The organism is Ignavibacteria bacterium (assembly GCA_016707005.1).
GTDB lineage: Bacteria > Bacteroidota > Ignavibacteria > Kapaibacteriales > Kapaibacteriaceae > UBA10438.
Genome location: JADJIQ010000002.1, coordinates 634,387 through 749,729, shown reverse-complemented (window position 1 = coordinate 749,729; position 115,343 = coordinate 634,387). Strand labels below are relative to the sequence as shown.

Below are 115,343 nucleotides of genomic sequence, written 5' to 3'. Positions count from 1 at the left end.
CGTCCTCGTTCCTGCCGCTGCAGAACACAGTGCAACCTTGATCGCCGTCGACTCCGAACATAGTGCAATTCTTCAATGTCTAGCAGGTGAGCGCGCATCAGACGTGGCACGCCTTGTTATCACTGCATCGGGCGGTCCATTCCGTTCGCTGAGTCTCAAGGAAATGGCCTCCGTTACTCCGGCGATGGCGCTGAAACACCCCAATTGGACGATGGGTGCCAAGATCACCATCGATTCCGCAACGCTCATGAACAAGGGCTTTGAGGTGATCGAAGCGCGCTGGCTCTTTGACCTGCCCGGTGAAAAGATCGAAGTAGTGATTCACCCTCAATCGATCGTGCATTCCATGGTGGAGTTTGTGGATGGTTCCGTGAAGGCGCAAATGGGGCTTCCGACAATGTTGCTTCCCATACAATACGCTCTGACATACCCGTACCGCATGCCCCTTGACATACCTCGAATGGACCTGGCTACGATCGGGAGTCTCACATTTGAAGCACCAGATCTGAACCGATTCCCGTGCCTCCGCATTGCCTATGACGCATTGACGGCAGGGGGCTCTGCAGGTGCCGTGATCAATGCTGCCAATGAAGTGGCCGTAGCGTCCTTCTTGGTGGGGGAGTTGTCGTATCTGGGGATCGCTAAAACGATTGAGTGGACGCTCAATTACATAGAACACGTCGGTCATCCGTCATTGGACGACGTTGTTGCCATCGATGCCGAAGCGCGTCGGCGGGCATCAGAATACATCATCGGTACTCAATGGAAAAGCTGATCGACATGGAATTTCTACAGCCAACAATTGCCTTTATCATCGTCATCGGCGTCCTCGTCTTCATTCACGAGCTTGGGCACTTCCTTGCGGCTCGTTGGACGGGGATGCGCGCAGATGTCTTCGCCATCGGGATGGGTCCGCGTGTGATGGGATGGAATCCCAAGACGGGCTTCTCGTTTGGCAAACTCCCCGCAGACCTAGAGCTCGACGGCGGTACGGACTATCGACTGTGCGCCCTACCGATCGGCGGATATGTGAAGATCCTCGGTATGGTGGATGAGTCCATGGATACCGACTTCGCGGGACGTCCGGCCGAACCCTATGAGTTCCGTTCTAAGAAGAATTGGCAGAAGGCCATCGTCCTCAGTGCCGGCGTGATCATGAATTTCTTGTTGGCCATCGTCGTGTTCTGGCTCTTGCCGCTCTTCTATGGTCACGAAGAAATGGCCACAACGAAGATCGCATGGGTCGACCCAACCTCAACCGTTGCTGCATCTGGATTCGCTTCCGGCGACAAGGTGATATCCGTTGATGGTGTTGCAGTGTCTACTTGGGAAGATTGTGCCGAACAACTCGGTCTCTCAACCAACACCGGTATGCGGAAGGTGGTTGTACAACGCGAGGGTGTTACTCGGACGATCGAGCTTGCAAGTGCAGACCTTGTTCGTTCGATGGCTGCCGGACAGGGCTTGGGACTGTACCCTTCGGACATGAAGATCGTGTTCGGTGGTGTGGTTACTCTGTCGCCTGCCGGACGTGCCGGAGTGCAGGCCGGAGATGTTGTGCTGGCCGTAGACTCCATGCCCGTGCGTGCTCTCCCTCAGTTCCAGCGCTATGTACGCGCCCATGCATCAAAGCCGATCACGCTCCATGTTGAGCGAAACGGAACGCCAATGCCGGTGAACCTTACCGTTGGATCGGACTCGACGATCGGTGTTCAGCTTGAAGGTTCCTACGTTGGTCCGCGCAAGACCGAGACTTTTGCCGTCTTCGAATCATTGACCATGGCCGTGAGTGAGACGGGAAACACCATCGCGATGATCGGCACCTCGGTCACACACGTCTTCCGCGGTACTGTATCTGTGAAGCAGAGTTTTGGCGGACCGATCCAGATCGCAAAGATGGCCTCCCGCAGCTCTGACCTTGGACTCGAGGCCTTCCTCAGGTTCATGGCCTTGATCTCGATCTCCCTTGGTGTGATGAACCTCCTCCCGCTTCCGGGACTTGACGGCGGACACCTTGTCTTTGTTGGTATCGAAGCCGTGATCCGCAGAGAGATCTCTACCAACGTGAAGATCCGCTTCCAGCAAGTTGGTATCGCACTCTTGCTGATCCTCATGGCCTTTGTTTTCTATCTCGATCTCACCCGATAAGGGGCTCCTGCATGCGCATTCTTGTCACGAACGATGATGGTATCGAGTCGGCCGGCATTCACGCTCTGGTGCAAGCAATGCGTCGGCTCGGCGATGTTGTTGTGATCGCACCGGACAGACAACAGAGTGCCGTTGGACATGCGTTGACCGTGGCAAGCCCCCTACGTGCTACTCCATTTAGCAGGGACGGCGAAGTGATCGGATGGGCGATCAACGGCACACCGGCAGACTGTGTGAAGCTCGGCGTGAGTACGCTCTTGAACGAGCGTCCAGACATGATCGTAAGCGGCATCAACCACGGATCGAATACCAGCGTCAACGCCATCTACTCAGGTACGGTGAGTGCGGCAACAGAAGGCACACTCATGGGCATCCCATCGATGGCTGTGTCTCTTGCAACGTTCGATGAATCCGCCGATATGTCGGTGGCGGCAGAAGTGGCCTATGACGTTGCGTCCCGACTGCACAGCCTCGACCTACCACTCGGCACGTTGTTGAATGTAAACGTCCCGCCGATCCCCAAAGCAGAATTCAAAGGCTTACGTGTAACCCGTCAAGGGCACAGTGAGTGGAAGGACCGATATGACGTTCGCTTAGACCCACATGGCAAGCCCTACTACTGGCTCACAGGAGACTTCGTTACCGTCACCGAGCTTGAGGATGCCGACGACATCGTGGTTGCCAACGGATGGGCATCGATCACACCCATCCATTATGAACTCACAAACTTCGCGCTACTCGAGACGCTCCGGGAGCAATTCGTATGATGTCTACTATCAATGCCGAACTTCTTCGCAGCATCGATGCCCATGCAAAGCGACTGCGATTTCTGTATCGAATCAAAGGTTTCGGCTACGAGCGCGCCATTGAACTGCCGTTGCTGGCAGAAAAGTTGCAGCCGTTGTTCGATAAGCCCCTTCGATACCTCGACATCGGCACCGGCCCGTCCATCTTTCCATCGTGGGTAGCCAGTAAAACCAACTGGGACGTTACCTGCCTCGACAAGTTCAATTGGGTGGAGAAGCAGAACGAATACGCACGGCAATTGGGCCTCGACCCAAAGCGATTCCATGTGGTTGTCCGCGACTTCCTCGAAGCCGAACTCGAGCCCGAATCATTCGACGTGATCACCAACATTAGTGTGATCGAACATTTTGAAGGGGCTCTTGATTCCGTCGCAATGGAGAAGAGCGCTCGACTGCTCAAGCCAGGCGGCATCTATCTGCTTACAACTCCCTTGAACGAAGGCCACGCTCGCGATTGGTTTCTTCAACAGGATGTCTACGGCGAGAAGTTCACATCAAAGCCGGTCTTCTTCCAACGTCACTACGACGTTGCATCATTCAATGAGCGCATCGTAAAAGCCTCCGGCCTTGTTGAGCGGGAGCGTGTCTACTTCGGTGATTATGAAGAGCCATTCTTCAACGACCGCATTGTTGGGAAGACAGGACTCGGCAAGATCTCACGCACGCTGTTGCAAATGAATACCGTCAAACATGCCCTGGCTCACGGCAGCTACAGCGACAAGCCGATCTCCATGTCCGGAATGAAGATCTACACCTCCGCCGGCGTGTGTGTGGTTTTGACGAAGAACTGACTTCACACTGATACGCGCTGATAGAGATTCATGATTTTCTCTACAGCGTCGGTATTCGGCGTGATCGCCGGGGGCATATGGCCTCGCCGTGCATCTGCGATGCACTGATGTAGAGCACGCGAGAGATCGACTGGGTCTTCATTGCGGAAGAGCACCGTACCGTCGGGTCGCTGCACGGCATCGGACCCAACAGCCCATCTGCCCAGTTCGAGAGCTTCGCTGAGAGTGAGTGAAGGGCCGCCTTCCGTACGTGTAGGCCGAACCACAATGTGTGCGTGCTGGACGAAGGGGGCGAGTGGACCATTGAGGCTGCGCACAAAGGTGATGCGAGCATCATTCGAAGCCATGGCAAGTACGTTCTGCCAAAGAGCGGTATCGACCACGTCACCAACGGCAATGCAAAGTGCAGAGTCCGGATCTTGGATCGAACTGAATGCTAAGACAAGTACATCGAGCCCGTACAGATCACGTCCGTTATACGCTACAACACGTCCGGCATTGGCAAGGATCCGTACCGGCGCACGTTGCCAAGCTTCTGCCACATCAGTCGGAAGTGGCGACGCTACTTCCCAAGCACTGAGGGGCAGATTCGACGGAATAACTCGAGTGCGTTTGTGTCGAAAGCCGAGTGTAGACTCCAAGGCATCCGCAACTTCCGAGCTGATTGCGATCACAGCCTTGGCATGCGCAAATGCAACGGAGAGTTGGCGAAGCACCCGAGGATCCTGAAACTCAGCGCGATATCGGAATGAATGTACCGTAACAACGTACGGCGTGCGCGTCAGCCGCCAGATCCGTGAGAACAACCGCATCCACCGATGATTCCCCTCATCGGTGTGATAATGAACCAAGGTGCGAGAGAGAAAGAACCCAAGTCCGAGCTTTGTTACGCCTTGAACGTTGTCAGGAACGCCCCCTAAAGAATGTCCGGTTGCCACTGTTCCATGAGCCCGCAACGACTCTAGGAGCCGAATGCAATGAAGCGCCACACCGCCAAACGGAGGAGGAAACGGACAAAGGAGGCGGATGTTGATCATGCTCAAGGTCTAATGATCTTATCCATTTCAACAAGTTGGCTTTCATGGAGAAACACAACATTCTCCATTGCATGAGTCGCATTGACATCAGAGGGCCTTAACGTCCCGGAATCATTGATAGTGAATGAGTGGTAACCGTCAGTCGCAAGAAGCTTCTTGAATTCAGGTGTACTGAACCCCCGGGCTGCCTGAAGTGCATCACTCATTTCCATTACGATTATCGGTCGAAGCTCGCGCAGGACTCGTGCTGCACCCTTCACTACCTCTAACTCGCCCCCTTCAACATCGATCTTCATGAGGCGCAGGCTCGAGATGTTGTTCTCGGACACGTAGGTGTCAAGAGTGACAGACGGAATCTCAACGAACTCTGATGATACATTCATGCCATTCTGGATGGTACTATGAGTGCCGGAGTTGTGATCATGGCTTAGATACAGGCGCAACATTCCGTTAACGTTCGAAGCGGCCTTTTCGACGATGGTGACTTTCACGCCCGGGTTCAAGCCCACGTTCTCGCGGAGTCGCTCAATGTTATGTGACTCGGGTTCGAATGAAACAATTTGCAATGGTTTGACTGGAGTAGTGCCCATTGCAAGGGTTAGGTACCCTATCTGAGCTCCGATGTCGAAGGCGGTATCGCCCGATCTGAGCACCGAACGAATAAATCGCACGGTAGGTAGCTCGTAACTCCCAAAAAGATAGAGATGAGCTTGTAGGAATTCAGTGATATCCAGTCGCATTTGAATTCCATAACGTAATTTCGTCAAGACAAAGGTTTGTCTAGTCGGAGCTACATATCGGAAATAGATCTCAGTTAGAATCCTAAACTTCCCTCGTTCGATCGGGAACAATCTGGTGATTGATCTGAGCAATCCGGTAAGCATGTATTAAAGGTCCTTTAGTTCAGATTATCGCACAATCGAGGGGTAGACATCGTGCAAAAGAAATTCAAGCAAATCGGTATCCTTTTGGCATTGGGCTTCTTCGCAGTAGCCGTTAGCGCTCAGGATCAATGGAGGGTGTTCGCAAACCTTGAACAAGGTAGGCACCATCATGTCGCAAGATATCTGAATGGCGACAAAATATTGGTCATAGGCGGATATGTTGGCTCCTATGGCATCCTAGATGGTAATCCGACGAACACTACTGAGATCGTGGATCTACAAACGGGTCAAGTTACTCCTGGGCCAAGTATGGCCACATATAGAACAGAGTTCCCCGCGTTGGATCTTCCGGATGGAGATATCCTTGTGTTCGGTGGAAACTCAAACTTGGGACCGTCGAAAGTTGTAGAGCGCTATGATGTCGCAACCAATACTTGGTCAGTGATAGGTCAAATGGAAGATGGCAGACGACAACACAGTGCAGACTTCCTAAACGAAGACGAAGTCCTTATCATCGGCGGATTTGGCTCTTCTAGCGCGGAGATCTTTACGATTTCAACCGGCCAATCGCGGAAGATTGCCAACCTCCCGTCAATGGCGAATTCCGCCGTATCGATAAATCCAGAAGGGCGAGGACCCTCGTTCTGGGGGTTCCGAGCTTATGGCCCCAATTCCGACCGGCAAAGGCAGTCTATTCGATACAGTTCGCAAACAGATTCATGGCCATTGGATCTAGAGTTTGATGATGCACCTGTAGCTCCGAAGTTGACGGTACTAACAGATGGATCTGTGCTTGTCTGCAGTGGCGCAACAGGTGAAAATCCCTTTACAACATCGAGGAAAACCTGGATCGTTAACTACCTAGGAGAGGTAGCGAAAGGACCGACCTTGATCGAAGGACGCCAATGGCACACATTGGGTGCATGGGGTGACTCTCGGGCGTTGGTGACTTCTGGACTACTTGACAACGTAAGGTATGGTAGCTCATGTGAGTGGTTGGATCTCACAACAAATACCTCGTCTGTAGCACCTTCCCTCAATTATGCGCGTGCATTTTCCCAAATGATTGTTGTTAGAGTTGCTAGTGGACGCACAAGAGCCTTCGTCATTTCTGGTTTGTCTCCTGTTAACGACTATTCTACCAGGAACACCCCTACCATCGAAGTTCTTGAAGATAGCTGTGCCGGTAGCTCGACTATTGCGCTTTCAACGATGCGACGCATAGGGAGCACAATCTATAAAGCGCCTCGGCTTGAGATGACGCAGTCTATTCCATATCAGGCAGGGGCTGCTTGGGTTCGCGATCGCGTTCCTGTTGCCAGTGGTTTTGATGTACGGTTCTCATTCAGACTTTCCAATGGAAGTGACAATGGGCAGATAGATAATGGCCCTCAGGGTGCTGATGGAGTGGTGATGGTTCTTCAGAATGAAACACGCGCTGCAGTCGGACTTCCTGGAGATGGGATCGGATACAACGAGATCCCGCATGGTCTTGCTATTGAATTCGATGCGTATCGGAATGCTGCGTTTTCAGATCCTACACCGAGTCATATCGCGGTGCAGGTTGGTGATGGAAACATTCTCAGGCCGTGGCACGTGGCGCCATATCTCAAGGGGATCACCTCGGAGGGATTCCCGCCATTTGTTGCCGATGGTACGGTGTATCATGCACGTGTGAAGCTCGAGGGTAAGCTCCTGCATGTGTATTGTGGGACAACGCCGGTATTGGAAACGCCGGTGCTCACCGTTGATAGCATCGATATGAATCAGATCCTTCGGCTTCGCGAGGATGGTGCGGCGTATCTAGGATTCACCTCTTCAACCGGCTTCTCTGCGCAGACGCATGAATTGTTGTCCGTTCAGATAGAGGGTTGCGATGGACTAATCTCCGATGTGGATGAAGATCAGGAATTGCCGATGATCACGTCGGCCTCCATCATCCCAACTCCATCGGCCGATATCGCGAAACTAGTTCTTCCAAGCCCGCTTCAAAGCGCCGTTTCGTGTACGATCGTGGATCTGCAGGGAAATGTATCTTCTCGCTTCACTATCCCTGCGGGGAGTTCGATGGTGAATTTGCAATTGGAATCACTGTCGGCTGGCATGTATCAGGTTGTGATCATGGATGCACGGGGTGCATTTACTGTCCCTCTTGTGATCTCGCGCTGATAGCCGGACTATTCTTCCGACCATACAAGTCGTCTCTTCAACGGGTCCCACTGCCAGTGCGGGCCCGTTGTTCGTTGTGATACACCGCCAATGTGGGTGGCGATGTTGCCGCTCTGCCTTGATTCAAGAGCTCGACGTTCTCGTAGGATCTGTGCGTCGCCCCATCCATAGACGTTGGCGTCGAGGGCGATGAAAGCCTGCACAAGATCTTCGGGTTCGGTGAGCCCCCTTGCAAGAAGTTCTTCAACGAGTTCTTGGGGTCTTCCGAGTTTGGTCTTGTTGTTCGGGAATCGCTCGAGATGAGCTCTCAATGCAATAGCGACATGAGAAAGTGCAGGCGGAGTTTGTCTGAGCAGATCTTCGATCATCGTTGGGTCGGACCCGGCATAGGCACGCCAACAGGAAGCGAGATAGGCGCGGTCCATCGTGGTGAGCTCAATGCTGCGGGAACGAAGATCCCACACCAGACGCGGCACTGAACCAAGCTGGGAGATCAGAAAGAGACAGTTCACGCAACAGAAGAGATCGGTGTCGAAGTGCAATACAACTTCGTCCCATGTGGCATCGATGATGATGGAGAATTCCTGCTCAACGACGCGACGGTACTCATCCTCGGAAGAACTGTAGGCGGTTGTAACGAAGGTCCTGCGCAGAGGGAATAGTTCTGCCGGACGTGGGCTAACGGGCCCATCGGCAAGTGCTTCCCGCCAGACACGGATGTGCTCATAGCCGCGCTGTTGAAGTCGCGGAACATCCATGTCGCCGTTGGCGATGTGAAGGGTTAGAACTTCCATTGTGCAACCGTTGGTAAGGTGATCATTGAGATGATCGTGGTGACAAGGATTGCTTGGGCAAGAGCCGACTCATCAAGTCCGTACCGATCGGCAAAGACCATGGTGAGCATCATTGTTGGCATCGAAGTTTCGAGCATGGTAGCGAGTAACACATCGTCATCCGGCGTAATACGCACAGCAAGCCAATAAACGGCAAGCGGCACAGCAACCAAACGAATGACAACAACCGGTACAAGCACGGGCAACATTCTCAACCGTGGCAAGCGCAATGCGAGTCCGATGCTGAACAACATCAACGGCGCAACCACCTTGCCGGCTGTTGTGCATGCATCGAGTATGAAGGGGGCGATCGGGATGTGTAGGATATTCACCGCAAGCCCTGCAACAACAGCAAGGGTTGGTGGCATACGCAACGCCTGCAGCAGACCTTCGCCAATTGTGTGCTTCTGACCACGCGTGCCGTATTCAACACAGACGATGGTCCCCAACGTGAAGAGGAGCGGCGTCATGCCGAGATAGTCGAAGAGGATCGGCACCCTGCCTACATGGTCACCAACAACAGCAGTCGTGATCGGCAGTCCGAGGTACATGGCGTTGCACCACGTTGATGCAACGATGAGGGAGCCGATCACTGGAGGACTGAGGTGGGTACGAAGGAGTCGGGCAAAGATGATCCACGACAGCCCAAAGCCGACGGCTACGGAAACGATCGAGACCAGCGGTACCGACCAAATGTCGCTCCCAATAGGCGCTGTGGCCAACACGCCAAAGGTGAGTAGCGGTACGAAGATGTTCAGAACGATGGAGCCGATGCTGGTCCGAACCACCATGGGATCCGGAACATGAGGGAGCTGTCTGTAGATGATCCCACAGCCGAGCAGAACACCAAGGGTTGCAAAAACGTTGACCATGCGCGACAAACTACGATGTAAGTGGACTGGTATGTGTGTAATGGCACTCTGACATCTACAGGCATAGTTTGGACCATCAGCTCCACACGGCAACAACATATGGAGGTTCTCATGCAGGTCCGAACATTGTGCGTCCTCGGCAAGACAGATGCTTTGGATGCTCAATCAAAAATGTTGACCTATTCAACGCATGATGTGGTCCTTGTCGGATCAACGTCGGATATGAACGAGGTGGGTCCATTGATCAGATCAGCTCGACCCGATCTTGTGCTGTATGATCCGGCGATCGACGAAGGCGAAATGCTCGTGCGATGGCGTACGGAGATGGGACTCATGCCCGTTCTGGTGTGTTGGTCTCGAGAGCCCACCTATGCCGTCCTTGCGTTTGAAGCAGGGGCCGTGCATTATCTGATGGATCGATGTTCAACGGAGGATCTCTATTCGGCACTCGACCGATGCGCGCGTCGGATCGCACGGTATTCCTATGCAATGCAACTGCAAGAGCCGATCCCCGAAGCCCCCTATCAAGCCAATGTGATCGCACTGCCCGTTACGTCGGGCATTGAGATCCGTCCGCGAGAACAGATCGTTCATCTTCACGGAGAAGGGAATTACACGCGTGTGATCTTTGAGCGCGACCCGGCACTCTTGCTCTCGCGCACGATAGGAGAGTACGAAGTGATCCTGCAACGTTCGGGTTTTCTGCGCGTGCACCGCTCCAATCTCGTGAACCTGCTGCATGTTCGAAAGGTAGTGCGTGGGAAGACGGCGCGGATCCTGATGAGCAACGGAGACGAGATCGATGTGTCAGAACGGTATCGCGATGTTCTGTTCGAGGCGCTGAATGTGGTTCGGAGACGGTAGGGGGCTAGATGGTGCGCAGGAATGCACGAAGCATTGCCAGACGCCATACGAAGAGCGCGTTGCGGTTGTCGCCGCGACGATATCCGGCAAGTACCTTCATGAGCTCCGGACGAACAACGTATCCGTCGAGCTCCTTCCAATCGCCTTCAAGCAGATGGCTGAGCTGGCCACGTAACCAAGCGATGTGTCCGGGCGTGATGAAGCCGGTCTTGTCCTTTCGGTCCAGCACGGCATCAGGCACGATGCCCCGCATACCGGCGCGCAACACGCGCTTGGTCTCTCCAAGATGAACCTTGTGTTCGTTCGGCATGGAAAAACACAACTGTACAAGGCGATGATCGAGAAACGGCACGCGACTCTCAATGTTGAAGGCCATCGCGTTGAGATCCTCCGTGTGCAGCAGGGTTGGCAACAATGTCACCCGCACCAGGTTGTAAAGGAAGGCGTTGAGACGTGGTCCCGATGGCATCTCGAGGTGGATAGGATACGATGCGGCCGGTTGCGCCATGATCCATGGATAGGTTCGCGCAAACTCCATTGCATACAATGCCGGCTCGTCTCGTGATGCCGAGAGCAGACTTTTGGCGACGATGTCGAGCTTCCGGCGGACTCCATATCCCTGACGTGTTGCATGTGCATTCACCTCTCGCACCGCTCCGCTAAGGTCGCCGCTGCGGATCTTGTCTGCGATCACGCGATACAAGGAATGCATATATCCGCCCATGATCTCATCTGAGCCTTGACCGTCCAGAACCACCTTAACGCCGTGTTGCGATGCAAGCTGCATCACGAAGTACTGCGAGATGTAGGACGATGAAGGCATCGGAGCATCCATCATCCACGTGACTCTGTCGAAGGCCTGCGCTACATCGGTATCTGTGGGCGAGATGTAGTGAGGTGAAATCTGCGGATACTTCGCCAGCACATGATCGATGTACGGACGCTCGTCAACATTCCCCTTTCCTGTGTAGAACGCAGTGAACGTCTTGATGGAGTGTTCATCCGTCGATGATGCAAGAACACTGGCAATAGACGTTGAGTCGAGTCCACCACTGAGACAGATCCCCATTGGCACATCACGTCGCGCGGTCAGTTGTACAGCGTCGACGAATAACTCCCGGAATGCAGAGCTGTTCTCTTCAAACGACGATGTGTTCTGTGTTGACGTATCGATGTCTGCATAGGACCAGATCCGCAACGTCCCGTTCTTCCACACGCAATTGTGCGAGGCGGGAAGTGCCTTGATATCCGTGAAGTACGTCTCCTCCCAATGCTGCATCCATCCCAGATAGAGTCCGCGTGCAACTTGCGACTCATTGATCCCGCCTCGATAAAGGGGCGAAACACGAAGCCCCTTGATCTCTGAAGCAAAATGGAATCGTCCGTCGCGTTCGATGTAGTGGAATGGTTTTATTCCAAATCGGTCACGAGAGCAGAACAGCTCGCGCTTCGCCTCGTCCCAGATGGCAAATGCCCACATGCCGATGAATCGTTCAACGCATGAAGGCCCCCAGCGGTGATAGGCGTTGAGGATGACCTCCGTATCGCCGGAAGTGCGAAACGAGTACCCGTCTCGTTCCAGTTCGGAGCGTAGCTCGAGGTAGTTGTAGACCTCGCCGTTGTAGGTGATGGTAAGGCCCGCATCGGTCATCGGCTGGTTCGACCCGCTGGAGAGGTCGATGATGCTCAGTCGGTTGTGACCGAGAAAAACCGGCGGTGTAGCCCATGTTCCGCGGTGATCAGGACCACGATGGGCCATGATCTCCAGCATACGGGCACCAACATCGGCAATATCCGATGTTCCAAGGCGTTCATCTACGAGTCCGGCAATTCCACACATGGCAACGAATCTACGGAAGGAGTAATGCAGGCGTGAGACGAAGTTGTTGCCGAAGAAGTACATTGTACCGATGAATATTCCGTGGAGAGTCCGAATTCTTCTCGGACCGATGAGACCATTCGTGGTTCGAAAGGTCCGCGATGCCCTGCGCGAACGTTTCCTCGTGAGGATGCTTCGCAGGCAGCTGCCTACGCACGTCCATGAAGGACGCAGCCTTCGAACAGGCGTAACTCCACTTCCGTCAGCTTCGTGGTTTGCGGCGCACAGCTCGGACGTCTTGGCGTTTGCCTCGTCCATGCGGATGGGAGTGGTTGGAGCCTACGGAATAGGGCATTGGCGGGTGGGCGATCCGGACCCGACGGGTGTTGATACACGGTCCGTCCATGAGCTCAGTCGAATGCACCACTGGTGCGCCTATGCACTGGCTGCGCATATCGACCGTGAGCATCGCGATGAATGGTGCGATCTCTTGTTCGACGAGATCTCCACCTTTATGCGCACCACGCCGGCCGAACATGGCATCCATTGGCAATTCCCGATGGGTACCGGAATCCGACTTCATTCAATGCTCGTTGCATGGGATTGGGCCCGGCGAAGTGGCTGGGAACATGCCGAGGGTGAACATCGTGTGGCGGCCTATGCCGTTGACCATGCACGGAGTGTTGTGGCGCGCAGGGAATCTCGCGGCGGACTTTCTACGTCACACTATGCAGCCAATCTCCTGGGTATACGTGCGGCAGGCATCTACCTCGTTGGTGAGCCGGCAGCTGCACATTGGAGTGATCTGGCTGCGAATGAACTGAGCAAGGAACTGTATCGACAGATCTTGCCCGACGGGATGGCCAATGAAGGGAGCACCGGGTATCATCGTCAGGTAACGGACCTCTTCGTTCAGGCTGCAGCGCTTGGTGCCTTTTCTCCGGATGAACTCACAAAGATCGGCGGTGCTGTGGAGCGGTGCCGCAACCTTGAGCAACATGGCATGCCCCTTATCGGCGACAACGATGACGGGTTGGCGATGAAACTCACTGGATTTACACCCGACCTTGATTACCTCTACGATGTTGGGACGCGAATGTGCGGTTCGGCAGATGTGGGGGATGAAGACCTCGTTGCGCCGGATCTTGGACTCACCATCAGACGCAGTGGCTCGATGATCACTTCCCTTCGGAACGGACCCGTTGGTCAGTTCGGCAAGGGTGGTCATGCCCATAACGATCAGAATTCCATCACCGTCTCGATAGGGGGCGAACCATTCGTCGTAGACCCCGGAACGTCCTGCTACACTTCAGACCCAATTCAGCGAGACATCGAACGGTCCGTTCACCAACATGCCACTATGTGGTCGGTATCGTCTGAACAAGCATTTATGCCACCCGGCGAGGAAGGGATGTTCTGGCTCTTGGATGACGAACTTGAGACGGAGGTAGTTGCCAATACGGGTTCGGTCTGGCATGGTATCGTGAGTGCTCAAGACGGACGTAGACATGAACGTCACGTTGCCTTGGGAGAAGATCATCTTTCTGTGCGGGACGTATACACGCCAACGGCGAAGGATCCAATGGCCGAATGGGTGCTTCCCCTCGGTGAAGGGGTCGAAGTGGAGCTCGATGCCAACAAGGCCATCCTGCGCGGTCGCAAAACATCGGCCCTCCTTACATGGGACAACGGGACGATGATTGTCGATAGATCCATGATCTCGCCGTGTTTCGCAGAAACCCGCGTGGCGCTGTGTCTTCGCATACGAACCAACGCACTCTCGTGGACGCTGTCTAACTTCGCAGCATGAAATTAACGGCTCATCTTGGGAAGATCACGTGGTCGCTGGCTGATAAGGTCCTTTACGTGGCCTATGGTTTGGTGCAATTCGTGCAGATCGCAGCCCTGCCGGCAGATGTCTATGGCGTATTCACACTCCTTGTGGCGTTGAATACCTGGATCATGATCGTCTCCGATGGATCGGCGTTGGCAGGCATCATCCAATACGGAGTTGATCCCAACGAACGCAAACGCGTGAATCTCATGGCGCTGGTCATACATAGTGCCGTGGTAGGTAGTGCCGCGCTCGGCATCTTCCTGCTTCGCGAACCCTTGGTTCATGTCTTCCGCGTAGAGCAGTTCGGTGTTGTAGCTACGTTGCTTCCGCTGTATTGCCTTCTTACCCTGCCTCGCATGTTCTGCCTGAAGATCATCTACCGCGAGATGCGGATGAAGGATCTGTTCGTTGCAGATGCGATCTGGTTCGGTGTGCGGACGGCCATGACGTTCTGGTTTATTGCCAATGATTCGCTCCACTCACTCAGTGATATCGTCCTCATCGATTTTGCGGGTATGGCTGCCAGCTCGCTCGCGACAATGGCGCTTACTCGTAAGGATCTGATCTTTGGATGGTCGGGTTCTATCTCGTTCGGGACCTACCTGCGTTATGGCGTGCCCCTTGCGATGGCCACGGCATTGAACTCTGCGCCACGTCAACTCGACGTGTATGTGATCGCCGCCTATTTCGGTGTTGGTGTTGTTGGGGTCTACAACCCGGCAAAGAATCTGTACCGGTTCTTTGAACAGGCTTTTGATGCAGTGACAACGTTGCTCTACCCGGCTGCTGTGCGGATGTACACCCAACATCGTATGGAAGATCTTCAGATCCTGATCACCAAGGCCATCAGCATCACGCTCATCCCAACGATCATCGCCGTGGTTGTGTTAGAGCTTGGATTGAGCAGGATGATAATTCCTATCCTTGGAGATAATTATGCGGCTGCCGTAGATCACTTCAACGTGCTTTCTATTGCCGCACTTGGAATGCCCTTCGTCCTCATGAGTAGTATCATTGCGGCTATGGGGCGGAGCACGGCCATCGTCCGATACTCTGCTGTTGGACTCCTTGTAGCCGGTGGCGTCCTCTTTGTGGTTGGAGAGCTTGGTGAGCCCCTTTTCGTTGGACTTGGACTTGTTGCCAACACCATCGTTGTTGGCATTCTCTGCACAATGCACGTGCGCCGAGAACTTCACTTCCCATTACGTGCATTGGGTCGAGCCTTCGGCGATGTACGCCATGCCTTCATCCGTCGTAGGGAGGGGATATGAGCCTTTGGTTCCATATGCAGGGGGCGGGAAGACTCCTCACTCGGCGCAAGGGTCCGGTGGTCCGCATGATCTTTGTTGCATTCATCGGTACCGTGTGGTGTCTGTCCGGGGCAGTATGGGGCGTTGCAGTGTGGCGCGATCTTGACCGACGCGCCATGGAGATGTCCGTGGATGTGATCGGACCAAACGATAGCCTTGATGTTGCGATACGAGCGATGGCTGCAGACATGCGCAAGCGCCCGTCGATCATCGGTGTTCGGCTTATGAGTGGCGACGCCGTTTGGCGTGAGTTCGCTCATGACATGCGGCTAGAGGCTGATGACCTGCGAGAAGTTGCCTCTGTGCCTACGATCCTGCGACTCAATCTTCGGCCGAACATGGTCTCGCTGGCGGCAACGGATCGTTTTGTTCGATCGCTCAAGGACATATATCCGGAAGCTACATCAAGTATCGTCTGGCCTCGGGCCTATGTTGAAATGCTCGACTCCGGACGTCGGGATGTGATCGTCTTTGGTGGGGTTGCCGGCATTCTGAGTCTCATTCTCTTCTTCCTGTCCGTTACCTATGCATTTCGTGCTGAGATCCATCGTGCCGGCTCGGATCTTCGGGTAGCAGCCTTACTTGGTGCTTCCACATCGTGGATAGCCGCGCCGCACCTCATCGTGGGTCTTGTTGCAGGTGCCATTGGTCTTGCGCTTGGTTCAGGTGTCGTGCTGCTTGCCCGGCCCTATGCATTGCAGCACGCTGCGTGGCTGCAGACCGTTCGAATCACGGAGATCGTTGCCTGGACGTCGTTTGTTGTTATTGCCGGCATCGCGTTGAGTTGGTGGCAGTCTGCCATCTCTGTACGAGGGGCAACACGCAGACAATGAACATCCTTGACCGGTACGTGCTTCGGCAATTTGTGGTGACGTTCGTTTTCGCCTTAGTTGCATTGAGTTCGATCTTTATCATCATCGATCTGTTTGAGAGACTCGACAAGTTTATCGACAACAAGACGCCGATCGAGATGATCGTGAGGTTCTACCTCGCATTTCTACCGTATATCCTTGAGCTGGTGAATCCGGTTGCGCTCATGCTTGCCGGTCTCTTCTCAGTGGGCCGCTTGAGCAACAACAATGAGATCACGGCGATGCGATCGGGAGGGCAAGGACCGATCCGCTTTCTCCTACCAATTCTCGCATTTGCATTTGTGATGAGCATAGCGCAGATGTATTTCAACGGCTGGATCGCACCAAGGGCCGCTACGGAGAGGTTTGCTATCGAACGGAAGTTCCTTGCAAGCGAGAATGGCCCGTCGTCTCTTCAGGATCTCTTCTTCCGAGAGAGTCCATCGATGAATGTCTCGCTCAGGCGGTATGATGCCCAGAACAAGGTAGGCACTGGCGTGGCCGTTGAGGAGTTCGGCTCGGCAGAAATGCCGCGTCAGCAATGGCGTATCGATGCAGACTCAATGGAATGGGATTCTACCTCCGCTCTTTGGGTGATGCCGTTGGCAACCAAGCGCACGTTCTATCCGGATAGCGTTGCTATTGAGATACTACGGCAGTTCAAAGCCCCTTTCACGATCCGTCATGACCAAATAGCAAAGCTGCAACTCAATCCTGAGGAGATGACGTTCCCGGAGATGAAGGACTACATCGAAACCCTGAAACGAGGCGGCAAGGACACGAGGCGTCAAGAGATCGATCTTTCGGGTCAATGGGCATTCCCATTTGTGAATTTGATCGTAGTTCTCATATCCATTCCATTTGCATCCGTTCGGCGGCGGGGGGGAATGGCCGTAAACATCGCGGCCGCCATGGTCATTGCGATTACGTACATTGCATTCACAAAGATCAGTCAGGCAGCCGGTGCGGCTGTTGATCTTCCCGTTGAAGTGATTGGATGGAGTGCGAACGCAATATTCTTAGTGATCGGGCTGGCTGTGTTGGCCAGGACCCGGGCTTGATAGGTTCATGATACACACGTCGGCGAGGGGTTCCATTTGAAGACAGTTTTCATGATGCTGATCGTAATGATCATGCTGCAGGGGCATGTCTATGCACAGACATTCTCGAAGCGGTCAGCAAAAGAGTCGGGCATTACGTTCCGCAACGACATCGTTGAATCCGACACGTTCAACGTGCTTGCTGATTTCTACGCCTATAACGGCGGTGGGGTGGGCATTGCTGATCTTGATGGTGATGGACTGCAGGACGTGGTGTTTACGAGCACGTCGAATGGGATATCTCACTTCCGAAATGTGGGAGACCTGCAGTTTGAGGACGTAACCACTTCAACCGGACTTCAGATCATTGACAACGGTATCAACACCGGTGTTTTGATCGCAGATCTAACCGGAGATGGGTACTCGGATGTCTATGTCTGTAGGCGATACCTTGCTAACCGTTTGTTCGTAAATAATGGAGACGGTACGTTCATAGATCGATCCCAAGGCTCTGCCTTGTCCGTTGCGACATTCTCCACTTGTGCAAGTGCGCTAGATTTTGATCGGGACGGCGATCTGGATGTTTTCCTTGTCAATAGCGGCGAGCCCCGCAGACAGGGCTATCTCAATCCGGGCATCAGTGATCGTTTGTTTGAGAACAAAGGGGGCGGACGGTTCATTGAGGCCACACAGCGGAGTGGGATTGTTGATAAAGGGTATGGGCTCAGCGCCAGCATCGGCGATCTCAATGGCGACGGATGGCCGGACATCTTTGTGACGAATGACTTTGAAGAGCGGGATAAGGTCTGGATCAATCAACGCAACGGGACGTTCGCAGATTCTTCCGTAAAAGCCATGGCCAACATGTCGTGGGCCTCCATGGGGAGTGACGTTGTTGACATCGACGGAGACGGGCTCTGGCACAAAACGCGACATGGGCGATCAGGACTTTGCGAACAATCTCTTCTCGGGTGATGCCGAAAGTAGAAAGAACGCCTACCTAAAGATGCCGAAATCGAAACTGCGTGACTATTACTTCCGGAACATCGGCGGATTTCGCTTTGAAGATGCAGGAGAGGCTAATGGCGTGAGGGAGTTTGAAGTATCCAATGGCGCAGCCTACGGAGACCTTGACAACGACGGCGACCTCGATCTTGTTGTCAATAACACGGATACTACAGCCTCATTGCTTGTCAATACAACCCGAGAACGAACAGCAAACGGGGCTCACTGGATCGGACTCGTTCTCAAGGGTCCCGATGCCAATCGCTCTGCCATCGGTGCGCGTGTGCGCGTGTATACTCCAGACTCGAAGTTCACACGAGAGATCTATCCCGCTCGCGGTTTCTTGTCGACCTCCGATGTTCGCCTCATCGTTGGACTTGGAACAACCGATCACATCGATTCTATTGTCGTAACATGGCCTACAGGTGTTGTCAGTACATCAGCTTCTATACCAGTTGATACCTACGCCAATATTGAAATGCCGTCTTCGGCGCCAACTTGGTCGGCTCCTCTGCTTCCGCCATCACTGATGGGGAAGCTGCGTCGTGCCACCATTCCGTTCTATCACCGAGAGAATGCGTACGACGATTTCAAACGCGAGAGACTCCTTCCATATCGCCTTTCAAAGGATGGACCTGGGCTTGCCGTTGGTGATGTGGATGGCGACGGATATGCCGACGTTGTCCTTACCGGACCCAAGTATCAAGCAACGCAGTGTTTTCGGCAAAAGCCGGGTGAAGTGATGATGGCCTGGCCCTGCGGCTTGGACTATGCTGATGCTGAAGACGTTGATGCCGCCTTAGTAGATATTGACGGTGACAAAGACTTGGACCTCATTGTTGTAACTGGAGGGAATGAGTTCGATGCCGGTGATCCTGAACTCGAGGACCGACTCTACAGGAATGACGGAAAAGGCTATTTCACGCAGATCAAGAATGGTCTTCCCGGTGGGAATGAGTCTGGTTCATGTGTAGCTCCGTCTGACTATGACGGAGATGGTGACATCGACTTGTTCATTGGAGGTAGGGTTGTTCCGGGGAAGTTCCCTACGGTAGCGCGAAGCGTGTTGTATCGTAACGTGAACGGCTCGTTTGTTGACGTAACGGATTCGGCGGCACCGGGCCTTTCTCATGTAGGAATGACGAGCAGGGCGATCTGGACAGACATTGACGGCGATGCTGATGAAGATCTCGTCGTTGTAGGGGACTGGATGACCCCTCGGATCTGGCAGAACACCAAGGGGTCGTTCAAAGACATCAGCTCCCAGGCAGGGATGGATGGGCACGAAGGCTGGTGGTCTGCTATTCACGCGGCAGACGTTGACAATGATGGAGACATGGATCTCATTGCTGGGAATGTTGGATTGAATTGTAGAGTAGCTCCGGAGCCAGATAAGCCCCTTATCTGCTTCGTAGGTGATTTTGACGACAATGGTTCGGTCGACCCGATCGTGACGCAGATCCTAGATGGCAAACGAGTGCCCACACGCGGAAGGATGACGCTGATTCAGCATATGCCTACCATGACTCGCAAATTCAATACCTACGAACAGTATGCGAAGGCGGAAATCGGCGATGTTCTTTCAGCAGCGCAAATAGATACGGCCCAGAAGCTCTTCGCCCGAGAGTTTGCTTCAACCGTCTTTGTGAATGAGAAGGGGCGATTCACGTCGCACTCGCTTCCGGATCTAGCGCAGATATCCCCGATTATGGCCGTGGTGGCGCGGGATTTGGATCTTGACGGAGATCAGGATCTGATCGTGGCAGGGAATACAAAGACTGCTGATGCCGATAACATCGCCTTTGATGCGGGTATTGGACTAGTTCTCATGAACGACGGAGTTGGCGGGTTTGCACCGTTGGCGGCACGACAAAGTGGATTTAATGCCCCACATGAAGTCCGGCGGATGGCAATACTTCCCGTCCCTGGTTCGTTTGACCTCCTTTGTGTGTCCGTCAACAACAGGACTCCTCGACTGTTCCATTTACCGACGGCTAGCCCACAACCTACCCGTAGACGGTAATTAGGACGGAGAAGTCCGCAAACTGCCGTATTTTCATGCCCATGAAACAACTGTTGCTGCTTGTTGCATTCGTGGCCTTTGCGCGGCCTATCGCTGCACAAACGCTATCGGGCGAAGAGATCGCCCACCAATGGAATCGATGTGTCATTGAAGTGATCATGGAGGATGGATTCGGTCCACCGATCGCAGCGCGGATCCATGCCTACTCCAATCTGGCTGGATATCAAGCGGCCTATCACGCCGAACCCACCTACATATCGATGGTAGGCAAGCTCAATGGCTTCACATCGTGTCCGGAACCCGATCCAAAGCTCGCCTATGATTGGCGGGTAAGCGCCGTTGCCGCCTATCAGGTGGCCTGCAGCAAGCTGCTATATCGCACGGGAATTTCAGACAGTCTGGCTGCAGTGCATTTCTCGCGATTGGAGAAGGATGTGGCTGCGGATGTGTTCGCTCGATCAAAAGACTACGGCATAGAAGTGGGCAAGTCCATCAACGCCTATGCAAAGGGTGACGGGTATGCTAGGACACAAGGACTGCCGGATTACGAATGGCCGCGATGCGACTCGTGTTGGATCCCAACACCGCCGAATTTTGCCAAGCCCCTTTCACCGTATTGCGGCAGAGTACGAACGATCGTACTGAGCGGACCGAATGAGTTCCCAGTGCCTCCGAGTATTCCATTCAGCACAAAGAAGGGATCTCCATTCTATGCAGCTGCAATGGAGGTGATCGAGACCTCGAAGACGCTCACGGAAGAACAGCGCCAGATCGCCAATTTCTGGAATGACAATCCGGTGCTTACCAACTACCACGGTCACTTCATCTTCAATTCCCGTCAGATCTCACCCGGCGGCCACTGGATGAATATCACCGAACGTGTATTGCGTGATCGCAAAGCAGGTATGGTGCGTTCAATGGAGGTGTATTCCATGACCGCCTTTGCACTCTTCGATGGATTCACTGCCTGCTGGGCCGAAAAATTCCGTGGAAATCTGATCCGTCCGGTGACCTACATCAACAAGTATATCGAGAGCAGTTGGGAGCCACTACTGCAGACGCCTCCGTTCCCGGAACATGCCAGCGGACACTCCACGATCACTGCGGCTGCGGCCGAAGTGCTGATGGCGAACTTTGGCGACGTAGCCTTTGTTGACAGCACAGAGGTGCCGTTTGGTTGGGCGCCGCGCCCATTCAAGAACTTCCGTGAGGCAGCAGCAGAAGCTTCGGTTAGTCGACTCTACGGTGGAATCCACTATCGCAGAGGATGTGATGCCGGCAACGAACACGGAACCATGATTGGCAAGGCAGTTGTTCAACGAGTTCAGGTTCGGAAACAGTGATCGAACGTTCAATGATGATAAGAACAATTGTCGGGACAATTCTTTTTACACTCACGGCAATGATGGTGGCTGCGTGTACAGACGACCCTGTTGCACCTACCACTCCCGTGGATACCACCGTTGTGGCCAAGCAGAACATGCATCCGGACAGTGTTGAAGGGTGGCTTTACTATTCGATCGACGGTGATTCCGTGGTGCCTGCAGCGAAGTCCGTTTCCGTAGAGTGGGATGTTCGCATGGCCTACCTGCTTTGTTGCGGGAATACGCGCGTCATCAAGATCCAGCTAAATTCCGGAAACGTTGGTCCGGGGTCTACGCAAGGAGTGATCGTCAAGAGCAGATTCGAGAACGTCACTGCATTGCCGTCATCGTCCGTTCTGCGGAACGACGACACTCTTGCACAGATCGTACCGCAGCAGGTGATCGGCTCTGAAGCACTCTTCATCTATCAAGGCAGTCCGAACCATACCATTCAGCCAAGTCCAGACAAAGTGATCGCCATCCGAACCCGAAAGGGAAGACTTGTGAAGTTCCAATTCACAAGCATCTATGAGGGGGCTCCCGCAACACCAACGCAGGAGACTCCGATCGGGTTCTATCATTTCCGCTATGCACAATTGAGCCAATAGGAGAACATCATGTACGGAAACATCAGCATCGTAGAAGGTCCTGCTGCCGACCAAGTAGCAGATGATCCGCAAAAGCTTGCCGAGTTCGAAGAGAAGATCGCCAAAGGCGACAAGATCGAACCGCACGATTGGATGCCGGCAGAGTATCGCCGTCAGCTCATTCGTATGATCGAACAACATGCGCACTCGGAGATCATCGGGGCACTGCCGGAAGGCACGTGGATCACGCGCGCCCCTGGCTTCAAGCGTAAGATGGCGCTGATGGCAAAGGTGCAAGACGAAGTAGGGCACGCGCAGCTTCTGTATAGCGCAGCGGAGACTCTTGGCAAGCCACGCGAGAAGATGATCGATGATCTGCTCACCGGGAAATCGAAGTATTCGAACGTCTTCAACTATCCGGCCTTGACGTGGGCAGATACAGCCGTGATCGCTTGGTTGATTGATGCTTCAGCGATCATCAACCAGGTTGCGAATTCAAAGGGTTCCTATGCCCCTTACTGCAGAGCACTCGAACGGATCTGTCAAGAAGAGTCATTCCACTTGAAGTATGGTTACGACAACGTAGTGGCATTGGCAACCGGAACGCCAACACAACGCGAAATGGTGCAAGAAGCCCTTAACCGTTGGTGGCGTCCGATCATGCACTTCTTTGGTCCGCCTGATGTTGCAAGTCAGCACACTGAGAAGTTGATGAAGTGGAAGGTGAAGATGGCGTCCAATGACGACATGCGTCAGCAGTTCTTCAATCAGTACGTCCCAAAGATCTGGGAGCTTGGACTCACCGTTCCCGACAAAGAACTTGCAAAAGACCCTGTTACCGGAAAGTGGACATACGGTGATCCGGACTGGGATGAATTCAAGCGCGTGATCAATGGTGACGGACCTTGCAATAAAGAACGACTTGCCGTGCGCCGGATGGCCGAAGAACATGGTCGATGGGTACGCCAGGCCCTGGCTCGTCCAACCGATGGATATGTTGTGCCACTAGCCTAGTGCCATCGCTCCTGACCGTTACGGACCTGTTCCCTTGGGTCACACTTGGTATCGCGTTACTTATAGGTGTGATCGTTGGAGCAGAGCGTGAAACGGCCAGGTCTCATGCAGCCATCGGACTGCGTGATATCGTTCTAACGGCAGCCATGGGGTGGATCTCAGGACGGCTTGAGGAGCCCCTTATCGGCATTTCTGTGATGTTGGGTCTTGTTGCGCTGATGATCGTACATCGTCCGCGTGCGGACACGCACATTGGTGTAACAACGGAGTTCGCCGTGATCTCCGTGTTCCTCCTGACCTACGTCCTCGGTAGCACACGAGAGGCTTCCATCGTTGTGCTTATCGTTGCCTTAGCGATCGCCTTGGCGCTGTTGCTTGATGCGAAGTCCACCGTGAAGCGAGTATTCAAGGAAGTGATCACGGACAAGGAAGTTGCGGATACGATCCGTTTCCTCGCCATTATCTTCATCATCCTGCCCTTGTTGCCGGAGGGAAGATTCGGACCATACGAATTCTTCGCACCGCGGACTTTGTGGTTTGCCGTGATCCTCGTGACCGGCGTGTCATTCGTTGGGTATTTCCTTGAGAAGTTTCTTGGACCGCGGCTTGGTACGTGGCTCATGGCTGTACTCGGCGGTATGGTCTCTACGACCGTGATGACGCAGACATTCGCGAGGCAGGCGGCAGTGAATCCGGCTCGGCTCACGATCGCGTGGCAGGCAGCAACACTTGCCAACAGTATCCAGTTCCCTCGAATGTTGATCCTGTTGCTGATCACGGCTCCAGGTCTTGCACAAATGACAATCACTGCACTTGTGCCGGCCTTTGTTGCCGGTCTCATCATGAGTGCGCTTATCGGGCGTGGTCGCACGACAGAAGAGGCTACCCAGCCGGCTCTTCGCAATCCTCTTCGTCTCTGGCCGGCAATACAGTTTGCTGTCTTTATGGCTGGCGTGTCGATCACCGGAGCGGTACTGTATGATCTCCTTGGAACTGGCGGACTTTTCCTGACCAGTGCCCTTGGTGCTATACTCGACGTGGACGCTATCACCTTGAATGCTGCGGACAGAGTAAGTGCCGGAGTCATGGATCTCAAGATCGGGCAGGTCGTTCTCGTGATCGCCGTTGGTGCGAACATGATCGTGAAGCTGGTCCTATCCGCGACCAGTGGGTCAAGGGGCTTCTTCCTCCGGATGCTACTATCGTTTTCCGTGATGTTCGCGGCAGCGGCATTGGGTCTCCTATTGTAACTTTGCCGTCTATCACATATTCGGAGCTAGCAAATGAACTCGTTCAAGAGGGCCATGGCCTGGTGTGCAGCAAGCTGCGCAACAGCGTTGGTGGCCGTGGGATGTTATCCTTCTCATGGTCTTTCGGTTGAAGACTATGATACCGTCATCACGGGACATCATGCATCAACGGACTTCACCAAGTACCGTACCTACTACATGCAAGACACCATCGTGCATGTGGATGTTGAAACATCTACCATCATCACGCGGAAGTACGATGCTCTTATCCTGAGCACGATCGCAACGAACATGGCCAACATGGGCTATGTACGCACTACAGATACCGTTGCAGCAGACCCGGATGTGCGACTCTATGTGGCGGCAACAGCAACCACGTTTGAGACCTATTATGGCGGTTACTGGGGCGGTTATTGGGGCTGGTATGGCGGTTATTATCCTCCGTACTACGGTGGATATCCTGTCTACGGAACCACGACGTGGGATGTAGGTGCGCTTGCTGTTGACATGGTGGACCGCACGGTATCGATTGGCGGAAACACTGGCGGCATCGTTTGGGGCGCAAGCCTTAGCGGTCTTGTTGGTGGAGGTGTTTCCAATACCTACCTCGCCGGGAAGATCAATCAGATGTTCATTCAATCGCCATACCTCGAAACAGGAGATGCACAATGAAGAAGCTTCTCCTCTCTCTTGCCGTTATGAGCACGATGTTGGCTGGTGCCTCGGCACAGGATTATTATGGTAGCATCTACTGGTCTGTTGCCACACCAACCGGACAGTTCCGTTCATTTGTCAATGAAACATCGGTGGCCGGATTCGGTATCGACGTTCAATGGTGGGCCAGCGATCACATCAGCGGCGGTCTCGTTCTTGGATACAACCTCTGGTCTGATGTCTACCGCGGTGTTACGCAGCAGTTCCAATACAATGAATTGCAAGGAGCGATCAATGGAACTCAAGTACACACGATGAACTCGTTCACGATGATGCTTGGCGGACGATACCTCTTTGGGGGTTCACGTGACGTCCGACCGTTTGTTGGTCTCGCGGCAGGTACCATTACGTCAAGTCAGGTTATCGATGTGTCGCTTGTCCGTTTCCAAGAAACCAATTGGCACTTTGGCGTTGCTCCAAGTCTTGGATTGCTCATCCCGATGGGATACAATTCCATGATGGATCTCTCCGCCCGATTCAGCTATGCGATGCCGTCAGGTCAGGCTCTTTATGGTGCTTCCGAGAACACACTCACGTTCTGGAGTATCAACGCCGGTTTCACGTTCGGCAATTAAACAGAATGCCTACTCCGGTTCCGTTGCCAGACGATCCGAATGACACACTTTCGTACCTCGAAGCGTTCATTCGGCTCGTGCGCATCCTGCGCGAACAGTGTCCGTGGGACATGAAGCAAACACATGCTTCTATCTCGCACCTGCTCATTGAAGAGGCATACGAAACGGTAGATGCCATCGAAGCGAACGACGATCGCGAGTTAAGTAAGGAGCTTGGCGATCTGCTCCTTCACGTTGTGATGCATAGCGTTATGGCAGAGCAACGCGGAGCATTCGATCTGCGCAAGGTGATCGATAATGAGTTCCAAAAACTCGTGAACCGACATCCGCACATCTTCAGTGACGCAACAGCTGATACTGAAGATGCCGTTCTTCAGAATTGGGAACGATTGAAGATGAACGAGGGGCGCACGTCCGTGCTGGATGGCGTCCCTCGTGTTCTTCCTGCGGCGCTCCGTGCACAACGTGTTCAAGAGAAGGCTGCGAACGTGGGATTCGATTGGAAAGATCGCAAGGATGTGTGGGCCAAGGTAGATGAGGAGATCGCAGAGCTCAAGGTAGAGATCGAAAACAATGACATCGACGGTACACGACGTGAATTCGGAGATGTGCTCTTTGCACTTGTCAATGCTGCACGTCACGAAGGTGTGATCGCAGAGGACTCGCTGCATGGAACGACCAATGCCTTCATGCGCAGATTCCAACATATCGAGTCCCGTGCACGTGAAGCAGGCAAGGACCTCCATACCATGACCCTTGAGGAGATGGACGCGTATTGGGACGAAGCAAAGGGCAAGGGGCTGTGAAGTACATGCGCATATTCATGCTGGCAGTGATCTGCCTCGTCGTTATCAGTTGTTCAAAAGGAACAGATCAGGCTCCGGCGGACGTCAACAACGGCGCTGATACCACGGCAGTTGCCGGCCGAACGAAAGCTTCGGCACGTACCAACATCGACGGCATCGATACGGTCACGTTCCACGTAACGGATTCAACAGTCACGCTGCGCGCCACCGGCTTCCCTCAGCCCACGGGCCGCGTGGTGAATGTGATGGTCACCGGGGTTGATTCACGCCTTGGCGATCCGATGGGGCATGCAGATGCCAATCACCTCATTCGGTTCTTCGTCGACTCAGGATGCGTAGAGATCATCTCCATCCCGCGTGACACGTATTTCGACGCCGGATTCGATGACACTACGAACCTGAATAAACTCACGAATGTCCGTGCGAACCGCGGACGTACATCCTACCTCAAAGCGATCTGTGAGATCGCCGGTGTACCGCGTATTGACTATTGGGTGGAGTTCGGATTCTCTCAAGCGATCGGACTGCTTGAACTCATGGGGTATAAGGAGAACGCATCTTCAACCTTACGCGTATTGCGCTCACGTCAGGCATATAGCTCCGGTGACTTCCAACGGGTCTATAATCAAGGTCAGTTCATGCGCCAAGTAATGCTCAGGGCTTTTGACAATACCGATGACTTCGTCGGTGAACTTGGCCTGCGAGCTGCTCTTGCGCTTGTTGAGACGAACATGACATATGATGCCTGTGAAAAGATCTTGGACGACCTGCGCAGTCATGGCTTCTCGTCTGAGGATCCAACACGGATCTGGGTGCGCCTCAAGCCATCGCTCATCACCAAGCTCAAGGTGTATTCATTCGACTCGGCCAATGTGACGGAGATCAACAAACAGATCTCACAGAAGATCGGTCGTATGGGGCTTGATAGTATTCCGATCAACCAAGAGACATATGAGCGCCGACTTGCCAAACTCATCGATAAGGCTGCTCTCGATTCTGCACGATCACCGGCAAGCGTGATCCGATTGTTGCGACGTCCCTATGAGCAACGTGCTTGGCTTCAGGTGCCCGACCTTTCGAAGCGTAAGGCATATCGCGATCGAATGTGCTCGATGCTTATCGTTTCGTACCGCAGGGTGAAGAATCACGATGCTGCCCATCGCATCGAAGACTACATCAGTCTAGACAACAAGGTCAACGCAAGTAAGTAAGCGGATTCTGACGTTCACGACCGTACCACACTTCGAAGTGGACGAGTTTACCGTCGATGTTCTCGCCGCTTGACCCTACAACGGTCCCGGACTGCACACTGCTGCCGCTCTTGACCGATACCGTTGCCAGATTTGCATAGACCGTTCGGAATCCGTTGCCGTGATCAACGATCACGAGTGATCCATATCCGGGCAACCACGTCACGGATGATACTTCTCCCTTGGCCACACATGTCACCCGCGTTCCCATCGGTGCCTTGATGTCGATGCCGGGATTCTCAAGCGTGGTCCCAGTCTCTGGATTGCGATACGTGCCATATCCATGGAGAAGGGCCGTTGACGGTGTTGGCCATGGCAAGGAGTTGCTTCGGAATCCATCGCGCTGCGGAGCCGGGCCCGTCCGAACGTCATCCTCGCGCGTATCCGGAGCAGAGCCCTTGCGTGTGCTCTTCGACCGCTGTGCCTGCTCGCGTCTTCTGCGTTCCGCATCTCGAGCGCGCTCCTTCGCCACGAGGTCGTTGATCAGCGAGCGAACCCGGCGCGCGCTCTGCTGCTTCTTCTGCAACTCTTCTTGGAGCGACTTTTTGTTTGAACGCAGTTTGATCAGCTCTTGCTGACTCTTGCTTATCGTAGCAGTGAGTGAGCTACGCTCCCGTTCCTTGGCCGTGATGATCTGTTGTTGCGTGAGCGACACGTCATCCAACAACTGTTTCTGCGAGGCCAACGAGTCCTTCAGATTCAGCATCTGTCTGCGGTACGCGGCAAGTGATGCAGTGATCGACCGATAGACAGCATCATGACGCAATGAGGCAGGGGGCAGGCCTTGATGCTCAGTGCGATACGTGAGCATACGTTGTGATGCCTCGCGCCACGACGATTCGGCTCGCGTGAGCGACGACTGCGTGTTCGCGATGCGCTGCTCAACAACAGCGGCTGTATCCTGAAGGCGTGCTAGGTCCGCTTCGAGCGAGGCGATAAAGACTGTGATGTTGTGGCGCTGGCGTTGGTACGAACTCAAGGAGCGCATGGCCGACGATTCACGTCGATTCAATGCATCGATACGTTGCCGAGTCTGCTCGATCGATCTGCGCAGTCGCGCCAGCTCATCCTTCGTAGATGAGATCGACGACTGACCCCACAGGACGGCCGTCCAGCAGCACAGAACGGTAAGGATCGTTGCAACAGTTCTCAGAACTCTTCCGTGTGTTCCCTGCGGATCACAGCACCGAGCGAACCGAGCTTCTTCTCCAATGCTTCATACCCACGGTCAAGATGATACACGCGCAGGATCTCAGTATGCCCTTCTGCAACAAGGGCAGCCATGACAAGGCTCGCACTTGCACGAAGGTCGCTCGACATTACGGTTGCGCCCGTAAGGTGTGCTCCACCCTTCACCACACAGTACCCTTCGCCGGTCTCGATGTTCGCGCCTAGGCGCTGCAGCTCCGGCACATATCCAAAGCGAGTTGGGTAGATGGTGTCCTTGATCCGGGAAGCCCCCTTCGACGTGAGCATAAAGGCGGCCCATTGTGCCTGTGAGTCCGTTGGATATCCGGGATACGTCGTAGCGGTGATATCAACGGCCTCCGGACGATCATTCATGACCACGCGAATGGTATCTGCGCCGATCTCCAATGAGCAGCCGGCATCTTCCATGCGTCCAAGCACCGCTGTGAGATGTTCGGGGATCACCTTCGTTAGCGTTACATCACCCTTCGTCATCGCAGCAGCGATCAAGAACGTTGCGGCCTCAATACGGTCGGGGATCGTGGTCTCTTCAACGGCATGAAGCTCGTCTACACCATCGATCTCAAGCGTCGTTGTTCCGATGCCTTCGATCTTTGCGCCCATCTTCACCAGCATGTGGATCACCGAAGTCACTTCCGGTTCCAAGGCAACATTGGTCAATGTTGTGTGTCCCTTAGCAAGCACGGCAGCCATGAGCACATTCACAGAAGCACCAACACTCGACACGTCAAAGTGGAAGTGTGTGCCTTGAAGTCGAGGACACTTAGCAATGATATAGCCCCCTTCAACCTCGATCTCTGCTCCTAACTTTTCGAGACCCTTCAAATGCAGGTCAACCGGACGCGGACCAAAGTTGCATCCACCGGGAAGCGAGACACGAGCTTCACCATAGCGAGCAACGAGCGGTCCTAGAACGTAGATCGACGCGCGCATCTGTTTCACATAGTCGTACGGGGCTTCATGGCTCGTAAGATTCGAAGCGTCAAGCGAAAGCGTATCACCCACGAGTTCCGTTTGAACACCCATGCTTCCGAGCAAGCCGCTCATCGTCCAAAGGTCCCTGTTGTTCGGCGTGTTGTGCAATGTGAACATGCCCGGTGCAAGTAAGCACGCTGGCATGAGTGCGAGAGATGCGTTCTTTGCACCACTGATCGCAACGTTTCCTTGGAGGCGTACGCCCCCTTCGACGATGAATTTATCCATTGGCAAAGATAGGAGCGGGGGAATCATCCAAGGTCATCGTGCTATATTCGCACTCCCCGTTAGAGGTGCTGTCGAGTTCGACGGCTGAGATCAAACTCTTGGAACCTGATCCGGATAATGCCGGCGCAGGAAAACGGTTCTCTCCTCCAACGGACGTCTCTTTATGTTCTACCAACATGAGGTGCGTCTGTGCAGACGTTCATTTCTTCCTTTTGCCTGACGCTACTGTGTCTGGCCACGTCGGGGCCAATCATGGCCCAGCGATCCATAACGGTCTCGGGAACGGTGCGAGACACCCGATCGCAGCCCATCGTGCGAGCAACGATCCAACTTCTGGGAACCCAGCGAGGGGCGTATACGGATGCCCGCGGTTGGTTCCGACTTGATGTTCCAGGGGGCGATACAGCTCGCCTAGCCATCACGTGTGTTGGCTACGAACCGCAGCAGCGCGTGTTTGTTGCCAAGGACTCCGCGCTGGAGTTCACCATTGTCATGGAGGAGTCGTCGGTGCTTTCACAGGGCATCGTTGTGGCGAGTTTCCGAGCAGGCGAGCAGGATCCCGTAACGCAAACAACCGTCACGCGGGAAACAATGGACCAACTCTACATCGGTCAGGATCCACAGTACATTCTTGAGCGCACCGTCCCGTCCGTGATCGCGTATTCCGAATCAGGAACCGCTGTTGCCAACTACGGAACGTTTCGGATCCGCGGCATCGATCAAACACGGGTGAATGTTACGCTGGATGGAACGCCCCTTAACGACATGATCGACCAAGGTGTGTTCTTCTCGAACATGAGTGATCTTTCCAACGGTATGCGTTCTATTCAGGTGCAACGGGGCACGGGCATGAGCACGAATGGCACGGCCTCGTATGCCGGGTCCGTGAATTTTGACGGAGCAACGCTCACCAACACCAATCCCTCTGCCGAGATCCAGCTTTCTGCAGGATCCTTCGACCTCCTGCGGGGGAGTGCGGCGGTGTCTACCGGACGTATGACAAATGATGTAAGCGTCTATGCACGATTCACCACGTTGCGCACGGACGGATATCGGTATCACACCGGGTCGACCTCCAACTCCCTCTATGCCTCTGCTGCATGGTTCGGACTGAATGATGTTGTCAAGCTCTCGTATGTATGGGGCTCCTCGCAGAATGAGCTTGGATATTATCCGGTGGAGAAGCCCCTTGCCGACATCGATCCAAGAACGAATCTCAATGACAGCACGGATGCAGATGATTTTGGTCAGCAACTGATCCAACTGCAGCACAGTCACGCCTTCTCGTCTGCCACAACGCTCACCACGTCGGCCTATTATGGTAGGGCAGGAGGCGACTTCTTCTCCGGGTATCGCGATGAGAACGGTGTACTCACCCAAACCAACTACCCGCTCGAGAATAAACACCTCGGTGTGATATCGAGCCTTGACGCAAAAGACATATTCCCCGGACTCGACGGATCCGTTGGCATCCACGCCTACACCTTCCAGCGGCGCAATTGGGAGTATGTAAGCCCGGAGTCTGCCCGGCCGTATTATGATGATCGAACAACGAAGAACGAAGTGAGCGGAACTGTGCGTGCTCGCTACCACGGTGATGCCTGGGAGGCCTTTGCCGACGTTCAAGTGCGGTCGGTCTCGATGGCCTTCACACCCGACGAACGAACGGTAGGAGTCGGTACACAGATCCCCGATAACACATGGTTCTTCGTTAATCCGCGCGTTGGATTCCGTTATGATGTTCCGGATGCCGCAACGATCTATGCCTCATTCGGGCGAACCGGTCGAGAGCCCACACGCTTCGATCTCCTCGGATCCACACAGATCAATGAAGCTAACATTGCGGTGATCCAAAACCCCGGAACAGTTCGTCCGGAGTTCGTGAATGACTTCGAAGTAGGTGTCAAGGTGCAGAAGCCGTACGGCTACGTGGATCTCACCGGTTTCGCGATGTTCTTCACAGACGAGATTGCTCCCATCGGACCCTACATTGAGCAGCAGTTCGTTCAGCTGAGGAAGAACGTCCCCACAAGTCAACGCCTTGGGATAGAGCTCGAGAGTTCGCTTCTCATCACGACCGGACTCTGGTTCGACCTCAACGGAACCTGGATGACGGCCAATGTTGACGAGTACCGTCCGGAAAACACCGGCACCGATACCGTCTATACCAACGTTCGTCCCGTTCTTACTCCCGAGCTCCAAGCCAACGCCACACTTCGGTTCCGTCCGGTGGATCCCCTAGAAATTCAACTTGCCACTCGATACGTTGGGGAGTCCTTCACCGATCTCACAAACGCCCCCTCCGTAGTGATCCCTTCCTTCACACAGATCGATGCACGGGTCTGGTGGACCTTTGCCGGACAGCATCGTCTTGGTGTGACAGCCAACAATCTCTTTGATGCATTTGTGGTAACAAGTGGCGGTTCCAAGACCGTTGGAGGCACTCTCGTACCCACATATTTCGTGCAGGCAACGCGGAATTTTGTTGTCATGCTGGACATTCGCCTTTGAACATAGGGACAGCACCACTCAGAACGGCTATATTCGCACCCTATGAAACGACACTCAGTGAACGTAACGCGCCGTTGTGCACATGTAGGTGATAAGGGGCGTTGCAAGCGCATGACCACGATCACCCATCCATTCTGTGGACCGCACACGCGGGAACATCTTGGTATCACGATCCAAAAAAGCAACATTCCTAAGGCGGGCCTTGGAATGTTCGCAATGCGGACCTTTGTAGCTGATGAGCGCATCGTAGAGTATTCCGGTGAGAAGCTCACTACAGATCAGTACGATCGCAGGTATGACAAGGACAACATGGGCTCATACGGCATCCAGTTGTCGGAGAAATACGTCATCGACGCCCGTAAGACAAGCAGCGGGGTGGCACGCTACGCCTGTGACTACCACGGGTCAGGCAAGAAGCCGAATGCCGAGTACGTCAATTTTGGTGGTCGGATTTGGATCGTAGCCACCAAGCGCATTAAACCGGGCGAGGAGATCCTCACCGATTACGGCGACGATATGCACAGGGCTCTAGGTCTAGAATGACCGGCTTGGCGTATTTTTGTAGCTGAACGATCACAAAGGGTACCCCCATCATGTGCGCAATGTTCGTGTCGAACAAAGACGAAACGATCCCACTCTTCAAGAACCCCATTCTTGAATATTTCTCGCATATCCATCCGATCACTCCGGTTGTGGTATTCGTGCCGGTGATCGTGTGGATGATGGTTCTCAGTTTCGGAGAAGTTGCGCTTTGGTCAACTGGGGTATTCTTCCTTGCCGGCGTTCTGGCGTGGACACTCACGGAGTACACCATCCACCGATTTGCCTTCCATATCCATCCAACATCGAACCTTGGCAAGAAAATGCACTTCCTTGTGCACGGCATCCATCACGACTATCCTCGTGATTCAACACGCTTGGTGATGCCACTTCTCGTAAGTGTGCCGTTGGCTGTTGTCTTCTTCTGGGCATTCAAGGGAGCGTTCTCTCCCCACCATCATGCCCTGTATGCAGGCTTCCTGTTCGGATATGTTGCATACGACAGCATTCATTATGCAACGCACCACTTCCCGATGACCAACCGCTTTGGGCGGTTCTTAAAAGAATATCACATGAAGCACCATTATGTGGACGAGCACACGGCGTACGGCGTGAGCAATCCACTTTGGGACTACGTCTTCAACACGGTTCCGGAATGGGCGCGCCGACGCGGCAAGGCCCCAGCGTCCACACCGAAATCCTGAGGAACATTACTATGGCACTGGCAACATCAGAGATCGTGAACGTGGTGAAGGCCGTGGCTGCAGATGTGCAGACCATTGAGCATCACGGAGACGTTACTCTCGTCCTGAAGGCAGCAGACCTCCTCGATGTTTTGCACGAGCTCAAGGAGAATCCGAGCATGGCTTTCGATCAGCTTGTGGACGTCACGGCTATCGATTGGGCTCGTGCGGGAGAACGTTTTGAAGTGGTCTATTTCCTCTATTCCATCCGATACAAGACCCGCCTGCGCCTCAAGGTGGGCGTACGCGAGGATGCGCCCCATGTGCCAACTGCAGTTGACGTGTATGAGTCGGCCAATTGGTATGAGCGCGAGACCTACGACATGTACGGGATCATCTTTGATGGACACCCTGATCTGCGCAGATTCTATATGCCGGAAGATTTCATGGACGATACCGGCACGCAACTCTACCCGCTCCGTAAGGACTTCCCGCTGATGGGGATCCCCGGTTCACTTCCGCTGCCGGAAAAAGACTAAGACTGAAGCCAGGCGATGGCGTCTGCAACAGTTGCCTGAAACTCAAAGAGGTATTCGATCTGGGAGATACGGAAGAGGTTTCGCACTTGGTCCTGTACACCAACGAGGATGACAAATCCTTCGTGATCCTTCATTTGCCGATGGGCAAGAAGGAGCGATGAAAGGCCTTGGGAATCACAGAAGTGGACCATTGAAAGGTCTACAACAAGTGCCTTCACAGACGGTTGGCAGAGAATGAGGAGCTCGCTCTTTACCTCAGGGGCATTTGTCCCGTCGAGCATCGGTTCTTTTATCGTGAAGACAACCAGTTCGTCGTCTTGTTCTACTGAAAAGCGCATGTTCTTGAGGCAGAGTGATTGTTGATGACACAAAGATCGTAAACTTCACGCCAATGCGTTCCATCCTTGTCATCCGCCTCTCGTCACTCGGTGATTGTATCCTTGCCACCCCACTGGTGCGGCAGCTTCAGCGAACGTATCCGCATGCTCGGATCGATGTTGCTGTTGCAGAGAGATTCGCAGGCGTGTGGAAGAACAATCCGCGAGTCCGGCATGTATGGCCGATCGCAACCACGGCCTCGGCCGAGCCGGAGAATGATGAGATAAAGATCGAAATGCTCGAGTCGTTGGCGGATCTTGACGGATCGTATGATCTGATCGTTGATCTGCAACGCAATCTTCGTTCGGCCTCTTTGCGACACGGACTTGGTGATGTTGTTGTCTGCGCACCGAAGCACCGACTTGAAAAGCTCGCCTTGGTTTGGCTCAAGAAACGTCCGTCTGTGATCACGCCCATCGTTGCGAGATACAGGAGCCCCTTAGAACATCACCCTCTCGTTTGGGACACGGAAGGCTGTGAGGTGTGGCTCTCGGAGGAACGAGAGCAGGGTGTATACCTCAGCGCCCAACCGTCACGCGGTACCTCGCAGCGGATCGCCATGGCACCGGGTGCACATCATGCTACCAAACGTTGGCCCGTTGCCCGATTTGCGCAGCTTGCACAAGAACTCTCGTGTGGTCATGGCAAGGAGATCGTCCTCGTAGGCGGACCCGCTGATGTAGATATCTGCTCAGCTGTCGCAGAGGCATCCGGAGTCGGTGTCGTCCGGGCCGATGGATCCACATCCATTGAGGCCACGGTACGGATACTCGACACGTGTCAGGCAATTGTCACGAATGATTCGGGTGTTATGCACCTGGCTTCTGCAAGACAGATCCCGATCATAGCGATCTTCGGGTCTACTGTGAAAGAGCTGGGATTTGCGCCGTATGCCGTACCATCGCGCATCGTAGAACACGATGTAGCGTGCAGGCCGTGCTCGCACATCGGAAGGGCAACATGTCCAAAGGGACACTTTGCCTGTATGGTCGGGATCTCCGTAGAGAGAGTTATGTCAGCCTTGAGCGAACTTATCTGACGGCACGATTGTTGCTTGGGAAATCAGATGATCGGAATCGTACTCGTCGGCGCCGGCAACATTGCCCAAGGCATTCATCTCCCGCTTCTCACAGCAGCAAGCGGGGTCCGTATCGTGGCCATCTGTGATCGACAGATCTCCAAGGCCCGCATCCTTGCTGAAAAGTATCAGGTGCCTTATGCATTCCGAACGCTTGAGGAGGCACTTAGCCTCCCGGACGTGGATGCTGTGTTCGTTACAACCAGTACCGACGCCCATGCGGCTGTAGCAATGCAGGCTATCGCAGCAGGGAAACACGTCTTTGTTGAGCGTCCCGCAGCTCGCACGCTGCAAGAGACGATGGAGATCAAGACACTGGCTCAGGAACACGGCGTACATGTAATGGTGGGTATGAACCACCGATTCCGTCCTGACGTGGTGAACATGAAGAACGCCGTTGACCGGGGCGAGATCGGTAACGTGTATTATGTCAAAGCAGGTTGGGTGAAGCAACGTTCCACAGATGCTCGTTGGCTTGCCAATGCTGATATGTCGGGAGGGGGCGTCCTGGTCGACCTTGGGATCGCAGTTCTCGACATGATCCTGCACGTCTTTGATTTCGGAAGAGTTCGCAGCGTTACGGCATCTACCTTCCACCACGAGACAAAGACCGTGGAAGATGTTGTTGTGGCCATGCTCCAGTTTGAGAATGGGGCAGTTGCCACCATCGAAACAAGCTGGTCGCTCGTTCGGGCCGAAGACCTATACTACTGCAACGTGTTCGGCAAAAAGGGCAGTGCCTACATCAATCCGTACCGCCTTGTTCGAAAAACAGGAACCAGTATCTCGAGCACCTCTACTCCTCAAAAGAAGACCCAGCTAGAGATCTACAAGAAGAGCTACGAATCGGAGCTCAAGCACTTTGTGAACGCTGTCCGCGGCCTCGTCCCCATGATCTCTACGATCGACGAAGCCCTCGAGCGTATGAAGGTCGTAGAGGCGCTCTACGCCAGTGCCGAACTCAAACGAGAGATCGTCATCCCTTAGTGCTAATGTGCTAGTATGCTAATGTGCTAATATGCTAATGTGCTAGTGTGCTAATTCAATTAGCTAGTTAGCTAATTAGCACATTAGCACATTAGCACATTAACATGGGGATAACGGTGGGAAAACAGCTCTTCGCTGTTTCCTAGATTGCGCGAATGTCTTCAACCCCCCAGCGGGAGCAACGCTCCCGACAGCCCCGTACCCAGGTGATACCGATCGATGATGTGATCGGAAATATCCCGCCCCATTCCACTGATGCGGAAGTTGCCGTGCTTGGTGCAATGCTCATTGATAAAGATGCGGTACCGAAGGTTGTGGAGGTGCTCGATGCTGAGTGTTTCTATCATGACAAACACGTTCTGATCTTCAAGGCCATGTTGGCGATGTTCGAACGTGGTGTAACGATCGATCTGGTGTCGCTCACGGACCAGCTTCAGCGCGATGGAACGTTGGACAGAGTGGGCGGGATGTTCGCTCTAACCGAGATCAATGTCCGAACAGTATCGGCTGCGAACGTTGAACACCATGCACGCATCGTCCTCGAACGATACCTCAAGCGTCAGCTTATCAAGGTGGCAGGAGACATCATTGGCGACTGTTACGATGACACCACGGACGCACTTGATGAGGTAGACCGGGCGGAACAACGGATCTTTGAGGTAGCTGAAAAGAGACTCCGCCGTTCGTATTCAGGAATGAAGAAGCTTACCAAGGAGGCCATTGAGAAGATCTTCTCGATCGCTTCAGGTGAGGGGGATGGCGTCACTGGTGTGCCAACAGGCTTCACGCAGCTCGACCAGTTGTTGAGCGGACTCCAACCGTCGGATCTGATCATCGTAGCTGCACGCCCTTCGATGGGGAAGACGGCCTTTGCTCTCTCCGTTGCGCGCGAGGCTTCGAGAAGGGGCAAATCCGTAGGGATCTTCTCTCTTGAAATGTCGGCCCAACAACTTGTGCTGCGTCTGATCTCGGCCGACGCACAAGTAGGACTTCAGGCCTTGCGCAGCGGCCGTTTGTCGACCACAGAGATGCATGAGATCGTCACCAGGGTGGATAGTCTCATGAATGCCCAGATCTATATCGATGATTCTGCAGGCCTTACCCCGGTCGAGTTTCGGGCAAAGTGTCGCCGAATGAAGATCGAACATAAGATCGATGTTGTGATCGTGGACTACCTACAGCTGATGCATGCTCCAAAGGCCGAGAGCCGGGAGCGGGAGATCTCTATGATCTCCCACACGCTCAAGGCCGTGGCAAAAGAGCTCCAGATTCCGATCATTGCCCTTTCGCAGCTGAATCGTACTCTTGAGGCCCGAGCAGATAAGCGCCCGATGCTTTCAGATCTCCGGGAATCCGGCTCGATCGAACAGGATGCTGACGTGGTAATGTTCATTCACCGGCCCGAATACTACAAGATCGCGACGTTTGAAGATGGCCGTTCAACGGAGAACGTGGCCGAGATCATCATCGGCAAACAGCGGAATGGACCAACCGGTGATGTGCGCCTCTTCTACCAAAAGGAGTTGGCCGCATTCCACGATCTTACCTTCCACCGGGATGCTTTTGATGTCTCGCCAGAGACAGGAATGCTCCCTCCGGGAGAATCACCGTTCTGACCGCGTTGTGGTTTGGCCGCCTAGGTCGTAGATTACTCCAGAACACAAAAGGGGAGCGTATTGTGAGGAATTCGTACGTCTGGGCGATGGGGATCGTCCTTACGGTCATTGGATCGCTGACAAACGTCAGCGCGCAGGACACAACATTGACGTTGATCGCTCCTCTAGGGGGCGAGATCTTCTACACAACACGAGATACCACCGTGGATATCAGGTGGAGCGGTGTCGATGATACCATCAGTGTCCGGCTTGACTATACCGTGGACAATGGACGTATTTGGAAAGTGATCGCCGACAGTGCCAAGGGTGGCTTGTTTGTCTGGAACATCAAGGGCATCAGTCCGTCAGCTTCCTACCGCATGCGCGTCTCGCAGCTACGCCCGCCGGGAGCGCAGGATAACGTGATCTATAGCGGACACAGCAGTCCGGTGTCCGATGCCTGGTGGTCTCCCTCGTTTGACCGTGTTGTGAGCGTTGCAGCTGAAGCGCATATCTGGGACGCTCAACAAAGCTCATCTTCGCCACTCGTAACCTTGCCCGTACCTAGGGCCACATACTATAGTGTGCGCTGGAGCCTCGACAGTATGAAGATCGTTACTGGATCCGATGATAACAAAGCTGTTGTTATCGACGTCCCATCGAATACTGTTGCCCAATCGATAACTCATCCTGATGTTGTTACGAAGGTTGAGCTCGACTCAACCGGACAGTGGCTCTTTACGAAGGCAGATGACAATCGTGTCCGTGTGTATAATCTTCCAAATGGTGTTGCCCGTGCAACACATTCAGCCGGTTCGACCCTTGAAGACATGGTACTCAACGCGCAGGGGCTTCGAGTTCTTCTTTGTGCTAATGAAGCTAGGGTCTATGGCAGAGCGGTTGGACTCCCTCTGGCCTTTACCGGTCACGACGTTGGTGTGATCTCCGGTGCATGGAGTCCGGATGGAACAAAGATCTGTACGGTAGGGGGCGATGCAACTATCCGACTATGGAGTGCCACCACAGGTGTTGAAGCATGGAACGTCAACGACCCGAAGGAAGGTGTTCGTTGTGCTGCCTTCTCTCCGGACGGATCACTTGTTGCCGTGGGAATGGCAGATTCAACCATCACTGTCTGGGACGTGGCAACAGGCCAGCGCCGCACGACGTTTGCTGGATATACTGGTGCTGTACGCATGGTTGCGTTTACGTCTGACGGTACGCTGCTGGCGGGCGCATCGGACGACAACTTCGCACGGATCCATCAGCTGTCAACGAACACTACACTTCGCAACCTTCAGCATAATGACGATGTGAGTGTTGTTCGATGGAATGAGTCCGGTGACCGACTCCTAACAACATCTCGCGATGGAACAGCCCGTGTGTGGCAGGTCCGTGAGATCGTCCTCCAATCCGATACCAGCGGTACGTTCACCATCGCTCCACCGCCACCGGCATTCGCTCGGTTCACATCCACAGGTGATACGATCCAGATCCGTGAGAACACCACGATCACCGTTGCATTGGAAGGCGCTCAATTCCTTGATCTTGCACAGATCGACAGTGTGCGTTTGCACATGGTCTTCGATCCATCCATGTTGTTCCGAATCGGATCATCAGTACCGCTCGAAAACAGTTTTGAAGATGTGATTACGGACTCCAATGGTATACGCCGGAGCAGACAGTACTTTGAAGTGACACTGCCCTTGCCAACATCTGACGCTCCGCTCTTTACGGTTTCATTCCAAGGAACGTTAGGTCAGGATAGCATCTCGGCTCTCTCCGTCACACGCGTCGATCAAATAGGCACCGGACCGGGTATGCGTGTTGAATCGCGGGCCGAACCCATCCTTGTGCAAGGGATATGTAGAGAGGGTTCGGGACCTCGGTTGTTTTCATCCGTTGGCACTGCCCTAGAGATCCAATCGATCCCTGCCGCGGAGGGAATACATTTCCGCGTCCTTCTCGCTGAGTCCGGTCCAACGGATCTCGCCCTGTATGATCTGCAAGGGGGCTGTGTGTGGCGGGGAACCGCTACTGCGTCAGAGGAACTTGCTCGACAGGTAGATCGGATCATTCCATTCGACGTTGTCAGCGGCATTGCTATCCTGAGTGTGACCACCTCTACACAAAGCACGAGTGCTGTTGTTATGGAGGGTGCACGATGAAGCACCCACTATGCCGTCGGCTTCTTCTTGCCCTTTGCTTCTTTTTTGTTCCACTCATCGCTTCCGCACAATGGTGGAAGGTCACTCGTCCGGAGGATGTGTGGCTGTTCCAGATCGGTATGAGCGCCGATCTCAACATGGTGATGCACAGCGGCGATTTTGTTCTTCCGCAGGCACCTACCTGTTGCGTAGGATACACGTCCGCGCAGAGTTTTGGTCCGGCCATTTCTGCGTTCATTCGTCAAGAGGTTACGAAGACATTTCGACTCACATTGCGCGGAACCTTTGCGTCCTACAACGGAACGTTTGAGACAGATGAAAACATCTTTGTTTCAGGTGCCACGGAGGGCGTAACGCGCCATTCCCTTGATGCACGCATGTCGTGGCTCGGCGGTGAGTTCCTCGTGGACATTCGCGTGTTCGACCCGCTGCGTCTTATGCTTGGTGCATCGGCCGGGATCATGTCCCAACCAACGTTCACTCAAGAAGAAACTCTTATCGTTCCTGGTACCGGCACGTTTGAGAATGGACGCCGCGTGCGGAATGAAACAGTTAATGCCGACATCACGGGACTGTCATCGCCACAGCTCGGTGCAGTCGTGGGCCTCGGGTATGATATCCCCCTCACAGAGAACCACTCCGTTGTCCTTACGCCGGAGATCCTCTATACCATCGGCCTTAGTGATATCGTAGAGGGTCAGGACTGGAAAGCGAACATGCTGCGCGTTGGCGCTAGCATCGCGATGTCTCTTAACGCACCAGAGCCTCCAACGCCGGTGGAGCGCAGACGTGAAGAGTTTGTGGACTCCGTGATCGTAGACATCGCACCAGATGCTGAACGTCGCCGAGTACCGGGGCAAGAACGAATCGTCACGGATACCGTGGTTGCTACAGACTTGGTTACGATCACCGATCGGGCCTATCGCACAGATACAGTGTTCAGTCCGCCCCCTCCGATCATCTATGCCAAGATCGCTGCCAAGGCCGTTGAAGCGTCAGGTGCACTGAAGGACATCTTTACGATCAATGTCTCAACGCAATTCATCACAGAAGCTCTTCCTATTCTCCCCGTTGTGTTCTTCGAGGCCCAATCCATTTCGTTGTCCTTCCGCTATCATCAAGTGGCGGATCCTAAGGAATACGATGCGTCGGCAGTTGCGCCTCGAACTACAGCCGTGCACCGCGAGATCCTGAACATCGTTGGCGAGCGGATGAAGAACATGCCAAATGCCACGATCAGGTTGCGCGGAACATCAGACCCTACCACGGAAGGAGCTGATTGTGATCTTGCGAAAAAACGTGCAACAGCTGTGAAGGACTACCTTGTTCGTGTCTGGGGCGTGAGCGGAGATCGGATCTCGGTTGAAACGGCAAGTGGCTCGTGCGCTCCTGAACGTGCAACTCGACAACAGTCAGAAGAAGGGTACTCGGAGAATCGTCGCGTTGAGATCCTGACCAATGATCTTGCCTTGCTCAGTTCTGTAGCCAAACGCAGATTCAATGAAGCACAAACAGTGGATCCGCCGAAGATCATGTTCGATCCGTTTGGAACGAGTCAGCAGTACCTCACAGATTGGACACTTGAAGCAACATCGGGGTCCACGGTGGTGTTCTCACAGTCCGGCAAGGGCGTGCCCGGACAAGTCACACAGGTCCTTACGCCGGCAACAGCCGACCTAATGCAGGATGGCAAACCGGTGGATGTGAAGCTGAAGGTGAATGCGATCCGTGGAGTGTCTGCAACGGCTGTCACTAAGCTCGCCGTTAAGAAGGACACAACAAAGATCGAGTTGGAGCGCCTTACACTAACGCTCTTTGATGTGGCCAGCGATGAGATCACGCCGATCGCAGAAGAACAGATCAAGACGTTTATCGAGAACGTCCCTGCTGGTTCAACGGTGGTAGTTCGTGGGTATGCCGACATGCTTGGGAACGCGGAGTTCAATAAGAAGCTTTCCCAGAAGCGCGCCGATGCCGTCTGTTCCACGATCAAGAAACACCTCAAGAAGCGTGTGGATCTGGCGTGTAATGAGATCCGTACGGACCGATTCCCACCAGGTATTGAATCCTACGCTACACCGGAAGAACGTTTCCTCAGCCGTACAGTACAGATCGAGGTCAAGCGAGGTAAGTAGGGGGCTGAATGGCTTTCTTCACCGGACACGTAGTTGTGCCCGCGTGTTCACACTGGTGATCGCACGGCGTAACGTATACACGCGGGATAGCCGTTGGAAACTTCTGATGAAGCCCCTTGAGAATATCCGCTTCTAGCTGATATAGATGCTCGAGTGTATAGTCAAACGGCATCACAAGATCGATCTCTATGAAGATGTCCTTGCCGGACTGGCGTGTGTGAACACTTTTGAACTCGCACATTCGGTCGTGATTCTCAGCGATCACAGCGAGGATCTCGTACTGCATCTCGTCCGGCAGCGTTCTGTCAAGTAACTGACGGAATGCCTCGCTCCCGTGTTTCAGCGGAACTTGGATGGCAACGATGAGCATTCCAATGGAGACGATGCCGTCAAGCACCGCACCAATGGAATATTGTCCGAGGTACTGGAGTACGCCACTTACGATGAGGCTGGCAAACACGCCGATCTCGATCCATGAATCAACACGCCACAGCTCTGCATCGTACTTGAGCATGGGCATGTGAAAACGATTCGCATACGTATTCAGAAGTCTGCCGGTGAAACGCATCACAAAGAATGATGCAGCGCTCCATGTTAGCAAGAGATAGGAGTTCTGGTCAACCGGTGGCGTTTGGAAGATCAGCACAGCCTCGCTGATCGTGAAGATCGTGAGGACGATGAGGAGATTCGCACTTACAAGGATCGCTAGGCTTTCATACTTGCCGTATCCGTAGTTGAAGGTCATGTCCGGATCGCGCATGGAGCGTTGAACGGCCGCAAGGAACAGCAGCGAGTTCCCGATGTCGATCAGTGTGATGTATCCGTTCGTTTGCACGATCAAGGACCGCTGAACGAGGCCGATCACAAGTGAAACAGCGGCCATCACAATACAAACGATGAGAGAGATCATCGATGCGTATTCGGGAGCATCACGCCTCAGGAGCGGACGAATGATCTGACGGGCTGCTGTTATTGCGTTGAACATGACCGCGAAGTTACGCAGTTGTTCAGTTACCGGAACGTTGTATAGGACCTGATGACGCTCCCAGATGCCGAACGTTCAACACACAAGACAAGACCGTGGCTGCGTCCGAGCATCTCTGGTCTGTCTTCGATAGAACCTGATGTTATCAGTCTTCCGAGTACATCGTAGAGCTCTATCGTCTGTATCGTGGTGTTGATCTCCATCGCCCCCTCATCCACTGACGTTGTTGATGCGGTGTTGAACGTGTAGGTGCTGCTGAACTCTCCGCTTCCTGCTGTGTTCGTTCCTCGTACATGCCAATAGTAGGTCTTGGAAGGTTTGAGAGGGGGCGTGATGGCCAGTGAGGTGTCTCCTGCCTTGCGTTTTACAGCGGTTGCAAACGTCTCTACTGTGTCTACCTCAACTTCATATCCGCGATCAACGAAGGCATTGCGGTTCCAGGTGAATCGCGGACGGGTAGTGACATTCGTTGCATTGTTCGCCGGGAAAACGAGTTCGATGCTTCCGGGTACATCATACGTGGTGAACTTTCGAACGTTGGACCAAATGCCGTTCTGCCATTGGTTGTCAGCACGCACACGCCAATACTGGACAGAGGCGGTGCCGATTCCGGTGGCAGTTACCGTTGTGTCTACTACGCCAACAAGTCGTTGTAGGTTCTCCGAGAAGTTTGGATCTGATGCAAGCTCTACGGTGTAGGTCAATGGAAGCGACAGGCTACCCGCATAGGTTGCCTTATGCCAAACGAGTGGTGCGATGGTGGGCACGTTGATGGCTTGGTGAGCAGGGGTCTCGAGTTGTACAGGGAGAGCTGCCGGACGACCGATGGTGAAGTTCCATGTTGGCGACCACTTTTGACCACTCAGACGTACCCGCCAGAAGTATGTAGTTCCGGGTGTGCCGTTATTGAAGATGATCGTATCGCTTGCAGCTCCCATTACATCGCGCAGTGGCTGATTGAAGTCCGGCTTGAGCCCGATCACAACATCGTAGATGGAACCCCGAGGACCGGTCCACTGCAAGATGACGGGCGAAGCGTGATCGATCGATCCGGTAGCTGGTGCCAGTTGTAGTGCGCGTGGTTGCGTGAGAGGCGACACTGATCCGTTCTTTGCCACGATCCACGCACCATTCTCGGTAGCTGTTGTGTACGATGTACGCGAGCCATTCGGCCACACAACAACGACGCTGTCGATCGTGCTCCGTCCAATGCCAACGTGGAGGTCTTGTGACATTTGCGACATGCGTCCACCGGATACCGTGCCGGGCATCCATCGATGGTATTGCTTGCCCCCTGCATAGATCGTTGCATGGGCACCGTATGCGTCGCGATGTGAGGATGCAGAGGCATCACGAAGACGGAGGGTGATGCTGTTGCCGAGTTTCGCAACGTCATTGCGGAAGAGTTTAATGTTCTCTGTGCCGCTGGCGCAAAGAAGGTCGAGATCTCCATCGCGATCGACATCGAAACGTACAGCGGTCCATGCACCATGGATAAAGAGCCCTTGCTCCCATGCGCGGTCAACAAAGGGCGTGTTGGGGGTTGTTGAACCATAGTAGAGGTGGGCGGGACGGTTCGCGCCGGCACCAAAGGCTTCATACGATATCTGACCGTGCCAGAGATCCGAACTGCCATCGTGGTCAAGGTCTCCAAAACACATCCCGGCATTCATTTCACGGAACTTCACACCATGCCAGCGCAGGATGCCTTGGGCATCTGTTCCGTACCAATTTGTGAAGGATGGTGACGCGTTGCTACCGGTATTGCGGAGAATAAGTGATGGGTTTGAGTACTGAGCGCGTGAATCGGGGTGACCAAGGTTGCCAACGGCTAGGTCAAGGTCTCCATCGTTGTCGATATCTGCCCAATCACTGCCCATGCCATGTCCGAAGTACTGTGGCTGGGTTGTAGCGATGCCAATAGCACCTGTCTGTTGCGAGACCTCGGTGAACGTTCCATTCATGTTGTTGCGATATAAGCGATCAGGCGCTAACCGATATGTCGCAACGAAGATGTCGGTCCATCCATCGCTATTGAAGTCACACAATGATGCGCCCCATGTATCATAGAACGGGCTTGGTTCTCCCAATGCTAGTTGGGATGATGTTGTGACGTCGGAGAATTGCATAGCGCCATTATTGCGCAAGAGCTTGTCTTGGAAGTAGGTTTCCTGACCGTTCACTTCTCTACGGCCGTTTGCGAGAAAAAGATCGAGATCTCCATCGTGATCCATATCAAACCAAAGCGCTGTTACAGTTGGTGCGTCATTCGTGACAAACGATGCAGATGTGACGTCAACAAAGACCCCGTTGCCATCATTGCGCCATAGTTGGTCGGATAAGTTACCTGCGGCTACAAAACAGTCCATGTCTCCATCGTTATCCACGTCTCCCCACGATGTTGGGCCGCCTGCCATCGGAAGTGTTACCCGCGTGAATCGAACACCGCTGTCGTTGTGGAAGTAAAACGCTCCGAGGCATACGTCGTCGAATCCGTCGTTATCCCAGTCGACCACGGTGGCCTGATCCGATCGGATAGCTGATCCGTCGGTATTGGTGAGCCCCATTTCTGCCGAGACATCACTGAATTGGGGAGCAGGACGGAACTCATGAACGTCCTCAACAACGAGCCGAACCATGTAGTCGCCGGTGGCACGGTAGTAGATACCCGGGATGTTATAGAAATTCGGATTCGGGGAGATCGGGTCGTAGAGAAACGAGGTAACGGCCGTCATCCCGTTGTTGTCCTGAGCCCAGACCGGACCACCTGTTCGAAGTAGGTGCTGCACGACAATGCGATCGTATCCACCGATGACGAGTCCGTGCGCGCTCACATCAACCTCAACCCATCCTGTCTTTGTGACGTTTACCGTCTGAGCAACGAGGGTGTTGTACGAGAAGCAATACTGTGAGGGTGGGATCGTGCCTTCAGATGCGTCGCCGGTGATGCGGATCTCATCGCTTCCGGTGCCTGCGCCGTAGTAAACGAGGATCTTCTTGACGTGGCATGGACGTTCGGGACTGAGGATAACAGACTCTTCCCACTGGGCACGAACCGAATTCGCTGACCCTGCCGTCCCGTTGTCGAGTCGTACTGTATCAAGCCGTGCCGAAGCATCAACAGTAAGCACCGCTATGAGAAACGCAATAGCACTTGAAAGGGGGCTGCGCAGCATCGTTCTATCTCCGGAAAGGGAAGCCGAAAGATAGCGTGTACGGCCCTTCGTTGGAACGCGTGCGACCCTAGAAGGCTGCGAAAACTCGCACGTATTGGAGCACCACTAGAATGAGAGCTGCGGGGAGTCCGAGCGTGAAGATCATTGGAACAACAGTTCCCCAGAAACCCCTGCGAGGAACGAACATTGAAAAGAGCGATTCGTACCTGGCCACGTCAGAAAACGTGACCTGATCAGGGGGAAGCCCCTTCCCATTTGCTGCTTCAATGATCACCGTGAGCCTGCGTTGCTCGCGCATATAATCCAAACCCCAGAGCGTCATCAGAATGAAGTAGATCATCGACTGACCGGCCCGAAGTGACATGTGCTGCTCAAGAGGCAGCGTATAGATCACAAACCAATAGAGGCCTGCCAGCGTAAAAGCGAGACGCAACAAGCGAGCATAAACCCGGCGGTGTTGCACGTAGCGTTCTGATATCGTTGGATGCAGCATGAGGGAATTTAAAGAAAGAGCGCGTCCATCGGGTGATGAACGCGCTCTTGGTTGAGTATCTGAATGAAGAGTTATTCTGCGGCTGGAGCTTCAGGAGCTGCTTCAGGAGCTGCTTCTGCAACAGGAGCTACTTCAGGAGCTGCTTCTGCAACAGGAGCTACTTCAGGAGCTGCTTCTGCAACAGGGGCTACTTCAGGAGCTGCTTCAACAACAGGTGCCTTGGCAGCTTCTGCGCGTGCCTTATCGCGGTCTGCACGACGCTTCTTAAGGCGGTCGTAGCGAGACTGCGCAACAGCCTTATGTTGTGCAACGGCGGCTTCGATCTCTTCTTCCGTCTTGCCCTTGAAACCAAGGTGACGGCGGAGGAGAACTCCTTCGCGGCTGAGGATCTGATGAACGATGTCTGTTGGCTGAGCACCCACGTTGAGCCAATAGAGCGCACGTGATGCATCAAGAACAACGTTCTTTGGGTTTGTCATTGGGTCGATATAGCCGACCCGTTCGATCGAAGCGCCGTCTCGACGAGCGCGTCCGTCGATCGCAACGATGTCATAGAAGGGGTGCTTCTTACGACCGCGGCGACGCAAGCGGAGTTTTACCATGATGTCTCCTTAGGGGACGTAGTGGTGTGAAAAAAAAGAAATTGGATCAATGTCAACCGCGACGCATGCCGAGGGGAGACTGCTGCTGACGGTTGCCCATCATGTTGGCCATCTTACCCTTCGTCATGTTCCGCATCATTTTCTGCATGTCTTCGAATTGCTTGATGAGTCTGTTCACGTCCTGAATGGAAGTTCCACTGCCTGCGGCGATGCGCTTGCGGCGGCTGCCATTGAGTACTCTTGGATTCACGCGTTCGTCCTTCGTCATCGAAAGGATGATCGCCTCAACTCGTCCAAAGGCCTTGTCATCGATCTGCACGTCGCGCATGGCCTTGTCCACTCCAGGGATCATGCCTAGCAGGTCGCGCAATGAACCCATCTTCTTGATGAGTTTCATTTGATCGAGGAAATCTTCAAACGTGAACTGATTCTTCTTGAGCTTCTCTTCGAGTCGTTCTGCTTCTTTATCGTCGATCTGTGCCTGTGCTTTTTCTACGAGCGTTACGATGTCGCCCATTCCAAGAATGCGCGAAGCGATACGCTCAGGATAGAACGGCTCCAGAGCATCGATCTTCTCGCCAACGCCAACGAACTTGATCGGCTTGCCAACAACGGAGCGGATAGAGAGTGCGGCGCCGCCGCGAGTATCACCATCAAGCTTCGTGAGCACAACACCTGTGAGTTCGAGGCGCTCATGGAAGGCCTGAGCCGTGTTTACGGCATCTTGACCCGTCATGGCATCACAGACAAAGAGGATCTCGTGCGGTTTGAGAAGCGCTTTGAGGTCTGCTACTTCTTGCATCATCTCTTCGTCGATCGTCAAGCGACCGGCCGTGTCAACAATGACAACGTCGCGACCATACTTCTTTGCATAAACCAGAGCATCTGCAGCGATCTCTGCAGGCTTCGCATCTTCCTTTGAGAAGACCGGAAGCGAGATCTGTGAGCCGAGAGAGCGGAGCTGATCGATAGCGGCCGGACGGTAGATGTCGCAAGCCACGAGAAGGGGCTGGCGGCCTTTCTTCTTGAGGCTGTTTGCAAGTTTGCCGCAGAACGTGGTCTTGCCTGAACCTTGAAGACCAGCGACCATGATGATCGTTGGCGCTTGAGGTGCCATGACAAGATCGGACTTCGACGCACCCATGAGGGCTACGAGCTCATCGTGGATGAGCTTGATCATGAGCTGGCCAGGCAGAAGGTTGCCCCTTGACCTCAAGGCCAAGGGACTTCTCCTTGACATCGTCGATGAACTTCTTCGTGACGTTGAAGTTGACATCGGCGTCGAGCAAGGCACGGCGCACTTCTGCCAAGGCTTCATTCACGTTGTCTTCAGTCAGTTTGTTCTGACCGCGAATGGCCTTGAGGGCGTAGTCGAGTTTATCGCTTAGGGATTCAAACATTGCAGTTCTCGGAGAACCGCAAATATACGAATCATCTTGTTACGACCAGCCCCGTAGATCCAATGATTGTTCCGGAGGCTGAGATCACGCGAAGCTGGTATGTCCCAATGGACAATGGGCTTACGGAGATGGATGCCGATAGCATCGTTCCATTCAGAGTCATCGCACCCTTGTAGACGATGCTTCCGGAGGCACTGATGAGCTCTGCGGAACAGTCATCGGGCGCAATTCCAGGTGCCAATGGGACATTGACGGTAAGGAAGTCCGAGGACGGATTAGGGCCGATGGTCCACGTTGATGTTAGGCCGTTCTCATCGTCCACAGACACCGTTCCGGGCTCAACCTCAGCGAGATTAGTGTTGACGCCACCACCGACATCAACCAATATGAGCTTGAACGAGGGACCGTTTTGGTTTGAGTCTGGCTTGGCAAAACCGGAAGCTAGAAGAAGGACGGCCTTGTTGTTCCCGCGAAAGTCACAAACGTAACCACGAACCTTCTTGTTGTCGAGATCATAGATCCATGCAGTATCAATGGCCGGAGTAACCAGGGCGTATTGGGGAGACGCATCGCCATACCCGAGGTTGGATCCAAGCGTCACCGAAGCGTTCTTTACCGTGATCTGAGGGCTGTCTGAGGAATAATGACCTACACGAACGGCTGTCTTCCCGGTTTCGCTTGATGTCTCAAGAGCGCCTTCGAGAACGCTGACGGTGAGGGCGAACGGGCGACCGTCCGGGTTGTGCTGGTACTTAGATGTGTCCACCACACCGGTAGCAATGAGATGGTAGCTGCGTCCCGGACGAAGTGGATCAAGCGTGACGGTCTTGATCGTGTCCTTGTATGCAGTTGACGAAAACGGCGCAAATCCGATCACAACCGGTGTGTTCGCAGGAAGGGTCTGGAATGGACTGGCCTTGCGGAAGTTGAAGTTGTCGAGAGTCTTTACACCATTCACATAGATGTCAACAACCTGGAGTGTTGGGTCTGGAGCATTATGGATGATCTGAATGCGACTCGTTTGAGGGCCGGCGATAAGGGGCGACTTCACAACACGTCCGTCCTCGAGGACAGACAGAAGAGCGAGTGTATCAGTGCTCCCGGCGTTGTCTTCAGGAGTTCTAAATGCACTGATGACGGAGACCACCACTGCACTTGCGAGGGAAGAGAAGTCAACACCAAATGAAGCAAGCACCTTTGTTTTGTCGCCACTCTTTGTGAAGTCGATCGTTGTTGACTTACGGTCCACAACCGTTGGAGTGGAGCTCTTATCTGTGTACCCAAAGCCTGCGATCGTGGCCTTACTTGCACCGCGAATGTACAGGTCGCCGGTTTCGAGATCAGTGGCGCCGTGGACGAAGTACACACCCGTCTTGTTAGGGTCAGCAACCGATGCCTGAACTTCAAATGCCATGATCGAGAGGCCAATGTTCTTCCCATTCGGGTTCGCAACATATCCTGCGGTGTTCTTCAGGCCGTTGACCATTGCCATATAGCCCTTATCGGCACCTGGAGTGAACGTGTAGTCAACGATGGCCTCACCCGCATTGATGCTGCTTCCGGGAGCCACGGCAAATGTTACCTCGATGTCGCCGAAGATGGCAACGGAATTGAGATTGTCTGCAGCTTGGAATGCGATGTCATCGATCTTCGTAGTCGTCCCAGCCTGGGTAACATAGAGATCGGCGGTCCGCAGCTGCGGGTCCGGGCTGTTATTCAGGAAGGTGATCAATGAAAGTTGGGCTGCTCCTGGAATACATCCAAGAACGAGTACTGACAGGAGGGCAATGAAACGGGCCGACATGAAAGCTCCGGGAATTCGACTAACGTGAAAGGTCTTCAAGGTAAAAAGCTGATTTGCGTCAATTAGTTTCAAATCTGAACTGGTGGATACGCCACGTGGTGAGCGTCTGCAATTGAGTGAAGAGCAGGGTGAACGGGGATCACACGCACCGTGCAGCCATTCATTCCGGTTCGTTCACACTCGTAATCGCCCTCGAAAATAGAACTATGACCTTCGTTTCGAAGAAGTGTCATTGATTTTGTTTCTGCAGGTTTGATCTCTCCCTTAGAGTCAACAGAACCGAACACGATCTGGACGATCACGGCATCGGAAGGTATCGAGCCGAGATCGACCCGAGCCGTTACATGGATACGCTTGCCAACATTGGCATGAGATGCGCCATGTACGGTAACGTCCGAGACTTTAACGGACTGCCAGTTTGCATCAATCCCATCGAAGAATGATACCATTTCCTTGGCCTGCTGACCATTGTTGGCTGTAATGGCTGCATATCCTGCCATGGCTGGGAGATATGCCGTAAGTGTATAGTCTCGCACCATTCGCTGAGCTGCGAACTTCCATGCATTGGTCTTAATGTTATGCTTCATCATCGCAACCCAACGTTCCGGCACCCGGCTTCCGGCAACGTCATAGAACAGCGGGATGATGCCATGTTCGAGCACATCGTACAACGTGATGCTGTCTGCCTGATCCTGTTCTTCCGGCTCGAAAACTTCGCCCCTACCGATAGCCCAACCGTTCTTCCCGTCATACCCTTCTGCCCACCATCCGTCCAAGATGGAGCAATGCAGAACGCCATTGATGGCAGCTTTCATTCCGGATGTACCCGAGGCTTCATGAGGTCTGCGAGGGGTATTGAGCCACACATCACATCCACGGACCATTAATCGTGCAGTGTCCATGTCGTAATCTTCAAGGAAGACGATCCTCTTCTGAAGATGGAATTCCTTTATCATTTCATGAACATTCTGAATGAGTTCCTTGCCGAGAGTGTCTTTAGGATGGGCCTTACCTGCAAGAATGAACTGCACCGGTCGGTCGGCATTCAGGATGATCTTGCTAAGACGCTCCATGTCTCGCATGAGCAGATCTGCTCGTTTATACGATGCGAACCTGCGGGCGAAGCCGATGGTGAGGATATCAGGATCAAGACATTCATTGATCGTTGATACTTGTTCCTGCGTAAGCGATGCATGGTGTTTGCTGAGGATATGCTCCCGGGCACCAAGCACGAGTCTGTCCCGACGGCGTTGATGGACCCGCCAGAGCTCAATACTTGGGATGGAATCAACTTCGGCCCATGAACTCTCCTTCCACGGCTCAGTGCGCCAGTCAGATCCGAGGTATCTATCGTAGATCTCTCCAAGTTCCGGTGCCACCCATGTTGTTGTGTGCACGCCGTTGACGAGACCTTGGATCGGAACTTCGTCAAGGGAGAATTGCTCCCATACACCGTGCCACATCTCGCGCGCCACCACACCGTGAAGAGCACTTACGCCATTGCGATACGACGAGCCACGCAGACCAAGAACGGTCATCGAAAAACCGGTTTCTGCTCGCCCCTTACCCATGGATCCAAGATCAAGGAAGTCTGCCCACGGCAGCCCCATACCTTCAACGTAGTTGCGGAAGTATGGTTCAAGTATTGAGTGTTCAAACACTTCATTGCCAGCCGGCACTGGCGTATGTGTGGTGAAGACGCTACTGGTCTGTGTCATCCGCCAGGCTTCACGGAAATTGATGCCAAAACGGTTCATGAATTGGTGGGTCCGCTCTAACATGAAGAAGGCAGCATGGCCTTCATTCACGTGGCAGACACTCGGATCGATGCCCAGTGCTTGTAAGGCACGCATACCGCCGATGCCAAGCATCATCTCCTGCATGATCCGCGTGTTGATGCTGCCGCCGTAGAGTCGGTCGGTTACATCGCGGAGTGCGGGGTCCGTGTTCTGAGGAACGTTTGTATCGAGCAGATACAACGGGATTCGACCAACGTTCACCTTCCAGATCTGTGCAAAACACGTTCCGAGAGGCATGTCCACGCTGATCAAAAGGGGCGATCCATCCGCATTCGAGACGTGGGTAAGTGGCAACGAGAAGAAGTCCACTTCCTGATACTGCTCATTCTGCCAACCATTCTCGGTGAGGTATTGGCGGAAGTACCCTTCTTGGTACAACAGTCCCACTGCTACGAGGGGAAGCCCAAGATCGCTGGCACTCTTCAAGTGGTCACCGGCAAGGACTCCAAGGCCACCTGAATACGACGAGAAACTCTCGTGGATGCCAAACTCAGCACAGAAATAAGCGATGTACGAGGCGGGATGTGTTTCAAGAGTGGAATACCAACCGGGAGAGTCCATGTAGGAACGGAAACTCGCTAGCACTGATGCGGCAGCGTTCACGTACTCCGGACGTTTGGCAAGGTGCTGAAGGCGTTCCTGGGAGAGCTGACCGAGCATCTGGACCGGATTATGACGCACCTCGTCCCAGAGTTGCGTGTCGAGCCTGCGGAATAGCTCCGTAGCCTCCGAACTCCAACACCACCAGTAGTTATAGGCAAGCTCCTTCAGTGGGAGAAGCTCGTTCGGGATCGACGGAGACACAACAAAGGTTGAAACTGGACGCATGGATAGGGAAATGGTCGTGATGTAGATGTGAACTTCAAAGGTAGGGTCTGGCGTCCGTACACTATACTTGCCTGATGATCCTTTCTCCGACTACGGAAAATCTTGCCCGTGCTGCAGACGTTCTGCGCATGGGAGGTGTAGTTGCTATTCCAACGGAAACGGTCTACGGTCTGGCCGGCAGGATCGATAACGATCTTGCTCTGGGGTCGATCTTCAGTCTCAAGGGGCGTCCGGCCGATAATCCGCTTATCGTCCATGTTTCGTCCACGTTAGAGGCGATGGTCGTGGTTCACCCATCGGCGCATGAGCAATTGGTGCACCTGGCTCAGCTGTTCTGGCCCGGTCCCCTTACTCTAGTTCTTCCCAAAGCCGATGGCGTTTCACCGATCGTAACTGGTGGACTTCAGACCGTGGCAGTTCGTATGCCAGAGCACCCCATCGCGCGAATGATCATTGAGCTCTGTGGAAGCCCCCTAGCTGCTCCGAGTGCAAATCGATCCGGACGGCCCAGCCCAACTACGGCAGAGCATGTGGAGTCGGATCTTGGCCATGATGTGCTGATCGTCAACGGCGGTCCGTGCCGTGTAGGACTCGAAAGCACCGTTGTGAGGGTTCTGCCTGATAGACTCGTGATCCTGCGTCCTGGAGTTGTCACCGCTCAAGACCTGCAGACACGATCGGGACTTCTGGTGGACCATTCCGTCAGTGATACAGAGCTGATCGCATCCCCCGGCACGCGATACAGACACTATGCACCGAATGCAATCTTACTGATCGTTTCGTCCGAAGAAGATGTGGTTGATCATCTGTCAGGGGGCGAGGGTGATGTTATGATCCTCACCCGTCCGGAAGTTCATGCGTCATTCAGCGGCAGGATCGTTGGATCCTTGACCGAGCATGATCTGTATGCCGAACTGCGTAGGGCCGACGATTTGCATGTTGAACGCATTGTGGTACTTTGTGACGAGGCCGTACGCGGCAACGAAGCTCTCATGAACAGGCTTCGAAAGGCGTCGGGCGATGGTAATGAGCAGGATACAGGGACATGATCACAACTACCGTACGAGTGATGAACAGAGCCGGACTTCATACAAGACCAGCTGCGATGCTTGTGAAACTTGCGGCTCAGTTCAAGAGTGAAATGTATCTCATTCGTGACGGGTTCAATATCAATGCGAAAAGCATCATCGGTGTGATGACTCTCGCTGCCGAACAGGGGTGCGAGCTCGGACTGCTTGTTGAGGGTCCTGATGAGTCAGAAGCCGCCAAGGCCATCGAAGACCTCTTCGCTGGGGGATTTGGTGAGCAGATATGACTACCTTCACACCAACCGGCACACGTATCCTCAAGGGAATTCCTGCATCCCCTGGTATCGCAGTTGGTAAAGCGTTCGTCCTGAGTATCGAAAGTCCGAGCGTACAGCCGGACACTCTCGAACAACATGAGATACCACACGAGGTTGCTCGTTTTCGGACCGCACAAGAAGCAACCACGGTGGAGCTTCTGAATTCCATCGAGCTCGCACGGCAAGAATCGAGCACCGTCAAGTCCATCATTGAATCCTATCTGCTCATTGCGAGTGACCCGGTCATGACCGGGTCGATCGTTGATCGTATCATGGCAGGTACTCCTGCCGAAACCGCGGTCTTGAACGAGTTCGATGTCCACAAGACCGTGCTCTATGGAGCTCGCGATCCGCTCCTTCGTGAACGGGTCCAAGACTTTGAACATGTGATGGAACGGATCATCGCTGCGCTTCGAAATCGAACGCTCGCGCATGATCAAGCCGGTGACAGTGTGGTGGTGGCCGGTTCCATCACACCTCAGGACATGCTGTTCTTCAAGAAGTTGAGAACGTTAGGCTATGTCTCGGAAGTTGGCGGCATCAATTCCCATTCATGTATCCTGGCAAGAGACTTCGGCGTGCCGGCTGTGATCGGAATTCGTAATGCCACGGACGTGATCACATCGGATAACATTGTGATCGTCGATGGGTATGCCGGCATCGTGATCGTTGATCCGGATACAGAAACGCTTAACGAATACATCAAGAAACATCGTCAGGCTGAAGACTACAGAGACCGACTCGGCGGGCTTGTGAACAAGCCCACGGTTACAACGGATGGTGTGGCACTTGTCCTTAAGGCCAATGTGGATACGCCGGATCAGGTTGACGCGGCCATCATGGCCGGCTGCGAAGGTGTAGGCCTGGTTCGCACAGAGATGTTGCTCGTTCAACGTGGCAGATACCCTGCCGTTGATGAGCAAACAGAATGGTATGGCGATATCGCCCAACGTGCCTATCCGCTCTCCGTTACTTTCCGTGCGTTCGATGTTGGCAGCGACAAGTTTCGAGAGGGTATTCCGCATCACGAAGAGAACCCGGCGCTTGGACTGCGAGGTATACGTTTCTTGCTGTATCGTCCTGACATCTTTGAAGATCAGATCTGCGCCATCCTTCGAGCCTCCGTTCACAGGAACGTTCGTTTGATGCTTCCAATGATCTCAACCTTGGAAGAGTTGGACCAAGCCAAGGCAATGATCGAACACTGTAAAACGAAACTTGCCCATGAGGGTGTTGACTTTGACCACGCCATGCCTCTTGGAGTGATGGTTGAAACACCGGCAGCTGCGTTGATGGCGTCGGTCTATGCGGCGCGTGTTGACTTCCTATCGATCGGAACCAATGACCTCGCCCAATACACACTTGCAACAGACCGCACGAATGAGTTGGTGGCAGATATCTTCGATGCAATGCATCCGGCGGTTGTTCGGCTCATTACGATGACCGTAGATGCAGCGCGTAATGCGGGTATCACGGTGAGTGTATGCGGCGAAATGGCCGGCCATGCAGCTTCTACAGAGATGCTTGTGGGAATGGGCATTCATGAGCTGAGCGTATCGCCCCCTCTCCTCTTGGAATTGAAACACCGCATACGATCTGTGTCCCATGCAGAATGTGTGGATCTGGTGCATCGCATTTCTGAGTGCACCACTACAACTGAGGTCTATGCTGTGCTTGGTTCATTAAAGCCGTGGAATTATGGGGGCGATGGCCTCGTATGAAGTGGTTCGCAGGTGTAATTCTATTCGTGTTGACGTGTAGTGTCAGCGTTGCTCAGGAGACAGATACCTTGCCGCGTATCATTCGATCGATCACGATCGATCGGCGGGACATCTTTGACGAGTCGGGAGATGATTGGTTCTTTGCCGCGTCTCTTCTCAATGCCCTTCATACAACTACGAGGTCGTTTGTTGTTGAAGATGAGTTCCTCTTCGAAGAAGGTGATGATCTCGATACCACAACGTTGCTGGAGACAGAGCGCATCCTCCGTCGTATCGGGATCTTTTCCAATGTGAGTGTGCGGTATCGTCATGTTGGGCAGGACAGTGCAGACATCGAGGTCATCACACAGGATCGGTGGTCATTGCGTCCGGCCATCCTCTTTGGAACAGGCGGCGGTATCACGAACATTGGTGCAAAACTCGAAGACGTCAATCTCTTTGGTACCGCTACACAGGCCATGGTCTACGGACTCTACCGGACCGAGAATGATATTGGATGGGAAGGGATGGCAGAGATCACACAACGCCGACTCTTCCGTAGCGAAGTCAACCTCATAGCCGCGCTCAAGGCTAACCGATTCCGAACAGATCAGACGTTGCAGTTCGAGAAGCCGTATCGTACGATGTCAACACCTTGGGCTGGCGGAATTGGTCTTTGGAACAACTTCGGGAGTGACTTTTTCTACGACGGCAGTACGGCTCCTCCATCGCTCCTGCCATTTCACGACCGCGAGGTGGTTGGATGGATCTCGCAAGCTTCGGGAGAGAGAGACAGGTTGTTCACGAGCGCAAGTATTCGGCTCAGTGATGTGAACCGTGCTGTTCCTGCTTCGCGACAAGCCTTCGATAACACCGGACATTTTCTTGTGGCCTTCTCATCGATCGCTCAGACATATCAACGCAGTCAGTTCCTTAATGGCTACGAAACAGAAGATGTTCAAGAGGGGGCATGGGGTTCCGCTATTCTTGGTCGGGTCTTCTCTCTTGGCAATGGTGGACAGACAATGTGGTACATAGGAGGTCAAGCAGAGCAATCGCGATATGCGGCTTCCGATCTCTACCTATTTGGTCGCATCGCTGCCGGTACAGGCTTCGGAGAAAGCAGAGCGTTGTACACATATCTCGAGATCGCCGGACTAGGACATTGGCGGTTGTCTGAAAACTTTTTATTGACATCGCGCATCACCTCGCAGACCGCTTGGAACTGGGCTGCCTTCCGTCAGCTCGTGCTCGACTTTGAATCTGGCCTTCGTGGTTACGCCGCCAATGGTTTGAGCGGTGACAACCGAATCGTTACTAATACGGAAGTCCGCTGGTTCCCCGGATGGAAGGCGTGGATCTTCGGCTTCAGCGCTGTGGCATTCTACGATGCCGGCTCGGTTTGGAATCAAGGGGCCGGACTTCAGCAAACACGCTTCCACAATGCCGTTGGCCTCGGCTTCCGCTTTCATAATCTCAAAGCGTCCGGCGCTGATGCCGTATTCCGCTTCGACTTCGCCTACAACATGGACACCAAGAGCTTCACCGGCCTCATCTTCAACGTAAGTCAGATGTTCTCCGCCTTCGGCTCCCACAAGTATCGTGTACCGGATGTTCTAGGAAGTGATCTGGATCTGCAGTAGCCCCGTGCTAATGTGCTAATGTGCTAATGTGCTAATGTGCTAATGTGCTAATGTGCTAATGTGCTAATGTGCTAATGTGCTAATGTGCTGATGTGCTGATGTGCTGATGTGCTAATGTGCTAATGTGCTAATGTGCTAATGTGCTAATGTGCTAATGTGCTAATGTGCTAATGTGCTAATGTGCTAATGTGCTAATGTGCTAATGTGCTAATGTGCTAATGTGCTAATGTGCTAATGTGCTAATGTGCTAATGTGCTAATGTGCTAATGTGCTAATGTGCTAATGTGCTAATGTGCTAATGTGCTAATGTGCTAATGTGTGGTTGTAAATTCGAATTAGCAAACTAGCACATTAGCACATTAGCACATTAACATGAACATCGCCCCCTACATCGATCACACCGTTTTGAAGCCTGAGTCAACTGCGCAGGCTGTTGATGTCCTATGTGCCGAAGCGGTGCAGTATGGGTTTGCGTCCGTGTGTATTCTCCCTTGGCATGTTGCAAGGGCAGCGGCCATCCTGCGCGGTGGAACTGTGGCCGTGTGCACGGTAGTTGGGTTTCCTCTTGGTGCGTCCACAACTTCTACAAAGGTGGCTGAGACCATCGATGCAATTGAACGGGGCGCTAAGGAGATCGATGTTGTTACATCCATTACAGCGCTCAAGAGTGGAATGTATGACAGTGTGTTAGATGATCTGCGAAGTGTTTGTGAAGTATCACACGAACGTGACGCCATTGTGAAAGTGATCATCGAAACGTGTCTCCTCACTGATGATGAGAAGAAACGTATGTGTTCGATCGTGACGCAGTCCGGTGCGGATTACATCAAGACCTCAACAGGGTTCTCTACGGGCGGGGCAACGTTGGATGATGTTCGGCTCTTGCGGGAGAAAGTAGGACCAAATGTCCTGGTCAAGGCCAGCGGCGGTATCCGAGACCGCACAACGGCTCTTGCGATGATCGAAGCAGGCGCAGCCCGACTCGGCACGTCATCTGGGGTTCTGATCGTGCAAGGCTAAGCCCCTTGTATTGACCTTTGACTTTTTGTAACGAGTTTAGGCACAAGAGTCGTCGCAACAATCAAGAGTTCTGGCGAGAGTAGTAGAAAACACCTTAACTATCTGCTAGAATTAGCTGCCACCACGAATTGTTTCGGTCATGTTATCCATGATCTTAAGAAATGCCATTCCATCAAGGAAAAAGCTGGGGTAAGCTCTTCGTAATGCGTCAATCTGATCAACAGATACAAGTACAATCTGCATATCTGGATCATTTCCAAAACTACGTTCGTACTGCGTATACATTCGATTGGCCATCGAAACCTCCTTTGGAGAAAAGCTCGTGACCTTGGTGATGCCTCTTTTTATATCCAGAATAATGAGGAAGTACTTCTTGTTCTGTTTTCCCGTTGACCCAGGAATGCTCTGTATGACCTGTTGATAAGCCTTCCATTTCTCTTTGATGCCAAGTGCATTGTACTGCTCAACTACGGTATTCAGTAAATCTGTATCTGCCTTACTAAAGTGAAGTATGTTAGTTGATTCGAGACTTGCTATCGCGTCACCGGCAATCTTGAAAAAATCTAAATCCTGTGATGGACCTTCTCCAGACTTTAACGAGTTACCCGTGAAGGTCCCAACAGTCTCAACCGCTGTCGCCCAGGCATGCATCAATTGTGTACGGATTTGCACTTCGATCTTCAGTCCAATGCTCTCTGGTTGCGTAGGTGTCGTGTATTCGAAAACAAAGTGGACGCCCCGATAGCCGTCTGACTTGGGGGAGCTGATGTAATCCTGGAACTTCCTCCGCTTGTGTTTCGAATGAGATCCCAATAGTCGGGTCAGCCGCCATACATCATCTAGGTTGTCCACTACTGCGCGAATACCTGCTATATCCTGCATTGTTGATAGTTGCTTGCTCTCATTGCCCGGTCGGATCAATTTTGAAACAATGGACGATCTTCTTTTCAACCTTTGAGAGATAAATCCGTTGTCAAAGTCGCTCTTTAACTTTTGCCTAAGCATTGCTTGAAAAGTATTGATGACTGGTAGGTGTATGTATCTCCAGTAAGTAAGAACTTCATCTGCGTGAAGTGCCTCCTCGCCACTTGCTAGGTTCTTTAGCATCTCGCCAGCTCTGTTTACTTCTCGATTTGAGTACTGTCGTTTTGGCATTGTATTCCTGTAGGCACCTTATCAACTCAGCAATAGATATTGTTTAACGGAACAGATGCCCGGACATTTGACCGAAAAACGAGTAACTCGTCAGCACGAATATTTCAGTCAAGCTTCACAACTATTTGAAAAAAGGGAAAAATAAATTAGGAAGATATGTGTCGTAACACATATATTTGTGTTGTAACACATAATTCAAACCACTTCGGAGTTCTGCAATGGCAAAATGGACCGTCGACACGCTGCACACAGACGTGCAATTCAAGGTAAAGCACCTTATGATCAACACCGTGACCGGGGAATTCACATCCTACCGCGTTGATGTTGATGCTCCGGGAGATGACTTTGCGGATGCAACATTCGCATTTGAGGCAGACGTGGCTAGCATCACCACAAAGAATGAGATGCGAGACAACCACCTCAAGAGCGATGACTTCTTCAACGCAGAGAAATTCCCAGTTATGAAGTTTTCAGGGAAGGGTCTTACCAAGACATCGGAAAATGAGTTCGTGCTACATGGAGATCTTACCATTCGCGACATCACAAAGCCCGTCACACTCAATGCCGAATATGGCGGACAAATGGTTGACTTCTATGGCAACGTCAAGGCCGGTTTTGAGCTCAATGGGTCGATCAACCGCAAGGACTTTGGTCTCTCGTGGAATGGTGTTACAGAAGCCGGTGGTATCGTTGTATCAGATGCCGTGAAACTCATTCTCAACGTACAACTTCAAAAGCTCGTTACTGAAGAAGTGGCAGCCTAACAACTACGGATCATACACCATGAATCGCACCGTCCGCCTCATCACCAACTCTCACATGACCGGCGTTGGCCCCTTGGTAGTGGCACAACCACTTCCAACTGCTGCGCTGCGCATTGCAGATCCGTTCCTGCTTCTTCACCATGCAGGACCGCAAACGTTTGAGGCAGGCGCTTCAGCGCATCGCATCGATCCGCATCCACATCGCGGATTTGAGCCTGTGACATTCGTGTACCGAGGGAGCGTGCTGCACCGCGACTCCCTCGGCAACGAAGGCAGGATCGGAGCCGGAGAAGTGCAGTGGATCACCAGCGGAAGCGGCATTGTTCATAGTGAAGGTCCAACGGCAGATCTTCAGGAGTCAGGGGGCGAACTTGAACTCATCCAGCTCTGGGCGAACCTCCCTGCGGCAAAGAAAATGATCGACCCGGCCTACCAAGAATTGCACCGAACAGACATTCCACGCGTTTCACTGCTCGATGGTGCTCTTACGCTGGAAGTTGTGGCAGGCATTTATGGAAGTGTGTCCGGTCCGGCTACTACACATAGCCCCATGATCACGGCAATGGGTCACTTCACTGCCGGAGCCAAAGGCACTATTCCGTCATCATCACATCAACAAGTGTTGCTCTATGTCCTCAATGGCTCGATGAAGATCAACGGTGAACACACCGTGGATCGCCATCATCTCGTTGCCTTCGGAACAGAAGGAGACTCAATTGAGATCGAAACACTTACTGATGGCTCGTTGCTCTTCCTTGCCGGCGATCCGTTGAATGAGCCCGTTGCGATGTATGGTCCGTTCGTGATGAACACAGACGACGAACTCCGCGCAGCCTTTAGGGATTATGCCGGTGGGAAGATGGGGACGCTCGCTGAATAGCGAACACAGAACAGCGAACACAGAACAGCGAACACAGAACAGCGAACACAGAACAGCGAACACAGAACAGCGAACAGCGAACAGCGAACACAGAACAGCCCCGTAGGGGCGAAAGAATGCTAGCCCACGACGAAGTCGTGGGGGTGGGGTCGTGGGGGTTGAGCAGCTCAATGAATCAGCAGTGGCGCAGTGCGTTCAGCAGTGCCGATGGTGGCACGCAGGATGTACGAGCCCCGGGCAAGTTCGTGGACATCGATCGAACACTCGCGATCGATGGTGGTGGTTGCAGAGAGAACTGTCTGCCCCATGACGTTGATGATCTCGATGACGGCACTATGAGAGCGATCGTCATCGAAATGCAGAGTGAGGGTCTCTCGTACGGGATGTGGGGCAATGGTCAATGCGCCTACACCATTGAAAAGAATGGTGCGGATGTTGCGAGTTGCGCACACATCGTCGATAGTCATGGACCCGTCGTCATACTCCACGAGGGATTGTTGGCCTGTCCAGAGGAAGCCGGGCTCGCGAATGAAGAGCAGATCTGTGCGTGTAGACGGCGACAATAATGTCGTAACGGGGATCAATGCGAGGGTGTCCGAACCATCCCATCGGCCGATGATGTTTGTCACAACCTTATCGTCGATGAACTCTACCTCCCACGACGCACGAGCGTCTTGGCCAGCGGAAACGGCAAGTTCTCGTGCGCTCCACGAGATGGAAACTCGGAACTCATCAAGCAGGGTACTGTCAATCGCCGGACGTCGCACGAGCAGTACGGGTACGGTGTCCAACACTCCGATACCGGCCGTTAGGTCAGGCATTGCAACACCGGTTATCGCCGTGGCCTCTGCCTGCAATACGGTGGTAAGTGTGCCTAGACATGGAGCGTCGACGGTAACGACAAGACTGTCCACATGTACACCAAACCGTTGAAGCAGCTCCACATCAACGAAGAGTTGTTGCCCTGGAGTCAGCACACATGGCACTACTGGTGTTGTGGTTGTGATCGTGAAAGGGGCTTGTGGTGCCGTAACAGCGCTGATGTGAATGTCTGTAGTACCGGTGTTAGTATACGCTGATCGAAGAGACTGACGTCGACCAATCACAGGTTCTGTGTATACCAACAGTGGTGTTCCGTCAGCAGAAACGTCTACAGCATTACCTCGGATCCGAATGACCACGTTTGTGTCACAAGGCTGGAGACGAATTGTAAGGATGATCTCGTACGGGCCGACCTGTGTTGGTGTGACGTTGACCCGAACTGTGCGACGTGAAACAAATCGGGTGCCGATTGTAATGTCCGTTGTTGCGGAACCTACGATGGAGACATCGGATACTTCCCACGTTGTGGTATCCTGAGACGTGAGCTCAACGTCAACTTCTGCCCGGGAGTTCTGACAGAGGATCAACGTGCTTACATCAACGAACGGCGTTGCTGCTATTCGCGGAGCATTGACCTTCCCATCGATATCGATCCATTGAGTATCAATACAAGCCCCATCAAGGATCACAAAGCCCAATCGTCCGGCGGACATCGCAGCAGAAGGGATCCACTGAATTGGGATCATAATGTCGACGTTCGGTCTGGTAGCAAACTGCTTCGGAAAGTTCAGTTGTATAGCCCCTTGCTCAATGATATCTGTAATGGCGAGGGGATCCGTGTTAGAAGAAGAAAATCGAACGTAGATCGTTGTGTCAACTGGAGTGAAAGTACAACCCGTCTGCTCAGGCATGTCGATTCGCTGTGGCGACATCGTAATGACGCGGTCATTGCGTTGCACAACGATGAATGCCGTGATCGCCGTGTCGCATGGAGTGATGCCTACATCAATTCGAACAGCAGTAGCCGGACTATTGGTTGGGAGATTCACTGCAACGGGGATCCTATACCGTTCGCCTGGTTTGAGAACTACCGCGCTCGGAAATGTGATCGTTGCATTCGGCGAAGGCGATGTGATGGATCTGATGGTTGCATCGGTGTTGGAGTTGTTGAAGAGCCACAGTGCCGTGTCCATCATCGATGTACATGACGGTGCCGTGAGGGTCACATCAGGGAAACCAAACTTCCATCCGGTAGAGACGGAGACAACCACAGTATCGAATTCTATGCAACCGATATCGTTCTCTACGGAGACAATGTATTGTTCCGTTGCAGCTGCGACGAATGAAAAGTCGGGTTGCGTACTAACCACAGCGCCGCCGGACGTGCGCCATGTGATACGCGTTGGATTTCCCGTGACAACAGCCGTGAACTTGAGGGGTGTGCCCGGACACACAACGGTGTCTCTTGGTGCGCGTACATCCAATGGCGGAACGGATCCCGTGTTTTCAGGAACTGAATATCCAAAGGCACTTTGTCCGTCATCACCAGGCAATGCGAGGTACGATTGATTCGCTGAACCTGTTTGATTGACATTGCGTCCATTCGTTCCGCCGGCGAGCGAGAAGGCCATTCCGGCCACCGGACTTGGTCCGGAGTAGATGAACGTACCTGCACCGCCGCCACCGCCAGGCCCATGCTTGGATGATGTGCGCACATTGCCGCCGATCCCGCCGTTCGCATCGATATAGATCCCGCCAATAACGGTTGCGGCTGCCAGGATGATACTACCACCGGCACCACCACCGCCTGCGCCATCATTTGCAGCATCGGTCGCAGGCCGAAGCCCATTGGCCGTAATGCGCCTCGCGTTTCCGGCGAGTGTTGCACATCGAATGATGATGATGCCGCCACCATTGGCTCCGCCGGTGCCTACGTTATCGTTGTTCTGACCTGCACCTCCGCCACCGCCACATCGTGCACGAGGTGTGGTGTTGATGATCAATTGTGAAGTAACTCCGCCCAGCCCACCGTTATCAAAGAACGGTGTGCATCCGTCCCACTGGGAGCCGCCGCGTCCACCAGTGCCGCCATTGCCACCACCTCCGCCGCCAGAGTTATGTGCAACACCGCCACCGCCGCCACTGAAAAGTTCTTGACGTCCGGACACGTTCGTTGCAAGAGGCTCCACAAAGGACTCACCCTTCATCGCCGCGGTCTGACTGTTGATCACATCGTTCGCCGTTGTAACAGAGCAGGTGCCATTGCCCCGCCAGCGAGCACCGCCGCGGAAGCCAATGCCATCGGCTACGATGTTCGCGTTCAAACGAAGCGTTCCGCGCACATCTAGAGCGATCACACCGCCCGTTATGCCATCCCAAGGAGCGCCTGTAAGGGGCATGTTCACGTCGGCATCGGCCAGGATCGGCACGCGGACGAGCTGTACTCGCCCTGTCACGTCGTAGGAATTGAGGAGTGCATGTTTGAGAATGATCGTCGATCCCGAGATCGAATCGATCGTTGCAAACTCGTAGAGCCCAACAGCGCGTGTGTTGTACTGTCCGCTCTGATACGCCCCCTTCATCTGAATGATGAGGACAAGATCACTCTTGGCAAGGGATGTAGTTGAGCCGACGTCGATCTTCGATGTACAGTCTTCAGTGCGAATGCCAGTTACCGCCGTGTAGTTATTGACCACACCGCCGATGGGTGTTTGGGCGCACAGAGGCATCGCCGACAAAACGACGGTTGTGACCATCAAGACAGTGTGCAACCAACGCGTTATCATGGGAGCCCCCTATGCATCAACAGGAGGTTTCTCAGAAAGTTCCAAACCTTCGGTACGTTGTTTGACGTAGTCGATCTCCCAGTCGCTTTTGAAGAGCACAACGGTTCTGCCGTGTTCGTCCTTCATCAGAGGTGCTGCGGTTGCCGGCTTTACGTCCGTGAGGAGCCAGCGCGTACGTGTGTATGGCAAACGCTCGAGTTTTACTTTCTCGTTGTACTCGTTCTCCATGCGCCAGGCAAAGAGTTCGAGCTGGAGCTCTCCCACTACACCAACAAGGGGCACGGGGCTCCCATCGGCCTCGGTAAAGATCTGAATGACGCCTTCTTCACGGAGTTGATCGATGCCCTTGCGGAAGGACTTGGAGAACGAACCGGTAGCGGGCCAAACCTTGGCGTAGATCTCGGGAGCAAAGCGTGGGAAGGACGGAATAGTGGCTGGTGTACGCTCGGTGATCGTATCGCCTACTTGGAAGAGTCCCGGATTAGTGAGGCCGATCACATCACCAGGAAACGCCTCATCAATGATCTTCCTGTCGCGTCCAAAGATCTCAAACGGATACGTGAGTTTTGCTTCACGTCCGCTGCGAGGATGAAAGGCCGTCATCCCCCGATCGAACTTTCCGCTCACGATGCGAAGGAAGGAGATGCGGTCTCGGTGGGCCTTGTTCATATTGGCCTGCACCTTATACACGAAGCCCACGAATTCCTTGCTGTCAGGATCGATCGTCCCCGTAGACATCGTGAAAGGTTGAGGAGGGGGCGCCAATGTCAGGATCGAACGAAGAAAGTGCTCGATCCCGAAGTTCGTGATCGCCGAACCCCAGAAGACCGGTGTGCATTGCTCTCGGAGGTAGGCATCACGATCGAAAGATGGGATCACATGATCTACGAACTCGAGATCTTCGAGGAGTTTGTCATGAGCAATCTCACCGATAGCAGAACGGAGTTCTGCACTTCGAATATCACCGATCGTAACAGGAGCTTTATATCGGTTGCCCACGGTACGCTCGAATTGATACAGCTCGTTGTCGGCTCTATCGAAGATCCCACGGAAATCGGGTCCATCACCAATGGGCCATGTGCGCGGGATCGCAGAGATCCCAAGGACCTGCTCAACTTCATCGAGCAGTTCAAGAGGAGCACGAGCCGGTCGGTCCATCTTGTTCATGAAGGTGATGATCGGAATGCCTCGATCTCTGCAGACCTTGAAGAGCTTGATGGTCTGTTCCTGCACGCCGCGGCCGGCATCGAGGAGCATGATGGCAGAGTCAACGGCCATCAACGTTCGATAGGTGTCTTCGGAGAAGTCTTGGTGACCCGGTGTGTCGAGAATGTTCAGCAGAAGCCCGTCGTACTCAACGCGCATGGCACTTGATGAAACGGAGATGCCGCGTTGTTGCTCGATCTCCATCCAGTCCGACGTGGTGGACGTATGCTTGCCGCCTGTTACGGCACCAGCCTTATGGATAGCGCCAGAATACAGCAGGAGCTTTTCGGTAAGAGTTGTCTTACCCGCATCGGGGTGACTGATGATGGCGACGGTACGTCGGCGTTTGATTTCTGCTGGGAGGTCGGACATATCCAGCAAAGTTACGGTTTCAGGGGGGTCGCCTCGCGTTGAACCTTCATTACATCGATAAGAATCGACAATCCGATGCGGATCGGAGAGATGGTCCACGAAGCATCAGTTACCACATTAGTGAACATCGGGGAGAAACTCACCTCAGGAACGAGCGAAAGGGTCCCGTCGGAATTCATCGGCAGACGGTACCTGGCACCGAAGACAAGTCCCATTTGGAATCCGCTCATGTTGGGAATGTCGCCCGAACTAGCATTTCGCACAGCTGTTCCATCCGGATAGTCGTAAGGGAGCGAGGGATCAGCAAATGCTTCTTGTTCGTCGTATGTGCCCGACATCGCGGTTCCGAGACGGACACCACCAAAGATCGATAAGCCCCTTTCACCAAATCGATAATCGAGCATCGGCTCGAGCATCAAGAATGACGTCGACGTTGTAAGCGTGTGGCGGAATGCGGTCTCCACTGGCTGGTTGTCGATACGGACAGTGGTTGGTTCATCTGTAGTGAATGTAGCCGACGATGTTTGGTAGACGAGACGCCCAACGAGGTCAAGGTTCGATGAAAGGGGCAGATCGAACTCTGCTCCACCGATGAAACCGCCACCGGTAGTTGATGAGTACCCCGGACAACATGTTGGAACCGTTGGCAAGGAGAACTCTTGTGCGCCGTTGAGCATGATCCCGTATGCTCCGGTCACACCGTATGAAAACGAGCGAGTAACAGTCTCGGGTGGCGGCGCAGCCGGTGGTGGTGGCGCCTCCTGCGAGATGGCCTCTTGGGAAAAGGCGCTACCCGCAGGGAGGATCAGAAAGAGTGCGATGATAGAGCAATTGCGAAGCATCATTGAGGTTTCCTTGATCATCGTTGAATGAGCACGGTGTTCCGGTACGTGGTACCGCGTGCATCTGTGGTGAGGAGGTACAGACCTGCGCCTAACGAGCGCACATCAACTACGGCCTGTCCGGTGCCGGAAGCGTCCGGTGTAATGGTTCCATTGAGAACCTCAACACCGATGTAGTTGGCAAGAGACCAAGGAATAGGTGCGGTGCCTGCCCCCTTGACGAGGATCGTCAGATCCGTTGAGGCAGGGGTTGGGAAGACCGTGATGGAGAACCCTTCGAGTTTCGGTGCGAGGTAGCGGTCACCGCCTTCTCGGCAGATGTCGGTAATGACCACCTTGCCGTCCGTCGTTGTGATGTCTGCCGTGGTGTCTGCCGTCCACACAAAATTCGACAGTGTTAGCATGGTCATGTCTGTTGTGCCAAGAACAGCCGTGAATGTGAGCTCGCCGATCTGTCCCACCGTGTCTGTGCCACGAGTGCCGTTGATAGCGATCGTGCACGGTGTGAACTGTCCGTTGACGAAACAATCCGGAGTGGAACCACCGGCACCAACAACGACCATTGGGTTGTAGGTAACGTTGGCGGTCCATGCCCGGAGGTTGTTCGCGTTGAGACCTTGCGATGTGGCGATCCTGATCGGGACCGAGAAGCGATCACCGATCTTCACTGCAGCCGTATCGATCACGATATGGCTTTGAGCAGCAACAGTGCTTGTTGTACACGTACCAGTGAAGGTTGTAAAGGCACTTGATGAACACGGTGAAAGAACTGCAGCTTCGATCGAATCCACGAACGAAGCTCGTCCGGCACAGTTCACGCGGTAGTCCACTTCGATCCTTCCGCCGGGAAGTATGTCCGTCAGATTTGCCGGCCGCGTGGCGACGATGAATGTGTTCGCTGAGCGAGACGTGACGCCAACACGGAGTGTGTCCGTGCCGGAATTCGTGAACGTAACCGTGCCTGTTGTTGTACCTGCAATGGATCCAAGTGCAACATTGGTATTGTCGGAAGTGAGCTCTGCTCGAGTACGCGAACCGTTGACGCGGATCACGCGGCGCTCGCTGCATGGTTCAAAGATCACCACGATGGAATCCACGAGTGGGCCTTCTGCGATCGGAGTCCACACAACATTAAATGAGACCGGCTGTCCCGGAGTGAGCCCTTGGCCGACAGCCAAGGTAGTTGTTAACGTAGAACCGGTAGTGACACTTGCCACCGTTGCAGAACCCGTTCCGTCGAATGTGACTTGTGTGGTCCGTGTGGTTGATGCCGAGGCCTCACATGCCGAGAACTCACCGAAGTCCACCGAAGCCGGTGTTGTAAAGGCAATGCCGTTCTTCTGTGCTGTGAACGTTACCGGCAAGCTCACTGTGCACGGTTCTGCAACGAGCGTAGCCGTCTGTGAAAACGCTCCTGTGGCGGCTGGTCTGATCGTGACGCGCACATTCTGCGTTGATCGTGCTGCAATGGTGAGTGGTCCGGCAGGCGAGAAGATCACCTCTGCAGTCGAAGGCAGTGAAACGGTGACGCCCACGCTTGATGTGTTGTTGATCGTGATCGTGGTATCGCGCTCGATCTCACAGCCGGAGAGTGTTCCCATATCGATCGATGACGGAGTTGCCGTTACCGTCACCTCAGATGTGATCGCGTTGAGGTTCACTCTCAGCGTATCAGAGCATGAGCCTGACGTGAATGGGAACTTGGCTACTGTTGTGAATGTGCCTGCGCCGGACGGTGAGTACTGGAAGACAACCTTTCTCTCTTCGCCGGGGTTGATGCTCACGGATGTTGTCGGAGACACAAGAACAAACGGTGCACTAACGATGCCCGCCTGAAGAACCAGTACTTCTTGACCGCCATTGCGGATGGTTGTAGAATCGGTCTTTGACGTTTGCTGACAGATCACGCCGGCACCAAAGCTGATCGTGCCCGGGATGACCGTGGCTGTGAGCTGTTGCTTGACTGCTTTGTAGGGGAACGAAACGCTCCACGCACACGGCGTACCGGAGAGTGTGAAGGTTCCGTTGATCGTACCCGCTGCCGTTGGTGCGATACGCACACGGAGACGTGTGAGTTCACCTGCAGGGATTTGAATTGGGGGCACAAGTGAGGTAACCAAGCTGACATTTGCGTTGTCCGGTGTGAACGTACTGATACGGATATCATAGTCCATCGGATTGGCGATGATGATCTCTTGTTCTGCCGCAGTTGCGCACGCATCGAGCGTGCCGAAGTCAACAAGCGCCGGTGAGGTGTTCGGCTTCGGTGCCATGATCGAAACCAGAACAGTGTCCTTGCCGATGCAGCCGGCTGCATCTGTTACCGTTACTTCGTAACGAGATGTAGTGCCAGGACTGACCGATGGTGACTGGAGTGTATCGCTGTCGATGAACTCCGGACCGGGTTCCACGCGATTCCATTTATATCGATACGGTGGCGTTCCAACGGACGGAGTTGCTGTGAGTGTCACCGGGATGTTGAGACACGAGACCACATCGCCCCCTGCATTCACTACGGGCTTTGGATTGCGTCTGATAATGATCGTGTCTCGATATCGGCATCCGTCCAGTGTAGTACAGACAACTGAATACGTGCCGGAATCGCTGACAACAATTGTGCGAGTGGTGACTCCGTTAGACCAGAGATACTTATTGAAACCATTAGGAGCAACAAGCTGACGAGTCTCAACATCACACAGCGTCTCTGGTCCATTTGCCACGATCGTAACAATGGAATCCGGACAGTTGCTGAAGTAGGAAACAAACCCGTTCGCGCGGAGTGTGTCTTTGTCGAGCTTGGAAGAATCTTGATAGGCACCTGCTGTGGTATCCATCCTGTAGGAATTCACAGAACCCATCATACTTACGTAGGCATTGCCTTCGCAGAAGATGTCGTTTAGGATATCCATGCCAAAATCAGAGTTTGGCGGTGGCGGTGGACCGCCCATGCTTATCGTTGGAAGGGGAGTCTGCGGCGGCGCACCATAATATGTGCCGTACAAGACGGTCTGTCCGGTTGGATCTAGCTGAGCAAAGTACCCGTCATATCCATAATTGCCGTTTGGTGTAGGCTGGAAGGCGTCCGGAGAAATAGGAATCGTGGTTGATCGATTCGTGAATCCAGCGATCCAAACATTGTTGCTTTTGTCTACGGCAACACCATAGAGAGCATCTAGAGAATCCCCACCATAATAGGTTGAAAACTGTGTTGTTCCATTGCTGAGGATCTTGCGGATGAACCCGTCTGACAGTCCTCTCATGGTTGCTTGAAGCGGATTGATTGTAGGAAAACCAGCAGCTTGAACAATACCTACAACCGTTGCAGCACCTGTACCGTCAACAGCGAGGTCTCCGAACTGATCGTAGCTGACAGTGCCGAACATCGTTGCCCATTGTCGAGCCGGCGTTGGACCGAATTTGACAACAGCGATGTCTTCATAGTTCTTGTATGTGGTCGCGTCTGTGACAGGGAAGTCAGCCGAATACGTTATTCCACCAAAGATGATGTTCCCTGTCGGATCGAATCCGATCTTGTCACCAAAATCTTCGCCACCACCTCCATAGAAAATGAGGTAGTGATTATTCCATTGGTCCGGATTGAGCGTCTTTGGCTTGACAACACTGACGAACATGTCCGTGTTATTCGAGTTGTTCGTTGGATTCTTCACATATCCGGCATCACCGAAGAGATTCCCGAGTCTAGGACTGCGGGTATAACCAACGATCGCAACGCGATCGGCACTGACGGCGATCCCTGTAGCAACATCGCTTTCGCGACCATATACCTGCCAGCTGTCTCCCCATGAGCCGTTCGGAAGAAGCTTGAGCACAATGGCTTCTGCTGCCTGGACTGAATCCCAATCGCCGTACGGTCCGCTTCCCATCTGGAGATTCGGCAGATCAGGCGAATTCGTCTGACCGCAGGTCCACACATTCCCCTTGGCGTCAGTGGTTACATCGCGTAGTCGGTCATTGTTGGATCCACCGTAATAGGTATGCCAGACAAATTTGCCTAGCTCGGTGAACTTGGCCACGAAGCCGTCAAAGCCGGCCTTGTATCGACGTTGAAGTACTCCGGCAACATTCGGCATGTTCGTCGCCGTAGTGGTTCCGCAAATGAACACGTTGCCAAACGGATCCGCCGTGATCCGTGGTGTTTCAATGTTCTGATTCCAACCGTAGTAGGTTCCCCAAACCCGCTGTGGATCTACCACGAGCTCGCGGGATCTGTCATATTCGCCGATCTCGAATCGAACTGAATGCCCATCAACCGCGAATTTGGCCTGGACGGTATTCCCACGTGATCCATCGAGCCCCTTCTCGAATACCACAGGAGCATTCTCGCCGATCATTCCGAGTGGAGTTGTGACGGAGATATCACCTTTGTCCGACAGATATGGTCCAGAGCCACCTACATATCGGAATGCAATCTGCCGAGCATCAGCGCCTGGATGGACAATGAAGTCGTATTTCACACCGAGGTCGGTAACGTACATCCGCAGGTCGATCCCCGGCCAAACGTCGTGATACAGGAGGGCAGTGAACCGTTCTGAGATCAAACCAGTAGCCCCGGTGCCGGGAAGGATGTAGCGGACAATACCGTCTGTTTTTTGTTGGAACTCGAGTCGTGGAGCTGGATTGCTAGCGATAAGCTGCATGTCTACACGATAGGTGTTGATGTCGAACTCCGGTTCATGCTTTGGAGAGGCCGGATCCTTGGTCACTGCTGTCTGCATGATGTGGAGCCCACCGCCATGGACGTAGGCCATAGCTCCGTTCATACGGATCACCGCATCAACATAAGCGGCACTGCCACCTCCGTCGAACTGCACCTGACCAACGTTCCTCTCAAATGCAGGAGGAATGTTTGGAGCAGAACGTTGGGAAGGCGCGATGCTGGCTGAGAGAGCCATAACCGAGGCGATGAAGACCGCAATGAAGAGAGGAAGACGACAGCGAACGCGCATGGGAGCTCCAGGTGGAGAAACGGAGGGACGAGAATACGGCAGAACTGGATGACTGCAAAGACACTTCCATATTCCGTATCATTGACAATTGACCGCTATGAACGTTCCAAAAGCATGACAACCATTGAGACGCTCTCGAGTGTACACGGACGTGCGCTCCTGCGTGACATCTATCGTGAACTCCGCTTTGAGCGGCAAGTAAGCTCGCTGGTGGTTCTGACGACCATGTGGCGGATCTGCGCAACTGAGCGCGAGCTCATACGAATGACCAAGCGGGACGTTGTGGTTCTCCACCCACTTGGTATATGGTCCGGAACATCCCTTTGGATGCAGGAGGTGATCAACAGGTTCTTTTATTCGGCGATCAATGCCTTTGTGTACTTCGGAGCAGCCCTTCTGCTCGTGGCTGTGGGCCTCAATAGGACGCGTGTCATTGAAACCCCGGGGCTTGTGGTTGCTGGCGTGATCCTCGAGGCACTCCTGCTGATGCTACTCTTTGTGGTTATGTTCTTTACGCCGCCGGAAGAGATCGAGCAGACCTCATCCAACAACGGTCAGTCAGCAGCAGCAGAAGAACTCCTTCGAGAACTAGGTGAGATCGGCCGAGACTATGCGGCAATGGCCGTTCAACTTGAAACCATCGCAGGGACGCTCAATGACCTCGTTGAGCGCCAGGACACCATGATCGTGCAAATGCGCGATGGCGTAGAGGCCGCAGTCAGTGCAGTTGCCCCAAATCCTGATCTGATGAATGCCATGAGGTCCACTACCGTGTCGCTGGAGCGATTCACGGAAGGCGTAGATGTCCTAGGAGAGCGCCTGAAGTCCGTGGAACGTCAGGAAGTGGAACGGCTCGTACGCACAGAGATCGAACGTATACTCTCTCGCCACATATTGGATCGCGATGAACGACCGTCATCGTCGACGTAGGCGAGTTGAGATCTATTTCGTTCTCTATCTCGTGGCTCTTGTCCTGCTCATGCCGGACAAAGGGGACCAGACAGAAACGAAGAATGATGTCGCTGCCCTTGCACATGCCCGCTTGGAGTTCACGCCGGACCGTATGCGGCTTCTGTGTGAACTCACACGCGATAGCACAGGTGGTGCGCGGATCGAAACACTTGATTCATTCAATGTGATCCGTTACTCAGGAACGGTTGCCGATATGCGTGTGAGCGCACGCATTGAAGAGGTTGAGACCGGACAGGTCCTTACTATTGAGTCGGGTGAATCCTCAACCTCGATGTTCGCGCTCGACCATCAACCGCAGCGTAATGCCGTTGTCTTTCGCTGGCATCCGGACTTTACAAATGCCATGACCCGAACGTTCCGTGTTACCATCCTTGGCAGTGGGGCCCCGGTAGGATCGCCCGGAGCCAATGGGACCGACACCGATGACCTGCCTGCCGGACTCCGCATGACCGGATCCACACAGTTCATTCTCTCCACGATCGTAGACAAGGAGTCCCCGTCTACCTTCATCACCTTGCCAGGAGGGAGAGACACCGTTATCGTCCGAGACACATCGGATCGTAGTGGAGGGCTTGTCGCAATGGGTGAGTTTTGGATCGATCCTGCACGAGACAGGATCAATACCATCTCATCGCGTGAGTGGACCAATCGCATCAGCGTTGGGGGAGCCGATCCTGCCAGAGATCTCGTTGGCATGCCTCGCATCCGAGTGATCGGAGAGAACATCGGTGAGGTTCAGCGATACACAGATCAACGGACGATCATTGTGAAGGGGCGTGCCCCTCGCAGCGGATCGGTCACAATTGAAGTAAGCGCACAGCGCAGAGATGGTCAAACTCGTACAACAACATTCGTTGTCAGTGCTCAACCCCTTGCGGTGGTTGATGTGCCGGATGTGATGTTCCCGAATGTGGACTACGTCGTTGACCCACGTCTACCGGCAGTGGAGAACGCGCGAGCCGTGGTCCGCGATGGAGATCGAGAGATCGCGTCCACGAATGAAGGAACACTACGGATCCGACCGCAGCACCGAGACACCGGTCGCACGCTCACATTCGAACGCTTCGTGGATGGCAACCGTGAAGGTCCTACCCAACAGATCCAGGTGCGGAGTTATCCGGCACCTGTCATCCGCGATGTGAAGCGTGATGCCGACCAACGCAAGAAGACCGTGGTTGTGCAGTTCTTCTCAAACGATCGAAGCGTGAACCGACCAACTCTGAGAGTAGTGGATGGGAATGCCCAAGAGCCACGGAAGCTCTCCGGATACCTAAGGGCTGCTGACGCACAGCAGCCAACAACCTCGTGGTTGGAGGTGTTTGAGATCACCATCCGCGACCCACAACGCCCCTTCACCTTCCGCATTCAAGCAACGGATGATAAGGGGCGATTCAGTCCTGTTTGGGTTGAGGATTAACGTCGAGCAATTCGGTAGAGCCGAACGTTTTCCATGTGTTCAGCACCTGTTCGGGCAAAGCGATGCAGGCCCGTGCTGTCTCCGCGCGCAACAAAGTACAAGAACTGATGCTCGGCGGGGTGCAGTGCAGCCTTGATCGCATCAGCACCGGGATTGCCTATCGGGCCCGGCGGTAGACCGGTATGGAGGTATGTGTTGTACGCGTGTGAGTCATCGAGGTCGCGGTAGAGAACGCGTCGTTTGACGCCAATGCCGTATTGTACTGTTGGGTCTGCCTCGAGTCTCATCCCTCGTTTCAATCGGTTCGAATACACTCCGGCTATTGCAGGCATCTCGGCAACATTGGCGGCTTCCGCTTGCACGATGGAGGCAAGTGTGAGACCCTCCTTTCGTGATGTTCGTACGTTCAACTCATTCCAGATCGAACGAGCACGCTCTGCAAGACGCTCACCGATTGCACTTGCGTCATCGCGCCACAGAACATCATAGGTGTCGGGCATCAAATATCCCTCCATCGACGGTGCATCGTCGGTGTACTTTGCCACTACAGAGTCCTGCTCGCACCAGGAAACAAATGCCGATGAATCTATTTCTGCCTTCCGTTGCAGAATGCTCGCGATCTCTCGATACGTTAGACCCTCCGGTATGGTCACACGTATTGCAGGTCTTCGTCTGCCGCTCAGGAGAGCCGTAACAACATCCCATTGCGAATCAGAAGACGTGAATCTGTACCAGCCATGATGCACCGGGCGTTGGGTGATCCTAGCCATCAACCGTGCCGTCATACGCACGAGGGCAGGTGTTGGAAGCGTACATTGCGCATCTATGCTGTCGATCGCTCCGGCGATGGTTGTTCTCCGGGCAATATGGACAACACGCTCTCCGTTGATAGGTAGTGGGCGTTGGAGAGTCCACACAATCCCGGCAGCCCCAGCAAGCGAGGCAAGCATTACGAGGACCACGATGCGACGAAGAGGACGTTTCTTGGGCACGGACATAGCACGAAAGATAGGACTCATTGTCGTTATCATCGTTGTGTTGAGTCAGCCAACTTTTGCCTTGCTCGATACAGAGCCGGAGATCTTCTTTGGTCCAGCCTTTACGAGTCTCGATAACGAGGTAGAAGTTGGGTTTGGCTTCGGCGGGGGAATGAAGGTTGACATGTTGCCATTTGCCGGCGGGACGATCCAGTTCTGCGGTGGACTGATGCCGGTGTTTGCTGTTGATTCAACAGATGGGTTCACTATGACCCAAGCTCATATCCCCTTAACCGTGGTGATCGCATTTCTTGAACGTCCACTGAATGACGACCGGTTAGGTCTCGGCGGTTCGATCGGCTTCGGGATCATGAATACTCTCGGACGATACTCGCCATCTGCCGTTGACATGAGACCGTGTTTCACGATCGATCTCACGTTCGGGATCTTTGAGCGAGGAGCGCTGATGTTCCGTTATACAGCGGTGGTGGGGGACAAGACCTCTACTGACGGCAGGGCACTGAGCTATCAGTCGTTGCTCGTTGTTGGTTCTACGACGTGGTGACGGATTCCCGTACGGTCTGAACGAAGATGTCGTGAAGTGACGGTTCTGCCACCTCGAATCTCGTGATCTCGACGTTGTTGATAGCGGTGCGAAGTACGTCCATCGGCTGTACCGAAGGGTCGGTGATTCGCAGTTCGACGCGCCCGGCAGCAGAGTCTAGCACAGAAGTACCAAAGATCTCCCTCATCGGAGCGTCTTCTCCGTGGTAATCCACGTAGACCCGGTCACTGCGGAAGCCGGCGCGAACCTCACGTACAGAGCCATTGAGAACCACACGCCCCTTATTGATCAAGGCGATATCATCACAGAGCCTCTCAACCTGGTCCATCTGATGTGTTGAGAGAATGATGGTAGTACCGCGTTGCTGAAGTTCCTTGATCACCGTGATCAACAGGTCAGAATTCAACGGGTCGAGTCCGCTGAACGGCTCGTCCAGGATCACCAATTTCGGTTCATGCAGGATGGTGGAGATGAACTGCACCTTCTGCTGCATGCCTTTTGAGAGTTCCTGAACCTTTTTAGACTCCCATCCTGCAGCGTCCATGCGAGCCAGCCACCAAGAGCCACGTTTGAAAGCCTCACGTCCGTCAAACCCCTTGAGCTGGCCGAAATACGTGAGTTGCTCAGCAACGGTAAGCTTCTTGTACAGACCTCGCTCCTCAGGCAGGTAGCCAATCGAGTTCTGTTCGATGGCAGAAACAGTCCTGCCGTCGAGCAAGATCTCTCCTTCATCAGGCATGATGATGTTTGTGATCATGCGAATGAGCGTAGTCTTCCCTGCACCATTCGGACCAAGGAGGCCGTAGATGCGTCCGCCGTTCACATTGAGCGTGATATGATCATTGGCGATGTGGGCGCCGAAGCGCTTCGTGATGTTTGTTATTGAGAGCATGGCGCTAAGGTACGGTCCGTTGTGGAAAAGGGTTGCACGTGCTGGTATCCCCACATTCGTAACTTTGTGGCACTTTTTGAATGGACCTGCTGTTAGGGAGGCCATTCCGATCAACTTCGACGGGGAGAAACATGAGAGCGTTCGGCGATGTATGGCGTTCGAACATATTTCAGAAGTGGGTGATGGCCCTTACCGGCCTCCTTCTGGTCCTCTTTCTCATCGGCCACCTTTCAGGAAATCTCCTGATCTTCTTGGGGCCGGAGCACATGAACGAATATGGTCGCAGCCTCCGCACGATGGTCCACGGAGCAGCGATCTGGCTGGTTCGGGGCGGACTGTTGTTGGTGTTCGTGCTGCATGTTTGGTCTGCGATCAGGCTCACACAACGTAACCGAGCAGCACGACCGGAGAAATACGTCAAAGTGGACACACGCACATCTACGATGGCATCCCGTAGCATGGCGCTCTCTGGGCTTCTTCTCCTAGTGTATGCCTTGTATCACCTAGCGCACTTCACATGGGGCACGGCGCATTCGCAATTCTACGCTGGACAAACAGGGTGGGAGTACGCTCTTGCAGATGGAACCATCGTGCCAGATGTGTACCGTATGGTGTTGGCAAGTTTCCATGAGCCCCTTATAACAGCGATCTACATTCTGGCGATGGTTCTGTTGGGATTGCACCTTAACCATGCCGTTGCCAGTGCCTTCCAGACCCTCGGCGTAACGAATAAGCGTTTGGTCCCGGTCATTCGGCTTGTCGGCCCAATCCTCGGCATCGGCGTTGCCATTGGCTTCTGCAGCGTGCCGCTTTCGATCATTGCCGGCCTTGTGCATTAAAAGAACGAAGGAACCCCTAGCACTATGGAACTCAACAGCAATATCCCGGGCGGACCACTTCAGCAGAAGTGGGATCAGCATCGTGCGGACCTAAAACTTGTGAACCCGGCCAACAAACGGAAGTACAATGTCATCGTGGTCGGTACGGGGCTTGCGGGCGCATCCGCAGCAGCTACTCTTGCTGAGCTCGGATACAACGTTTCGGCGTTCACGTATCACGACTCAGCACGCAGAGCTCACTCGATCGCTGCACAGGGCGGTATCAACGCAGCGAAGAATTACCAGAATGATGGTGACTCTGTATGGCGTCTCTTCTATGACACGGTCAAGGGCGGAGACTTCCGTGCACGTGAAGCGAATGTTTATCGACTTGCCCAGGTCTCAACCAGCATCATCGATCAATGCGTGGCTCAAGGTGTACCATTCGCTCGTGAGTACGGCGGATATCTCAGCAACCGTTCATTCGGTGGCGCGCAGGTGTCTCGTACGTTCTATGCACGGGGACAAACGGGCCAGCAGCTTCTCATCGGTGCGTATCAGGCACTCATGCGTCAGGTTGGACTTGGCAAGGTAAAGCTCTACAACAAGCAAGAGATGATGGATCTCATCGTTGTTGATGGTCGGGCTCGCGGCATTGTGTCTCGCGATATGGTAACTGGGAAGATAGAGTCATATATGGCCGATGCAGTCATCCTTGCTACCGGTGGCTATGGCAATGTCTTCTACCTGAGTACAAATGCCAAGGCTTGTAACGTCACGGCTACCTATAGAGCGCATAAGCGTGGGGCATTGTTCGCAAACCCTTGTTATACGCAGATCCATCCAACCTGCATCCCGCAGAGCGGAGACTATCAATCAAAGCTTACGCTGATGTCTGAGTCGTTGCGCAACGATGGTCGCATCTGGGTGCCGAAGGCCAAGGGAGACACGCGTTCGCCGGATCAGATCCCAGAATCTGAACGTGACTACTATCTCGAGCGTAAATATCCGTCGTTCGGAAATCTTTCGCCGCGAGATATCGCATCCCGCGCTGCAAAAGAGGCATGTGATGATGGTCGTGGTGTGGGACCTGGCGGACTTGGTGTGTATCTCGACTTCGCAGACGCCATCAATCGACTCGGTAAGGATGTTATCGCCGACCGTTACGGCAACCTCTTCGAAATGTACGAGCGCATCACAGGCGAAGACCCGTACAAAGTGCCGATGCGTATCTATCCCGCAGTGCACTATACAATGGGCGGGCTCTGGGTTGATTATGATCTGATGTCGAACGTCCCCGGCTTGTTCGTTCTCGGTGAGGCCAACTTCTCCGATCACGGAGCCAATCGTCTCGGCGCATCTGCCCTGATGCAGGGTCTTGCTGACGGATACTTCGTGATCCCGTACACCATCGGCGGGTACTTTGCCAATGGTGGTTTCAAACCCGTCACGAATGACGCGCCGGAAGCCCGTGCGGCGGTTTCAGAAGCACAGACAAAGGTGAACACCTTGTTGTCGATCAACGGGAAACGTTCGCCAACATCATTCCATCGCGAACTCGGCACGCTGATGTGGGATAAGTGTGGTATGGCCCGTAATGAAAAGGGGCTTACCGAAGCATTGAAGCGTATCCCTGAGTTGCGTGATGAATTCTGGAAGAACGTTACTATTCCTGGTACCGGGGCCGAACTCAATCAGTCTCTGGAACTTGGACTCCGTGTGGCAGACTTCTTGGAGTTCGCAGAACTCATGTGTACGGACGCCTTGCATCGCAACGAGAGTTGCGGCGGACACTTCCGCGAAGAGTATCAGACAGAAGACGGCGAAGCAAAGCGGAACGACGAAGACTTCTGCTACGCCGCGGCATGGGAGTATACCGGTGTTGGCTCAAAGCCAACGCTCCACAAGGAGCCCCTTGTCTTTGAAAACGTGCACCTCGCAACACGGAGCTACAAGTAATGAACCTTCGCCTCCATATCTGGCGTCAGGCCGGCCCCGACGCCACCGGCATGCTCAAGACGTATGACGTTGCCAACGTGAGCGAGCACATGAGCTTCCTCGAGATGCTCGACGTCCTCAATGAAGACCTGATCGCAAAGGGAGAGATCCCGGTTGCCTTCGATCACGATTGTCGCGAAGGTATCTGCGGTACATGCGGTATGGTGATCAATGGTCGCCCTCATGGCCCGGTTGCAAAGACCACGGTCTGCCAACTGCACATGAGGACATTCAAGGATGGTGACGAGATCTACATCGAGCCATGGCGAGCACGGGCATTCCCTGTGATGCGCGACCTTGTTGTGGACCGCGGATCACTTGACAGGATCATCCAAAAGGGTGGTTTTGTGAGTGTGAATACCGGCAACGCTCAAGACGGCAATACGCTTCCGATCTCAAAGCTCGATGCAGATCGCGCCATGGACGCTGCGGCATGTATCGGGTGCGGCGCTTGCGTAGCAGCGTGCCCAAATGCTTCAGCGATGCTCTTCACGGCAGCTAAGGTTGGACACCTAGGCTCACTCCCGCAGGGACAGGCCGAACGTTCAACTCGGGCCATGCACATGGTACTCCAAATGGATGCTGAGGGTTTTGGAGCCTGTACGAATCATTTGGAATGTGAAGCTGCCTGCCCGAAGGGGATCAGTGCTGAATTCATCGCTCAGATGAATCGTGACTATGTTGGAAGTGCGATCGGTGGACGCGACTAAGACACGGCAGCTACGTATTCTCGCACGGCCTGTTCAAAACCAACAAAGAGGGCTCGGCTCACTAAGGCGTGCCCGATGGATACTTCTTCGATCTCAGGGATCAGGCGAAATGCCTCAAGATTCCTGAGATCGAGTCCGTGTCCGGCCGTGACCACGAGTTCTGCCTCTGCAGCATACATAGCGGCCGCACGGATGCGCTCAAACTGGATCTTTACTCCCGCCTTACTTCTGGCATTCGCATAGGTGCCCGTGTGGAGCTCAATGATATCCACCCCACACTGTACAGCCGCGTCTATCTGCATCGGTTCCGGCTCAATGAACAGGCTCACGAGAATACCCTTCTCGTGGAACATCTTGGTGACCTCTGAGAGATAGGCTTCATTGCCGTGTACTGCCAAGCCCCCTTCCGTGGTGAGTTCCTCGCGCTTTTCCGGAACCAGCGTAACGAGGTCCGGGACGATCTCCAGGGCGATCGCGATGATCTCGGGCGTAGTGGCCATTTCCAGATCCAGCTTCGTTGTCAGGACATCCCGCAGAACGCGGACATCTCGGTCATTGACATGCCGGCGGTCCTCTCGTAGGTGGCAAACGATCCCCGACGCACCGGCCATTTCGGCCAGAACGGCAGCATGAACAGGATCCGGTTCCATACCTCCCCGGGCTTCGCGCAGGGTGGCCACATGGTCGATGTTGACGGCGAGGTTCATATTCGCTCGGGAGAAGGTCGTGTTTTCAGAACAATCGCGATATTTTTACTGCATCCGGCGTCAAAATACCGTAACAATTTCAGATCCTGATTGTTGTTATGGGTTGGGGTCATTGAGAATGTTCACTTGGTTGGGAGCCAAATTTGAATTTTGTAACGTACTACACAGCCCGTTTGTGTTGTCTCGTGTCCCTCGTCATGGTGTTCGGTTGGGTTGGAATGTTTGGCCAATGGCCATCTGAGGTCCTTGTTGACTACCGAGACGGCAACCTCGGCACCTGGATAACCCGAACAAGGGTCGTTTTCGACCAGTTTGAGATCCAACGCGCGAAGGGAATTCGCAACGGACAGGTGGATCGCACGCCTGAATTTACCACTTGAACTACGGTGAGAATCGCCGTGGTCGAAGCGAGCTTTAATTTGTAACGAACTGTTCCGTGAAGGTATTTTTCTGTCTTCACGGTGAGATGTACTGTAATCTAGGAGCAGGTTTTGAACTTCACACATACGATCTCAAGGTGCTTTTCAGCGCTCAGTCTTGCTTTCATTCTGACGATGCCCGTCAGGTTGATGGCTACCACAAGCCCCATGACAGCAGTCGATGGTTTCATTGCCAATGTTGGGCAATGGCCGTCAGAAGTGCTGTACATGGCGCGGCAGAACGGTACCAACGTTTGGATAACTCGAACAGGTGTGGTTGAAGATCGTTTTGCGATCGCTGCATCATCGGGTGTCCGCTCTGGTATCGTTATTCGTGAGGCATTCCAGAACGTTAATCTGCGTTCAGTTGCCTCTTCAGGTCCAGAAGTATCTCGTGTTTCCTTCATCAAGGGCAACGATCCGAACAACTGGTACAGTGCCACGGTCCATTCCTATGTAGCCGTAATGGATCTTTATCCGGGAGTGTCGTTCATGTTCCGCCATGGCGAAGACGGACGTATTGTGCGGACCATGATCGCTCGAGAAGGGGCTGACCTATCGCAGGTGTCGAGAGAACTTCTCGGTTCGTCTAATCCGGTTGTAGCAGACATTACACCGATCACGTCAACCGTTTATGGTACGTATTTCGGTGGGCCAAGTACAGATGTTGTGTCGGGTATTGAATACCTAACCAACGGAGACGTAGTTGCCGCCGGAACAACTCCCGAGCTTGAGTTCCCAGGAGTTGTTGGTGGATACACCACAACCGTGAAGGGCCCAACGGATGGCTTCCTTGTTCGCTTTGACCCAAAACTCCGAAAGGTACGTGCATTCTCATTCATCGGAGGAACGGGTGATGATCGGGTCCGTGCCTTCACAAAGGATGCACAGAATAATGTGTATGTGACCGGTGAGACAAATTCAACCGATTTCCCAACAACGTCCGGTGTATCTGGAAAACTCTACAAGGCTGGACTAGATGCGTTTGTAGCAAAGCTCGACTCAACACTCTCGAAGCTCATCGTTGGTTTCTACCATGGTGGCAATAAGGAAGACATTGGACGTGCGATCGCGGTGGATCAGAATGGTCTGATCTTTGTAGCAGGGAATACAACCTCAACGACGAACTTCCCAGTGACGTTCCCAGTTACTATCCGCGTCACGATCCCCGGTCGCTTTGGTCAGCCACCTACATATCGGGATGAGCCGGGTGGTGGTGCGAACATGGGCCAGACGGATGGATTCGTTGCATCGTATTCAGCGAATGGTTCTATACAACAGTCGCGATTCTTCGGTCGTGAAGGTATTGATCTGATTTCGGCGATGGTCATTGACCAATCAAGCAGTGTCTATTTGACCGGCAGCACAACTTCTGCCAACTTCGAAACTGCACCTACCTCTGACCGATTTTCGTCTGGTCGCGTGCCGTACGATCGCACGTTCAACGGCGGCCTCACCGATGGGTTCATCGTAAAGCTCAACAATGAATTGGCACTTGCAAAGACGGACGATGGTACCTACTCCACGTTCTTTGGTGGTGCGGGCGAAGATGAAGGTCGCGGCATATTTGTTGATGACCTCGGTCGGGCATCAGTGGTTGGTGTTACGACATCCACCAATCTTGAGACGATCGGGTCCATGTTCTCACAGGCATTTGGCCAGCAGGACATGTTCATGGCTGTACTTGCAAATGACGGACGCGACCTTGTGAGTGCAACGTATTTCGGCGGTACAGGCAGGGATGAAGTGACCGGTGTGCGTCAGCACCTAGGAACGTCAACAGCCGTTGTGTATGGAACTACGATCTCCAATGACCTTCCGATCGAAGGCGTAGGGGCCATTGGCGCCCGATCCGGTGCTTCGGATGGCTTCATTGCCTTGATCAACACCTCAACCAACAAGTTCACAACACTTGTCGCCGGGAATGCCGATGATACTGTTCGCGCAGTTGCCGTTGACCCGATTGGGGACCTGTATTTCGCAGCTTCAACAACGTCCAATGACTTGCGCACATCGCCTGACTCAACGTTCCAAATGAGCGGCCCTGGCATCGAGATGTATATCGCAAAGTTTGCCTTCGGATTACTGGAAATGACGTCGCCAGGTAGTGGAGATACATGGTGCGCCGGATCGAATCGCACGATCTCTTGGTCATCACTTGGTTTCCCAGACACCGCAAAGTTCAATATCTATATCTCGCCTGAAGGGACGAACACCTGGACCGAGGTCAAGAACCAAGCATCAGGTCGTAACTATCAATGGAAGGTACCTGTCCTCCCTACCGGAAAGTACTTCCTTCGAATTCAATCCTCGCGTGGCCATATCAGCCAACTCACTGCGCCATTCACGATCTCAAACCCTCCCACGATCACTGCACAGCCAAGAAATGCAAGCGCTTGTCCTGGACAACCTGCAACTCTAAGCATCACTGCTACAGGCGCATTGCTCAAGTACCAATGGCGTAAGGGAATGACGGATATCCCGAATGCCACATCAAATGTTCTTGAGATCCCTGCAGTTGACGCTGCTTCGATCGGTCAGTATTCGTGCATCGTAACTGGCGCATGCTCTCCGAGCGCAACATCCCAAACAGTGACGCTTTCTACGGCGCAAGCCACGGCGATCACCACGCAGCCTTCAAGTGTTACAGTAGAACAATCGAGGCCGTTCACGCTCTCTGTAAAGGCAACTGGATCCGACCTCAGCTATCAATGGAGCAAGGATGGCACGCCGATCACGGGTGCTACGTCTGCTGATTATGTTGTAAGCGCATCTGCACTCACAGATGCAGGCTCGTACTCCTGTGAAGTAGGCGGTGGCTGTGGCAAAGCAACAACTTCCGTTGCAGTTGTCACTGTTACACCGGGCACATCTGTTGAAGATGACTTCGCAACGGGCAAGACGTGGCTTCGACTTCTTGGTCCAACTCCGGCCAGCGAGGCAGCGTTCATTCGCGTGCGTCAGGAAAATCAAACCGAGGCAACAGCTCGGATCGTTGACGAACAAGGTCGTACTGTTGCCACCCTCGACCTTGGTGTGTTGCCTTCTGATGAGTCCGACGTTCGGATCGCTGTCAGTTCGCTCTCCACCGGAGTCTATGTTGTAGAGATCAAAACCGGTGTTCAGGTCGGATACGTGAGATTAGTCATTCGTCGTTAAGTTGTGAATGTCACGTTTCGGCGTGGCTGGTGCACTAACGCATATGAAAACAGTCTTTACTCTCCGCCCCCTTTTTCTTGCTCTTCTTTTGATGACGATCGTCATCAACTCGGAGGCGGGAGAAGGGGGCGGACCTCTTGTATCCGGTGCCGTATTCGGCGGTTCAGCAAATGAACATGTCACAGGTTCGGCGCGAATGCCCAACGGTGATATAGTTGTATGCGGCTGGACAGACTCGTATGATCTTCAGGTAGATGTGCCAGGCTTTAAAACCGTTTCGTCTGGTGGTGAAGAGGCATTCGTAGCCGTGCTTTCCGCCGATCTACAGGTTATCAAGGCCTTTACCTTTTACGGAGATGAATACCAAGACAAGGCCACGTGTGTGGGTGTCGATCCCAATGGCCGGATCGTACTCGTTGGTGAGACAGAGTCTATCAAACTCCCAATGTCCACTGGGTCGATCAGCCAGATCTACTCGAACGGTGTAGACGGCTTCATTGCGGTCTTCAACTCTTCCCTCACTACGTTACTTCGAGCAACCTATATCAATGGGATCGGCGACGAACGTCCCACGGCCACAACAGTGGACGCTGCTGGTAGTATCTACATCTGCGGGACAACAACCTCGAATTCCGGGTTCCCTACCAATAACGGTTACGACCGTACCTACAATGGCGGAGTTGATGGGTTCTTGATGCGTGTTGATGCGTCACTGTCCATCATGCAGTTCTCCACATATTTCGGCAGCGAGAACGACGATGTCTTTACGGCTATTGACCTCACACCGGATGGGGCGATCGCAGTTACTGGTTCAACGAGTTCGTCCAATTACGAGACCTACCCAAAGGTAAATCCACAACAGTGGTGGGTTCAAAAAGACCGACCATACGATTGGTCGTACAACGGGGGACAAACCGATGCCGTGCTCACCATGTTTGCACAAGATGGTGCTCAGCTCGTTGTTTCAACATTCTTTGGAGGGAGCGGATCAGAGATCGGTCGCGCAGTATTCCATGACTCCCGCGGACGCATCATCATCGTTGGCGAGAGTAACTCACTTGATCTGCCTATTGTGAGCGGTCAGCAGTCTTCGCCGCGCGGCAATACCGATGTTATGGCTGCGTTGTTCGCCGACAGAGGGCGAAGCCTCAGTGGCTCTACGTTCTTTGGCGGAACAGGTACTGAGACGGTCTCCCGCGTTATCCCTGAGTCTGACGATGTATGGGTGGTTACAGGGATCACAACGTCGAGAGACCTCCCCATGATCGGCGCAGGTACTACTTCTGAACTGCGTGGTGGTACAGATGGGTTTATTGCCAAGATCGGGATTGCCGTAACAACCTTCTCAACCACGGTTGGTTGGGCTCAGGATGAATCGCTACGCTCATGTTTCCTCGATGATAAAGGCGATCTGATATTCTCGGGCTCAACTTCATCCCCAGTGATCACGTTGGACCGTGATGAACTGTCAACGTCCGGTGGCACAGACGCGATGATCGTAAAGTGGGCATTCGGATCCCTCTCCCTTACGGCACCTCGTGGCGGTGAGCGCCTCTGTGTTGGACAGTCCATGAATGTGAACTGGAATACGATCGAGATGGGACCGTTAGAGCCATTCGTCATTGAGCGGTCTGAAGATGGATCGACCTGGACAACGATCATCGATGGTGTAAAGGGGCGTTCCTATCAATGGCGCCCGATGGCAAGTGACACAAGTGTGCGCGGATCATTCTTCCGCATACGCACATTGCGTGGACATATCTCGGTCTCCTCAGATCGGATCATTATTGATCCGCAAGTTCGTGTAGAGCCCCTTCCTCAGACAGTGCCAGTCTGTTTGGGTTCGAAGTTCAGCTATAGGCTGAACGCTACGGGAAGAGACCTCCGATACACGTGGCGTCGCAATGGGGTAGCCATGATGCAGCAGGAGGCCACACTTGTGCTGGATCCCGTTACCGCGTCCACCGCCGGTAGATATGAATGCTATGTTGTTGGAGGATGCGGCCAGGCAGTTACGTCATCGATCATGAACATCACTGTTCATCCGGTTCCAATTTTCACAACGATGCCTGCATCTCTGAATGTCTCTGAAGGAGCCCCAGCTGAACTCTATGCTCAAGCTACTCCGGGGAGCGTCATTCAATGGTTCCGGGTTGGCAGTGATGTGGCCGCAGGTACCGGACCTATGCTCCGCTTTTCTTCAGTGACACAAGCCGATGCAGGTCGCTATTGGTGCATCGCCGTCACCGCATGCGACACAGCCGTTTCCGACACCATAGAGCTCACGATCAGCCCGCTGTCCGTCTTTGAAGAGAGAACAGGAGCCCCTTCCCTTACGATATCTCCAAACCCGGCCGCGGACAGGGTCCGAATCTCTTTGGAATCTGGGATGAATGAACTTGCTATCTCCACGCCATTGGGTGGATCCGTCCGTATAGTTAGCCCTGTGGAGGGACTCCGAAGGTCGGTTGAGATCGACACTTCTGATCTGCCTGCCGGCCTGTATCTGGTGATCGCTCGCGGAGATTCCGGCAAACTAGGGTCGGGCAGACTTCTGATCGTCCGATAATGTAATCAGGACTAAAAGAGTCGTATATTTGTGCCATGGCACAAGAATCAGCGATCCTTGACGAAGTGGTCCAGAGCGACTACAAGTATGGCTTCACCACAGACATTGAGCAGGACCTTCTTCCAAAGGGGCTCTCAGCTGATGTGGTCAAGTTCATTTCCGAGAAAAAGGAAGAACCAGAATGGATGCTCGCTTGGCGGTTAAAAGCCTATGAACAGTGGCTTTCTATGAAGGAGCCAACGTGGCCAAACGTACACTATCCAAAGATCGATTTTCAAGAGATCATCTATTGGGCTTCACCGAAGAAGAAAGAAGGGCCGGCATCACTCGATGAAGTTGATCCGGAGCTGCTCGCCACGTTCGCTAAACTTGGAATCCCTATCGAAGAGCAGAAGTTTCTCACAGGTGTGGCAGTAGATGTGGTCTTGGATAGTGTAAGCGTAAAGACTACGTTTCAAGACAAGTTGGCAGAGCTTGGGATCATTTTTTGTCCAATGAGCGAAGCCATCCGCGAACACCCTGAGCTTGTGAAGAAGTACATTGGCTCCGTAGTTCCAACGAACGACAACTTTTATGCGGCTCTCAATTCCGCAGTGTTCAGCGACGGGTCATTCGTCTATATCCCGAAAGGCGTCCGTTGCCCGATCGAACTCAGCACGTACTTCCGGATCAACGCACGCAACACTGGGCAGTTTGAGCGAACACTCATCATTGCCGACGAAGGTAGTTATGTGAGCTATCTCGAAGGATGCACTGCGCCGCAACGCGATGAGAACCAACTTCACGCAGCAGTTGTTGAGCTTGTGGCCCACACGGATGCAGAGATCAAATACTCCACAGTACAGAACTGGTTCCCGGGGGATAAGGATGGCAAGGGCGGTATCTACAACTTCGTAACCAAGCGTGGAATCTGCGACGGTGCACGAAGCAAGATCTCATGGACACAGGTAGAGACAGGGTCTGCGATCACATGGAAATACCCAAGTGTAGTTCTCAAAGGGGACCACTCGATCGGTGAGTTTTATTCCGTTGCAGTTACGAACCATATGCAACAGGCCGACACCGGCACCAAAATGATGCACATCGGCAAGCATACGCGCAGCCGTATCGTGTCAAAGGGGATCTCCGCCGGTTTCTCGCAGAATAGCTATCGCGGACTCGTAAAAGTCAATAAAGTCGCGACCGGGGCGCGGAACTATTCACAGTGTGATTCGCTTCTCATCGGAGATCAATGTGGTGCGCATACGTTCCCGTATCTCGAAGTTGCGAACAAGACCGCCACAGTTGAGCATGAAGCTACAACGTCGAAGATCGGAGAAGACATCCTCTTCTACTGTAATCAACGTGGAATTGACACCGAGGCTGCCGTTGCCCTCATCGTGAACGGCTATGCACGCGAAGTGCTCAATCAGCTTCCAATGGAATTCGCCGTGGAAGCTCAAAAACTCTTAGCAATCTCTCTTGAAGGAAGTGTAGGATGACCCCAATTCTCCAGATTAAGGATCTTACTGCAGGGATCGAAGAACGCGAGATACTCAAAGGCATCACGCTTACGGTCAATCCGGGTGAAGTCCATGCGATCATGGGGCCGAATGGCTCCGGGAAGTCCACTCTTGCATCGGTACTTGCCGGACGTGAAGATTATACCGTAACAGGCGGCACTGTGTCCTTCATGGGCAAGGACCTCCTCGAAATGGCTCCCGAACAACGAGCACGCGAAGGCATGTTCCTCGCATTTCAATATCCGGTGGAGATCCCTGGTGTTTCCACTGCCAACTTCCTCAAGACATCGGTAAATGAGTTGCGGAAGCATCGTGGACAGGAGCCCCTTGCACCTGCTGCGTTCCTTGCTCTAATGCGCGAACGCATGAAACTGGTTGAAATGGATCAGTCGTTCCTCAGTCGTTCACTCAATGACGGGTTCTCCGGTGGCGAGAAGAAGCGGAACGAGATCTTCCAAATGGCGATGCTCGAACCGGTGCTTTCCATCTTGGATGAAACGGATTCAGGTCTGGATATCGATGCGCTACGCATTGTTGCCGGCGGAGTGAATGCACTTCGCAGCCCATCTACCGCAACCATCGTTATCACACACTACCAACGTCTGCTTGATTACATCGTGCCAGATGTTGTGCATGTATTGTGGAATGGACGCATCGTTCGATCTGGTGGGAAGGAGCTTGCTTTGGAACTGGAAGCACGCGGTTACGACTGGATCAAGACCGAATCGGCGGTGGAGGCCTGATGTCGCTCGACACCTTCAATACTACGGTCCAGAACGCATTCGATGCGGTGTCCGCTCGTGTGAATGGACATGCCGCCGGCCCCTTGCATACACAGAGAAAGGCCGGACTCTCTGCATTCACGTTGCAAGGCGCTCCTACTACGCGACACGAAGAATGGAAATACACGAACGTCTTGCCCTTCATCGGTCTGGCGTTCTCGTCGGATGTGGATAAAAACGAAGACTCGTTGCTCACGATCAATGATGTAACGTCTTCGATGTTCGGTCTCCACGAAGCTCTCGAAGGGGGCTGGATGGTGACCATCGTCAATGGGCGATTCGAACCCGATCTGTCTACCGTCCCAATGCACGTTCCTGGCCTGAGGATCGAAGCACTCACAGACGAACTCGTTGCATCGGACTCATCTGTGAGTGCAGCACTTGGTTCTCTGGCACCAGTTGATGGCCATCCATTTGTTGCCGTAAACACTGCCCTCACGCACCAAGGTGTGGTGATCAGACTTGATGCCGATATATCGATCATGCGGACGATCCACGTTGCCATCGTCAACGATGTTCGATCACACGACGTCCTATCAACGCCGCGCATCCTTGTTCTAGCACGGGCCCGCTCATCAGCTGAGATCGTTGAGTCTCATCACACGATCGGAGACCATACTGCACTCGACCTAAGCGTAGCCGAGTGTGTCCTTGGTCCCGAGAGCGTGATTCGGTATACCAAGATCGTTGATGACACCCCATCGTCGAATCTTAAGAATATCTCCTCCATCGCTGCCAGCGTTGAGCACGGCTCGCGCTTCACGGCATTTTCTATTTCACTCGGTGCGTCATTTGTACGAAATGACCTACTTGTCCAACTGTTAGAACCTGCAAGCGAAGCCTATCTCTATGGTGCGTCGGTTCTCAATGGAAAAGAGTATGCGGACAACCACACGGTAGTAGACCATACTGTTCATCATTGTCACAGTGAAGAACTGTATAAGGGGCTCTATGACGGGTCCTCAACCGGTGTGTTCAATGGAAAGATCTACGTCCGCCCGCAGGCACAAAAAACAACAGCCTATCAATCGAACCATACCATACTGCTAAGTGATAAGGCACAGGTGAATGCCAAGCCACAGTTGGAGATCTGGGCTGACGATGTGAAGTGTTCTCATGGTGCTACCTCCGGACAGCTCAACGAGGAAGCGATCTTCTATCTCCGTTCTCGCGGTATCGATGCAGATAAGGCACGAGCACTGATGACCTATGCCTTTGTTGCTGAGGTGATGGAACACATGGAGCACGAATCACTTCGTATCCACTGTGAACAACGCATCGCCGCAAAACTCGGAGCCGAACCGTTCTCCTTATGAGTGGACTCACCACCATCTCAACCAATGTCTTTGATGCTCAGGCAGTGCGAGCGGAGTTTCCGATCCTCTCTCGTACGGTGCATGGCAATGTTCCGCTTGTCTACCTTGATAGTGCAGCAACGGCCCAGAAGCCCCAATGTGTTATCGATGCGATCTCTCGATTCTACGAACGCTCAAATGCGAATGTTCACCGCGGGGGTCACGCCCTTGGTGCTGAAGCAACGTCTCTATATGAAGATGCACGTTCCACGGTAGCAGAATTTTTGGGTGCAGCTTCGAACGAGATCGTTTTCACGCGAGGAACCACGGAGGGCATCAATCTTGTTGCCGCTTCGTGGTCGCAGATGATGGGTGAGCGCCTCAAGGGTCGCAGCATTGTGATATCCGGCATGGAACACCATGCCAACATCGTACCGTGGCAAATGGTGTGTCAGCGTCTAGGCGCAGAACTCCGCGTGATCAATGTTCGTGATGATGGTACGCTGGATCTCGATCACGCTCAGTCCATTATCGATGAAACAACGGCCTTTGTCTCCGTTGTTCATGTATCCAATACTCTCGGCGTGATCAATGACGTGCACGCGATCTGTTCAATGGCTCGCGCGGTAGGGGCTCACTCACTGGTTGACGGGGCGCAGGCGGTGGTACACCACGCCATCGACGTGTACCGGATCGGTTGTGATTTCTACGTGTTCTCGGGACACAAACTCTATGGTCCAACGGGTATCGGAGTAGTGTTCGGAAGAGCAGAGATTCTCGCTCAGATGCCGCCGTACCAAGGTGGCGGTTCGATGATCGACGAGGTAACGTTTGAGCGCTCCACCTACCTTGATGCACCGATGCGTTTCGAGGCCGGAACGCCGAATATGGATGGCGCTATTGGGCTTGCTGAAGCGATCCGATGGTTTACGTGCCTTGATCGGGTAGAGGTAGAGGCGCACGAGGCCGCACGCTCGACGCAATTGCATGATGTACTTGCTTCCATTGACGGACTCCGCATCCTTGGTCCGAGTCAGGCACACGTTGGTATCCGGTCATTCGTCATTGACGGCGTCCATGCGAATGACATCGGTGTCCTGCTTGATGAGCAAGGTTTTGCCATCCGAGTAGGTCATCATTGCACGATGCCGCTAATGAAACGCTTCGGCATTACGTCTTCGGCTCGGGCATCCATCGCTGTCTATACAACAGCTGAGGATATCGATAGATTTGCTACGGCATTACTGCGCTCCATACGGTTGCTTCGTTGACCACACACATGACGATTGAACAGACCATAGCCCACCTTCAGAGTGAATTCGCAGACTTCCCGGACTGGGAAGAGCGGTATTCGCACATCATTTCGATGGGGAAGGGGCTAGCCCCTTATCGTGAGGAATTCCGGACCGAGGAGTTCAAGGTAAAGGGCTGTCAGTCCCAGGTATGGCTTCATCCGAGTATCACCGAGAACGCCATCCATTTTGAGGCCGACAGTGATGCCCTTATTGTAAAGGGGCTTGTGGCGCTGTTGATGCGGATCTTCGATGATCGTACACCCAAGGAGATCTTGGATGCACCACAGGATCTGGTACATCGGTTGGGGCTTGATCAGCACCTGTCGAATAACAGAACCAATGGATTGGCCAGTATGCTAAAACAGATCAAACTCTACGCCCTTGTCTACTCCATGACGAGGACAACATGAATTCCGAGATCAGTTTACGCGACCGCGTGATCGAGGCGATCCATACGATATACGACCCCGAAATCCCGATCGATATCTACGAGCTCGGATTGATTTACGAAGTTCGTACGGCGGAGAACGGCAATGTCCTTGTCGTGATGACGCTCACAACCCCGAATTGCCCGTCCGCGCAGTCCCTGCCGGCCGAAGTAAAACGTACTGTGATGGAATGTGAAGGTGTGACCGACGTGGATGTTCAGATCACGTTCGATCCGCCATGGGACAAGTCGATGATGTCGGAGGCTGCTTTGTTTTCCATCGGAATGTTCTAAACCATGGCCGTTCAATTCTATCCGCTAACGATCTCCGAGGTCTGGCACGACACGCCAGACACTGTGGCCATCTCGCTTGAGGTTCCGGAAGAACTCAAGCCGGTGTTTCTGTACAAAGCCGGACAGTACATCACCATCAAGACGGAGATCGATGGCGTGAGTCATCGTCGCAACTATTCGTTGTGTTCGAGTCCGGTTCTTGATGAGCCCCTTACCATTGCTGTGAAGCGAGTGAGCTCGGGCACGGTATCCACATGGCTCAAGGATCATGTGAAGCCGGGTCTCACGCTTGAAGTGTATCCTCCGATGGGGAACTTCACAAAGGAACTCCATCACGATCATATACGTCATTATCTTCTCTTTGCAGGGGGCAGCGGAATTACTCCCGTGTTGTCGATCATGAAGAGCATCCTTCGGATCGAACCCAAGAGTGCGGTAACTCTCTTCTATTCGAACAAGGACGAAGCCTCGATCATTTTCGACCGCGAGATCGCAGCACTTGCTCAGGCGCATGCAGACCGATGCCGTGTTGTGCATATTCTTGAAGTGGCAACTACATCCGGCCGCGCACACATTGTTGGGCGACTGGATACGTCAATGTTCAACCGACTCATCGCAGAGTACGTGCCGTCATTGGATAGTGTTGACGCCTTCGTTTGCGGTCCGCAGGGAATGATGGATGGCGTGATCGCCGATCTCCATGCTAAGGGCCTGGATGACAAACACATACACCGTGAATATTTCACTCTGTCGAAGGACACAATGGAAACGAATACTCAAGCGTCGGCCGGTGCGGAGGCAGCAAGCGATAAGCTTGTAACCCGCAAGGTGCGCATACGCTTGTATGGGAAGGAACATGAGTTTGAGGTTGAGCCGGACGAGACAATTCTCTCTGCAGCGCAACGTGCCGATCTCGACCCTCCGTATGCATGTCAGATCGGTGCGTGTTGTACGTGCCGAGCAAAGTTGCTCAGTGGCACAGCCATCATGGATGAGCGTGAAGCACTTTCTGATGATGAGATCTCCGACGGATATGTTCTCACCTGTCAGACGCATCCAACGTCTGACGGCGTCTTTGCGGACTACGACCAATAATGCTCAAGCTCTCCAAACGCGTCGAATACGCCCTGCTTGCGATGCAAGACATGGCGCTGCGTCCAACCGATATCGTATCGGCAAAGGACATCGCAGAGAAGTATTCGATCTCCCAGGCTCTCGTTGCCAAGGTGCTGCAGCAGCTTGTCCGCGATGGCGTGGTGCGTTCTTATGCCGGCGTCAATGGCGGATATGCTCTTGCTGTTGAACCATCGGAGATCAGCATCGAGCGAGTCATCAGAGCCATCGAAGGTCAGTCCAATGGACTCGTGGATTGTCAGGACTCCGCAGATCACGACTGTTCAGCTCACGGATCCTGCACGATCCGCGAGCCCCTTACCGTTCTTCACGAGCGGATCAAAGCAACGTTTCGGTCCATGACCGTTGCGGAGCTTGCATCACCACAACAACTCGTTCAATTGGAGGTATCATGAGTGTAGCCATCATGGGAGCAGATGTACTCTCTGTTCCAACCGGTGTTCTCGGTACAGATGAGTCCGATAACATCATCATCACGAACAAGGCCATCGCCGAAGTGAAGAAGATCAAGGCATCGAACAACATTGCCGATGACTTCGGTCTGCGTCTTGGAGTTAAAGGAGGGGGCTGCTCCGGCATGTCCTATACTCTCGGCTTTGATGCAGTATCACGCGAGAATGATCTTGTGCTAGATGCAGAAGGCGTACGCGTCTTTATCGATTCCAAGAGCATGTTCTATCTCATGGGAATGACGCTGGACTTCAGCGATGGTCTCATGGGCAAAGGATTCACGTTCAATAACCCCAACGCAACAAAAACATGCGGTTGCGGGTCTTCATTTGCAGCGTAACCCCGTCACGTCGGGCTAAAGCCCGACGCTATGTATCTCCGTAACTCCGTAACTCCGTAACTCCGTAACTAGGACCCCCCCATGGCATACGAATGGAAATTCAATCCGCGTCCATACTCGGATGAAGAAGCAAAAGAATTGCTCAAGGATGTTGTTTCTCCTGAAACATCAGACTGGCATTACAACACACACCACAAAGGGTATGTGACGTTCCTCAACAAGATCGAGGCCGGTCTGGAGAATGCCGATAAGGCAGGAGCGAACGGTAATTGGAGCGACTTCGGCGAACTTAAGCGACGTCAGACCTGGAACCACGGCGGCACTATTCTTCACGACGTGTACTGGGAAGTACTCGGCGGAGACGGCGATCCTTCGAAAGGTCCGGAAGTTGTTGCGGCGATCGAACGCGAGTACGGTTCATTCGATGCATGGAAGGCAGACTTCAAGGCCACTGCCACAGCCGCAAAGCTTTCGGGATGGGGCGTACTTTGTATCGATCAGCTGTATTCGGGAAGACTCCTCAACGTTCTTGTGGACGAGCATCATTATGGTGCTATCTGGGGTGGCATTCCACTGATCTCGTGTGATGTGTTTGAACACGCCTACTACCACAAGGATGGACCCGGTCGCGTAAAGTATATCGATGCATTCCTCAACAATCTGCACTGGGGTCGCATCAACAAACGCTTCAAGAAGTTCTCTGCGTGACACTCGGTCTCTTCCCATTGAATCTCGTATTGTTCCCGCACGTGCGGGTACCGCTTCACATCTTTGAGCCTCGCTATAAGGAACTCATGAACGAGTGCCTTGAGCGAGGCTCGGAGTTTGGTATCAACCTCGTTGAAGAAGGCCATATGCATCCAATTGGATGTGCCGCACGTGTCGTTGAGGTTACGCAGAGTTATCCCGATGGCAGAATGGATGTTATCGTGGAAGGAACACGCAGGTTCAGACTGCTCGAACTCAAGAACAATGATCGCCCCTTTGCAACTGGTGAGATAGAAGGTCTTGATGACGATGACGTAACGGTGGACCAACTTCTTCTCAATGAATGTCTGGAGAAGTACAATCTCATTGTCACGCTCGTCTATGGCGCTACCGCTCCGTTACTGACCCATACTGATCTCGGCGTCTGCCCTTCATTCGATATGGCGCCGAAGTCTGGACTCTCTACCGAACAGAAACAGAGTCTCATCGAGCTTTCGTCAGAGAATCAACGGTTGGAAGAACTCCACGAACACTTCACAGAATTGCTTCCGATGATCCGAAGAGCAGAGGCGATCCAACGAGTTGTACAGAGCGATGGGTATCTTCGCGCCATCACGTGAAAAGTCAACTCGATCAACGGACCACGTACAAGATCATCGACAGGATCTTGTCCCTCAATTACGAGAGTCAACTTGAACTGCTCTCGGCCCTTGTGCGAGACATCGTTGATAACGATCGATTCGTAATGACTGGCGGCCGCGTATGGGAGTTCGACGAGAAAGAATCCGTTTATGTACTCCGATACCAATATGGCGAAACGGAATTGCTTACGGTTGGAACTCGTCGAACGCTTGATCCGGATTCTCCATTCACCCAGCTCACCAAGCATCAAACCATTGTAACCGTTGATGAGGGGGCTTCGGACGACCCCACGCGCCGCGAATACACCCTTACGGGTGTGGGCGACGTGTTACGTCGGTCCGATGGATCCACCTTCAAGTACGCATTGGCCTTTACGGCACATGCCATCGCCGAGGAATTCCGGGATACGCTGGTTGTTGTGGGAGCTGCGGCAACCACCGCCCTTCGCAACATGCAGGCTGCCGTGCGAGAAAGCCGCATGCGCAAGGATCTCGATCAGGCATGGCAAATCCAACGAGGATTGGTTCCAGACCATGCCAGGAGGTTCTTAGAGTTCGATCTTTACGGTGTTTCACTCCCCGAGAGTATCGTGGGGGGCGACTACTTTGACTACCTCACAACGAATGAACAGGATCGTCTTGGCGTTGTGATCAGTGACGCTGCCAGCAAGGGACTTCCGGCGGCCGTTCAGGCCCTGTTTGTCAGCGGTGCGATGCGCATGGGTGTGAGCTTTGAAACCAAGATGTCATCGCTTATTTCTCGATTGAATACCCTGATCTACGATACGTTCCCACATGAGAGGTTCGTATCACTCTGTTACTGCGAGCTTACGCACTCATCAAATGGCCTGGTTCTGTATGCCAACGCCGGTCATTGTCCGCCGATGCATTTTCGAGCTGCGACCGCAGCGGTGGAATTCCTGCAACCAACAGGTGGTATCCTGGGCATTGTTGCCGACCAGCAGTTCCGTGTTGAGAACATCAATATGGCACACGGTGACGTACTGGTAATGTTCACAGACGGAATCACCGAGGCACAGGACCGTTCTGGTACGCTGTATGGAGACGATCGTTTGATCGACGTTATCCGACTCAACGCAACGTCCAGCTCAGAGATGATCGCCCAAGCGATCCTAGATGACGTCCAGACGTATTCGGCAGGCGCTCGATATGCCGACGATAAGACGCTGATCGTGATCAAGCGCGATTGATCCTCTGCATTGCCTGTTCGGGGCCGCTCCTTGCGATCTCCTCAATGGCCTGAACGCCACGATCGATCATTTTCTTGACGAATTCTTGTTCCTCGGCCGAAAAAGGGGCGAGGACATATTCAACAAGTTCCCCTGGTCCAAATGCCCGATCAATGCCACATCGTAGTCGCCAGAAGTCGGAAGTGCCAAGTTTTTCAATGAGGGAAGAAATGCCGTTGTGCCCTCCAGAACTGCCCCCGCATCGAAGATGAACCCGTCCAACAGGGAAGTTGTATTCGTCCGTAATCGCAACTACACGGGATGATTGAAGTCCGTTGGAAACAGCAAGCGGAGCTACAGCCTCGCCGGATAGATTCATATACGTAAGTGGCTTTACTATAACGAGTTCCGTTGCCATTATCCTAACGCTGGAGGTCGCGTATTTTCCTTCCCGAACTGTCCATTTTGCTCGGTGCTTTTCAGTGAAAGCGTCCACCACCATAAAACCGATGTTGTGACGCGTTAGAGAATATTGGGTTCCTGGATTTCCTAGTCCAACGATCAAGAATGAGGTCATAGTCTGAGGTCGATGTGGATAACGTCTTGACAAGTGATTCGTCTTGCGTACTTTTACGTACGAGTCAAAACGGCATAGTTCTTGTAAAGATCTACGTAGGTTTTTTGGACCTTGAGAACACGAAATTTGGCGCAAGGTATTTGCAAACCAAGGGGTAACGAGAAACTACGTACTACTCTGCAAACGCTTATTCACGAAATTGCGTTCGCAGCGTTGCTACGGGGTTTTACTCCGGATTGTGTGGAAAAAGGGGAATCTTTGGCAAGGTTTGTTCATCATAGCTGGTGCCTATGACCATCGCTACTCTGCTCCGATTGAGTGTAGTGATGATCATTACATGCGCCTTCCAACTGGGAGGCGTCCTTGAGGCGCGTGCTCAAGCTACGGACAATGTAGGGATCGGCACGGCCACCCCTGACAACTCTGCGCTCCTCGAATTGAACAGTACCAGCAAGGGTCTCCTCGTTCCACGCCTGACCCAGCAAGAACGAGATGCTGTGGTTCAACCGTCGACGGGACTACTCATCTTTAATACCACGACGGGTTCCTTCCAATACAACTTTGGAACGAAGGCTGCTCCAAATTGGGTAACGGTTCTGTGGTTCCAAGGGAGCGATAATGGTTCGGCAAACCAGCTATTCTGGTCACTTGCCGGTAACGACTCAGTTAAGACAAACCACTTCCTGGGAACGATCAACGACGCATCGCTTGTCTTGAAGTCGAACAACATTACGCGTATGGTGTTCACGCCAACGGGCGACATCAACCTGACCGGTGCTACCAGCGTTATCGGTTCGCTAAATCTTGACAGTACGGATACACCACTTTTCCTTGACGGCTCTGCCGGGGCACGTGGTGGCGTATTTATCTCTTCGGGCCCTACACTCACTCCTCGCTGGACGTCGGATCTCGTGGTCTCGGACACAGCGATCATTCTCGATACAAAAACGTACATCGATAAGCCGCTGACGGTTCGCGATTCTTCTCGATTCCTCATCCTTCCGAAGCTTCCTCTTCAGTATGGTCACCTTTTCGTTGGAGATGCCAACGATCTTGCGGTCCCGTTCCCACCGGGTGTTAATGGTTCACTAATGCAGATCGTTGCCGGTCAACCGCAGTGGGTGGATCCGGACAAGACAGAATATTGGACGCTGAATGGCAACTCAGGTGTTTCAGCAGCAGCGTTTGTTGGTACGCGCGATGCCAATGACCTTCGATTCGGTACGGATAATACATTCCGCATGATGATCAGTAGCGGAACCGGTGAGGTTACGATCAACTCCTTAACAGGCTCTGGGACAACTGTACCACCGAACGCCGGCGAAGGTCTCGTGATGGTGGATGCCGCGGGGAAGCTTTTTAAACGCGAGAATCAGTCGCTTCTTCAGCTCCCACAGTACCACATGTATTTGGGCGATGCAAACAACGTTGCACAGCCATTCGCGCCTGGTGCTGATTCATCGTTTCTTGTGACCATGGCTGGGATTCCATCGTGGGTAGACGGTGCGCGGATCCTTCGTGAACGACCATGGATCATCGGCGGTAACATCGATGTTGGCGCCTTCCCGATCCTTGGCAATATGTCGCTAACTGGAGTGCGTGACCTTGACATCTATGCCGGTGGTCAGTCCATGTTGTTCCTCAATGGAACCACACCTCAGATCGACGCAAAGGTTCCGTTCAATCTTGCCGGAGCTACAACGCCCCTTCTCCTTAACGGAAATTCGGGCACAGATGGTATGGTCCTCATTTCGCGTGGTGTTGGAGCAACTCCGGAGTACGTAGACAGTCTAACCCTACGATCACTCATTGTGAGCAATACACTCACCGTGAGTGGGCGCAGTGAATTCGTCGATACGGCTACGTTCCGCGTTTTCCCCAAGCTCGCCCTGCAGTTTGGTCATCTCATCGTTGGTGACGCGAACAACTGGTCTGTACCGGTTGCTCCAGGCCTCAATGGATCTCTTCTTCAGATCGTAGCCGGTACGCCGCAGTGGGTAGATCCGGATAAGACAGAATATTGGACACTCACAGGTAACTCTGCAGTCCCAGCGGCTGCCTTTGTAGGTACCCGTGATCTGAACGACCTTCGGTTTGGTACCAATAACACGTTCCGCATGTCCATCGCAGGTGGAACTGGCGAGGTTACAATGAATAACCTTGCCGGTGCTGGTATTACCTCGCCCATTACGCCTGGTGAAGGATTTGTTATTGCCGATAATGGCGGCCGTTTGATCAAACGCGACATCGGCTCACTCTTGAGTTTGCCGGAAGACAATCTCTTCATTGGAGATTCAAACAATGTTGCCTCGCCATTTCCTCCGGGCGCTGACTCTACTTTCCTAGGGATTTTCAACGGCAAGCCTACGTGGTATAACCTTGGATCGGTTCTGAATATCAAGGCTTGGCTGGTAGGTGGTAATACCACTCCTCCAAGTGAGATAATGGGTAATCTCACGGCGGGTCTGGACATTGTTGCCGGTGGGACCACGAGATTGTATCTGCAGGGAGCTTCAGAGGTTGTGGACGTTCGATCGTCCCTGAATCTTGATGGGACGAATCGTGAACTGCGTTTGAATGGCAACCCTGGAACAGATGGATTTGTATTGGTATCCTTCGGGCCGGGTAGGACGCCATACTATACGGATTCGCTTGTGCTTCGAAAGCTACGGGTAACGGATTCGTTGATCATCGATAGTGATTTTGATATCCCTCTCACGTTTGCGCATATGTTCGTGGGTGACGCTTCGAACAAGGCATCCGAACTTGCCCCCGGAATCAATGGTTCACTTCTGCAGATCGTTGCTGGTCAACCTCAATGGGTAGATCCCGATAAGACGGAGTATTGGGCGCTCAGCGGAAACAGCGCAACGTCACCGGCGTCGTTTCTTGGCACACGCGATTTGAACGACCTTCGGTTCGGTACGAACAATACCTTCCGCATGACGATCTCTGGCGGCACGGGTGAAGTAACCGTGAACAACCTTGCTGGTGCTGGAACCACAACGCCCCTTACTCCCGGTGAAGGATTTGTGATCGCAGATAATGGGGGGAGACTCATCAAACGTGATATTGGCTCACTGTTGCGTCTTCCAGAGAACAATCTTTTTGTTGGTGATTCAAACGACATTGCAGCACCTTTTGCACCAGGCGCAGACTCTACCTTCTTGGGCATCTTTAATGGTACGCCAACATGGTATAGCCTTTCGAATGTCTTGAACACTCGGGCTTGGTTGATCGGCGGTAACACAGCTCCACCAAGCGAAGTACTCGGCAATCTTACATCGGGAGTTGATCTCGTTGCGGGCGGAACAACACGTTTGTATCTGCAGGGGGCTTCTGAGGTTGTGGACGTTCGGTCTTCTCTGAATCTTGATGGTGTGAACCGTGAACTGCGACTCAACGGCAATCCTGGCACTGATGGGTTTGTGTTGGTGTCCTTTGGTCCGGGCAAGACGCCATACTACACGGATTCTCTTGTTCTGCGCAAACTCCGCGTAACTGATTCCTTGATCATCGATGGAGATTTCGATATTCCGTTGACGTTTGCACATATGTTCGTTGGTGATGTGAACAATGTGGCCTCGGAACTCGCACCCGGCATTAATGGCTCATTGCTTCAGATCGTTGCAGGACAGCCACAGTGGGTGGATCCAGATAAAACAGAATATTGGGCGCTCTCCGGCAATAGTGCTACGCCGGCAAGTGCATTTGTGGGAACACGTGATGCGAATGATCTTCGACTAGGTACCAACAACAGTATTCGAATGACCGTTGCTGGCGGGTCCGGTGAAGTAACGATCACGAATCTTGCCGGGGCGGGGATCGTCACACCTCCTTCTCTTGGCGAAGGTTTTGTTATTGCAGACAATGCCGGTAAACTCATCAAGAGAGATCTCGGATCATTCCTTCAATTGCCTGAGAATTACATCTATGTTGGTGATACGAACGATGTAGCTCGACCATTTGCACCGGGCGCAGACTCAACGTTCCTTGGGATCTTCAACGGGGCTCCAACGTGGTACAGTCTTACCTCGCTGCTCAACGCCAATGCGTGGATGGTTGGCGGTAATCCAAATCCGCCGAGTCCGATCCTTGGCAATCTCTCAACATCTGGTGTAACGGATCTTGATATCCGCGCCGGTGGACAGACCCGACTCTTCCTACAAGGTGGAGCCGACGTTGTTGATGTGCGTTCGTCGTTGAACCTTGATGGCACTAATCGCGAAATGCGACTTAACGGGAATCCAGGTACTGATGGGTTTGTCTTTGTGTCATGGGGTCCAGGCAAGACGCCGTATTACACAGACTCTCTTGTCCTTCGCAAACTCCGAGTAACAGACTCACTCATTGTAGATGGCGACTTTGACATTCCGCTCACGTATGCTCACATGTTCGTGGGTGATGCAAGCAACATGGCTTCCGAGCTTGCACCGGGAATCAATGGTTCATTGTTGCAGATCGTTGCCGGTGTTCCACAATGGGTGGATCCAGACAAAACAGAGTATTGGGCCATCACAGGCAACACGGCAACTCCACCCACCTCTTTCCTAGGTACCAGAGATCTGAATGACCTTCGCCTTGGTACCAACAACACCTTCCGCATGTCGATCTCAGGTGCCACCGGTGAAATAACGGTGAACAATCTTGCTGGTGCAGGTATCAACACGCCCCTTACTCCGGGCGAGGGATTTGTTATTGCGGATAACGGTGGCAGGCTCATCAAGCGCGACATAGGTTCCTTGCTGGAATTGCCTGAGAACTATATCTATGTTGGCGACTCGAATAATGTGGCGCGACCATTCGCACCAGGTGCAGACTCTACCTTCCTCGGGATCTTTAACGGGGCTCCAACATGGTACAGTCTTTCGTCACTTCTGAATGCAAACGCTTGGATGGTTGGTGGAAATCCAAGCCCACCGAGTCCGATCATTGGCAATCTCTCTACGACCGGTGTTACGGATCTTGACGTGCGTGCCGGCGGACAGACACGGCTCTTGCTCCAAGGCGGTGCGGAAGTTGTTGACGTTCGTTCATCATTGAACCTCGACGGTACAAATCGCGAGATGCGCCTCAATGGTAATCCAGGAACAGATGGATTCGTATTTGTTTCATGGGGTCCGGGAAGGACTCCTTACTACACAGACTCGCTGGTCCTTCGGAAGCTCCGCGTTACGGACTCGCTCATTGTAGATGGCGACTTCGATATACCACTGACATTTGCTCACATGTTCGTTGGCGATGCAGGTAATATGGCCTCTGAACTTGCTCCTGGAGTTGACGGTTCTCTCCTCCAAGTGGTAGGGGGCGTCCCAACCTGGCTCGATGGCTCTCTCTCGGGATTCTGGTCGCTCAAAGGCAACACAAACATTGCAGCAACCGCATTCTTGGGAACCACGGATGCCAATGATCTTCGGATCAATACGAATAACACGCTCCGCCTTACGGTGTCTGCAACGGGACAGATAACAGTGAATGATCTGTCAGGTACTACGGTGCCCGGAGCGCTCACGCCAAACGAAGGATTCGTAAGCGCCGACGCTACGGGTCGCCTCGTTAAGCGCGACCTCTCATCGATCCTTGCTCTTCCACAACACCACCTCTATGTTGGAGATGCAACGAATACTGCGGCCCCATTCGCTCCAGGAGCAGACTCAACATTCCTCGGGATCTTCAACGGTGCCCCAACCTGGTACAGTCTCTCATCGCTGCTCAACGCTAATGCATGGATGGTTGGGGGTAATCCGACGCCGCCAAGTCCGATCCTTGGTAACCTGTCAACCACAGGGGTCACGGACCTTGATGTTCGTGCCGGCGGACAAACGCGACTCTTCCTTCAAGGTGGTGCCGAAGTTGTTGACGTACGCTCATCATTGAATCTCGACGGTACAAATCGTGAGATGCGTCTCAATGGGAATCCGGGCACCGATGGCTTCGTGTTTGTTTCCTGGGGTCCAGGAAAGACACCGTACTACACGGACTCACTTGTATTGCGTAAGCTCCGAGTGACAGACTCACTCATTGTAGATGGCGACTTTGACATACCGCTCACGTATGCTCACATGTTCGTGGGTGATGCTAGTAACAAGGCTTCCGAACTTGCACCGGGAGCCGACTCTACGTTGTTGATGATCGTGGGTGGAGTACCGGTATGGTCTGATCTCACCGGCATCCTTAGTGGCACTGCGTGGGTCCAAGGCGGTAACACCACCATCAACAACAACATCATCGGCAACATGCGGGCCACGGGCGACCGTGACCTCGACATCCGCGCCGGTGGCAACTCTATGATATTTCTCGATGCGGCAGCTAGCCGCATCAATGCTCGCGATGCGTTCAATCTCGACGGTACGGATGTACCGCTTCTGCTCAATGGTTCCGCCGGCACGGATGGTTTTGTCCTCGTGACAAGAGGTCCGGGCCTTACGCCATACTATACGGACTCTCTCGTGCTTCGTAAGCTTACGATCACGGATACGCTTGATCTTCCACTCAACTATGCGCACATCTATGTTGGTGATATCACCAACAAAGCCGCTCAGCTTCCGCCTGGTATAAACGGGTCGCTCTTGCAGATCGCTGCAGGCGAACCGAAATGGGTACAGCCACAGGATGCCGCCTTCTGGTCCCTTACGGGAAATGCAGGAGTTGGAGCAACAGCCTTTGTCGGTACCCTCGACGCAAACGACTTGAGACTCGCTACGAATGGCACGACACGTGTCACCGTAGCTCAAGGCACGGGGAATGTCACCATGACGTCTCTCGCCGGTGTACCGAGCTCAACACCGGTAGGGGGTAACGACGGCGTTGTGGTGGCCGACGCGTCCGGTACTCTCGAGAAGAAAGATCGTTCGATCATTCTCGGACTGCTGGGGATCTACGGAGGACGCTATACAAATGCAGGTGCTGCTCCCGAATTCAACGTGATCATCACGTTGCCTGTTGGTGCAACTCTTGACGTCCAAGCGTCGATCACTCTAACGCCCGAAGCCTCGACAAGTGTCTCTGCAACACCATTCATCGTGAGTGGATCACGCACAGCCAATACATTCTCGATCAATTTCCCCGGTGGTCTCAACCCTGGTGAGGCGATCAATTGGCTGGTGAAAAATCCATGATGAACGTAGAGAGCAGTTTTCCCACTGAATGTCAACTCGACATGTATCAAAAGAATCATCACATCCCGTTTACCCACTTTTTCTGGAGTGCTTCAATGAAGTTCTCTTCCATATTGAAGGGGCTCGTCCTTACAGCAGCCCTCTTCATGTTTGTATCGGAAGCTGCCGCACAGCTTCCTGTGCGCACACGCGAGTTACGCTTGCTAGGTGCGACATCTGGAATCATTACGCAAAACACAGTTGCCGCAACAGCTACATACACAGTGACATGGCCTGCAACGGCAAGCATTGTAGCAGCGAATCACAGGTCGTTCCTGTATGCCGCTGCGGGTAGTACTGCTTCGCAACAAGATCTCGCATGGTTTGATGTTGACGGTGATCTCGTTGACAACAACGGTAATGCCGCTGGAACTGCTGATGCAGGTCAGGTGACATACTGGGCTGATGACAACTCGATCACTGGTGAGGCTGGCTTCCTTTGGGATGCAACTACGAACACCCTTACAATGGGTCAAGCTGGTGCAACTGCAGAGATCATCTTCACAAATGGTGTCAACACTGGAACGCTCCAAACGGCAGCGCTAACCGGGAACCATACGTATAGCTTGCCAAACATCACTGGTGCTGGTCCGTTCACGTTGAATATCCCTGTGGCAGACAACCTTCCATCGGCAGCAGTGAACGATCAGATCCTCCTCTCAAACCTTGATGGAACGGCAACTTGGTCTACCAACCCGTTCGCAGGTGTTGAGCGTGGCATTGCAGACCCTGCAGACGGTGCATTCACACACACGCAAGCAACTGTTGGTGCTATTGATGCATTCGGCGCTGGTTACAATGACCTGATCATGGTTTCATCGATCGATGTCAATGCGACCCCAACAGGTAACATCCTGTCGGTCACAGCAGTAGCAGCGAACTCGTTTACCGTGAGCTCCTCCGGTCCGTTCGGCGCAACTGAGCGCATCGCATGGCTTTTCATTCCGATCCCGTGATCGGATCGTACATCTGACATCCGGGGGTGCGGCCCCCGGACGTCGGGGTGGTGCTGAGTGCACCACGCCGACGTCCAACGAAAAAACACAATGACGATCTCGACGAACCATAAAGCCCCTTACCAATACACAATGATCTTGTGTATCCTCCTGCTATGTGCAATTGCACTTGGTAGTGTGGATGCATTCGCTCAGTTGCCGGTAAGGACACGTTCGTTGCAGCTTATATCGAACAACAACACGAACCTCATTGAGCATCGTGCACCAAATGGTATTCTCTCGAACTTTACGTATACCTGGCCTTCAGCCTATCCAACCAATCCAACAGACAATTTCCTTACGAGTACCCCAGCTGGTGTTCTCTCGTGGGCTAACTATGATAATCTGTTCTGGCGTCTTGATGGGAATGCAACAGCAACAGCGGCAAGTTTCATTGGGCCAACAGCGGCGAACATCCCGCTCAATCTTTCAACCTCCAACGCAACACCGGGAAGCATAGATCTGTATATCGGCCCTGTGGCGGCAGCCAACAGACGGATCACGCTCAACAATTCATCCTTCGATGTTGGTACGGCCGGAAACAACGTAAGCCTTAATCTTACAGGTGCACTCAATGCTGAAGGAGTTGCACTTATTAACACCGTTGGTACGGCTAACACGACGATCGGCAACGCGGGGGCAGGTGCGTCAACAGTGACGTTGAATGCAGGTGCAACAGGCGACATTGTTCTTGGCGGTGTGGACGTGGATGCCGCTCCAACAGAGTTCTTGACCATCACCGCGGGTAGTCAAGTGCGACGTTCAACGTTATCTGGTTCAGCTCTTGAAGGGATCGTGTATTCCGCAGGAGCATATCGACTTGGAGGCACAGGAAACGCAGCGAATCCATTCCTTGTGAATCGCTACATCAATATGGATGCTTCGAATCTCTCATTCACATCGAATGGGGGAGCAAGCACTACGATGCTTCTAACGGGCGGTGCCAATAGTGGTGTTGCCATGACTACTGCCGGTACCGGCTCTATCACACTGACAGGTCCAACGAGTGTTACAGGCAATACCACGATCAACACTACGGGCGCAGCCACAACCACAATAGGCAATGTTGTCACTGGTGGTGCCGTAGATCTTCGTTCGAGTGGTGTTAATCCGATCACGATAGATGTTGGTGTCAATACAAACAACTTGGTCTTCAACAACATTGCAAGTGATGGTGCTCCTGCTGAATTCTTGACCATCAATGCGTCGAATCAGGTGCGCCGCTCCGTTGTTGTTGGCCCAGGAGCGCAAGAAGGTATTACGTTCACAGCTAACGCCTACCGCCTTGGTGGTGTACTCGTGACCGAAAATCCGTTCCTTGTTAATCGCTTTGTCAATATCGATGCTTCAAACCTCTCGTTCACATCGAACGGTGGGGCCAGCACAACGATGCTGATTACAGGTGGCGCTAACAGTGGCGTGGCCATGACCACGGCAGGAACCGGAACGATCGGTCTTACAGGCACGACAAACGTTAATACAACCGGTACTGCCAACACAACGATCGGTAACACAGGCGTTGGCGCAACAACGGTGACACTCAATGCGGGCACAACAGGCAACATCGTTCTTGGTGGTGTAGACGCTGATGCAGCGCCAACGGAGATCCTGACGATCACCGCCACGAATGAAGTCCGCCGTTCGACACTTGGCACCACAGCTCTCGAAGGTGTCGTCTTCACAGCGGGCGCGTATCGTCTTGGCGGCATCAATGCCACAACGAATCCATTCCTGACGAATCGCTTTGTGAACATCGACGCCTCGAACCTCTCGTTCACATCGAACGGCGGGGCCAGCACAACGATGCTCGTCACGGGCGGCGCCAACAGCGGCGTGGCGATGACAACGGCCGGTGCAGGCACGATCACAATGACGGGTCCTACGGATGTTACCGGCGCTACGACGATCAACACTACAGGCACCGCAAACACAACGCTTGGTAACACAGGTGTTGGCGCAACAACGGTGACACTCAATGCCGGCACGACCGGTGATATCGTCTTGGGTGGTGTTGATGCAGATGCAGCGCCAACAGAATTCTTGACGATCACAGCTGGTAACCAGGTACGCCGTTCTTCGATGAGCGGAACCGCCCTTGAAGGCCTTGTCTTCTCGGCCGGCGCATATCGTCTTGGCGGCACAACGAATGTTGCCAATCCGTTCTTGACAAGTCGCTTTGTGAACATCGACGGCTCGAACCTCTCGTTCACATCGAACGGTGGGGCCAGCACAACGATGCTTGTCACGGGCGGAGCCAACAGCGGTGTGGCGATGACAACCGCAGGAACCGGAACGATCGGTCTGACGGGTACGACGAACGTTAATACAACCGGTACTGCCAACACAACGATCGGTAACACAGGTGTAGGCGCAACAACGATTACACTCAATGCCGGCACGACTGGCAACATTGTCCTCGGCGGTGTAGATGCTGATGCTGCGCCAACGGAGATCCTGACGATCACAGCAACAAATGAAGTACGTCGTTCTTCGATGAGCGGAACTGCTCTTGAAGGCCTTGTCTTCTCGGCCGGCGCATATCGTCTTGGCGGCACAACGAATGTTGCCAATCCGTTCTTGACAAGTCGCTTTGTCAATATCGACGCCTCGAACCTCTCGTTCACATCGAACGGTGGGGCCAGCACAACGATGCTTGTCACGGGCGGAGCCAACAGCGGTGTGGCGATGACAACCGCAGGAACCGGAACGATCGGTCTGACGGGTACCACGAACGTTAATACAACCGGTACTGCCAACACAACGATCGGTAACACAGGCGTAGGCGCAACAACGATTACACTCAATGCCGGCACGACTGGCAACATTGTCCTCGGCGGTGTAGATGCTGATGCTGCGCCAACGGAGATCCTGACGATCACAGCAACAAATGAAGTCCGCCGCTCGACACTTGGCACCACAGCTCTTGAAGGTGTCGTCTTCACAGCGGGCGCGTATCGTCTTGGCGGCATCAATGCCACAACGAATCCATTCCTGACGAATCGCTTTGTGAACATCGACGCCTCGAACCTCTCGTTCACATCGAACGGTGGGGCCAGCACAACGATGCTCGTCACGGGCGGTGCCAACAGCGGCGTGGCGATGACCACGGCCGGTGCAGGCACGATCACAATGACCGGTCCTACGGATGTTACCGGTGCAACGACGATCAACACCACAGGCACCGCAAACACAACGCTTGGTAACACAGGTGTTGGCGCAACGACGGTGACACTCAACGCCGGAACGACTGGCAACATCGTTCTTGGTGGTGTTGACGCTGATGCAGCGCCGACGGAGATCCTGACGATCACAGCAACGAATGAAGTCCGCCGCTCGACACTTGGCACCACAGCTCTTGAAGGTGTCGTCTTCACAGCGGGCGCATATCGTCTTGGCGGCACAACGAATGTTGCCAATCCGTTCTTGACAAGTCGCTTTGTCAATATCGATGCATCAAACCTCTCGTTCACATCGAACGGCGGGGCCAGCACAACGATGCTTGTCACGGGCGGAGCCAACAGCGGCGTAGCGATGACAACAGCCGGTGCAGGCACGATCACAATGACGGGTCCTACGGATGTTACCGGCGCAACGACGATCAACACTACGGGCACCGCAAACACAACGCTTGGTAACACAGGCGTAGGCGCAACAACGATTACACTCAACGCCGGAACGACTGGCAACATCGTTCTTGGTGGTGTAGATGCTGATGCTGCGCCAACGGAGATCCTGACGATCACCGCCACGAATGAAGTCCGCCGCTCGACTTTGACAGGTACTGCTCTTGAAGGCCTTGTCTTCTCGGCCGGCGCGTATCGTCTTGGCGGCACAACGAATGTTGCCAATCCGTTCTTGACAAGTCGCTTTGTCAATATCGATGCCTCCAACCTCTCGTTCACATCGAACGGCGGGGCCAGCACAACGATGCTTGTCACGGGCGGAGCCAACAGTGGCGTGGCGATGACCACGGCCGGAACCGGAACGATCGGTCTGACGGGTACGACGAACGTTAATACAACCGGAACTGCAAACACAACGCTTGGTAACACAGGCGTAGGCGCAACGACGGTGACACTCAACGCCGGAACGACTGGCAACATCGTTCTTGGCGGTGTTGACGCTGATGCAGCGCCGACGGAGATCCTGACGATCACCGCCACGAATGAAGTCCGCCGTTCGACACTTGGCACCACAGCTCTCGAAGGTGTCGTCTTCACAGCGGGCGCGTATCGTCTTGGCGGCATCAATGCCACAACGAATCCATTCCTGACGAATCGCTTTGTGAACATCGATGCCTCGAACCTCTCGTTCACATCGAACGGCGGGGCCAGCACAACGATGCTCGTCACTGGCGGAGCCAACAGCGGCGTGGCGATGACAACGGCCGGTGCAGGCACGATCACAATGACGGGTCCTACGGATGTTACCGGCGCTACGACGATCAACACTACAGGCACCGCAAACACAACGCTTGGTAACACAGGTGTTGGCGCAACGACGGTGACACTCAATGCGGGCACAACAGGCAACATTGTCCTCGGCGGTGTAGATGCTGATGCTGCGCCAACGGAGATCCTGACGATCACAGCAACAAATGAAGTCCGCCGCTCGACACTTGGCACCACAGCTCTTGAAGGTGTCGTCTTCACAGCGGGCGCGTATCGTCTTGGCGGCATCAATGCCACAACGAATCCATTCCTGACGAATCGCTTTGTGAACATCGACGCCTCGAACCTCTCGTTCACATCGAACGGTGGGGCCAGCACAACGATGCTCGTCACAGGCGGAGCCAACAGCGGCGTAGCGATGACCACGGCCGGAACCGGAACGATCGGTGTGACGGGTACGACGAACGTCAATACGACCGGAACTGCAAACACAACGCTTGGTAACACAGGTGTTGGCGCAACAACGGTGACACTCAACGCCGGCACAACTGGCAACATCGTTCTTGGTGGTGTTGACGCTGATGCAGCGCCAACGGAGATCCTGACGATCACAGCCACGAATGAAGTACGTCGTTCTTCGATGAGCGGAACCGCCCTTGAAGGCCTTGTCTTCTCGGCCGGCGCATATCGTCTTGGCGGCACAACGAATGTTGCTAATCCGTTCCTGACGAACCGTTTCGTGAACATCGACGCCTCGAATCTCTCGTTCACATCGAACGGTGGGGCCAGCACAACGATGCTCGTCACAGGCGGAGCCAACAGCGGCGTAGCGATGACCACGGCCGGAACCGGAACGATCGGTGTGACGGGTACGACGAACGTCAATACGACCGGAACTGCAAACACAACGCTTGGTAACACAGGTGTTGGCGCAACAACGGTGACACTCAACGCCGGCACAACTGGCAACATCGTTCTTGGTGGTGTTGACGCTGATGCAGCGCCAACGGAGATCCTGACGATCACAGCAACGAATGAAGTACGTCGTTCTTCGATGAGCGGAACCGCCCTTGAAGGTCTTGTCTTCTCGGCCGGCGCGTATCGTCTTGGCGGCACAACGAATGTTGCCAATCCGTTCTTGACAAGTCGCTTTGTCAATATCGATGCATCAAACCTCTCGTTCACATCGAACGGCGGGGCCAGCACAACGATGCTTGTCACGGGCGGAGCCAACAGCGGCGTAGCGATGACCACAGCCGGTGCAGGCACGATCACAATGACCGGTCCAACAAGTGTCACGGGTGCAACGACGATCAACACGACCGGAACCGCAAACACAACGCTTGGTAACACAGGTGTTGGCGCAACAACGGTGACACTCAACGCCGGCACAACTGGCAACATCGTTCTTGGTGGTGTTGACGCTGATGCAGCGCCAACGGAGATCCTGACGATCACAGCAACGAATGAAGTACGTCGTTCTTCGATGAGCGGAACCGCCCTTGAAGGTCTTGTCTTCTCGGCCGGCGCGTATCGTCTTGGCGGCACAACGAATGTTGCCAATCCGTTCTTGACAAGTCGCTTTGTGAACATCGACGCCTCGAACCTCTCGTTCACATCGAACGGCGGGGCCAGCACAACGATGCTTGTCACGGGCGGAGCCAACAGCGGCGTGGCGATGACCACGGCCGGAACCGGAACGATCACAATGACCGGTCCAACAAGTGTCACGGGTGCAACGACGATCAACACGACCGGAACCGCAAACACAACGCTTGGTAACACAGGTGTTGGCGCAACAACGGTGACACTCAACGCCGGCACAACTGGCAACATCGTTCTTGGTGGTGTTGACGCTGATGCAGCGCCAACGGAGATCCTGACGATCACAGCAACGAATGAAGTACGTCGTTCTTCGATGAGCGGAACCGCCCTTGAAGGTCTTGTCTTCTCGGCCGGCGCGTATCGTCTTGGCGGCACAACGAATGTTGCCAATCCGTTCTTGACAAGTCGCTTTGTGAACATCGATGCCTCGAACCTCTCGTTCACATCGAACGGCGGGGCCAGCACAACGATGCTTGTCACGGGCGGAGCCAACAGCGGCGTGGCGATGACCACGGCCGGAACCGGAACGATCGGTCTGACGGGTACGACGAACGTCAATACGACCGGAACTGCCAACTCAACGCTTGGTAACACAGGTGTTGGCGCAACGACGGTGACACTCAACGCCGGCACAACGGGCAACATCGTTCTTGGTGGTGTTGACGCTGATGCAGCGCCAACGGAGATCCTGACGATCACAGCAACGAATGAAGTACGTCGTTCTTCGATGAGCGGAACCGCCCTTGAAGGTCTTGTCTTCTCGGCCGGCGCGTATCGTCTTGGCGGCACAACGAATGTTGCCAATCCATTCCTGACGAACCGTTTCGTGAACATCGACGCCTCGAACCTCTCGTTCACATCGAACGGCGGGGCCAGCACAACGATGCTCGTCACAGGCGGAGCCAACAGCGGCGTGGCGATGACAACAGCAGGAACCGGAACGATCACAATGACCGGTCCAACAAGTGTCACGGGTGCAACGACGATCAACACTACCGGTACTGCAAACACAACGCTTGGCAACACAGGTGTTGGCGCAACAACGGTGACACTCAACGCCGGAACGACTGGCAACATCGTTCTTGGTGGTGTTGACGCTGATGCTGCGCCAACGGAGATCCTGACGATCACAGCCACGAATGAAGTACGTCGTTCTTCGATGAGCGGAACCGCCCTTGAAGGTCTTGTCTTCTCGGCCGGCGCGTATCGTCTTGGCGGCACAACGAATGTTGCCAATCCGTTCTTGACAAGTCGCTTTGTCAATATCGATGCATCAAACCTCTCGTTCACATCGAACGGCGGGGCCAGCACAACGATGCTTGTCACGGGCGGAGCCAACAGCGGCGTAGCGATGACCACAGCCGGTGCAGGCACGATCACAATGACCGGTCCAACAAGTGTCACGGGTGCAACGACGATCAACACGACCGGAACCGCAAACACAACGCTTGGTAACACAGGTGTTGGCGCAACAACGGTGACACTCAACGCCGGCACAACTGGCAACATCGTTCTTGGTGGTGTTGACGCTGATGCAGCGCCAACGGAGATCCTGACGATCACCGCAACGAATGAAGTACGTCGTTCTTCGATGAGCGGAACCGCCCTTGAAGGTCTTGTCTTCTCGGCCGGCGCGTATCGTCTTGGCGGCACAACGAATGTTGCCAATCCGTTCTTGACAAGTCGCTTTGTGAACATCGATGCCTCGAACCTCTCGTTCACATCGAACGGCGGGGCCAGCACAACGATGCTCGTCACAGGCGGAGCCAACAGCGGCGTGGCGATGACAACAGCCGGTGCGGGCACGATCACGATGACCGGTCCAACAAGTGTCACGGGTGCAACGACGATCAACACGACAGGAGCTGCTGCAACAACAATTGGAAGCACGGC

General features: G+C 53.6%; 82 protein-coding genes, 1 pseudogene and 1 riboswitch (2 of these 84 only partly in view). Of the genes and pseudogenes, 59 read left to right on the top strand and 24 right to left on the bottom strand.

All coding sequences use genetic code 11. The features are described from left to right. The 4 genes in view from IPI29_05940 to IPI29_05925 are tightly spaced (at most 11 nt apart) and all read left to right on the top strand, a layout consistent with a single transcriptional unit that may run on beyond the window. Positions 1-775: the 3' portion of a 1-deoxy-D-xylulose-5-phosphate reductoisomerase gene (locus tag IPI29_05940; protein MBK7412078.1), read on the top strand. It extends 407 nt beyond the left edge of the window; the window shows 775 of its 1,182 coding nt (coding positions 408-1,182); the start codon falls outside the window, past its left edge; the stop codon is at positions 773-775. Next, on the top strand, positions 763-2,148 hold the full coding sequence (gene rseP, locus IPI29_05935; GenBank protein MBK7412077.1) for an RIP metalloprotease RseP: 1,386 nt from the start codon (positions 763-765) through the stop codon (positions 2,146-2,148). The genes IPI29_05940 and rseP overlap by 13 nt, the downstream gene beginning before the upstream one ends. 11 nt (positions 2,149-2,159) lie before the next feature. Continuing rightward, positions 2,160-2,915 (top strand): 5'/3'-nucleotidase SurE, encoded by a 756-nt coding sequence (gene surE / locus IPI29_05930; protein ID MBK7412076.1) that lies wholly within the window; start codon positions 2,160-2,162, stop codon positions 2,913-2,915. After that, complete coding sequence (locus tag IPI29_05925; protein MBK7412075.1) at positions 2,912-3,745, top strand: class I SAM-dependent methyltransferase; 834 nt, start codon at positions 2,912-2,914, stop codon at positions 3,743-3,745. Before surE ends, IPI29_05925 begins: the two co-directional genes overlap by 4 nt. Before the next feature lie 2 nt (positions 3,746-3,747). Here IPI29_05925 and IPI29_05920 read toward each other — a convergent pair whose 3' ends face one another. Together IPI29_05920 and IPI29_05915 are read right to left on the bottom strand one after the other, a co-directional pair. Continuing rightward, the gene (locus tag IPI29_05920) at positions 3,748-4,782 is read right to left on the bottom strand and encodes a glycosyltransferase family 4 protein (GenBank protein ID MBK7412074.1); all 1,035 of its coding nucleotides are present in this window, start codon (positions 4,780-4,782) and stop codon (positions 3,748-3,750) included. A gap of 2 nt (positions 4,783-4,784) precedes the next feature. Continuing rightward, positions 4,785-5,522 carry an FkbM family methyltransferase gene (locus tag IPI29_05915; GenBank protein MBK7412073.1) on the bottom strand — a complete coding sequence of 246 codons (738 nt, stop codon included), beginning with the start codon at positions 5,520-5,522 and terminating at the stop codon, positions 4,785-4,787. Between the two features lie 195 nt (positions 5,523-5,717). On the opposite strand from IPI29_05915, the gene IPI29_05910 reads away from it, so the two are divergent. Then, positions 5,718-7,835, top strand: coding sequence for a hypothetical protein (locus tag IPI29_05910; GenBank protein ID MBK7412072.1), 2,118 nt, complete (start codon positions 5,718-5,720; stop codon positions 7,833-7,835). Positions 7,836-7,843: 8 nt separating this feature from the next. On the opposite strand, the gene IPI29_05905 is transcribed toward IPI29_05910, so the two are convergent. Together IPI29_05905 and IPI29_05900 are read right to left on the bottom strand one after the other, a co-directional pair. Beyond that, positions 7,844-8,629 carry a hypothetical protein gene (locus IPI29_05905; protein MBK7412071.1) on the bottom strand — a complete coding sequence of 262 codons (786 nt, stop codon included), beginning with the start codon at positions 8,627-8,629 and terminating at the stop codon, positions 7,844-7,846. Then, entirely contained in the window at positions 8,617-9,540 is a 924-nt protein-coding gene (locus IPI29_05900; protein ID MBK7412070.1) for an AEC family transporter, read from the bottom strand. The genes IPI29_05905 and IPI29_05900 overlap by 13 nt, the downstream gene beginning before the upstream one ends. A 111-nt stretch (positions 9,541-9,651) precedes the next feature. Between IPI29_05900 and IPI29_05895 the strand changes: the two genes are divergently transcribed. Further along, complete coding sequence (locus IPI29_05895) at positions 9,652-10,404, top strand: response regulator transcription factor (GenBank protein MBK7412069.1); 753 nt, start codon at positions 9,652-9,654, stop codon at positions 10,402-10,404. Between the two features lie 4 nt (positions 10,405-10,408). Here IPI29_05895 and asnB read toward each other — a convergent pair whose 3' ends face one another. Next, on the bottom strand, positions 10,409-12,307 hold the full coding sequence (gene asnB / locus IPI29_05890; protein MBK7412068.1) for an asparagine synthase (glutamine-hydrolyzing): 1,899 nt from the start codon (positions 12,305-12,307) through the stop codon (positions 10,409-10,411). Between asnB and IPI29_05885 the strand changes: the two genes are divergently transcribed. From IPI29_05885 to IPI29_05820, 14 genes are read left to right on the top strand one after another with little or no spacing between them, the layout of a single operon-like run. Next, positions 12,291-14,033 (top strand): heparinase II/III family protein, encoded by a 1,743-nt coding sequence (locus IPI29_05885; protein ID MBK7412067.1) that lies wholly within the window; start codon positions 12,291-12,293, stop codon positions 14,031-14,033. The two genes, asnB and IPI29_05885, sit on opposite strands and share 17 nt — an antisense overlap. Next, complete coding sequence (locus IPI29_05880) at positions 14,030-15,331, top strand: oligosaccharide flippase family protein (protein MBK7412066.1); 1,302 nt, start codon at positions 14,030-14,032, stop codon at positions 15,329-15,331. The genes IPI29_05885 and IPI29_05880 overlap by 4 nt, the downstream gene beginning before the upstream one ends. Continuing rightward, complete coding sequence (locus IPI29_05875) at positions 15,328-16,203, top strand: hypothetical protein (GenBank protein MBK7412065.1); 876 nt, start codon at positions 15,328-15,330, stop codon at positions 16,201-16,203. Before IPI29_05880 ends, IPI29_05875 begins: the two co-directional genes overlap by 4 nt. Beyond that, on the top strand, positions 16,200-17,282 hold the full coding sequence (locus tag IPI29_05870; GenBank protein ID MBK7412064.1) for an LptF/LptG family permease: 1,083 nt from the start codon (positions 16,200-16,202) through the stop codon (positions 17,280-17,282). Before IPI29_05875 ends, IPI29_05870 begins: the two co-directional genes overlap by 4 nt. A gap of 51 nt (positions 17,283-17,333) precedes the next feature. Further along, on the top strand, positions 17,334-18,236 hold the full coding sequence (locus tag IPI29_05865; GenBank protein MBK7412063.1) for a VCBS repeat-containing protein: 903 nt from the start codon (positions 17,334-17,336) through the stop codon (positions 18,234-18,236). Beyond that, positions 18,154-20,289 carry a VCBS repeat-containing protein gene (locus tag IPI29_05860; GenBank protein ID MBK7412062.1) on the top strand — a complete coding sequence of 712 codons (2,136 nt, stop codon included), beginning with the start codon at positions 18,154-18,156 and terminating at the stop codon, positions 20,287-20,289. The genes IPI29_05865 and IPI29_05860 overlap by 83 nt, the downstream gene beginning before the upstream one ends. A gap of 41 nt (positions 20,290-20,330) precedes the next feature. Further along, positions 20,331-21,632: a vanadium-dependent haloperoxidase gene (locus tag IPI29_05855; protein MBK7412061.1), complete on the top strand. Its 1,302-nt coding sequence runs from the start codon at positions 20,331-20,333 to the stop codon at positions 21,630-21,632. Continuing rightward, the gene (locus IPI29_05850) at positions 21,629-22,261 is read left to right on the top strand and encodes an HmuY family protein (GenBank protein ID MBK7412060.1); all 633 of its coding nucleotides are present in this window, start codon (positions 21,629-21,631) and stop codon (positions 22,259-22,261) included. The genes IPI29_05855 and IPI29_05850 overlap by 4 nt, the downstream gene beginning before the upstream one ends. 9 nt (positions 22,262-22,270) lie before the next feature. Continuing rightward, entirely contained in the window at positions 22,271-23,254 is a 984-nt protein-coding gene (paaA, locus tag IPI29_05845) for a 1,2-phenylacetyl-CoA epoxidase subunit A (GenBank protein MBK7412059.1), read from the top strand. Next, the gene (locus IPI29_05840) at positions 23,254-24,504 is read left to right on the top strand and encodes a DUF4010 domain-containing protein (protein ID MBK7412058.1); all 1,251 of its coding nucleotides are present in this window, start codon (positions 23,254-23,256) and stop codon (positions 24,502-24,504) included. The genes paaA and IPI29_05840 overlap by 1 nt, the downstream gene beginning before the upstream one ends. Positions 24,505-24,537: 33 nt before the next feature. Continuing rightward, a complete protein-coding gene (locus IPI29_05835) occupies positions 24,538-25,176 on the top strand; it encodes a DUF4136 domain-containing protein (GenBank protein MBK7412057.1) in 639 nt (212 codons plus the stop codon). Continuing rightward, entirely contained in the window at positions 25,173-25,793 is a 621-nt protein-coding gene (locus IPI29_05830) for a hypothetical protein (protein ID MBK7412056.1), read from the top strand. The genes IPI29_05835 and IPI29_05830 overlap by 4 nt, the downstream gene beginning before the upstream one ends. 5 nt (positions 25,794-25,798) lie before the next feature. Beyond that, complete coding sequence (mazG, locus tag IPI29_05825; GenBank protein ID MBK7412055.1) at positions 25,799-26,599, top strand: nucleoside triphosphate pyrophosphohydrolase; 801 nt, start codon at positions 25,799-25,801, stop codon at positions 26,597-26,599. A 5-nt stretch (positions 26,600-26,604) separates the two neighbouring features. Further along, positions 26,605-27,810, top strand: a complete 1,206-nt coding sequence (locus IPI29_05820; GenBank protein ID MBK7412054.1) for an LCP family protein — start codon at positions 26,605-26,607, stop codon at positions 27,808-27,810. Here the strand turns inward: IPI29_05820 and IPI29_05815 are convergent. Further along, positions 27,794-28,837 (bottom strand): peptidoglycan DD-metalloendopeptidase family protein, encoded by a 1,044-nt coding sequence (locus tag IPI29_05815; protein ID MBK7412053.1) that lies wholly within the window; start codon positions 28,835-28,837, stop codon positions 27,794-27,796. The two genes, IPI29_05820 and IPI29_05815, sit on opposite strands and share 17 nt — an antisense overlap. Before the next feature lie 161 nt (positions 28,838-28,998). Continuing rightward, positions 28,999-30,261 (bottom strand): UDP-N-acetylglucosamine 1-carboxyvinyltransferase, encoded by a 1,263-nt coding sequence (gene murA, locus IPI29_05810; protein ID MBK7412052.1) that lies wholly within the window; start codon positions 30,259-30,261, stop codon positions 28,999-29,001. A gap of 51 nt (positions 30,262-30,312) precedes the next feature. After that, a riboswitch (TPP riboswitch) is annotated at positions 30,313-30,410 on the top strand. A 103-nt stretch (positions 30,411-30,513) separates the two neighbouring features. Between murA and IPI29_05805 the strand changes: the two genes are divergently transcribed. From IPI29_05805 to IPI29_05790, 4 genes are read left to right on the top strand one after another with little or no spacing between them, the layout of a single operon-like run. Next, positions 30,514-32,772 (top strand): TonB-dependent receptor, encoded by a 2,259-nt coding sequence (locus IPI29_05805; protein MBK7412051.1) that lies wholly within the window; start codon positions 30,514-30,516, stop codon positions 32,770-32,772. Positions 32,773-32,814: 42 nt separating this feature from the next. Continuing rightward, positions 32,815-33,315: an SET domain-containing protein gene (locus IPI29_05800; GenBank protein MBK7412050.1), complete on the top strand. Its 501-nt coding sequence runs from the start codon at positions 32,815-32,817 to the stop codon at positions 33,313-33,315. A gap of 50 nt (positions 33,316-33,365) precedes the next feature. After that, positions 33,366-34,016: a sterol desaturase family protein gene (locus IPI29_05795; GenBank protein MBK7412049.1), complete on the top strand. Its 651-nt coding sequence runs from the start codon at positions 33,366-33,368 to the stop codon at positions 34,014-34,016. Between the two features lie 11 nt (positions 34,017-34,027). Continuing rightward, positions 34,028-34,534, top strand: coding sequence for an NADH-quinone oxidoreductase subunit C (locus IPI29_05790; protein MBK7412048.1), 507 nt, complete (start codon positions 34,028-34,030; stop codon positions 34,532-34,534). Here the strand turns inward: IPI29_05790 and IPI29_05785 are convergent. Beyond that, complete coding sequence (locus tag IPI29_05785; protein MBK7412047.1) at positions 34,531-34,872, bottom strand: STAS domain-containing protein; 342 nt, start codon at positions 34,870-34,872, stop codon at positions 34,531-34,533. The two genes, IPI29_05790 and IPI29_05785, sit on opposite strands and share 4 nt — an antisense overlap. A gap of 53 nt (positions 34,873-34,925) precedes the next feature. Between IPI29_05785 and IPI29_05780 the strand changes: the two genes are divergently transcribed. The 5 genes from IPI29_05780 to IPI29_05760 all read left to right on the top strand — a co-directional run bounded on the left by IPI29_05780 (position 34,926) and on the right by IPI29_05760 (position 42,875). Next, positions 34,926-35,951 (top strand): glycosyltransferase family 9 protein, encoded by a 1,026-nt coding sequence (locus IPI29_05780; GenBank protein MBK7412046.1) that lies wholly within the window; start codon positions 34,926-34,928, stop codon positions 35,949-35,951. 27 nt (positions 35,952-35,978) lie between these two features. Continuing rightward, positions 35,979-36,977, top strand: a complete 999-nt coding sequence (locus IPI29_05775) for a Gfo/Idh/MocA family oxidoreductase (GenBank protein ID MBK7412045.1) — start codon at positions 35,979-35,981, stop codon at positions 36,975-36,977. A gap of 155 nt (positions 36,978-37,132) precedes the next feature. Further along, complete coding sequence (gene dnaB / locus IPI29_05770; protein MBK7412044.1) at positions 37,133-38,593, top strand: replicative DNA helicase; 1,461 nt, start codon at positions 37,133-37,135, stop codon at positions 38,591-38,593. A 62-nt stretch (positions 38,594-38,655) separates the two neighbouring features. Then, positions 38,656-40,740, top strand: coding sequence for a WD40 repeat domain-containing protein (locus IPI29_05765; GenBank protein MBK7412043.1), 2,085 nt, complete (start codon positions 38,656-38,658; stop codon positions 40,738-40,740). Further along, complete coding sequence (locus IPI29_05760; GenBank protein ID MBK7412042.1) at positions 40,737-42,875, top strand: OmpA family protein; 2,139 nt, start codon at positions 40,737-40,739, stop codon at positions 42,873-42,875. Before IPI29_05765 ends, IPI29_05760 begins: the two co-directional genes overlap by 4 nt. Here IPI29_05760 and IPI29_05755 read toward each other — a convergent pair. From IPI29_05755 to glgP, 7 genes and pseudogenes are all read right to left on the bottom strand, one after another. After that, complete coding sequence (locus IPI29_05755; protein ID MBK7412041.1) at positions 42,859-43,860, bottom strand: cation diffusion facilitator family transporter; 1,002 nt, start codon at positions 43,858-43,860, stop codon at positions 42,859-42,861. The two genes, IPI29_05760 and IPI29_05755, sit on opposite strands and share 17 nt — an antisense overlap. 26 nt (positions 43,861-43,886) lie before the next feature. After that, a complete protein-coding gene (locus IPI29_05750; protein ID MBK7412040.1) occupies positions 43,887-47,036 on the bottom strand; it encodes a CRTAC1 family protein in 3,150 nt (1,049 codons plus the stop codon). Positions 47,037-47,103: 67 nt separating this feature from the next. Next, positions 47,104-47,529: a hypothetical protein gene (locus tag IPI29_05745; protein MBK7412039.1), complete on the bottom strand. Its 426-nt coding sequence runs from the start codon at positions 47,527-47,529 to the stop codon at positions 47,104-47,106. Positions 47,530-47,600: 71 nt separating this feature from the next. After that, the gene (gene rpsP / locus IPI29_05740) at positions 47,601-48,134 is read right to left on the bottom strand and encodes a 30S ribosomal protein S16 (protein ID MBK7412038.1); all 534 of its coding nucleotides are present in this window, start codon (positions 48,132-48,134) and stop codon (positions 47,601-47,603) included. Between the two features lie 49 nt (positions 48,135-48,183). After that, a pseudogene (gene ffh, locus IPI29_05735) lies at positions 48,184-49,531 on the bottom strand (signal recognition particle protein). Between the two features lie 31 nt (positions 49,532-49,562). Next, positions 49,563-51,335, bottom strand: coding sequence for a DUF4397 domain-containing protein (locus IPI29_05730; GenBank protein MBK7412037.1), 1,773 nt, complete (start codon positions 51,333-51,335; stop codon positions 49,563-49,565). A 68-nt stretch (positions 51,336-51,403) separates the two neighbouring features. Further along, on the bottom strand, positions 51,404-53,962 hold the full coding sequence (glgP, locus tag IPI29_05725) for an alpha-glucan family phosphorylase (protein ID MBK7412036.1): 2,559 nt from the start codon (positions 53,960-53,962) through the stop codon (positions 51,404-51,406). A gap of 74 nt (positions 53,963-54,036) precedes the next feature. Between glgP and IPI29_05720 the strand changes: the two genes are divergently transcribed. The 5 genes from IPI29_05720 (at position 54,037) to deoC (ending at position 59,670) form a co-directional block, all read left to right on the top strand. Continuing rightward, positions 54,037-55,011: a threonylcarbamoyl-AMP synthase gene (locus IPI29_05720; GenBank protein MBK7412035.1), complete on the top strand. Its 975-nt coding sequence runs from the start codon at positions 54,037-54,039 to the stop codon at positions 55,009-55,011. Then, a complete protein-coding gene (locus IPI29_05715; protein ID MBK7412034.1) occupies positions 55,008-55,277 on the top strand; it encodes an HPr family phosphocarrier protein in 270 nt (89 codons plus the stop codon). The genes IPI29_05720 and IPI29_05715 overlap by 4 nt, the downstream gene beginning before the upstream one ends. Then, on the top strand, positions 55,274-57,028 hold the full coding sequence (gene ptsP, locus IPI29_05710) for a phosphoenolpyruvate--protein phosphotransferase (GenBank protein ID MBK7412033.1): 1,755 nt from the start codon (positions 55,274-55,276) through the stop codon (positions 57,026-57,028). The genes IPI29_05715 and ptsP overlap by 4 nt, the downstream gene beginning before the upstream one ends. Before the next feature lie 68 nt (positions 57,029-57,096). After that, positions 57,097-58,650: a hypothetical protein gene (locus tag IPI29_05705; GenBank protein ID MBK7412032.1), complete on the top strand. Its 1,554-nt coding sequence runs from the start codon at positions 57,097-57,099 to the stop codon at positions 58,648-58,650. 372 nt (positions 58,651-59,022) lie between these two features. Beyond that, positions 59,023-59,670 (top strand): deoxyribose-phosphate aldolase, encoded by a 648-nt coding sequence (deoC, locus tag IPI29_05700; GenBank protein ID MBK7412031.1) that lies wholly within the window; start codon positions 59,023-59,025, stop codon positions 59,668-59,670. Positions 59,671-59,781: 111 nt separating this feature from the next. On the opposite strand, the gene IPI29_05695 is transcribed toward deoC, so the two are convergent. Beyond that, positions 59,782-60,825 carry a RelA/SpoT domain-containing protein gene (locus IPI29_05695; GenBank protein ID MBK7412030.1) on the bottom strand — a complete coding sequence of 348 codons (1,044 nt, stop codon included), beginning with the start codon at positions 60,823-60,825 and terminating at the stop codon, positions 59,782-59,784. Between the two features lie 218 nt (positions 60,826-61,043). Between IPI29_05695 and IPI29_05690 the strand changes: the two genes are divergently transcribed. Then, on the top strand, positions 61,044-61,589 hold the full coding sequence (locus IPI29_05690; GenBank protein MBK7412029.1) for a YceI family protein: 546 nt from the start codon (positions 61,044-61,046) through the stop codon (positions 61,587-61,589). Positions 61,590-61,608: 19 nt separating this feature from the next. Further along, on the top strand, positions 61,609-62,469 hold the full coding sequence (locus tag IPI29_05685) for a pirin family protein (protein MBK7412028.1): 861 nt from the start codon (positions 61,609-61,611) through the stop codon (positions 62,467-62,469). 167 nt (positions 62,470-62,636) lie between these two features. Here the strand turns inward: IPI29_05685 and IPI29_05680 are convergent, their stop codons facing one another. Genes IPI29_05680 through IPI29_05665 form a run of 4 tightly spaced genes read right to left on the bottom strand, consistent with a single transcriptional unit; the run spans position 62,637 to position 73,464 of the window. Next, complete coding sequence (locus tag IPI29_05680) at positions 62,637-66,047, bottom strand: hypothetical protein (GenBank protein ID MBK7412027.1); 3,411 nt, start codon at positions 66,045-66,047, stop codon at positions 62,637-62,639. 39 nt (positions 66,048-66,086) lie between these two features. Further along, on the bottom strand, positions 66,087-67,655 hold the full coding sequence (locus tag IPI29_05675) for a peptide chain release factor 3 (protein MBK7412026.1): 1,569 nt from the start codon (positions 67,653-67,655) through the stop codon (positions 66,087-66,089). An 11-nt stretch (positions 67,656-67,666) separates the two neighbouring features. Next, positions 67,667-68,518, bottom strand: a complete 852-nt coding sequence (locus IPI29_05670) for an outer membrane beta-barrel protein (protein ID MBK7412025.1) — start codon at positions 68,516-68,518, stop codon at positions 67,667-67,669. Further along, complete coding sequence (locus tag IPI29_05665) at positions 68,515-73,464, bottom strand: SBBP repeat-containing protein (GenBank protein MBK7412024.1); 4,950 nt, start codon at positions 73,462-73,464, stop codon at positions 68,515-68,517. Before IPI29_05665 ends, IPI29_05670 begins: the two co-directional genes overlap by 4 nt. Before the next feature lie 114 nt (positions 73,465-73,578). Here IPI29_05665 and IPI29_05660 point away from each other — a divergent pair, with 114 nt between their 5' ends. Next, the gene (locus tag IPI29_05660) at positions 73,579-74,394 is read left to right on the top strand and encodes a hypothetical protein (GenBank protein ID MBK7412023.1); all 816 of its coding nucleotides are present in this window, start codon (positions 73,579-73,581) and stop codon (positions 74,392-74,394) included. Then, positions 74,369-75,853 carry a hypothetical protein gene (locus IPI29_05655; protein ID MBK7412022.1) on the top strand — a complete coding sequence of 495 codons (1,485 nt, stop codon included), beginning with the start codon at positions 74,369-74,371 and terminating at the stop codon, positions 75,851-75,853. The genes IPI29_05660 and IPI29_05655 overlap by 26 nt, the downstream gene beginning before the upstream one ends. Here IPI29_05655 and mltG read toward each other — a convergent pair. Then, on the bottom strand, positions 75,850-76,851 hold the full coding sequence (mltG, locus tag IPI29_05650) for an endolytic transglycosylase MltG (GenBank protein MBK7412021.1): 1,002 nt from the start codon (positions 76,849-76,851) through the stop codon (positions 75,850-75,852). The genes IPI29_05655 and mltG overlap by 4 nt on opposite strands. Between mltG and IPI29_05645 the strand changes: the two genes are divergently transcribed. Further along, positions 76,838-77,395 carry a hypothetical protein gene (locus IPI29_05645; GenBank protein ID MBK7412020.1) on the top strand — a complete coding sequence of 186 codons (558 nt, stop codon included), beginning with the start codon at positions 76,838-76,840 and terminating at the stop codon, positions 77,393-77,395. The genes mltG and IPI29_05645 overlap by 14 nt on opposite strands. Here the strand turns inward: IPI29_05645 and IPI29_05640 are convergent. Further along, on the bottom strand, positions 77,382-78,287 hold the full coding sequence (locus IPI29_05640) for an ATP-binding cassette domain-containing protein (GenBank protein MBK7412019.1): 906 nt from the start codon (positions 78,285-78,287) through the stop codon (positions 77,382-77,384). The two genes, IPI29_05645 and IPI29_05640, sit on opposite strands and share 14 nt — an antisense overlap. A 131-nt stretch (positions 78,288-78,418) precedes the next feature. Between IPI29_05640 and IPI29_05635 the strand changes: the two genes are divergently transcribed. From IPI29_05635 to IPI29_05625, 3 genes are read left to right on the top strand one after another with little or no spacing between them, the layout of a single operon-like run. After that, positions 78,419-79,126 carry a succinate dehydrogenase cytochrome b subunit gene (locus IPI29_05635; GenBank protein ID MBK7412018.1) on the top strand — a complete coding sequence of 236 codons (708 nt, stop codon included), beginning with the start codon at positions 78,419-78,421 and terminating at the stop codon, positions 79,124-79,126. A 24-nt stretch (positions 79,127-79,150) separates the two neighbouring features. Beyond that, positions 79,151-81,064, top strand: a complete 1,914-nt coding sequence (locus tag IPI29_05630) for a fumarate reductase/succinate dehydrogenase flavoprotein subunit (protein MBK7412017.1) — start codon at positions 79,151-79,153, stop codon at positions 81,062-81,064. Next, positions 81,064-81,813 (top strand): succinate dehydrogenase/fumarate reductase iron-sulfur subunit, encoded by a 750-nt coding sequence (locus tag IPI29_05625; GenBank protein ID MBK7412016.1) that lies wholly within the window; start codon positions 81,064-81,066, stop codon positions 81,811-81,813. The genes IPI29_05630 and IPI29_05625 overlap by 1 nt, the downstream gene beginning before the upstream one ends. On the opposite strand, the gene IPI29_05620 is transcribed toward IPI29_05625, so the two are convergent. Then, positions 81,810-82,520: a pyridoxine 5'-phosphate synthase gene (locus tag IPI29_05620; protein MBK7412015.1), complete on the bottom strand. Its 711-nt coding sequence runs from the start codon at positions 82,518-82,520 to the stop codon at positions 81,810-81,812. The genes IPI29_05625 and IPI29_05620 overlap by 4 nt on opposite strands. Positions 82,521-83,107: 587 nt before the next feature. Here IPI29_05620 and IPI29_05615 point away from each other — a divergent pair. The 14 genes from IPI29_05615 to IPI29_05550 all read left to right on the top strand — a co-directional run bounded on the left by IPI29_05615 (position 83,108) and on the right by IPI29_05550 (position 98,746). Then, positions 83,108-86,098 (top strand): SBBP repeat-containing protein, encoded by a 2,991-nt coding sequence (locus tag IPI29_05615; protein ID MBK7412014.1) that lies wholly within the window; start codon positions 83,108-83,110, stop codon positions 86,096-86,098. A 43-nt stretch (positions 86,099-86,141) separates the two neighbouring features. Further along, a complete protein-coding gene (locus IPI29_05610; protein ID MBK7412013.1) occupies positions 86,142-88,667 on the top strand; it encodes a hypothetical protein in 2,526 nt (841 codons plus the stop codon). A 35-nt stretch (positions 88,668-88,702) separates the two neighbouring features. Then, the gene (gene sufB, locus IPI29_05605) at positions 88,703-90,148 is read left to right on the top strand and encodes a Fe-S cluster assembly protein SufB (GenBank protein ID MBK7412012.1); all 1,446 of its coding nucleotides are present in this window, start codon (positions 88,703-88,705) and stop codon (positions 90,146-90,148) included. 5 nt (positions 90,149-90,153) lie between these two features. Next, a complete protein-coding gene (gene sufC / locus IPI29_05600; GenBank protein MBK7412011.1) occupies positions 90,154-90,912 on the top strand; it encodes a Fe-S cluster assembly ATPase SufC in 759 nt (252 codons plus the stop codon). Continuing rightward, positions 90,912-92,267 carry a Fe-S cluster assembly protein SufD gene (gene sufD, locus IPI29_05595; GenBank protein ID MBK7412010.1) on the top strand — a complete coding sequence of 452 codons (1,356 nt, stop codon included), beginning with the start codon at positions 90,912-90,914 and terminating at the stop codon, positions 92,265-92,267. The genes sufC and sufD overlap by 1 nt, the downstream gene beginning before the upstream one ends. Further along, positions 92,264-93,517: a SufS family cysteine desulfurase gene (gene sufS / locus IPI29_05590; GenBank protein MBK7412009.1), complete on the top strand. Its 1,254-nt coding sequence runs from the start codon at positions 92,264-92,266 to the stop codon at positions 93,515-93,517. Before sufD ends, sufS begins: the two co-directional genes overlap by 4 nt. Before the next feature lie 8 nt (positions 93,518-93,525). Continuing rightward, positions 93,526-93,951, top strand: coding sequence for a SufE family protein (locus IPI29_05585; GenBank protein ID MBK7412008.1), 426 nt, complete (start codon positions 93,526-93,528; stop codon positions 93,949-93,951). Further along, on the top strand, positions 93,948-94,262 hold the full coding sequence (locus tag IPI29_05580) for a DUF59 domain-containing protein (protein ID MBK7412007.1): 315 nt from the start codon (positions 93,948-93,950) through the stop codon (positions 94,260-94,262). The genes IPI29_05585 and IPI29_05580 overlap by 4 nt, the downstream gene beginning before the upstream one ends. Before the next feature lie 3 nt (positions 94,263-94,265). Beyond that, positions 94,266-95,357, top strand: coding sequence for a ferredoxin--NADP reductase (locus IPI29_05575; GenBank protein ID MBK7412006.1), 1,092 nt, complete (start codon positions 94,266-94,268; stop codon positions 95,355-95,357). Further along, positions 95,357-95,791, top strand: coding sequence for an Rrf2 family transcriptional regulator (locus tag IPI29_05570; protein MBK7412005.1), 435 nt, complete (start codon positions 95,357-95,359; stop codon positions 95,789-95,791). Before IPI29_05575 ends, IPI29_05570 begins: the two co-directional genes overlap by 1 nt. 11 nt (positions 95,792-95,802) lie before the next feature. Further along, positions 95,803-96,186, top strand: a complete 384-nt coding sequence (locus IPI29_05565) for an iron-sulfur cluster assembly accessory protein (protein ID MBK7412004.1) — start codon at positions 95,803-95,805, stop codon at positions 96,184-96,186. An 81-nt stretch (positions 96,187-96,267) separates the two neighbouring features. Continuing rightward, positions 96,268-96,894 carry a superoxide dismutase gene (locus IPI29_05560; protein MBK7412003.1) on the top strand — a complete coding sequence of 209 codons (627 nt, stop codon included), beginning with the start codon at positions 96,268-96,270 and terminating at the stop codon, positions 96,892-96,894. Beyond that, positions 96,891-97,514: an LON peptidase substrate-binding domain-containing protein gene (locus IPI29_05555; GenBank protein MBK7412002.1), complete on the top strand. Its 624-nt coding sequence runs from the start codon at positions 96,891-96,893 to the stop codon at positions 97,512-97,514. Before IPI29_05560 ends, IPI29_05555 begins: the two co-directional genes overlap by 4 nt. After that, positions 97,511-98,746: a serine/threonine-protein phosphatase gene (locus tag IPI29_05550; protein ID MBK7412001.1), complete on the top strand. Its 1,236-nt coding sequence runs from the start codon at positions 97,511-97,513 to the stop codon at positions 98,744-98,746. The genes IPI29_05555 and IPI29_05550 overlap by 4 nt, the downstream gene beginning before the upstream one ends. Here the strand turns inward: IPI29_05550 and IPI29_05545 are convergent. After that, the gene (locus IPI29_05545) at positions 98,733-99,302 is read right to left on the bottom strand and encodes an aminoacyl-tRNA hydrolase (GenBank protein ID MBK7412000.1); all 570 of its coding nucleotides are present in this window, start codon (positions 99,300-99,302) and stop codon (positions 98,733-98,735) included. The genes IPI29_05550 and IPI29_05545 overlap by 14 nt on opposite strands. A 290-nt stretch (positions 99,303-99,592) precedes the next feature. On the opposite strand from IPI29_05545, the gene IPI29_05540 reads away from it, so the two are divergent. The 3 genes from IPI29_05540 to IPI29_05530 form a co-directional block, all read left to right on the top strand. Then, positions 99,593-106,420 (top strand): hypothetical protein, encoded by a 6,828-nt coding sequence (locus tag IPI29_05540; GenBank protein ID MBK7411999.1) that lies wholly within the window; start codon positions 99,593-99,595, stop codon positions 106,418-106,420. 95 nt (positions 106,421-106,515) lie between these two features. Beyond that, the gene (locus tag IPI29_05535) at positions 106,516-107,415 is read left to right on the top strand and encodes a hypothetical protein (protein ID MBK7411998.1); all 900 of its coding nucleotides are present in this window, start codon (positions 106,516-106,518) and stop codon (positions 107,413-107,415) included. A 90-nt stretch (positions 107,416-107,505) separates the two neighbouring features. Next, positions 107,506-115,343, top strand: partial view of a hypothetical protein gene (locus tag IPI29_05530; protein MBK7411997.1) — the 5' portion only. The gene runs 1,228 nt beyond the window's last position; only the first 7,838 of its 9,066 coding nucleotides appear in the window; its start codon is at positions 107,506-107,508; its stop codon lies beyond the right edge, outside the window.

Bases quoted from the DNA above. Each gene is read 5' to 3' on its own strand.
- IPI29_05675 (MBK7412026.1), bottom strand. From the start codon at position 67,655: ATGTCCGACCTCCCAGCAGAAATCAAACGCCGACGTACCGTCGCCATC.
- IPI29_05695 (MBK7412030.1), bottom strand. From the start codon at position 60,825: ATGCCAAAACGACAGTACTCAAATCGAGAAGTAAACAGAGCTGGCGAG.
- IPI29_05580 (MBK7412007.1), top strand. From the start codon at position 93,948: ATGAATTCCGAGATCAGTTTACGCGACCGCGTGATCGAGGCGATCCAT.
- IPI29_05745 (MBK7412039.1), bottom strand. From the start codon at position 47,529: ATGCTGCATCCAACGATATCAGAACGCTACGTGCAACACCGCCGGGTT.
- mazG (MBK7412055.1), top strand. From the start codon at position 25,799: ATGCCTACTCCGGTTCCGTTGCCAGACGATCCGAATGACACACTTTCG.
- IPI29_05620 (MBK7412015.1), bottom strand. From the start codon at position 82,520: ATGAACCTCGCCGTCAACATCGACCATGTGGCCACCCTGCGCGAAGCC.
- IPI29_05805 (MBK7412051.1), top strand. From the start codon at position 30,514: ATGGCCCAGCGATCCATAACGGTCTCGGGAACGGTGCGAGACACCCGA.
- IPI29_05665 (MBK7412024.1), bottom strand. From the start codon at position 73,464: ATGCGCGTTCGCTGTCGTCTTCCTCTCTTCATTGCGGTCTTCATCGCC.
- IPI29_05785 (MBK7412047.1), bottom strand. From the start codon at position 34,872: ATGCGCTTTTCAGTAGAACAAGACGACGAACTGGTTGTCTTCACGATA.
- IPI29_05560 (MBK7412003.1), top strand. From the start codon at position 96,268: ATGGCATACGAATGGAAATTCAATCCGCGTCCATACTCGGATGAAGAA.
- surE (MBK7412076.1), top strand. From the start codon at position 2,160: ATGCGCATTCTTGTCACGAACGATGATGGTATCGAGTCGGCCGGCATT.
- mltG (MBK7412021.1), bottom strand. From the start codon at position 76,851: ATGTCCGTGCCCAAGAAACGTCCTCTTCGTCGCATCGTGGTCCTCGTA.
- IPI29_05880 (MBK7412066.1), top strand. From the start codon at position 14,030: ATGAAATTAACGGCTCATCTTGGGAAGATCACGTGGTCGCTGGCTGAT.
- IPI29_05655 (MBK7412022.1), top strand. From the start codon at position 74,369: ATGAACGACCGTCATCGTCGACGTAGGCGAGTTGAGATCTATTTCGTT.
- IPI29_05900 (MBK7412070.1), bottom strand. From the start codon at position 9,540: ATGGTCAACGTTTTTGCAACCCTTGGTGTTCTGCTCGGCTGTGGGATC.
- IPI29_05905 (MBK7412071.1), bottom strand. From the start codon at position 8,629: ATGGAAGTTCTAACCCTTCACATCGCCAACGGCGACATGGATGTTCCG.
- IPI29_05820 (MBK7412054.1), top strand. From the start codon at position 26,605: ATGCGCATATTCATGCTGGCAGTGATCTGCCTCGTCGTTATCAGTTGT.
- sufS (MBK7412009.1), top strand. From the start codon at position 92,264: ATGAGTGGACTCACCACCATCTCAACCAATGTCTTTGATGCTCAGGCA.
- IPI29_05795 (MBK7412049.1), top strand. From the start codon at position 33,366: ATGTGCGCAATGTTCGTGTCGAACAAAGACGAAACGATCCCACTCTTC.
- IPI29_05830 (MBK7412056.1), top strand. From the start codon at position 25,173: ATGAAGAAGCTTCTCCTCTCTCTTGCCGTTATGAGCACGATGTTGGCT.
- IPI29_05535 (MBK7411998.1), top strand. From the start codon at position 106,516: ATGAAGTTCTCTTCCATATTGAAGGGGCTCGTCCTTACAGCAGCCCTC.
- IPI29_05780 (MBK7412046.1), top strand. From the start codon at position 34,926: ATGCGTTCCATCCTTGTCATCCGCCTCTCGTCACTCGGTGATTGTATC.
- IPI29_05610 (MBK7412013.1), top strand. From the start codon at position 86,142: ATGAAAACAGTCTTTACTCTCCGCCCCCTTTTTCTTGCTCTTCTTTTG.
- IPI29_05630 (MBK7412017.1), top strand. From the start codon at position 79,151: ATGGAACTCAACAGCAATATCCCGGGCGGACCACTTCAGCAGAAGTGG.
- IPI29_05685 (MBK7412028.1), top strand. From the start codon at position 61,609: ATGAATCGCACCGTCCGCCTCATCACCAACTCTCACATGACCGGCGTT.
- IPI29_05790 (MBK7412048.1), top strand. From the start codon at position 34,028: ATGGCACTGGCAACATCAGAGATCGTGAACGTGGTGAAGGCCGTGGCT.
- IPI29_05565 (MBK7412004.1), top strand. From the start codon at position 95,803: ATGGGAGCAGATGTACTCTCTGTTCCAACCGGTGTTCTCGGTACAGAT.
- IPI29_05855 (MBK7412061.1), top strand. From the start codon at position 20,331: ATGAAACAACTGTTGCTGCTTGTTGCATTCGTGGCCTTTGCGCGGCCT.
- IPI29_05585 (MBK7412008.1), top strand. From the start codon at position 93,526: ATGACGATTGAACAGACCATAGCCCACCTTCAGAGTGAATTCGCAGAC.
- IPI29_05865 (MBK7412063.1), top strand. From the start codon at position 17,334: ATGATGCTGATCGTAATGATCATGCTGCAGGGGCATGTCTATGCACAG.
- IPI29_05720 (MBK7412035.1), top strand. From the start codon at position 54,037: ATGATCCTTTCTCCGACTACGGAAAATCTTGCCCGTGCTGCAGACGTT.
- IPI29_05815 (MBK7412053.1), bottom strand. From the start codon at position 28,837: ATGCGCTCCTTGAGTTCGTACCAACGCCAGCGCCACAACATCACAGTC.
- IPI29_05670 (MBK7412025.1), bottom strand. From the start codon at position 68,518: ATGATCAAGGAAACCTCAATGATGCTTCGCAATTGCTCTATCATCGCA.
- IPI29_05750 (MBK7412040.1), bottom strand. From the start codon at position 47,036: ATGCTGCGCAGCCCCCTTTCAAGTGCTATTGCGTTTCTCATAGCGGTG.
- sufB (MBK7412012.1), top strand. From the start codon at position 88,703: ATGGCACAAGAATCAGCGATCCTTGACGAAGTGGTCCAGAGCGACTAC.
- IPI29_05615 (MBK7412014.1), top strand. From the start codon at position 83,108: ATGACAGCAGTCGATGGTTTCATTGCCAATGTTGGGCAATGGCCGTCA.
- IPI29_05640 (MBK7412019.1), bottom strand. From the start codon at position 78,287: ATGCTCTCAATAACAAACATCACGAAGCGCTTCGGCGCCCACATCGCC.
- IPI29_05690 (MBK7412029.1), top strand. From the start codon at position 61,044: ATGGCAAAATGGACCGTCGACACGCTGCACACAGACGTGCAATTCAAG.
- IPI29_05925 (MBK7412075.1), top strand. From the start codon at position 2,912: ATGATGTCTACTATCAATGCCGAACTTCTTCGCAGCATCGATGCCCAT.
- rseP (MBK7412077.1), top strand. From the start codon at position 763: ATGGAAAAGCTGATCGACATGGAATTTCTACAGCCAACAATTGCCTTT.
- IPI29_05625 (MBK7412016.1), top strand. From the start codon at position 81,064: ATGAACCTTCGCCTCCATATCTGGCGTCAGGCCGGCCCCGACGCCACC.
- IPI29_05755 (MBK7412041.1), bottom strand. From the start codon at position 43,860: ATGTTCAACGCAATAACAGCAGCCCGTCAGATCATTCGTCCGCTCCTG.
- IPI29_05760 (MBK7412042.1), top strand. From the start codon at position 40,737: ATGAAGCACCCACTATGCCGTCGGCTTCTTCTTGCCCTTTGCTTCTTT.
- asnB (MBK7412068.1), bottom strand. From the start codon at position 12,307: ATGTACTTCTTCGGCAACAACTTCGTCTCACGCCTGCATTACTCCTTC.
- sufD (MBK7412010.1), top strand. From the start codon at position 90,912: ATGTCGCTCGACACCTTCAATACTACGGTCCAGAACGCATTCGATGCG.
- paaA (MBK7412059.1), top strand. From the start codon at position 22,271: ATGTACGGAAACATCAGCATCGTAGAAGGTCCTGCTGCCGACCAAGTA.
- dnaB (MBK7412044.1), top strand. From the start codon at position 37,133: ATGTCTTCAACCCCCCAGCGGGAGCAACGCTCCCGACAGCCCCGTACC.
- IPI29_05835 (MBK7412057.1), top strand. From the start codon at position 24,538: ATGAACTCGTTCAAGAGGGCCATGGCCTGGTGTGCAGCAAGCTGCGCA.
- IPI29_05635 (MBK7412018.1), top strand. From the start codon at position 78,419: ATGAGAGCGTTCGGCGATGTATGGCGTTCGAACATATTTCAGAAGTGG.
- IPI29_05730 (MBK7412037.1), bottom strand. From the start codon at position 51,335: ATGTCGGCCCGTTTCATTGCCCTCCTGTCAGTACTCGTTCTTGGATGT.
- IPI29_05895 (MBK7412069.1), top strand. From the start codon at position 9,652: ATGCAGGTCCGAACATTGTGCGTCCTCGGCAAGACAGATGCTTTGGAT.
- ptsP (MBK7412033.1), top strand. From the start codon at position 55,274: ATGACTACCTTCACACCAACCGGCACACGTATCCTCAAGGGAATTCCT.
- IPI29_05715 (MBK7412034.1), top strand. From the start codon at position 55,008: ATGATCACAACTACCGTACGAGTGATGAACAGAGCCGGACTTCATACA.
- IPI29_05680 (MBK7412027.1), bottom strand. From the start codon at position 66,047: ATGGTCACAACCGTCGTTTTGTCGGCGATGCCTCTGTGCGCCCAAACA.
- glgP (MBK7412036.1), bottom strand. From the start codon at position 53,962: ATGCGTCCAGTTTCAACCTTTGTTGTGTCTCCGTCGATCCCGAACGAG.
- IPI29_05545 (MBK7412000.1), bottom strand. From the start codon at position 99,302: ATGACCTCATTCTTGATCGTTGGACTAGGAAATCCAGGAACCCAATAT.
- IPI29_05570 (MBK7412005.1), top strand. From the start codon at position 95,357: ATGCTCAAGCTCTCCAAACGCGTCGAATACGCCCTGCTTGCGATGCAA.
- murA (MBK7412052.1), bottom strand. From the start codon at position 30,261: ATGGATAAATTCATCGTCGAAGGGGGCGTACGCCTCCAAGGAAACGTT.
- deoC (MBK7412031.1), top strand. From the start codon at position 59,023: ATGAACATCGCCCCCTACATCGATCACACCGTTTTGAAGCCTGAGTCA.
- IPI29_05800 (MBK7412050.1), top strand. From the start codon at position 32,815: ATGAAACGACACTCAGTGAACGTAACGCGCCGTTGTGCACATGTAGGT.
- IPI29_05540 (MBK7411999.1), top strand. From the start codon at position 99,593: ATGACCATCGCTACTCTGCTCCGATTGAGTGTAGTGATGATCATTACA.
- IPI29_05920 (MBK7412074.1), bottom strand. From the start codon at position 4,782: ATGATCAACATCCGCCTCCTTTGTCCGTTTCCTCCTCCGTTTGGCGGT.
- IPI29_05875 (MBK7412065.1), top strand. From the start codon at position 15,328: ATGAGCCTTTGGTTCCATATGCAGGGGGCGGGAAGACTCCTCACTCGG.
- IPI29_05660 (MBK7412023.1), top strand. From the start codon at position 73,579: ATGACAACCATTGAGACGCTCTCGAGTGTACACGGACGTGCGCTCCTG.
- IPI29_05775 (MBK7412045.1), top strand. From the start codon at position 35,979: ATGATCGGAATCGTACTCGTCGGCGCCGGCAACATTGCCCAAGGCATT.
- IPI29_05870 (MBK7412064.1), top strand. From the start codon at position 16,200: ATGAACATCCTTGACCGGTACGTGCTTCGGCAATTTGTGGTGACGTTC.
- IPI29_05575 (MBK7412006.1), top strand. From the start codon at position 94,266: ATGGCCGTTCAATTCTATCCGCTAACGATCTCCGAGGTCTGGCACGAC.
- IPI29_05915 (MBK7412073.1), bottom strand. From the start codon at position 5,522: ATGCGACTGGATATCACTGAATTCCTACAAGCTCATCTCTATCTTTTT.